This window comes from Micromonospora sp. LOL_025 (assembly GCF_048060285.1).
In the GTDB taxonomy this organism is placed as follows: domain Bacteria; phylum Actinomycetota; class Actinomycetes; order Mycobacteriales; family Micromonosporaceae; genus Micromonospora.
The window spans coordinates 167,377-278,892 of the sequence record NZ_JBHMIR010000007.1; the positions used below are offsets into that span (position 1 = coordinate 167,377).

The 111,516-nt window shown below is 73.6% G+C and carries 91 protein-coding genes and 1 riboswitch (1 of these 92 only partly in view); of the genes, 47 read left to right on the forward strand and 44 right to left on the reverse strand.

The window, feature by feature from the left end:
* Positions 1-1,787: the 3' portion of a polysaccharide biosynthesis protein gene (locus ACFHW0_RS12455; RefSeq protein ID WP_416607438.1), read on the forward strand. 85 nt of this gene lie to the left of the window's left edge; only the last 1,787 of its 1,872 coding nucleotides appear in the window; its start codon lies off the left edge, out of view; it ends in the stop codon at positions 1,785-1,787.
* A gap of 61 nt (positions 1,788-1,848) precedes the next feature.
* Here the strand turns inward: ACFHW0_RS12455 and wecB are convergent, their stop codons facing one another.
* The 5 genes from wecB to ACFHW0_RS12480 all read right to left on the reverse strand — a co-directional run bounded on the left by wecB (position 1,849) and on the right by ACFHW0_RS12480 (position 7,761).
* The gene (gene wecB, locus ACFHW0_RS12460; protein ID WP_416607439.1) at positions 1,849-2,973 is read right to left on the reverse strand and encodes a non-hydrolyzing UDP-N-acetylglucosamine 2-epimerase; all 1,125 of its coding nucleotides are present in this window, start codon (positions 2,971-2,973) and stop codon (positions 1,849-1,851) included.
* Positions 2,970-4,208: a glycosyltransferase family 4 protein gene (locus ACFHW0_RS12465; protein WP_416607440.1), complete on the reverse strand. Its 1,239-nt coding sequence runs from the start codon at positions 4,206-4,208 to the stop codon at positions 2,970-2,972. The genes wecB and ACFHW0_RS12465 overlap by 4 nt, the downstream gene beginning before the upstream one ends.
* On the reverse strand, positions 4,205-5,332 hold the full coding sequence (locus ACFHW0_RS12470; protein WP_416607441.1) for an NAD-dependent epimerase/dehydratase family protein: 1,128 nt from the start codon (positions 5,330-5,332) through the stop codon (positions 4,205-4,207). Before ACFHW0_RS12470 ends, ACFHW0_RS12465 begins: the two co-directional genes overlap by 4 nt.
* Positions 5,326-6,366, reverse strand: coding sequence for an SDR family NAD(P)-dependent oxidoreductase (locus ACFHW0_RS12475; protein ID WP_416607442.1), 1,041 nt, complete (start codon positions 6,364-6,366; stop codon positions 5,326-5,328). The genes ACFHW0_RS12470 and ACFHW0_RS12475 overlap by 7 nt, the downstream gene beginning before the upstream one ends.
* 156 nt (positions 6,367-6,522) lie before the next feature.
* Positions 6,523-7,761 (reverse strand): glycosyltransferase family 4 protein, encoded by a 1,239-nt coding sequence (locus ACFHW0_RS12480; RefSeq protein ID WP_416607443.1) that lies wholly within the window; start codon positions 7,759-7,761, stop codon positions 6,523-6,525.
* Between the two features lie 176 nt (positions 7,762-7,937).
* Between ACFHW0_RS12480 and ACFHW0_RS12485 the strand changes: the two genes are divergently transcribed.
* From ACFHW0_RS12485 to ACFHW0_RS12500, 4 genes are read left to right on the forward strand one after another with little or no spacing between them, the layout of a single operon-like run.
* On the forward strand, positions 7,938-8,630 hold the full coding sequence (locus ACFHW0_RS12485; protein WP_416607444.1) for a NeuD/PglB/VioB family sugar acetyltransferase: 693 nt from the start codon (positions 7,938-7,940) through the stop codon (positions 8,628-8,630).
* Positions 8,631-8,666: 36 nt separating this feature from the next.
* A complete protein-coding gene (gmd, locus tag ACFHW0_RS12490) occupies positions 8,667-9,680 on the forward strand; it encodes a GDP-mannose 4,6-dehydratase (protein ID WP_416607445.1) in 1,014 nt (337 codons plus the stop codon).
* The gene (locus tag ACFHW0_RS12495) at positions 9,677-10,873 is read left to right on the forward strand and encodes a glycosyltransferase (RefSeq protein WP_416607446.1); all 1,197 of its coding nucleotides are present in this window, start codon (positions 9,677-9,679) and stop codon (positions 10,871-10,873) included. The genes gmd and ACFHW0_RS12495 overlap by 4 nt, the downstream gene beginning before the upstream one ends.
* Positions 10,870-12,000 carry a DegT/DnrJ/EryC1/StrS family aminotransferase gene (locus ACFHW0_RS12500; protein ID WP_416607447.1) on the forward strand — a complete coding sequence of 377 codons (1,131 nt, stop codon included), beginning with the start codon at positions 10,870-10,872 and terminating at the stop codon, positions 11,998-12,000. Before ACFHW0_RS12495 ends, ACFHW0_RS12500 begins: the two co-directional genes overlap by 4 nt.
* Here the strand turns inward: ACFHW0_RS12500 and ACFHW0_RS12505 are convergent.
* The 3 genes from ACFHW0_RS12505 to ACFHW0_RS12515 form a co-directional block, all read right to left on the reverse strand.
* Positions 11,984-13,255, reverse strand: a complete 1,272-nt coding sequence (locus ACFHW0_RS12505) for a hypothetical protein (protein WP_416607448.1) — start codon at positions 13,253-13,255, stop codon at positions 11,984-11,986. The two genes, ACFHW0_RS12500 and ACFHW0_RS12505, sit on opposite strands and share 17 nt — an antisense overlap.
* A gap of 50 nt (positions 13,256-13,305) precedes the next feature.
* The gene (locus tag ACFHW0_RS12510; protein WP_416607449.1) at positions 13,306-14,499 is read right to left on the reverse strand and encodes a hypothetical protein; all 1,194 of its coding nucleotides are present in this window, start codon (positions 14,497-14,499) and stop codon (positions 13,306-13,308) included.
* A gap of 181 nt (positions 14,500-14,680) precedes the next feature.
* Entirely contained in the window at positions 14,681-16,009 is a 1,329-nt protein-coding gene (locus ACFHW0_RS12515; protein WP_416607450.1) for a hypothetical protein, read from the reverse strand.
* A 328-nt stretch (positions 16,010-16,337) separates the two neighbouring features.
* Between ACFHW0_RS12515 and ACFHW0_RS12520 the strand changes: the two genes are divergently transcribed.
* Positions 16,338-17,267 carry an NAD(+)/NADH kinase gene (locus tag ACFHW0_RS12520; RefSeq protein WP_416607451.1) on the forward strand — a complete coding sequence of 310 codons (930 nt, stop codon included), beginning with the start codon at positions 16,338-16,340 and terminating at the stop codon, positions 17,265-17,267.
* Positions 17,268-17,317: 50 nt separating this feature from the next.
* Here the strand turns inward: ACFHW0_RS12520 and pgm are convergent, their stop codons facing one another.
* Both pgm and glgC read right to left on the reverse strand, forming a co-directional pair.
* Positions 17,318-18,964 (reverse strand): phosphoglucomutase (alpha-D-glucose-1,6-bisphosphate-dependent), encoded by a 1,647-nt coding sequence (pgm, locus tag ACFHW0_RS12525; protein WP_416607452.1) that lies wholly within the window; start codon positions 18,962-18,964, stop codon positions 17,318-17,320.
* On the reverse strand, positions 18,961-20,193 hold the full coding sequence (gene glgC, locus ACFHW0_RS12530) for a glucose-1-phosphate adenylyltransferase (protein ID WP_101409073.1): 1,233 nt from the start codon (positions 20,191-20,193) through the stop codon (positions 18,961-18,963). The genes pgm and glgC overlap by 4 nt, the downstream gene beginning before the upstream one ends.
* A 95-nt stretch (positions 20,194-20,288) precedes the next feature.
* Here glgC and glgA point away from each other — a divergent pair, with 95 nt between their 5' ends.
* On the forward strand, positions 20,289-21,491 hold the full coding sequence (glgA, locus tag ACFHW0_RS12535) for a glycogen synthase (RefSeq protein WP_416607453.1): 1,203 nt from the start codon (positions 20,289-20,291) through the stop codon (positions 21,489-21,491).
* A 97-nt stretch (positions 21,492-21,588) separates the two neighbouring features.
* Here glgA and ACFHW0_RS12540 read toward each other — a convergent pair whose 3' ends face one another.
* The 3 genes from ACFHW0_RS12540 to ACFHW0_RS12550 all read right to left on the reverse strand — a co-directional run bounded on the left by ACFHW0_RS12540 (position 21,589) and on the right by ACFHW0_RS12550 (position 23,278).
* Entirely contained in the window at positions 21,589-21,828 is a 240-nt protein-coding gene (locus ACFHW0_RS12540; RefSeq protein ID WP_327027552.1) for an AbrB/MazE/SpoVT family DNA-binding domain-containing protein, read from the reverse strand.
* Between the two features lie 68 nt (positions 21,829-21,896).
* Positions 21,897-23,084 carry a helix-turn-helix domain-containing protein gene (locus ACFHW0_RS12545; RefSeq protein ID WP_416607454.1) on the reverse strand — a complete coding sequence of 396 codons (1,188 nt, stop codon included), beginning with the start codon at positions 23,082-23,084 and terminating at the stop codon, positions 21,897-21,899.
* The gene (locus tag ACFHW0_RS12550) at positions 23,081-23,278 is read right to left on the reverse strand and encodes a hypothetical protein (RefSeq protein ID WP_121395623.1); all 198 of its coding nucleotides are present in this window, start codon (positions 23,276-23,278) and stop codon (positions 23,081-23,083) included. The genes ACFHW0_RS12545 and ACFHW0_RS12550 overlap by 4 nt, the downstream gene beginning before the upstream one ends.
* Before the next feature lie 251 nt (positions 23,279-23,529).
* On the opposite strand from ACFHW0_RS12550, the gene ACFHW0_RS12555 reads away from it, so the two are divergent.
* From ACFHW0_RS12555 to glgB, 3 genes are all read left to right on the forward strand, one after another.
* A complete protein-coding gene (locus tag ACFHW0_RS12555) occupies positions 23,530-23,757 on the forward strand; it encodes a winged helix-turn-helix domain-containing protein (RefSeq protein WP_121395625.1) in 228 nt (75 codons plus the stop codon).
* Positions 23,758-24,036: 279 nt separating this feature from the next.
* Positions 24,037-26,136, forward strand: a complete 2,100-nt coding sequence (locus tag ACFHW0_RS12560) for a maltotransferase domain-containing protein (RefSeq protein ID WP_416607455.1) — start codon at positions 24,037-24,039, stop codon at positions 26,134-26,136.
* Positions 26,124-28,226 carry a 1,4-alpha-glucan branching protein GlgB gene (gene glgB / locus ACFHW0_RS12565; RefSeq protein ID WP_416607456.1) on the forward strand — a complete coding sequence of 701 codons (2,103 nt, stop codon included), beginning with the start codon at positions 26,124-26,126 and terminating at the stop codon, positions 28,224-28,226. Before ACFHW0_RS12560 ends, glgB begins: the two co-directional genes overlap by 13 nt.
* A gap of 15 nt (positions 28,227-28,241) precedes the next feature.
* Here the strand turns inward: glgB and ACFHW0_RS12570 are convergent, their stop codons facing one another.
* Together ACFHW0_RS12570 and ACFHW0_RS12575 are read right to left on the reverse strand one after the other, a co-directional pair.
* The gene (locus tag ACFHW0_RS12570) at positions 28,242-30,278 is read right to left on the reverse strand and encodes a family 10 glycosylhydrolase (RefSeq protein WP_416607457.1); all 2,037 of its coding nucleotides are present in this window, start codon (positions 30,276-30,278) and stop codon (positions 28,242-28,244) included.
* A gap of 779 nt (positions 30,279-31,057) precedes the next feature.
* Positions 31,058-32,098, reverse strand: coding sequence for an App1 family protein (locus tag ACFHW0_RS12575; protein WP_416607458.1), 1,041 nt, complete (start codon positions 32,096-32,098; stop codon positions 31,058-31,060).
* A gap of 173 nt (positions 32,099-32,271) precedes the next feature.
* Here ACFHW0_RS12575 and ACFHW0_RS12580 point away from each other — a divergent pair, with 173 nt between their 5' ends.
* The 4 genes from ACFHW0_RS12580 to ACFHW0_RS12595 all read left to right on the forward strand — a co-directional run bounded on the left by ACFHW0_RS12580 (position 32,272) and on the right by ACFHW0_RS12595 (position 36,675).
* Complete coding sequence (locus tag ACFHW0_RS12580; RefSeq protein ID WP_416607459.1) at positions 32,272-33,891, forward strand: hypothetical protein; 1,620 nt, start codon at positions 32,272-32,274, stop codon at positions 33,889-33,891.
* Between the two features lie 61 nt (positions 33,892-33,952).
* Positions 33,953-34,750 (forward strand): peroxide stress protein YaaA, encoded by a 798-nt coding sequence (gene yaaA / locus ACFHW0_RS12585; protein ID WP_416607460.1) that lies wholly within the window; start codon positions 33,953-33,955, stop codon positions 34,748-34,750.
* Between the two features lie 102 nt (positions 34,751-34,852).
* A complete protein-coding gene (locus ACFHW0_RS12590; protein WP_416607461.1) occupies positions 34,853-35,527 on the forward strand; it encodes a hypothetical protein in 675 nt (224 codons plus the stop codon).
* 173 nt (positions 35,528-35,700) lie between these two features.
* The gene (locus ACFHW0_RS12595) at positions 35,701-36,675 is read left to right on the forward strand and encodes a TAXI family TRAP transporter solute-binding subunit (RefSeq protein ID WP_416607462.1); all 975 of its coding nucleotides are present in this window, start codon (positions 35,701-35,703) and stop codon (positions 36,673-36,675) included.
* Positions 36,676-36,940: 265 nt separating this feature from the next.
* Here the strand turns inward: ACFHW0_RS12595 and ACFHW0_RS12600 are convergent, their stop codons facing one another.
* From ACFHW0_RS12600 to ACFHW0_RS12610, 3 genes are all read right to left on the reverse strand, one after another.
* A complete protein-coding gene (locus ACFHW0_RS12600) occupies positions 36,941-38,542 on the reverse strand; it encodes an ATP-binding protein (protein WP_416607463.1) in 1,602 nt (533 codons plus the stop codon).
* 11 nt (positions 38,543-38,553) lie between these two features.
* Positions 38,554-39,210, reverse strand: a complete 657-nt coding sequence (locus ACFHW0_RS12605) for a response regulator transcription factor (RefSeq protein WP_416607464.1) — start codon at positions 39,208-39,210, stop codon at positions 38,554-38,556.
* Between the two features lie 130 nt (positions 39,211-39,340).
* Entirely contained in the window at positions 39,341-39,652 is a 312-nt protein-coding gene (locus ACFHW0_RS12610; RefSeq protein WP_416607465.1) for a hypothetical protein, read from the reverse strand.
* A gap of 114 nt (positions 39,653-39,766) precedes the next feature.
* On the opposite strand from ACFHW0_RS12610, the gene ACFHW0_RS12615 reads away from it, so the two are divergent.
* Together ACFHW0_RS12615 and ACFHW0_RS12620 are read left to right on the forward strand one after the other, a co-directional pair.
* Positions 39,767-40,105: a DUF952 domain-containing protein gene (locus tag ACFHW0_RS12615; RefSeq protein WP_416607466.1), complete on the forward strand. Its 339-nt coding sequence runs from the start codon at positions 39,767-39,769 to the stop codon at positions 40,103-40,105.
* Positions 40,106-40,264: 159 nt separating this feature from the next.
* Positions 40,265-40,807, forward strand: a complete 543-nt coding sequence (locus ACFHW0_RS12620) for an acyltransferase (RefSeq protein ID WP_121395649.1) — start codon at positions 40,265-40,267, stop codon at positions 40,805-40,807.
* A gap of 58 nt (positions 40,808-40,865) precedes the next feature.
* On the opposite strand, the gene ACFHW0_RS12625 is transcribed toward ACFHW0_RS12620, so the two are convergent.
* The 4 genes from ACFHW0_RS12625 to ACFHW0_RS12640 form a co-directional block, all read right to left on the reverse strand.
* Positions 40,866-42,611 carry a CDP-glycerol glycerophosphotransferase family protein gene (locus tag ACFHW0_RS12625; RefSeq protein WP_416607467.1) on the reverse strand — a complete coding sequence of 582 codons (1,746 nt, stop codon included), beginning with the start codon at positions 42,609-42,611 and terminating at the stop codon, positions 40,866-40,868.
* A 175-nt stretch (positions 42,612-42,786) separates the two neighbouring features.
* On the reverse strand, positions 42,787-44,070 hold the full coding sequence (locus tag ACFHW0_RS12630; RefSeq protein WP_416607468.1) for a nucleotide sugar dehydrogenase: 1,284 nt from the start codon (positions 44,068-44,070) through the stop codon (positions 42,787-42,789).
* Positions 44,071-44,074: 4 nt separating this feature from the next.
* Entirely contained in the window at positions 44,075-45,646 is a 1,572-nt protein-coding gene (locus ACFHW0_RS12635) for a glycosyltransferase family 2 protein (RefSeq protein ID WP_416607469.1), read from the reverse strand.
* Complete coding sequence (locus ACFHW0_RS12640) at positions 45,643-47,214, reverse strand: glycosyltransferase family 4 protein (RefSeq protein WP_416607525.1); 1,572 nt, start codon at positions 47,212-47,214, stop codon at positions 45,643-45,645. The genes ACFHW0_RS12635 and ACFHW0_RS12640 overlap by 4 nt, the downstream gene beginning before the upstream one ends.
* A gap of 287 nt (positions 47,215-47,501) precedes the next feature.
* On the opposite strand from ACFHW0_RS12640, the gene ACFHW0_RS12645 reads away from it, so the two are divergent.
* Entirely contained in the window at positions 47,502-48,767 is a 1,266-nt protein-coding gene (locus ACFHW0_RS12645) for a hypothetical protein (protein ID WP_416607470.1), read from the forward strand.
* 15 nt (positions 48,768-48,782) lie between these two features.
* On the opposite strand, the gene ACFHW0_RS12650 is transcribed toward ACFHW0_RS12645, so the two are convergent.
* Together ACFHW0_RS12650 and ACFHW0_RS12655 are read right to left on the reverse strand one after the other, a co-directional pair.
* Positions 48,783-50,594: a hypothetical protein gene (locus ACFHW0_RS12650; protein WP_416607471.1), complete on the reverse strand. Its 1,812-nt coding sequence runs from the start codon at positions 50,592-50,594 to the stop codon at positions 48,783-48,785.
* A gap of 103 nt (positions 50,595-50,697) precedes the next feature.
* Positions 50,698-52,257: a glycosyltransferase family 4 protein gene (locus ACFHW0_RS12655; RefSeq protein WP_416607526.1), complete on the reverse strand. Its 1,560-nt coding sequence runs from the start codon at positions 52,255-52,257 to the stop codon at positions 50,698-50,700.
* Positions 52,258-52,601: 344 nt separating this feature from the next.
* Between ACFHW0_RS12655 and ACFHW0_RS12660 the strand changes: the two genes are divergently transcribed.
* Positions 52,602-53,615, forward strand: coding sequence for an acyltransferase (locus ACFHW0_RS12660; protein ID WP_416607472.1), 1,014 nt, complete (start codon positions 52,602-52,604; stop codon positions 53,613-53,615).
* Between the two features lie 146 nt (positions 53,616-53,761).
* On the opposite strand, the gene ACFHW0_RS12665 is transcribed toward ACFHW0_RS12660, so the two are convergent.
* The 4 genes from ACFHW0_RS12665 to ACFHW0_RS12680 all read right to left on the reverse strand — a co-directional run bounded on the left by ACFHW0_RS12665 (position 53,762) and on the right by ACFHW0_RS12680 (position 59,327).
* Positions 53,762-56,326, reverse strand: coding sequence for a glycosyltransferase (locus ACFHW0_RS12665; RefSeq protein ID WP_416607473.1), 2,565 nt, complete (start codon positions 56,324-56,326; stop codon positions 53,762-53,764).
* 82 nt (positions 56,327-56,408) lie between these two features.
* Complete coding sequence (locus ACFHW0_RS12670) at positions 56,409-57,446, reverse strand: Gfo/Idh/MocA family protein (protein WP_366638948.1); 1,038 nt, start codon at positions 57,444-57,446, stop codon at positions 56,409-56,411.
* The gene (locus ACFHW0_RS12675) at positions 57,443-58,552 is read right to left on the reverse strand and encodes a DegT/DnrJ/EryC1/StrS family aminotransferase (protein ID WP_121395667.1); all 1,110 of its coding nucleotides are present in this window, start codon (positions 58,550-58,552) and stop codon (positions 57,443-57,445) included. Before ACFHW0_RS12675 ends, ACFHW0_RS12670 begins: the two co-directional genes overlap by 4 nt.
* 94 nt (positions 58,553-58,646) lie before the next feature.
* Positions 58,647-59,327 (reverse strand): TetR/AcrR family transcriptional regulator, encoded by a 681-nt coding sequence (locus tag ACFHW0_RS12680; RefSeq protein WP_416607474.1) that lies wholly within the window; start codon positions 59,325-59,327, stop codon positions 58,647-58,649.
* Between the two features lie 151 nt (positions 59,328-59,478).
* Here ACFHW0_RS12680 and ACFHW0_RS12685 point away from each other — a divergent pair, with 151 nt between their 5' ends.
* The 4 genes from ACFHW0_RS12685 (at position 59,479) to ACFHW0_RS12700 (ending at position 64,591) form a co-directional block, all read left to right on the forward strand.
* Positions 59,479-60,375: an ABC transporter permease gene (locus ACFHW0_RS12685; RefSeq protein WP_416607475.1), complete on the forward strand. Its 897-nt coding sequence runs from the start codon at positions 59,479-59,481 to the stop codon at positions 60,373-60,375.
* Complete coding sequence (locus ACFHW0_RS12690) at positions 60,368-61,183, forward strand: ABC transporter ATP-binding protein (RefSeq protein WP_416607476.1); 816 nt, start codon at positions 60,368-60,370, stop codon at positions 61,181-61,183. Before ACFHW0_RS12685 ends, ACFHW0_RS12690 begins: the two co-directional genes overlap by 8 nt.
* Before the next feature lie 144 nt (positions 61,184-61,327).
* Positions 61,328-62,830 carry a D-ribitol-5-phosphate cytidylyltransferase gene (locus ACFHW0_RS12695; protein ID WP_416607477.1) on the forward strand — a complete coding sequence of 501 codons (1,503 nt, stop codon included), beginning with the start codon at positions 61,328-61,330 and terminating at the stop codon, positions 62,828-62,830.
* Between the two features lie 36 nt (positions 62,831-62,866).
* A complete protein-coding gene (locus ACFHW0_RS12700; protein ID WP_416607478.1) occupies positions 62,867-64,591 on the forward strand; it encodes a CDP-glycerol glycerophosphotransferase family protein in 1,725 nt (574 codons plus the stop codon).
* 22 nt (positions 64,592-64,613) lie between these two features.
* On the opposite strand, the gene ACFHW0_RS12705 is transcribed toward ACFHW0_RS12700, so the two are convergent.
* The 3 genes from ACFHW0_RS12705 to ACFHW0_RS12715 form a co-directional block, all read right to left on the reverse strand.
* Entirely contained in the window at positions 64,614-65,357 is a 744-nt protein-coding gene (locus ACFHW0_RS12705; RefSeq protein WP_416607479.1) for an alpha/beta fold hydrolase, read from the reverse strand.
* Between the two features lie 105 nt (positions 65,358-65,462).
* On the reverse strand, positions 65,463-66,308 hold the full coding sequence (locus ACFHW0_RS12710) for a C39 family peptidase (protein WP_416607480.1): 846 nt from the start codon (positions 66,306-66,308) through the stop codon (positions 65,463-65,465).
* A 228-nt stretch (positions 66,309-66,536) separates the two neighbouring features.
* Positions 66,537-66,677, reverse strand: a riboswitch (cyclic di-AMP (ydaO/yuaA leader).
* A 268-nt stretch (positions 66,678-66,945) separates the two neighbouring features.
* Complete coding sequence (locus tag ACFHW0_RS12715) at positions 66,946-68,280, reverse strand: acyltransferase family protein (protein ID WP_416607481.1); 1,335 nt, start codon at positions 68,278-68,280, stop codon at positions 66,946-66,948.
* A gap of 311 nt (positions 68,281-68,591) precedes the next feature.
* On the opposite strand from ACFHW0_RS12715, the gene ACFHW0_RS12720 reads away from it, so the two are divergent.
* The 3 genes from ACFHW0_RS12720 (at position 68,592) to ACFHW0_RS12730 (ending at position 72,266) form a co-directional block, all read left to right on the forward strand.
* Entirely contained in the window at positions 68,592-69,917 is a 1,326-nt protein-coding gene (locus tag ACFHW0_RS12720; RefSeq protein WP_416607482.1) for a polysaccharide pyruvyl transferase family protein, read from the forward strand.
* Between the two features lie 52 nt (positions 69,918-69,969).
* Positions 69,970-70,605 carry an alpha-ketoglutarate-dependent dioxygenase AlkB gene (locus ACFHW0_RS12725; RefSeq protein WP_416607483.1) on the forward strand — a complete coding sequence of 212 codons (636 nt, stop codon included), beginning with the start codon at positions 69,970-69,972 and terminating at the stop codon, positions 70,603-70,605.
* A 290-nt stretch (positions 70,606-70,895) separates the two neighbouring features.
* Positions 70,896-72,266: a uracil-xanthine permease family protein gene (locus ACFHW0_RS12730; protein ID WP_416607484.1), complete on the forward strand. Its 1,371-nt coding sequence runs from the start codon at positions 70,896-70,898 to the stop codon at positions 72,264-72,266.
* A 303-nt stretch (positions 72,267-72,569) separates the two neighbouring features.
* On the opposite strand, the gene ACFHW0_RS12735 is transcribed toward ACFHW0_RS12730, so the two are convergent.
* Together ACFHW0_RS12735 and ACFHW0_RS12740 are read right to left on the reverse strand one after the other, a co-directional pair.
* A complete protein-coding gene (locus ACFHW0_RS12735; RefSeq protein WP_416607485.1) occupies positions 72,570-75,059 on the reverse strand; it encodes a DNA gyrase/topoisomerase IV subunit A in 2,490 nt (829 codons plus the stop codon).
* A 29-nt stretch (positions 75,060-75,088) separates the two neighbouring features.
* Positions 75,089-77,173 (reverse strand): DNA gyrase/topoisomerase IV subunit B, encoded by a 2,085-nt coding sequence (locus ACFHW0_RS12740; protein ID WP_416607527.1) that lies wholly within the window; start codon positions 77,171-77,173, stop codon positions 75,089-75,091.
* Positions 77,174-77,664: 491 nt separating this feature from the next.
* Between ACFHW0_RS12740 and ACFHW0_RS12745 the strand changes: the two genes are divergently transcribed.
* Positions 77,665-78,924: a hypothetical protein gene (locus ACFHW0_RS12745; protein WP_416607486.1), complete on the forward strand. Its 1,260-nt coding sequence runs from the start codon at positions 77,665-77,667 to the stop codon at positions 78,922-78,924.
* A gap of 187 nt (positions 78,925-79,111) precedes the next feature.
* Here the strand turns inward: ACFHW0_RS12745 and ACFHW0_RS12750 are convergent, their stop codons facing one another.
* Together ACFHW0_RS12750 and ACFHW0_RS12755 are read right to left on the reverse strand one after the other, a co-directional pair.
* A complete protein-coding gene (locus ACFHW0_RS12750) occupies positions 79,112-79,753 on the reverse strand; it encodes a class I SAM-dependent methyltransferase (protein WP_416607487.1) in 642 nt (213 codons plus the stop codon).
* A 9-nt stretch (positions 79,754-79,762) separates the two neighbouring features.
* The gene (locus tag ACFHW0_RS12755) at positions 79,763-80,353 is read right to left on the reverse strand and encodes an Rrf2 family transcriptional regulator (RefSeq protein ID WP_416607488.1); all 591 of its coding nucleotides are present in this window, start codon (positions 80,351-80,353) and stop codon (positions 79,763-79,765) included.
* A gap of 113 nt (positions 80,354-80,466) precedes the next feature.
* Between ACFHW0_RS12755 and ACFHW0_RS12760 the strand changes: the two genes are divergently transcribed.
* The 3 genes from ACFHW0_RS12760 (at position 80,467) to ACFHW0_RS12770 (ending at position 84,134) form a co-directional block, all read left to right on the forward strand.
* A complete protein-coding gene (locus ACFHW0_RS12760; protein WP_416607528.1) occupies positions 80,467-81,735 on the forward strand; it encodes a globin domain-containing protein in 1,269 nt (422 codons plus the stop codon).
* A gap of 221 nt (positions 81,736-81,956) precedes the next feature.
* Positions 81,957-83,174 (forward strand): glycosyltransferase, encoded by a 1,218-nt coding sequence (locus ACFHW0_RS12765; RefSeq protein WP_416607489.1) that lies wholly within the window; start codon positions 81,957-81,959, stop codon positions 83,172-83,174.
* A 96-nt stretch (positions 83,175-83,270) separates the two neighbouring features.
* Positions 83,271-84,134, forward strand: coding sequence for an alpha/beta fold hydrolase (locus tag ACFHW0_RS12770; protein ID WP_416607490.1), 864 nt, complete (start codon positions 83,271-83,273; stop codon positions 84,132-84,134).
* Positions 84,135-84,263: 129 nt separating this feature from the next.
* Here ACFHW0_RS12770 and ACFHW0_RS12775 read toward each other — a convergent pair whose 3' ends face one another.
* On the reverse strand, positions 84,264-84,434 hold the full coding sequence (locus ACFHW0_RS12775) for a hypothetical protein (RefSeq protein WP_172896549.1): 171 nt from the start codon (positions 84,432-84,434) through the stop codon (positions 84,264-84,266).
* A gap of 202 nt (positions 84,435-84,636) precedes the next feature.
* On the opposite strand from ACFHW0_RS12775, the gene ACFHW0_RS12780 reads away from it, so the two are divergent.
* Complete coding sequence (locus ACFHW0_RS12780) at positions 84,637-85,272, forward strand: hypothetical protein (protein ID WP_311411379.1); 636 nt, start codon at positions 84,637-84,639, stop codon at positions 85,270-85,272.
* Positions 85,273-85,434: 162 nt separating this feature from the next.
* The gene (locus ACFHW0_RS12785; protein WP_416607491.1) at positions 85,435-85,800 is read left to right on the forward strand and encodes a hypothetical protein; all 366 of its coding nucleotides are present in this window, start codon (positions 85,435-85,437) and stop codon (positions 85,798-85,800) included.
* A gap of 60 nt (positions 85,801-85,860) precedes the next feature.
* On the opposite strand, the gene ACFHW0_RS12790 is transcribed toward ACFHW0_RS12785, so the two are convergent.
* The 3 genes from ACFHW0_RS12790 to ACFHW0_RS12800 form a co-directional block, all read right to left on the reverse strand.
* Entirely contained in the window at positions 85,861-86,388 is a 528-nt protein-coding gene (locus tag ACFHW0_RS12790; protein WP_416607492.1) for a DinB family protein, read from the reverse strand.
* Positions 86,389-86,448: 60 nt separating this feature from the next.
* Positions 86,449-86,640, reverse strand: a complete 192-nt coding sequence (locus tag ACFHW0_RS12795; RefSeq protein WP_416607493.1) for a hypothetical protein — start codon at positions 86,638-86,640, stop codon at positions 86,449-86,451.
* A 92-nt stretch (positions 86,641-86,732) separates the two neighbouring features.
* Positions 86,733-87,644 (reverse strand): DUF72 domain-containing protein, encoded by a 912-nt coding sequence (locus tag ACFHW0_RS12800; RefSeq protein WP_416607494.1) that lies wholly within the window; start codon positions 87,642-87,644, stop codon positions 86,733-86,735.
* Between the two features lie 259 nt (positions 87,645-87,903).
* Between ACFHW0_RS12800 and ACFHW0_RS12805 the strand changes: the two genes are divergently transcribed.
* The 5 genes from ACFHW0_RS12805 (at position 87,904) to ACFHW0_RS12825 (ending at position 92,275) form a co-directional block, all read left to right on the forward strand.
* Positions 87,904-88,800: a hypothetical protein gene (locus ACFHW0_RS12805; protein WP_416607495.1), complete on the forward strand. Its 897-nt coding sequence runs from the start codon at positions 87,904-87,906 to the stop codon at positions 88,798-88,800.
* Between the two features lie 76 nt (positions 88,801-88,876).
* Positions 88,877-89,626, forward strand: a complete 750-nt coding sequence (locus ACFHW0_RS12810) for a Pr6Pr family membrane protein (RefSeq protein ID WP_416607496.1) — start codon at positions 88,877-88,879, stop codon at positions 89,624-89,626.
* Positions 89,627-89,708: 82 nt separating this feature from the next.
* Positions 89,709-90,755: an NAD(P)-dependent alcohol dehydrogenase gene (locus ACFHW0_RS12815; RefSeq protein ID WP_416607497.1), complete on the forward strand. Its 1,047-nt coding sequence runs from the start codon at positions 89,709-89,711 to the stop codon at positions 90,753-90,755.
* Positions 90,756-90,779: 24 nt separating this feature from the next.
* Positions 90,780-91,295, forward strand: coding sequence for a 2'-5' RNA ligase family protein (locus tag ACFHW0_RS12820; RefSeq protein ID WP_416607498.1), 516 nt, complete (start codon positions 90,780-90,782; stop codon positions 91,293-91,295).
* 110 nt (positions 91,296-91,405) lie between these two features.
* Positions 91,406-92,275, forward strand: coding sequence for a S1 family peptidase (locus ACFHW0_RS12825; protein WP_416607499.1), 870 nt, complete (start codon positions 91,406-91,408; stop codon positions 92,273-92,275).
* Between the two features lie 146 nt (positions 92,276-92,421).
* On the opposite strand, the gene ACFHW0_RS12830 is transcribed toward ACFHW0_RS12825, so the two are convergent.
* Positions 92,422-93,498 carry an NYN domain-containing protein gene (locus ACFHW0_RS12830; protein WP_416607500.1) on the reverse strand — a complete coding sequence of 359 codons (1,077 nt, stop codon included), beginning with the start codon at positions 93,496-93,498 and terminating at the stop codon, positions 92,422-92,424.
* Positions 93,499-93,643: 145 nt separating this feature from the next.
* Between ACFHW0_RS12830 and ACFHW0_RS12835 the strand changes: the two genes are divergently transcribed.
* Complete coding sequence (locus ACFHW0_RS12835) at positions 93,644-94,837, forward strand: endonuclease (RefSeq protein ID WP_416607501.1); 1,194 nt, start codon at positions 93,644-93,646, stop codon at positions 94,835-94,837.
* Between the two features lie 152 nt (positions 94,838-94,989).
* On the opposite strand, the gene ACFHW0_RS12840 is transcribed toward ACFHW0_RS12835, so the two are convergent.
* On the reverse strand, positions 94,990-95,625 hold the full coding sequence (locus ACFHW0_RS12840) for a CG0192-related protein (protein WP_416607502.1): 636 nt from the start codon (positions 95,623-95,625) through the stop codon (positions 94,990-94,992).
* Positions 95,626-95,707: 82 nt separating this feature from the next.
* Positions 95,708-96,739 carry an MBL fold metallo-hydrolase gene (locus ACFHW0_RS12845; protein ID WP_416607503.1) on the reverse strand — a complete coding sequence of 344 codons (1,032 nt, stop codon included), beginning with the start codon at positions 96,737-96,739 and terminating at the stop codon, positions 95,708-95,710.
* Positions 96,740-96,949: 210 nt separating this feature from the next.
* Between ACFHW0_RS12845 and ACFHW0_RS12850 the strand changes: the two genes are divergently transcribed.
* Positions 96,950-97,750: a crotonase/enoyl-CoA hydratase family protein gene (locus ACFHW0_RS12850; protein ID WP_416607504.1), complete on the forward strand. Its 801-nt coding sequence runs from the start codon at positions 96,950-96,952 to the stop codon at positions 97,748-97,750.
* Between the two features lie 141 nt (positions 97,751-97,891).
* Here the strand turns inward: ACFHW0_RS12850 and ACFHW0_RS12855 are convergent, their stop codons facing one another.
* Positions 97,892-98,986: a sugar kinase gene (locus tag ACFHW0_RS12855; protein ID WP_416607505.1), complete on the reverse strand. Its 1,095-nt coding sequence runs from the start codon at positions 98,984-98,986 to the stop codon at positions 97,892-97,894.
* 3 nt (positions 98,987-98,989) lie between these two features.
* Entirely contained in the window at positions 98,990-99,655 is a 666-nt protein-coding gene (gene eda, locus ACFHW0_RS12860; protein WP_416607506.1) for a bifunctional 4-hydroxy-2-oxoglutarate aldolase/2-dehydro-3-deoxy-phosphogluconate aldolase, read from the reverse strand.
* A gap of 54 nt (positions 99,656-99,709) precedes the next feature.
* Here eda and ACFHW0_RS12865 point away from each other — a divergent pair, with 54 nt between their 5' ends.
* The 9 genes from ACFHW0_RS12865 (at position 99,710) to ACFHW0_RS12905 (ending at position 111,381) form a co-directional block, all read left to right on the forward strand.
* The gene (locus tag ACFHW0_RS12865; protein ID WP_416607507.1) at positions 99,710-100,486 is read left to right on the forward strand and encodes an IclR family transcriptional regulator; all 777 of its coding nucleotides are present in this window, start codon (positions 99,710-99,712) and stop codon (positions 100,484-100,486) included.
* Positions 100,487-100,726: 240 nt separating this feature from the next.
* On the forward strand, positions 100,727-102,280 hold the full coding sequence (locus ACFHW0_RS12870) for a ricin-type beta-trefoil lectin domain protein (RefSeq protein WP_416607508.1): 1,554 nt from the start codon (positions 100,727-100,729) through the stop codon (positions 102,278-102,280).
* Positions 102,281-102,367: 87 nt separating this feature from the next.
* Positions 102,368-103,630 carry a ricin-type beta-trefoil lectin domain protein gene (locus ACFHW0_RS12875; RefSeq protein WP_416607509.1) on the forward strand — a complete coding sequence of 421 codons (1,263 nt, stop codon included), beginning with the start codon at positions 102,368-102,370 and terminating at the stop codon, positions 103,628-103,630.
* 146 nt (positions 103,631-103,776) lie between these two features.
* Positions 103,777-104,679: a TROVE domain-containing protein gene (locus tag ACFHW0_RS12880; RefSeq protein WP_416607510.1), complete on the forward strand. Its 903-nt coding sequence runs from the start codon at positions 103,777-103,779 to the stop codon at positions 104,677-104,679.
* Between the two features lie 165 nt (positions 104,680-104,844).
* Positions 104,845-105,744, forward strand: coding sequence for a bile acid:sodium symporter family protein (locus ACFHW0_RS12885; RefSeq protein ID WP_416607511.1), 900 nt, complete (start codon positions 104,845-104,847; stop codon positions 105,742-105,744).
* Between the two features lie 84 nt (positions 105,745-105,828).
* Positions 105,829-106,311 (forward strand): NUDIX domain-containing protein, encoded by a 483-nt coding sequence (locus tag ACFHW0_RS12890; RefSeq protein ID WP_416607512.1) that lies wholly within the window; start codon positions 105,829-105,831, stop codon positions 106,309-106,311.
* A 255-nt stretch (positions 106,312-106,566) separates the two neighbouring features.
* The gene (locus ACFHW0_RS12895) at positions 106,567-108,429 is read left to right on the forward strand and encodes an ATP-binding cassette domain-containing protein (RefSeq protein WP_416607529.1); all 1,863 of its coding nucleotides are present in this window, start codon (positions 106,567-106,569) and stop codon (positions 108,427-108,429) included.
* Positions 108,430-108,599: 170 nt separating this feature from the next.
* Positions 108,600-109,658 (forward strand): hypothetical protein, encoded by a 1,059-nt coding sequence (locus ACFHW0_RS12900; protein ID WP_416607513.1) that lies wholly within the window; start codon positions 108,600-108,602, stop codon positions 109,656-109,658.
* A 118-nt stretch (positions 109,659-109,776) separates the two neighbouring features.
* Positions 109,777-111,381 (forward strand): helix-turn-helix domain-containing protein, encoded by a 1,605-nt coding sequence (locus ACFHW0_RS12905; RefSeq protein WP_416607514.1) that lies wholly within the window; start codon positions 109,777-109,779, stop codon positions 111,379-111,381.
* Positions 111,382-111,516: the final 135 nt, after the last annotated feature.

The following is a 111,516-nucleotide window of genomic DNA, read 5'->3' on the forward strand; positions in this document are numbered from 1 at the left end:
CCACCGACAGCACCGCCTGGGTCGGCGGGTTCGTCGCGGCGGTCTGGTTCCGCTACGAACTCGACCTGGCGTCCGGCCAGCTCGCGCGCGCCGCCACCTGCGGCGTTCTCGCCGCCGTCGTGCACGTGGCCGTCGCGGCGGTCCGCCGGATCTACTCCGGACGCCACCCGCTGGGCAGCCTCCAGGAGGTGCAGGGCGTCGCGGGCACGGCGGCCACCACCGCCGCGATCATGCTGATCGGGCTGCTGCCGGCCGGCGTACGGCCGGTGCCGGCGAGCACGCCGCTGGTGGGTGGCGCCCTGGCGCTGCTGTTCATGCTGACCGCCCGGTTCACCTACCGGCACCGCCGTGACCTCGCCATGCGCCCCGACGCCCGGTCCTCCAACCCGGTGCTGCTGTTCGGGCTCGGCGACGCCGGACAGGGGCTGCTCCGGGCCATGCTCGGCGACCCGCGCGGACGCTACCGGCCCGTGGGCGCCCTCGACGACGACCCCGACAAGCGGGACCTGCGCATCGGCGGCGTACGCGTGCTCGGCGGGCGTCAGGACGTGGCGGCGGCCGTACGGCGTACCGGCGCGACGACCGTCATCTTCTCCGTCGCCAACGCCGACGCCGCGCTGATCCGGCAGATCCGCGAGGCCACCCTCCAGACCGGGGCGGCGTTCAAGGTGCTGCCGCCGGTACGGGACCTCGTCGACCACCGGATCACCGTCACCGACGTACGCGACGTGCAGATCGACGACCTGCTCGGGCGCCGGCAGGTGGTCGCCGACATGGCGCTGAGCGGTGACGGGCTCAGCGGCCGGCGGATCCTGGTGACCGGCGCCGGCGGCTCCATCGGCTCGGAGCTGTGCCGGCAGCTGATGAAGACGGACCCGGGCGAGCTGATGATGCTCGACCGCGACGAGTCGGCCCTGCACGGCCTCCAGATGTCGTTGACCGGCCGGGCCATGCTGGACGGTCCCGAGCTGATCCTCGCCGACCTGCGCGACGACGAGGGCATCCGGCGGATCCTGCGGGAGCGCCGGCCGGACGTCATCTTCCACGCCGCCGCCCTCAAGCACCTCACGCTGCTGGAGCGGCACCCCGGCGAGGCGGTGAAGACGAACGTCTGGGGCACCCTCTCCGTGCTCGACGCGTGCCGCGACGTGGCCCGCTTCGTCAACATCTCCACCGACAAGGCGGCCGACCCGATCAGCGTCCTCGGCTACTCGAAGCGGATCACCGAGCGGCTGACGGCGCACGCCTCCTCCCGCTTCCCCGGCACCTTCCTCAGCGTCCGTTTCGGCAACGTGCTGAGCAGCCGCGGGTCGGTCGTGACCGCGTTCCAGCGGCAGATCGAGCTGGGCCACCCGCTCACCGTCACCCACCCGGAGGTGACCCGCTACCTGATGACGGTGCAGGAGGCGGTGCACCTGGTGTTGCAGGCCGCCGAGATCGGCCGCGACGGGGAGGCGCTGGTGCTGGACATGGGTGAGCCGGTGCGTATCGCCGACCTGGCCCGGCAGCTGGCCGAGCAGGCGGACAGCAGCGTGCCGATCGTCTACACCGGGCTGCGCCCGGGCGAGAAGCTGCACGAGGACCTGTTCGGCACCGGCGAGACCGACGCCCGCCCGCTGCACCCGCTGGTGTCGCACGTGGCGGTGCCCGCCCTGGATCCGATGGAGGTCAGCGGCCTCGACCCGTACGACGATCCGGAGAAGGTGGTCGCGCAGCTCGCCCTGCTCTGCGACCACCCGGTCGGGCCGGTCCCCCGCGCCTCCGTGCAGGTGCCGTTGTCCCGCTGACCCGCCACACGGTGAGGGCCGGCGACCGGAAGCTCCGGTCGCCGGCCCTCGTGGTTGCGGGTCAGTGGCGGATACCCGCCCAGTCGTGGTGCCGGCGGACGGTGGAGAGGATGAAGTCGACCACGCGGCGGGAGGTGTCCGGGACCCGGTAGTCGACGGGGCAGGGCACCCCCTGGGCGGCGACCTGGGCCACGGTGACCTCGACCGCCTCCACGACGCCCTGCGGGTCGAGCCCGGTCATGATGATCCCGCCGGCGTCCAGCGCCTCGGGGCGCTCGATCGACTCGCGCAACGTCACGGCGGGGAAGCCGAGGATCGCGGCCTCCTCGCTGATCGTGCCGCTGTCGGAGAGCGTGCAGAAGGCCCTGGTCTGCAGGTGCACGTAGTCGAAGAGGCCGAACGGCTCGTGGAACGCGATGCCGTCGAGGGCGGTCGCGTCCGGCGCCAACGCCTCCAGCCGCTTGCGGGTACGCGGGTGCGTGGAGACCAGCACCGGGTGCCCCCACCGGTCGCGGACGGCCCCGAGGCAGTCGAGCAGGCGCTGGAGGCGGTCCGGCCGGTCCACGTTCTCCTCGCGGTGCGCGCTGACCACGAAGTACCGGCCGGGTGCGAGGTCGAGCTGGTGCAGGACGCCCGAGGCGGCGACGTCGGCCCGGTAGTGCTCCAGCACCTCCCGCATGGGCGAGCCGGTGTGCAGGATCCGGCGCGGATGCAGCCCTTCGGCCAGCAGGTTGCGCCGGGCGTGCTCGGTGTAGACCAGGTTGAAGTCGGCGACGTGGTCGACCAGCCGCCGGTTGGTCTCCTCGGGGACGTTGAGGTCGAAGCAGCGGTTGCCGGCCTCCATGTGGTAGACCGGCACCTGCATCCGTCGGGCCATCAGTGCGGCGATGCAGCTGTTGGTGTCGCCGAGCACGAGCAGCGCGTCGGGCCGGGTCTCGGCGATCGCCGCCTCCATGCCGACCAGCACGCCGCCCAGCACCCGGCCGAGCGACGAGGTGTCCACCCGCAGGAAGCGGTCCGGTTCGCGCAGCCGCAACTCCTTGAAGAAGACGTCGGAGAGCGTGCTGTCCCAGTTCTGTCCGGTGTGCACCAGCAGGTGGTCCACCGTGTCGTCGAGCCGGGCGATCACCCGGGACAGTCGGATGATCTCGGGTCGGGTGCCGACCACCGTCATGATCCGGGTCATGCCCGTCCTCTCTCTGCTGCCAGCTTGGTCATGATGTCCTCGAACTGGTCCACGCCCACCCGTAGCGACATGCGCTCCTGGTAGACCCGCCGGGCCCGCCGGCCCAGTTCCGCCCGGACCGCCGCGGACTCGGCCGCCGCGACGGAGAAGCGCGCGGCGAGCGCACGCCAGTCCCCCGGCGGGGAGACCAGACCGACCCCGGCCGAACGGACCAGGGCCGCGGCGTCACCGCCCACGGCCGCGATCACCGGCGTGCCGCAGGCCAGCGCGGCCTGCAGCTTCGACGGGATGCTGCCGCGCAGCGCGGGCAGGTCGCGCAGGCAGACCAGCTGCCAGTCGGCGGCGGCGTACAGCGCGGCCATCCGTTCGGCGGGCCGCCGGCCGACGAACCGCACGTTGTCGGCGCCGAGCTCGGCGGCGAGCCGGCGCGCGGCCTCCTCGCCGGCACCGGAGCCCACCAGCACCAGGTCGATCCGGTCGCGCACGGCGGCCGCCGCCCGGATCGCGGTCTCGATCCCCTGCAACAGGCCGATGTTGCCGGCGAACATCACCGTGCAGCGCCCGCGGTGGCCGAGCACCGCGCGGGCCTCGTCGGTGGCCGGCACCGGCCGGAACAGCGCGTCGTCGGTCCAGTTCCACACCACCCGGACCCGGTCGGGGTCCGCGCCCCGGGCCACGACCAGGTCGGCCATCGCCGGCGAGATCACCACGACGGCGCCGGCCAGGCGGTACGTCGTACGCATCAGCGCGGCGACGCCGCGCTCCAGGGCCCGGCCCGCCCGGCCGGCGGGGGCCATGCCCGAGCCGAGCACCGACTCCGGCCACAGGTCCTGGACGTGCAGCACGATCGGCGTACGCCGGGCCAGGCGGGCCAGCGCCGCCGCGGCGGCGGAGGTGGGTGGCGGGTGGTAGACGTAGGTGACGTCGACGCCCGCGAACCAGCGGACGCCGCCCAGCGCGCTGCTGGCCCCGAAGGACAGGTGGCTCAGCGCGCGCCGGGCGGCGGACGTGTCGTGGCTGGGATAGGCGGGCACGCGTCGGACGGCGACCGGCCCGTCGGTCTCGGTGTGCCTCCAGCGCTGCCGCCAGCCCGGGAAGGTCCGGCCGTGCGGATAGCTCGGGAAGGTGGTCAGCACCCGCACGTCGTGGCCGCGCTCGGCCAGCTGCCGCGCCAGGTTGCCCGGGATGAACACCCCTTCGGGCGGGTACCACTGGCTGACCAGGCCGATCCTCACGCGACGGCCACGGCGTGCTCCGGCCGGCCCGTCTCCACCGGCTCGGGCCAGGTGTCCGGCCGTCCCGGGTCGAACAGCTCGTTCGTCCAGAACATGGTCACCAGGTCGTCGCCGCCGGTGTTGACCAGCTTGTGCGCCCACATGGTGGGCATGTCCACCAGCACCGGATCGTCGCCGGAGACCGGGAACCGCACCACCGCGTCGTGGCCGACCCGGCGCAGGCTGATCTCCGCCGAGCCCCGCAGCACGACGAAGCGTTCCACCTTGGCCAGGTGGAAGTGCTCGCCCCGGATGATGCCGGGCCGGGTGGTGGAGCAGAAGGTCTGGCCGCCTCCCCCGTGCGCCTTGACCGTCTCGACCAGCTCGCCCCGGGCGTCCGCCCGGCGGGGCAGCGCCAGCGGGTAGTGCGCCGGGAAGCAGTGCGAGCGGTAGGTGTTGAACAGCCGCACGTCGTGCCGGTCCACGAGGGCCGGCAGCTCGCCCGTCCGATAGGTGGCGGCGACGTCGGCGAGCCGGTCGGCGAGGGCCCGTACGCCGGTCCGCAGCGCCGGCATGGCCGGGTCCCACGAGCCACCGGCCGGTACGCCGACGAGCCGGGCCGCCGCGTCGGTGACGTGCACCAGGCTCAGCTCACGGTCGCCGTGCACCTCCGGCTGCCCGCCCTCGGCGAGCAGCCGGCAGAACGTCGCGACCGCGGAGTTGTAGTACGGCCGGCCGTGCTCGCCGTACAGGTTGGGCAGCAGGACGTCGTTGACGGGCAGGCCCGTGTCGGCCAGGATGCCGGCGGCGGCGGCCTTGGCGTCGCCGTAGGGCGTGCCGTTGCCGGCCTGCACCGAGTTGGCGAAGACCACCGCGGCGGGCGGGGCCGGGCAGTGCTTGAGGCCCTGCGCGAGCTGGGCGGCGAGCTGCACGTTGCCGGCGGCGACGTCGGCCGGCTCGCCCCGGTTGACCCCGGCCAGGTGCAGCACCCGGTCGACGCCGTCGACCTTCGCCGCGACCCGCTCCGGGTCGGTCAGGTCGGCCCGGGTGACGACGACGGGCTCCGGCCAGCCGAGGACGCGCAGCAGCACCCGCACGTGCCAGCCGAGGAAGCCGCCGGCGCCGGTGACCGCCAGCCTCAGCACGCCAGCACCGGGTCCCGCAGGGCCAGCTCCGCGCGGACCTCCGGCAGCGTCTTCAGCAGCTCGACGATCTCCGGTACGCCGAGCCGCGGCGCGTTGGCGGAGTTGAAGTCCTCCCGCGGCCCCTGGCCCAGCTCGCCCTCGGAGACGTAGAGCGCGTAGTTGAGGTCGCGGGCGTCCAGCGGCACCCGAAGGAAGTCGCCGAAGTCGTCCGCCTGGGCGAGTTCCTCCCGGCTGGCCAGCGTCTCGTCCTGCTTCTCACCGTGCCGTACGCCGATCACGTCGAGCTTCGCGGGCACGTCGAAGAGCTCGCAGACCGCCTCGGCCAGGTCGCCCACGGTGCAGGCGACCGCCTTGCGGATGAAGATGTCGCCCGGCCGGGCGTGCTGGAAGGCGTGCTCGACAAGCTCCACCGAGTCGGCCAGCGACATCAGGAAGCGCGTCATTCCCGGGTCCGTCACCGTGGGCGCCCGGCCGGCCTTGATCTGCTCGATGAACAGCGGGATCACCGAGCCGCGGGAGTACATGACGTTGCCGTACCGGACGCAGGAGACCGTGGTCGCGCTGTTCGGGTTGTTCCGGGCGTGTGCCTGGGCGACCTTCTCCATCATGGCCTTGCTCATCCCCATCGCGTTGACGGGATAGACGGCCTTGTCGGTGCTCAACACGACCACGGAGCCGACGCCGTTGCGCTCCGCCGCCTCGACGACGTTGGCGCTGCCCAGGACGTTGGTCCGCACCGCCTCCAGCGGGAAGAACTCGCACGAGGGCACCTGCTTGAGCGCCGCCGCGTGGAAGATGTGGTCGATCCCCCGGCTGGCCCGCAGCACCGAGTCGTAGTCGCGCACGTCCCCGACGTGGTAGCGCACCCGGTCGTCGCCGAGCTGCCGGCGCATGTCGTCCTGCTTGGCCTCGTCACGGCTGAGCACCCGGACCTCGCCGACGCCGCGGTCGAGGAGGCGGCGCACCATCGTCCTGCCGAAGGAACCCGTGCCGCCGGTGATGAGGACCCGGCGGCCGGTGGTCATGAAGGTCATGGAATCTCCTGTGTCATCGCTCGCCGGCCGCCACCCCCGCCCTCGCGCGTGTGTTACCGGCAAGGCCCGCGCGTCCGTACGGCGGCAGGGCGCGTCCCCCGGGTGCGGCACCCGGGACAACGAGACGCCCGGGTAGAGAGATACGCATTGGGTGATTTACTCGACAAAAGGGGCGGATTCCGCACCGCTGACGTGTGACCGTAGGCGCATCACGTCCAAGATGCTTTCCCGGGCCACAGTCGATCGCCACCGACGGTAGGCGTCCGCGGCGGCCAGGCGCGCGTCGTGGCGCTGCTCAGGCGTCCGGGCGGCCCACCGGTCGATCTCCGCGGCCCAGGCGGCGGCCGTGAGGTCCGACACCACCGACCCGCCCCCGCCGGTCAGTACGGACGTCCACGGTGTGCGGTCGGAGCAGAGGACCGGGCAGGCGGCGGCAAGGCTCTCGGCGATGACGTGACCGAAGTTCTCCCCGAGAGTCGGCATGACCAGTGCGTCGTGGTCGGCGAGCGCCTCCACCACCTCGGACGGCGCCAGCACGCCCTCGTACCGGACCCGCGCCGTCGGTGGCAGCACGGCGATCAGCGCCTTGCAGCGCCGCCAGTAGGCCGCGTCCTCGATCGGGCCGTACACGACCAGCGTCACGGGCAGCCGCACGGCCGACAGCGCCTCCAACGCCAGAGCAAGGTTCTTCATCGCGGCGACACGCCCGACGAACACCAGCCTCAGCGGCCCTGGCGCGGGCGACGGAACCGACGCAGGTTCCGGCGGCAGCGGGCTCTGGTTGGCGTTGATCTGGACGGCCGCCCAAGGGAACAGCCGCCGGATGTCGGCGGCCTCCCGCTCGGTGGAGGCGTGGAACGACGCGTCCAGCCGGCGCAGGACGCGCCGCCAGCCGGCGACGAACAGCTGTTTGCGCGCCGAACGCAGCGACAGAGCCCCGGACGAACACTCGCCCCGCGGCGCCACCAGCACCCGGTCGGCCCGCAACAGGCCGCAACTGACGGCGACGATCGGGAACACCGACATCGGCGCCCACAGGCTGTTGACGTAGAGCAGGTCAAAATGCGTCCGCCGCAGCTCGCGCCAGAGCGCGAGCCACTGTCTCGGACTGCGCAGCGACAGGTAGAAGACCGGAACTCGGCCGCGGGCGTGCCAGCGACCGGACAGTCCCGGGTAGGACCGCACGTCGCCGAGGTCGCGGTCGCGGGTAACCAGCGTCGGCGCTGTCGCGGGCGAGGCCGCGTCCAGAATGTGCGCGACCGACCGGCCGGGGCCGCCGCCGCGAAAGCCCGGCTCGAAGTACGTGCAGGTGACCAGCACACGGAACGGCGCCGGCATCGGGCGGGTGTCCGGCCCGGAGAAACCGCTACGGTCGTCCAGGCGGCTCTGCTGCACAAGACCTCCCGGACCAGGGAACTGCACGCCGGATTCGAAGGGACAAACGAGCGCCGCGCCCGCCGGTTACCCCTCGTGGCGGATGCGTCAGGTCTGGCAAAGGCATTCGTCGACGATCGCGGCCGCGAATGTGAAAGCCGCCTGCACAACCCGCCCGCGCCGGTATAACCGGTGCCATGCCCAGCGTCCAGACCGCCCACCCGCCCAGCCGGCGGGCCCTCCTCCACCAGGGACGCCCCCTCGTCGTCCTCGGCACCTCCGGGCACGCCCGGGAGATCGCTTGGATTGCGGAGCAGGCCGACCAGCCGGTGCTGGGATGCGTCGGCCCCTATCGAGCGGCCGAACACGACCGGCTTTCAGTGCCGTGGCTGGGCGACGACGACTGGCTCGACACCGCCGACCCGACCGTGCGCTACGTCGTGGGCGTCGGCGACGGGGCCCTACGGGCCCGGATCGACCAAGCCGCCGGCCGCAACGGACGTCGCTGCGGCTCGTTGGTCTCCCCGACGGCGGTGATCGGCGCCCGATGCACGGTGGGCGAGGGCAGCGTCTTCTGGCCCGGCGCGGTGCTCACCACCGACGTCCGGCTCGGCCGGCATGTCCACATCGGCACCCGGGCGACCGTGGGCCACGACACCGTCATAGGCGACTACGCCACGTTGCTGCCCGGCTGCACGGTGGCCGGCAGCAGCCGGATCGGCGACGGCACCACCGTCGCCGCAGGGGCCACGGTCGTCGACAACATCTCGATCGGGCGCGACGCGGTGGTGGGCGCCGGGGCGGTGGTTGTCCGGGACGTCCCGGACAACGTCGTCGTGGTGGGCGTTCCGGCCCGGATACTTCGCCCCACCCGTCCGTCGGCGCACTGAACAGCAGCTTCACCTCACTTCTGCGAAAGGCGCGGCATGAGTCGAGTCGCACTCATCACCGGCATCACCGGGCAGGACGGCAGCTACTTGTCGGAACTCCTGCTCGACAAGGGCTACACGGTGCACGGCCTCAAGCGCCGGTCGTCCAGCTTCAACACGGAGCGGATCGACCGGCTCGACGTCCACCCGCGGCACCCGGACGCGCGCCTGTTCCTGCACTACAGCGACCTCTCCGACGCCGGCTCGCTGGTGGGACTGCTCCGCGACATCCAGCCACACGAGATCTACAACCTGGGGGCGCAGAGCCATGTCCGGGTGTCCTTCGACATCCCGGGCTACACCGCGGACGTCACCGGGATGGGTGCGCTGCGACTGCTGGAGGCCGCCCGCCTCGCCGGTGTCGACAGCCGCTTCTATCAGGCGTCCTCGTCGGAAATGTTCGGCTCGACCCCGCCCCCGCAGCGCGAGGAGACCCCGTTCCACCCGCGCAGCCCGTACGCCTGCGCCAAGGTGTTCGCCTACTGGGTGGCGATCAACTATCGTGAGTCCTACGGCATGTACTGCGCCAACGGGATTCTGTTCAACCACGAGAGCCCTCGTCGGGGCGAGAACTTCGTGACCCGGAAGATCAGCCGGGCCGTTGCGCGCATCGAGGCGGGCATCCAGGACCGGCTCTACCTCGGCAACCTCGACGCGGTGCGGGACTGGGGGTACGCCCCGGAGTACATGGAGGCGGTCTGGCTGAGCCTCCAGCAGGACCGGCCGGACGACTTCGTGGTGGCCACAGGCGAGGGCCACACCGTGCGGCAGTTCGTGGAGGCCGCATTCGCCCACGTCGGTCTGGACTGGGAGAGATACGTTATGACCGACCCGGCGTATCTCCGGCCGGCCGAGGTGGACGCCCTCATCGGCGACTACGGCAAGGCTCGCCGGCAACTCGGTTGGGCCCCCAAGACCCTCTTCGGCGACCTGGTCCGGGTGATGGTGGACGCCGACCGCCAACTACTCGAGGACGAGCGGATGGGCCGGCTGGTGCGGGTGGACCGGTGAGGGTAGGCATCGACGCCACCACGGTGCGACCTGGGCACTCCGCCGGGATCGAGGCGTTCTGCTACGGCCTGCTCGACGGCCTAGCCGCCACCGAACACGAACTGACCGTGCATGTGCTCAGCGGCACCGGGGACGATTGGCGCCGGCGGGTGGCCTCGAACCGGGTCGCCTGGTCCGAGGTTCGAACGACGTTGCGCACGGACAACACGGTTGGCCGTCTGCTGCGCCGGCACACTCCCGGGGCCGTCGCATCCTCGCTGGTGCTGCGCCGCACCGTGAACCTGGTGCGTCAGTGGAGCCGGCCCCGGACGTCCGACGCAGACGTGATGCTGCACCCGTTCGCCGCGGCACCTGCCCATGGCGACCCGGCGGTCATCGTGCTGCACGACCTGCGTCACCTCCACCCCGAGCACGGCTCGGCGGGCTACGCGGAGGTCATCCGCCGAAACGTGGCCCGCGCCGCCGCCGTGGTGGTCTCCTGGCCGCACCCGTACGCCCAGGCGGTGCGGGCGTTCCCCGAGGCGCGGGAGCGGATCGCGCTGATCCCGCTGCCGGCCTTCCACTCGTCGGCGGGGTCGTCCGCCGAGCCCGAGCCGGGACTGCTGCTGTACCCGTCGTCCACCGCCCGGCTGAAGAACCACGCCACGCTGCTGGAGGCCATGGCGCTGCTGCCCGAATGCCGCCTCGTCTGCCCCGGGCCGCTGGTGGAGCCCGAGGCAAGCCGCTTGCTCGCCCGCGCCGACCAGCCCGACCTGCGGGGCCGGGTTTCGTTTCCCGGCTTCGTGAGCACCACCGAACTGGCGTCGCTGTATGCCCGCGCCAGCGCCGTGGTGGTGCCGTCCCTGTGGGAGGCGGCAAGCGGGGCGATGCTGGAGGCGTTCAGCTGGGGGCTGCCCGTCGCTTGCGCCGACTCCGAGCCACTGCTCGCCCAGCTCGACTTCACCGGAGCGGACGCGGCAGTCTTCGCCGCCCGCGACCCTGCCGCCCTCGCGCATGCGGTGCGGCGGGTCCTCTCCGACCCCGGGCACTACGCGCGCTCGTCCCAGGCGGCAGGGACACTCCTCAGCGGACGGACCTGGGCCGACACGGCAGCCGACTACACGGCCGTACTGGAGTGGGTGGTTGCCGGCCGGCCCGGCCCGATGCCCCGGTCGGCGTTCGCCGGCGCCCTGACTCGTGAAGGAACTCGATGACCACGCCGGAACGCTACCCGGTCGCCCGACCATCGCTGTCAGAGTTGGAGGAGCGGTACCTGCTCGACGCTTACCGCAGCGGCTGGATCTCCTCGCAGGGCCCCTACCTCAGCCGCTTCGAGGAACTCTTCGCCGCCCGCTGCGCGGCGGGAACGGCCGTCGCCACCGGCAACGGCACGGTGGCCCTGCACCTGGTGCTGGCAGCGGCGGGTATCGGCCCTGGAGACGAGGTTATCGTCCCCGCGCTGACCTACGTGGCCACCGCCAACGCGGTGACCTACTGCGGCGCTCAACCGGTGTTCGCCGACGTGGCACCCCAGAGCTGGTGCATCGACCCGGAGCAGGTCTCGGCCCTCGTAGGGCCACGAACCAGGGCGGTGGTGGCCGTGGACCTGTACGGTCATCCGGCCGACTACGCCGCGCTGCGAGGACTCTGCCAGCGGCACGGGCTGCTCCTCGTCGCCGACGCGGCGGAGTCCTTCGGCGCCCAGCTACACGGCCGCCCGACGGGCGACTTGGCCGACGCCACCACCTTCTCCTTCTTCGGCAACAAGGTCGTCACCTCCGGCGAGGGCGGCTGCGTCACCACCTCCGACCCGGCCCTGGCCGACCGGATGCGGCTGCTCCGCAACCAGGGGATGGACCCGGACCGCCGCTACTACTTCCCCGTCGTGGGATACAACTACCGCCTGACCAACCTGGCCGCCGCCCTGCTCTGCGCACAGCTCGAACGCGCCGACGAGATCATCGCCCGGCGGGACGCGGTCATCAACGCCTACGAGCGGGAGCTGGCCGAGCACCCCCTGCTCACCGCGCAACCCGTCCTAACCGGGGTGCGACGAGCTCCGTGGATGGCCGCGTTCCTCGTCGGGCCGCCCGGGGTGGAGGGCCCGCGCGACCATTTGGCCCGCGCACTGGACCTGCGCGGCGTGGACACCCGCCCGTTCTTCGTGCCCCTGCCGCACCTGCCCCCATACTCGGGGTCCCGCGGCGACCACCCGGTCACGCTCGACCTGGCCCGGCGCGGGATCAACCTGCCCACGTACGCGGACCTCACCGACGTGGACGTGAAGACGATCGTCGATCGGGTCCGCGCCGCACTGTCAGGTCTCACGAGTCGCCAGTGACCCTTGCCGCCGACATCGCCGGCGCGCCGCCGACCCCCGCACGGATGCCCGACCGGTCGGCCTGGCGTCCGTCCACGCGCAGCAGGTCCAGGTAGCTGACCCACCAGGTGACCATGCTCAGCAATCCCATCAGAGCCAGGGCAACCGCCGCCCCGGTCGCGCCGCGCAGCATGGCTCCCACCGTCACGGCCGGAATCCGTACGGCCCCCAGGGCCGCCCCGATCAGCAGCGTCCGCCGAGCCGCGCCCTCCACCCGGTGCCCCGCGAAAGCCACCATCGCCGCCCCGGCCGCGATCACCTCCACCGCGAGCAGCGCCAGCAGTTCCTCCGCGTGCCGCCAGTTGTCGCCGAGCACCGTCCGGCCGACGTCGTCGGGCAGCAGCAGTGCCACCAGGCCGGCCGGGGCGGTCACGGCCAGCAATGCGACGGCGGCCCGTACAGCACTCCATCGCCGGATCGACGCGCTGGTAGCCCGCGCGGCGGCCAGCCGGGGAAGGACCAGTGCGGTGGCGCTTCCCACCAGGAGGGCGGCCGGGCCGAGAAGCGTCCGTCCGGCGCCGAGCGCGCCGACCACCGCCACGCCCACCACAACGGCCACGGCGGTCAGCGCAAGTTGCGCCGATCCCGCGGTGACCAGGAACTGCAGCCCGTAGCTGACCGACGCACGGGTGCCGGGGCGGTCGAGTCGCCACGCCGGGCGGACGGTGTCTCCGACGAGTAGCGCCGTGACGTAGCCCGACAGCGCTCCCGCGCCCGCCCACACCGCGTACACGGTGACCGGGTCGAGCACACCGACCAGACCCAGCACCGCGGCCAGGGCGGTCACCCCGGTCCACGCGGCCTCACGCTGGCAGGGCGGGCGCGGGTGGCCGAGCCCCACCCCGACGACGCGACAGTGCTCGTGCAGCAACAGGCCCGGCAATGCCACGGCGGTGAGGACCAGGTACCCGGACCCGTCGAGGAGCCCTCCGATGAGCACCGGCACGGCGCAGCCGACGCCCACGAGGACCACCCGCGATGAAGCGTCGGCCGCGCCGACGGATGCGGCCAGCACCGCGTCCGTCACCATGGCCCGACACAGGCCGGTGGCCAGCACGTAGAGCGAGAAGGCCAGGGCGAACCGACCGAGGTCGTCGATCGGCGCCAGTCGGGCGGTGGTGAGGGACAGCAGCAGGTTGCCGACGCTGGACAGGGCTGCCGCCAGGACCGCCCACGGGGCCCGGCCGAGGGACGGCGCACGGACGGCGATCCGCACCCGCCGCGCCAGCCTGCGGCATCGGGACGCCGTCTCGGGAGGAGAGACGCTCATCTCCCGTTGAAGCACGGCTCCGCGGGCTTCAACAAGCCGAGCGAGCGCCGGGGGCCGGCCTCCGCGGCGTGCCGGCCTCGTGCGCGACCGCGGGTGTATCGCAGCAGCAGAAGGACCGGCAGCGCGGCGACGGTGTGCTGGAGGAAGCCGATCATCGAATCGGGATGGCTGCTCGACCAGAGCAACGGACCCGCCAGCACGAAGCAGAACAGGCTCAACCGCGCCGGGCCAGGCGACCCCTTTGCCCGCAGCAGCAGGATCGCCACCAGTGTCCAGCCGGCGTAGTAGAGCGGTACGCCGAGCCAGCCGTCGAGGAAGTAGACGTTGCCCAGGGCGAGGAAGCTGTACGCCGACGTGGCCGAGCCGCCCAGGTACAGGTTGATCTGCGTCCCGGTGGAGAGGGGCGGCCGGTCGGGGTCCAGCAACCGCGGCACCAGGCCATACCGGGCGTACTCGGTGATTCCCGGCTGTCCGACGTCGACGGGCACGTCGTGTCGGGCGGCCTCGGCGAGCTGGAGGTCGAGCCGGAGCCGGTCAACGGCGCTGATGTCGGCGGCCACGCTCACGCCGCCCTCCATCCGCATCTCGTTGCGGAGGGCGAACAAGGTGGGCCAGGCGACGAGGAGCACGACGCCGACGACGATCACCTCCCGCGCCCGGAGCAGCCCGCACACCGCTCCGGCACCCGCCACAAAGGACAGGTAGCCGAAGGCGGGGGAGGTGATGCCCGTGAGGCCAACGGTCACGACCTGCCCGGCGACGAGGAAGCCGACCCAGCAGAGCGCCCGCCACCGGGTCGCGTGACCGCCGAGGAAGCTCGCGATCAGCAGGGCGAGAGCCAGATACGACCAGCCCGCCGCGAGCGACGTGAACCGGGCGATCGGTGACGACGCCTCGGCGGTCACCTGGGCGAAGATCGTGCCATGGCCGGCTTGGGCCCCGGCGACCGCGGCGACGACACTGACGACCGCGACCACCCGGGCGGCCAGGTAGACGTGACGGTAGGACGCGTTGACGGCACCGATGCCGGGTCGCCATCTCGGGCGCCCACGAACCAGGTGGGCCGCCGTTTCGACGACCAGAGTGCCGATCAGCGCGGTGCCCAACAGGCGCAGCAGGAATGCGGTGTCGGGATTGGCGTACAGCACCGACAGCGGGACGATGAGCAGGGCGTAGGGCGCCAGCACCACCACAGTTACGGGATAGCGTCGTACGATCCACAGCGTCCTTCGGCCCTGGTCGGCTGAGGCGGCCGTCCTGCCGGCGGCCGGACGGCCGGACCGCCCTGCGAGGGCGCGGACTGGGTCGGCTGGGGCTGTCGGCACCATGGTCACACGAGCCTCCTGGCCTCGGGATGCGTGCTTGACCGGCTCACGCAACGAAGAGGGCGTGCTTGCCCGCGGTCGTCCGCGCCGGTGCGCTGATCTGGGTGAAGTTGACGGAACTCGGCACGAACGCCGGGTGGTCCCGACTCAGTTCGCGAGCGAAGTACCTGGCGACGTCCGTCAGGTCGAGTTGCCGGGTGGCCTCCACGTAGATCCGCAGGTCCTCCGGGCTCACCTGTCGGAACTGAACGCCGACGATGTCTGGGTACGACTTGAGGATGTGCACGGGGAGGATCGCGGAGAGGTCGAGGACCCCCCCGGCGGCGGCGACCTGGACCACGTCCTGCCGCCGGCCGAGCACTGCGTGGAACGCCAAGACATTGCCGTCGATCATGTCGCTGGGCACGACACGGTCGCCGACGGCGTAGTGCACCAGCGGAAACAGGCGCGGGTTCAGGGTCGTGACCTGCAGTTCGCCGTCGTCGTCCACCAGACAGGTAAAGCTGTCCCAGAACACCCTGATATCTCTCGTGTACCGGCGCGACATCGCCAGAACGCCGGTCTCGGCCGAGCCGTACTCGATCACGGCGGGCGCCCGGAACACCCGCTCCACGAGGGCGATGTCGGCGTCGCTCGCAGTTTCGGCGCACAGCACGACGGCCCGCAGCCGGCGCGGCCGCCGCCCCAGGTCCAACCGGTTGCTCTCGATGTACCGCGCCAGCTTGAACACGGCGGAGGTGTAGCCCTCCAGGGAGATCGGATCGTGGCTGCGCAACGTTGTGTAGTGCGCAAGCAGGGACGGCTCGCTGAGGTCGTACGCGTTGAGCCGGGTGATGTTCATGACCGCGTCGGCAACTCGCCGACGCGCCTGGGCGACCCGGCCGCGCGGCCCGCTGCCGAACAGGTGGGCGTGGCCCCAGAGCAGAAGGCTCGGGTCGGTGGGCCGAATGCCCGCCCAGTGGCGGCCAAGGTATGCGTCGACCCACCTGTGGCCCGCCTCGTCGGCGCCGCGCGGGTATCGGGTGGGCTGGCCGGTGCTGCCGCCGGTGGTGTATGCGTCGACGATCCTTCCGCCCTGGAAGATCTCGTCCTGCCGAGCGATGAGGATCTCCTTGGTCAGCGGCGGGAACGATCGCAGCGCGGACGGCCGGTCGATCCGTTCCGGCAGACCGTGCTCCCGACGCCAGGCCCGATAGAAGGGCACCTCGGCGAGGCAGTATGCCCACGTCTGGTTGAACCGGCGCACCTGCTGCCGCTCGATCCAGGCCCGGTCAGGGCGCTGCGAGTAGCGGGTGATGGCGCGCTTCAGCCGCCGGTGTCGCGTGCGCAGCAGGACGCGGCCCGGCTGTGACCGACCCACCGGTGGCGCCGCCACCCGCCAGTTCCCCCGCGACCCACTAGCCAGGTCTTCCAGTTCGGGTCGGACCCCGCCCTCCCGCACCGCCGCACCTTCCCTCACCGCTTGCACGTTCACCTGCTGTCGAACGAGCCCTGAGAAGGGAGGAAACGCCTCTCCTCGAAATTTGCCTGATCGAGTGCAGGATCAGACAAACAACACAAAGGGTATCGGCGGGCCTTTGAAAGTGGTCGGTTGTGAACCGGCCGCGCCAGCAGCCGACGCACGGCGTGCTGCCGGTTCCCGACCGCCGCTCCACCTTCCGGTACGCCCGTCCGGACACGCCCGGATGTGATGAGCTGTAGGCATGGACCGGAGCCGGCTCGGGCTGGTGCTGCATCCCACCCGGGACGTCTCCGCGGTGGTCGACACCATCGTGACCTGGGCCGCGCGGCACCACATCTCCGTGGCCGTACGCGCCGAGGACCGGCACCGCGTGCCGGCCACGGTCGAGCCGCTGCCGGTGGGCGAGGTGGCCGTCCGGTCGGACGCGCTGATCGCCATCGGCGGCGACGGGACGATGCTCGGTGCGTTGCGGTCGGCCGTGCACGATCCGAAGCCGGTGCTCGGCGTGCACGTCGGCAAGCTCGGCTTCCTCGTCGAGGTGGAGCCGCCGGAGCTGCCGAGGGCCCTGGACCGGCTGCTGGCGCACGACTTCACGGTGGAGAGCCACAGTTGCCTCGCCTGTGACGTCTGCGGCGACGACCTCGTCGCGTTCAACGACATCGCGCTGATCCGCCAGCCCGGTTCCGGCTTCGTCAGCGCCTCCCTCGCCGTCGACGGGCAGCAGTACGGGTACTACCGCTGCGACGCCCTGGTGGTCAGCACCCCGACCGGCTCGACCGCGTACAGCTACGCCGCCGGTGGCCCGCTCGTCTCGCCGGCCACCGAGGCGGTGGTGGTGACCCCGTCCGCCCCGATGGCCGGCATCTCGCGGGCGCTGGTGCTCTCCCCCCACGAGACGGTCCGCCTGGAACTGCGGGAGGGCTCCGGTCCGGTCGCCGTGGAGGTGGACGGCCTGGTCATCCGGGACGCCGCGACGGAGGGCGTCGTGCAGATCCGCTACCGGCACGACGCCGGCCTGGTGGTCCGCCTGGACCCGCGCCGCTACCAGGAACGCAACCAGCTGAAGCTGAGCCTGCTGGATCTGCCGCTGCTGCCCGAACAGCTCCGCGAGCTGCTCCCGGAGGGCGTGCGGGAGAGGTTCAACCGTCGCGAGCTACCCCCACCCCGCTGACCCGCCCGCCCTGCACCGGTGTCGGCTCCGGTGGGAGGCGAGCCGGGCGCTCAGGCCCGCTCGAGGACCTCCGAGACCAGGTCCTTCGCCTCCTGCTGGATCCGGGCCAGGTGCTCCGGGCCCTGGAAGGACTCGGCGTAAATCTTGTAAACGTCCTCGGTGCCCGACGGCCGGGCGGCGAACCAGCCGGACTCCGTGGTCACCTTGAGCCCGCCGATCGGCGCGTCGTTGCCCGGAGCGGTGGTGAGGGTCGCGGTGATCGGCTCGCCGGCCAACTCGGTGGCGGTCACCTGCTCCGGTGAGAGCTTGCCGAGCACGGCCTTCTGCTCCCGGGTCGCCGGCGCGTCGATCCGGGCGTACGCGGGCGCGCCGAAGCGTTCGGCCAGTTCCGCCCAGTGCTGGCTGGGGGTGCGGCCGGTCGTCGCGATGATCTCGGCGGCGAGCAGGCAGAGCAGGATGCCGTCCTTGTCGGTGGTCCAGGTGCCCCCGTCGCGGCGCAGGAAGGACGCGCCGGCGCTCTCCTCGCCGCCGAAGCCCACCGCGCCGTCGAGCAGACCCGGAACGAACCACTTGAAGCCGACCGGCACCTCCAGCAGCGGGCGACCCAGGTCGGCGGCGACCCGGTCGATCATCGAGGAGGAGACCAGGGTCTTGCCGACCGCGGCGGCCGGCCCCCACTTCGTCCGGGTGCGGAACAGGTGGCCGATCGCCACCGCGAGGTAGTGGTTGGGGTTCATCAGGCCGCCGTCGGGGGTGACGATGCCGTGCCGGTCGGCGTCGGCGTCGTTGCCGGTGGAGACCTGGTAGTCGGCGCGGGCGGCGATCAGGGAGGCCATCGCGTTCGGCGAGGAGCAGTCCATCCGGATCTTGCCGTCGCCGTCCAGGGTCATGAACCGCCAGGTCGGGTCGACCGTCGGGTTGACCACGGTCAGGTCCAGGCGGTGCCGCTCGGCGATCTCGCCCCAGTAGGCCACGCTCGCGCCGCCGAGCGGGTCGGCGCCGATGCGCACCCCGGCGTCGCGGATCGCGTCGATGTCGATCGCCGCCGGCAGGTCGTCGACGTAGCGGGCGAGGAAGTCGTACGACCCGGTGGTGTCGGCGGCGCGGGCCCGGGCGTACGGGATCCGCCGGACCTCCTTCAGGCCGTCGGCGAGGATCGCGTTGGCGCGGTCCTGGATCCACCTCGTGACGTCGGTGTCGGCGGGGCCGCCGTGGGTGGGGTTGTACTTGAAGCCGCCGTCGTCGGGCGGGTTGTGCGACGGGGTGATGACGATGCCGTCGGCGAGCCCGCTGGTGCGCCCCCGGTTGTGGGCGAGGATGGCGTGCGACACCGCCGGGGTCGGCGTGTAGCCGTCGCGGCCGTCCAGCAGCACGGTGACCTCGTTGGCGGCGAGCACCTCGAGCGCGTCCACGGCGGCCGGTGCGGAGAGCGCGTGGGTGTCCCGGCCCAGGAACAGCGGGCCGTCCAGGCCCTGCTCCCGGCGATAGTCGCAGAGCGCCTGGGTGACCGCGAGGATGTGGTCGGAGTTGAACGCCTGGCGCAGGCTCGACCCGCGGTGCCCGGACGTGCCGAAGGAGACCTGCTGCGCCGGGTCCTGCGGATCGGGGTGCTCGGCGTAGTAGGCGGTCACCAGCCGCGGCACGTCGACCAGGTCGGCGGGCTGGGCGGGCTGGCCGGCCCGGGGATGACTGCTCACGGTTCCACCTTCTGTCCCTTGCCGATCACCACGATGCCGTTGTCGGAGACGGTGTAGCGCTGCCGGTCCTTCTCCAGGTCGACGCCGATCTCGGCCCCCTCGGGCACGATCACGTTCTTGTCGAGGATGGCCCGGCGCACGACCGCGTGCCGGCCGATGTCGACCCCCTCCATCAGCACCGCGCCGTCCACGTGCGCCCAGGAGTGCACCTTCACCTTGGGCGAGACGACCGAGTTCTCCACCAGCGAGCCGGAGATCACCGCGCCGGGCGAGACCATCGAGGCGACCGCCCGACCGACCCGCTCACCCCACTGGTGCACGAACTTGGCGGGCGGGTAGGTCAGCTGCCCGGTGTAGATGGGCCACTCGAAGTTGTAGAGGTTGAACACCGGATGCACGTTGATCAGGTCCATGTGGGCGTCGTAGAAGGAGTCGAGCGTCCCCACGTCGCGCCAGTAGCCGCGGTCCCGGTCGGTGCTGCCGGGGACCTCGTTGTCGCGAAAGTCGTAGACGTTGGCCTCGCCGCGCTCGACGAGCATCGGGATGATGCTGCCGCCCATGTCGTGCTTGCTGGTCTTGTCCTCCGCGTCGCGCTCGACCGCCTCGCAGAGCGCCTTGGTGCTGAACACGTAGTTGCCCATCGAGGCGTAGATCTGGTCGGGCGCGTCGGGCAGGCCGACCGCGTCGGTGGGCTTCTCGCGGAACGCCCGGATCCGCCGGCCGTCCTCGCCGACCTCGATGACGCCGAACTGGTCGGCCATCGACAGCGGCTGCCGGATGCCGGCCACGGTGACGCCGGCGCCGGAGGCGATGTGGTCCTCCACCATCTGCCGGGGGTCCATCCGGTAGATGTGGTCGGCGCCGAAGACGATCACGTGGTCGGGCTGCTCGTCGTGGATGAGGTTGAAGCTCTGGTAGATCGCGTCGGCGGAGCCGGCGAACCACCACGGGCCGCGGCGCTGCTGGGCCGGCACCGGCGTGACGTAGTTGCCGAGCAGGGTCGACATCCGCCACGTCTTGGTGATGTGCCGGTCCAGCGAGTGGGACTTGTACTGGGTCAGCACGACGATCTTGAGATAGCCGGCGTTCGCCAGGTTGGACAGGACGAAGTCGACCATGCGGTACATCCCGCCGAACGGGACGGCCGGCTTGGCCCGGTCCGTGGTGAGCGGCATGAGGCGCTTGCCTTCTCCGCCGGCCAGGACGATCGCGAGCACCTTGGCAGCCATGTCCAGACGCTATCTACCCCGCCGTCACTTCACCACTCGTACGGGCACAGTTCCACAGCCGGTGCGGCGGCGCGTTCTGCACTAGGGTGCCGTTCATGAACGACTCCGCCGGGCTGCGCGTCGACCTGCTGACCCGCGAGTACCCGCCCGAGGTGTACGGCGGCGCCGGCGTGCACGTCGAGTACCTGGCCCGGGAGCTGCGCCGGCTCGCCGACGTGCGGGTGCACTGCTTCGGCGCGCCGCGCACCGAGGCGGGTGTCACCGCGTACGCCGAACCGGCTGGTCTGACCGGCGCGAACGCCGCGTTGCGGACGATGGGCGTGGACCTGGAGATGGCGGCGGCGTGCGCCGGCACCGACGTGGTGCACAGCCACACCTGGTACGCCAACCTGGCGGGGCACGCCGCGAAGCTGCTGCACGGCGTGCCGCACGTGGTGACCGCGCACAGCCTGGAGCCGCTGCGGCCGTGGAAGGCCGAGCAGCTCGGCGGCGGCTACGCGCTCTCCTCCTGGTGCGAGCGCACGGCGTTCGAGGCCGCCGACGCGGTCATCGCGGTCAGCGAGGGGATGCGGCGCGACGTGCTGGCGGCCTACCCGGCGGTCGACCCCGACCGGGTGCGGGTGGTGTACAACGGCATCGACACGGCGCAGTACGCCCCGGACCACGGCACGGACGTGGTGGACCGGCTCGGCATCGACCCGGCCCGGCCGAGTGTGGTGTACGTGGGGCGGATCACCCGGCAGAAGGGGCTGCCCTACCTGCTGCGCGCGGCGCGCGACCTGCCGGCGGACACCCAGCTGGTGCTGCTCGCCGGCGCGCCGGACACCCCGGAGATCGCCGCCGAGGTGGAGAGCCTGGTGGGCGAGCTGCGGGCCAACCGGTCGGGCGTGGTGTGGGTGGCCGAGATGCTGCCGAAGCACGAGGTGATCCAGGTGCTGACCCACGCCACGGTCTTCGTCTGCCCCTCGGTCTACGAGCCGATGGGCATCGTGAACCTGGAGGCGATGGCCTGCGAGACGGCGGTGGTGGCCACCGCCACCGGCGGCATCCCCGAGGTGGTCGCCGACGGGGAGACCGGGCTGCTGGTCCCCATCGAGCAGGCCACCGACGGCTCCGGCAGGCCGCTGGACCCGGACCGCTTCGTGGCCAACCTGGCGGCGGCGATGAACGAGATGCTCGCCGACCCGGTGAAGACCGCCGACTTCGGCCGGGCCGGGCGGCGGCGCGCCGTCGAACACTTCTCCTGGGACGCCATCGCCGCCCGCACTCTCGAGCTCTACCGCTCGCTGCTGGTGTAGGGAAGGGCGCACCGGTGCGTGCCCAGGTCAGGTGACGTGGAAGGTGGTTCGTGCAAGGCGTCGGCCGGCGGACCGCGGTGCCAGCGCGCGGAGACGCTCACTCCCCACGTAGCAGCTCCATCAGCTCGTCGGTGGACATACCGCTGGTCTGCTTCGCACCGCCGCGACCGCGCATGTGCCGGACCAGGCGCTGACCCCTGGTCTCCGCGCCACTCACCCGGACGATCCGCAGCGCACCGCCCTCCTCCACGACGTCGACCTCGTCGCCCTCGTGCAGCCCGTGTCGGGCCCGCAACGCGGCCGGGATCGTGACCTGGCCCTTGCTGTTGAGCTTCATGACGCCCCCCTCTACCAGGTAATACAACCGATACGTGTCGGGGGTTTCGGGCAGGCCACGAGGCAGCCTCAGGTGACGTGCAGGGCGGCAGCGAGGCGGGCCAGGCCGGTGGGAGCGGCGGCGTACCGGGCCACGGTGGCGACCAGGTCGCGCACCGCCGGCCGGTCGTGCACCTCGCTGCGCGCGGTGCGTTCGGCGTCCAGCAGCGCCCGCCCCGCCCGGACCATGTCGCCGGCGAGAGCATGTACGCGGGCCACGTCGAGCAGGTACGCCGCCCGGTGCTCGGGCTGCAGCCACCGCCACTGCTCACCGCAGACCAGCCGCTCGTGCCGTACCGTCGCCGCCTGCACGTCTCCGACGGCGGCCTCGGCCACCACCCGCGCCGCCTCGACCGACGCCCGGCCGAAGCCGCCGCCGACCGCTACCGCGGCCTGGTCGAGCAGGCTGGCCACCCGGCGCTCGTCTCCCCGGCTGGCAGCGGCGAGCGCCGCCTGGAGCAGCAACGTCACGCGCAGCGACGGGGCACCGTCACCGCCCGGCGACAGGGCACCCTCGGCCGACTCGCGCGGCGGGAGACGGCGGGCGGCCACGAGCGCCGTCTCCATCGCGGAGCGCCGCCGACCGACGGCCCGCAACGCCTGACTCAGCGGTACGGTGGCGACGGCGGCCAGCCGCGCGTCGTCCGTGGTCAGCGCCACGGCCATCCCCCGGTCGGCGGCCAGCCACGCCAACTCTCCCTGACCGACCTTGACCAGCACCAGGGCGACGAGCCCGTACGCGGACACCAGCAGCTCGTCGGCAGCCCGGCCGGGGCGGGCAACCCGCGCCTCGCGGGCGGCGTCGGGCAACCCGGGCAGCAGGCCGAGCAGGATCGGATACCGGGCGTGCCGGTAGCTCTGCTCGGCATGATCGAGGCGGGCCCGCACCTTCGCGACGTCGGGCGGCCGGGACGACGCCTCGACGTGGTAGCGGGCCAGGGCGGCCCGGATCCGCGCCACACCGGCAACGGCGACGTCCGGTTGCCCGATCCGCTCCGCGAGCAGAACCTCCATGTCGATCCGCAGCACCTCGGCGACCTCCCGCAGGTTGGACATCCGTTCCAGTGGGCGCACTCCGCGCTCGACCTTGTCCACCCAGCTCTTCGACTTGCCGAGACGGTCGGCGAACTGCTGCTGGGTCATGTTGCGCCGTACCCGCCACTGGGCGACCCGCCGGCCCACCGGCAGGCCGGTCACCCGCCGGCCCGTCCCGCTCACCGCAGGATCCCGGCCGCGACGAGCACGAGTACGAGCAGCGTCACCGTGATGCCGTAGGCGTACTGGCGACGGGTGAGCGGCGCGCGCTGCGGGCGGGGCGGACAGGGCACCTGATCCCCGTCGGGGTGCCGAGCGCGGGCACCCGGGACCTGGTGTGCCGCCGGCAGCGGCCCGTCATGCGGACGCTCCTGCATGGTGAGCCTCCTTGCGGGTGAGTACGAAACGTGCGGTCAGAACGAGGTGCGCGAAGCGTGCCGTGTGGATCAGGGCGGGTCGGGCGGCGAGGACGCTCCGCGTTCCCTCGCCTGGCCTGGGGGCCTCCGCTGCTGACGAGAGAACCCCTGTCATCTCAACTTAGAAGGCACTGCCTTCACAGCCAACAGAGCATGCACGGCGCGTCACTCCGGGTGCGAAGATCGGTTCGCTGACGAGAGGTGGCGCCACCATGCCGCAAGCACCGCTGTATGAGCAGATAATCGCCGACGTCACGGCCTCGATCCGCGCGGGCACCCTTCAGCCCGGCGACAAGCTGCCGTCTATCGCCGAGATGCGCGAGCAGTACCAATCGAGCGCCTGGCCCGTGCGATACGCGCTGCGGATCCTGGAGGAGAGAGGCTGGATCGTGACCAGGCAGGGCAAGGGCTCGTTCGTGGCGCCCGAACCGCCCGCCTGAACCCCGATCTTCCACCGGCTGGGCATAGCGTTCCGAAGCTCGGGACAGCAGTAGATCTTGGCAGGAAACGGCCCCGCACGGGGCCATTTCGTACCAAGATCTACGCCGCCACTACCCACGGCCGCCACTACCCACGCCCGCCAGCCGCCGCGCCCCTGAGCGGCTGCGGGCACCAGGTGTCCGCCAAGCCCCTGACCGGACCTCTCCGAACAAGTGAGGAGGGAGGGCGATGGGGTGCTTGGCCGCGCGCGAAAGGATCTCGCGCAGTAGGTTGAACCGGTGACTGGACGGTTCCCGATCGAAGACGTCTCCCCCGTCGTCTCCTGCGGTCGCTACCCGGCCAAGGCGGTGGTCGACGAGCCGGTGCCGGTGTCGGCCCGCGCCTACCGCGAGGGGCACGACGCGCTCGGCTGCAACGTGGTCTGGCGCGGCCCCGACGGGCGGGCGCGGCCGTTCACCCGGATGCGCCCCGGCGAGCCGGGGCAGGACCGCTGGCACGCCGTGATCCGCCCCGACGCGGTCGGCGAGTGGACTTTCACGGTGGAGGCGTTCCAGGACCCGTACCTGACCTGGCAGAACGCGGTCACCAAGAAGATCGCCGCCGGGCAGGGACCGGAGGACCTGGCCAACGACCTCGCCGAGGGCGCCCGGGTGCTGACCGCCGCCGTCGAGCTGGTGCCGGCCGGCGACGCGGGGCGGGTCCGCGCGGCGGTGGCGGCGCTGGGCGACGCCGAAAGGGAGCTGCCCCGGCGGGTCGCACCGGCGCTGGAGCTGGCCGCCCTGCTCTGGGAGCACCCGGTCCGGGAGCTGGTCACCGTCGGCGACGAGCACCGCCTCTGGGTGGACCGCCGGCGGGCGCTCTTCTCCGCCTGGTACGAGTTCTTCCCCCGCTCGGAGGGGGCGATCCCGGCCACCGTCGACGCGCCGGCGCGCTCCGGCACGTTCGCCACCGCCGTCGAGCGCCTGCCGGGCGTCGCGGCGATGGGCTTCGACGTGCTCTACCTGCCGCCCATCCACCCGATCGGCCGGGTCAACCGCAAGGGCCGCAACAACGCGCTCACCGCCGGGCCCGACGACGTCGGCTCGCCGTGGGCCATCGGCGCCGCCGAGGGCGGCCACGACGCGATCCACCCCGACCTGGGTACGCCGGAGGACTTCCGCGACTTCGTCGCCGCCGCCGCCGAGCAGGGCCTCGAGGTGGCGATGGACCTGGCGTTGCAGTGCGCGCCGGACCACCCGTGGGTGACCGAGCATCCGGAGTGGTTCACCACCCGGGCCGACGGCAGCATCGCGTACGCGGAGAACCCGCCGAAGAAGTACCAGGACATCTACCCCGTCAACTTCGACAACGACCCGGAGGGCATCCGGGCCGAGGTCCTGCGGGTGGTGCTGCACTGGGTCGGCGAGGGCATCCGGATCTTCCGGGTGGACAACCCGCACACCAAGCCGTTCGACTTCTGGCACTGGCTGATCGCCGAGGTGAAGAAGGTCGACCCGGACGTGCTCTTCCTCGCCGAGGCGTTCACCCGCCCGGCGATCATGCACGGGCTGGGCAAGATCGGCTTCACCCAGTCGTACACGTACTTCACCTGGCGCACGTCGGCGGCCGAGATGCGGGCGTACTGCGAGGAACTGGTCGAGGCGGCCGACTACATGCGGCCCAACTTCTGGCCGAACACGCCGGACATCCTGCACGAGTCGTTGCAGCACGGCGGCCCGCCGATGTTCAAGATCCGGGCGGTGCTGGCCGCGCTGCTCTCCCCCTCCTGGGGCATGTACGCCGGCTACGAGCTGTTCGAGCACACCGCCCGCCCCGGTGCCGAGGAGTACCTCGACAACGAGAAGTACGAGCTGCGCCCCCGGGACTGGGCCGGCGCGCAGGCGCAGGGCCGCTCCCTCGCGCCGTTCATCGCGGTGCTCAACCGGGTACGCCGGGAGAACCCGGCCCTGCACCAGCTGCGCAACCTGGTCTTCCACGAGATCGACAACCCGGCGCTGCTCTGCTGGTCCAAACACGACCCGGACACGGGCAACACGGTCCTCGTGGTCTGCTCGTTCGACCCGCAGGGCGTGCAGTGGGGCAACACCACGCTGGACATGCCCGCGCTCGGGCTGGACTGGCACGACCGGTTCACGGTGCGCGACGAGCTGACCGGCACCAGCTACGACTGGGGGCAGCGCAACGCCGTGCGCCTCGACCCGTACCTGCAACCGGCGCACGTGCTGACCGCGCGCCGGCCGACCCCCGATCCCACCGCCGGCCCGACGTCGGCCACCGGCGCGCCGGACCTGACCGTCGCCGACGTTCCCGACGACCTCTCGGGCGGCACCGCCCCCACCGCTCCCGCCCAGAAGGACGACGACCGATGGACCAGCTGATCGCCGGCGCCACGCACGACCCGCACGCCGTTCTCGGCGCACACCCGGCCGACGGGCGGACGGTCGTCCGGACGCTGCGTCGGGGCGCCGCCGACGTCGCCCTCGTCGTCGACGGCGAGCGGCACCGGATGCGGCGGGTGCACGACGTCGGCGTGTTCGAGGCGGAGGTCGAGGGCGAGGTGCTCGACTACCGCGTCGAGGTCGACGGCCGCAGCCACGACGACCCGTACCGCTACCCGCCCACGCTGGGCGAGCTGGACCTGCACCTGATCGGCGAAGGCCGGCACGAGCGGCTCTGGGAGGCGCTCGGCGCCCGGGTCTTCGACGAGGGCGTGGCGTTCACCGTCTGGGCGCCGAACGCACGCGGGGTCCGGGTGGTCGGGGACTTCGCGGGCTGGGCGCCGGACGACGGCTGGCCGATGCGCTCGCTGGGCGGCAGCGGGGTGTGGGAGCTGTTCGTCCCGGGCGTCGGGGCGGGTGCCCGCTACAAGTACCGGATCCTGGGCGCCGACGGGCAGTGGCGGGACAAGGCCGACCCCCTTGCGGCGTACGCCGAGGTGCCGCCGGCCACCGCCTCGGTGGTGCACCACTCGACGTACGAGTGGGGCGACGCCGACTGGCTGTCGCGACGGGCCCGGCGGCAGCCGCATCAGGAGCCGATGAGCGTCTACGAGGTGCACCTCGGCTCGTGGCGTCCGGGGCTGGGCTACCGGGAGCTGGCCGAGCAGCTGACCGCGTACGTCACGGAGCTGGGCTTCACCCACGTGGAGTTCCTGCCCGTGATGGAGCACCCGTTCGGCGGTTCCTGGGGCTACCAGGTCACCGGCTACTACGCGCCGACGTCCCGGTTCGGCGACCCCGACGAGTTCCGGCACCTCGTGGACGCCCTGCACGCCGCCGGGATCGGCGTGATCCTCGACTGGGTGCCGGCGCACTTCCCGAAGGACGAGTGGGCCCTCGCGCGCTTCGACGGCACCGCCCTCTACGAGCACCCCGACCCGCGCCGGGGCGAACACCCCGACTGGGGCACGTACGTCTTCGACTTCGGCCGCCCGGAGGTGCGCAACTTCCTGGTCGCCAACGCGCTCTACTGGTGCGAGCAGTTCCACGTCGACGGGCTGCGGGTCGACGCGGTGGCCTCGATGCTCTACCTGGACTACTCCCGGCAGGAGGGGCAGTGGCTGCCCAACCGCTACGGCGGCCGGGAGAACCTGGAGGCCATCGCGTTCATGCAGGAGGTGAACGCGACCGTCTACAAGCACCACGCCGGGGTGGTGCTGATCGCCGAGGAGTCCACCGCCTGGCCGGGGGTCACCCGGTCGACCGACGCCGGCGGGCTCGGGTACGGGTTCAAGTGGAACATGGGCTGGATGCACGACACCCTGCTCTACACCTCGAAGGACCCGGTCCACCGGCAGCACCACCACCACCAGCTCACGTTCTCCCTGGCGTACGCCTGGAGCGAGAACTACGTGCTGCCGATCAGCCACGACGAGGTGGTGCACGGCAAGGGCTCCCTCGCCGGCAAGATGCCCGGCGACACCTGGCAGCGGCTGGCCAACGTGCGCGCCCTGCTGGCGTACATGTGGGCGCACCCGGGCAAGCAGCTGCTCTTCATGGGCTGCGAGCTGGCCGACGACCGGGAGTGGAGCGAGGAGCGGGGCCTCGACTGGTACCTGCTGCACGACCCGGCCCGCGCCGGCGTGCAGCGGCTCGTCGGCGACCTGAACCGCGTCTACCGGGACACCCCGGCGCTGTGGGCGCAGGACACCGAGCCGGCCGGCTTCCGCTGGATCGCCGGGGACGACGTCGCCAACAACACCGTCTCGTTCGTCCGCATCGCCCCCGACGGCGCGACCCTGGTCTGCGTGGCGAACTTCTCCGCCCGGCCGCTCGAGGACTACCGGGTGGGCCTGCCCGCCGGCGGCACGTGGGCGGAGGTGCTCAACACCGACGCCCACCACTACGGCGGCTCGGGCGTGGGCAACCTCGGCGCCGTGCACGCCGAGGACGTGCCGTGGCACGGGCTGCCCGCCTCGGCGGCGCTGCGGGTGCCCCCGCTCGGCGTGCTCTGGCTGCGCCGCGACTGACCAGCCACCACCGGCTCAGAGGCGGGTGATCCGGACGGCGTCGGCGACGACGTACCCCTGGGTGCTGGTCCAGCGGCTGACTCCGACGACCTGGCGCGTCCCGGCGGCGAGGTCGTAGGTGCCCAGCACCCGCCACTGCCCGCCGCCGGTGCGCTGGTCGACCCTGGTCGTGACGGTCCCGTTCGCCGTCGCCACCAGGTACGGCGTGGCGCTGTTGTAGCCGGGGTCGGCCGGGTACCAGACCTCGACGCGGTACGAGCCGGCGGCGGACAGCGTCGCGCTGAACCAGGCCGGGTCGCTGACCGCCTCCGGGCTGGCGAACCGGTAGTTGGCGCCGTAGCGCGTCGCGAGGAACGACGACGTGCCCCAGGTGGTGGCGGCCGTGAAGCCGCCGGCCGTGGCGTTGTCCACGATCACGCTGAACGTACCGCCGGAGCCGGTGACCACCCGCGCGTTGCTGGCGGCGCTCTCGTGGTGCAGCCGGTCGAGCGCCGTCACCAGGTAGCGGTACGTCGAGCCGGCCGCGGCGGTCGCGTCGGTGAACGTCCCGGTCGTGCCCGAGGCGCGGACCGTGCCGAGCAGGTGCCGGGCGTCGGCCAGGTCGCAGGCGTCGACCGCGCCGTCGCCGGGCAGCCGGTACACCGCGTACGCGGCGGTGCTGCCGGTGGCGCCGCGCTGCCAGGTGAGGGTCACGCCGCCGGTGCCGCGTACCGCCGAGGTGAGGTTGGGTGCGGCGGGCGCGGCGCCGCCCATCCCGGCGGGTGCCAGCGCCGGGCGGCGGTAGTGGTCGGTCGCCACCCGGGAGACGGCGCCGATGCGGTCGGCGCGGACGTCCTTGGCGCTGAAGTGGATGTCGCCGACGATCCTCGGGTGGCTGCGGTTCAGCGTCAGGTGATCGGTCAGCTCGGCCGGATCCTGCCAGGCGGCGTCCTGCCCGGACGCCCCGGCACGGTAGGTGGCCTGCCCGACGAGCAGCTGCACGTCGGTGCCGGTCACCGTCTCGGACCACCAGCGGACCAGCTCGGCGTAGTCGGCCGCCGGGTGGCCGATGTGCCAGTAGACCTGCGGGGCGATGTAGTCGACCCAGCCCTGCCGCACCCAGCGGCGGGTGTCGGCGTAGATCGCGTCGTACGACTGGAGGCCCGTGGTGCGCGAGCCGAGCGGGTCGGTGCCGGCGTTGCGCCAGATGCCGAACGGGCTGACGCCGAGCTTGACCCACGGCTTGGCCGCCCGGATCTTGTCGCGCATCTCCCGGACCAGCAGGTTGACGTTGTTGCGCCGCCAGTCGCCGATGTTGCTGAAGCCGGCGCCGTACTGGGCGTAGGTGGCCTGGTCGGGGAAGGCCACCCCGCTGACCGGGTACGGGTAGAAGTAGTCGTCCCAGTGCACCGCGTCGATGTCGTAGCGGCGTACGGCGTCCATCATCGCGTCCTGCACGAAGGCGCGGACGGCGGGGATGCCGGGGTTGTAGTAGATGTGCCCGCCGTAGGTGACGGTCCAGCCCGGGTTCTTGCGGGCCGGGTGGCCGGCCGCCAGCTTGCTGAGGTCGGTGTGGTTCGCCACCCGGTACGGGTTGAACCAGGCGTGAAACTCCAGGTTGCGGGCGTGCGCCTCGGCCACCATGAAGGCCAGCGGGTCGTAGCCGGGGTTGCCGCCCTGGGTGCCGGTGAGCCACTGCGACCAGGGCTCGTACGTCGACGGCCAGAACGCGTCGGCGGCGGGGCGGATCTGCACGACGACGGCGTTCATCCGCCGCTGCTGGGCCAGGTCGAGCCAGCCCCGGTACTCCGCCTGCTGGGCGGCCGGGGTGAGCCCGGTGCGGCTGGGCCAGTCGATGTTGGCCACGCTGGCGATCCACATGCCGCGCAGCTGCCGCTTCGGGGTGGCCGGGTCGGTCGCGCAGGCCGCCTGGGCGGCCACGGGCACGGTGTCCGGCGCGGTCTCCGGCCCAACGGGCCGGGAGGCGGGGGCGGCCGTGGGGAGGGCCGCGCCGAGCGCCAGCGCCGCCGCCAACGCCAGCCCGGACAGGTATCGACCATAATCTCTGCGCACGAAAAGATGTTCAATGCTGTCAGCCTGTTGCGCAAGTATCCTTCACCCCCTTTCACCCTGCGGAGTCGCACCGGCAGCCCATGGTGAGCGCCGGGGCCACCACCCGCCCGACAACTCCCCAGCCCGCGCATGACTACGTTGCGTCACTTCGCACCGAAGCAGCCCTTTCTCGCCCTGCGTAGCCACGGCTTCTCTTCCGTGAGTCTCCGGTCTCGGCCCTCTCCGCCACGGATCGCACTGACCAGGCATTGGTCGCTAACCGCTGGGTCGGCCCCCTGACGCCCTCCGCCCCCTTTGCTCTGCAGCCACATACGCACCGCTGACGCAGCGTGTCCGGTGTCGATATGGCTGCAGAGCAAAGGGGGTGGCGGAGGTGAGCCGCGGCGGTCGAGAACGACCACACTGTGTGACCGCATGACGTCAGGATCGTCGATCGCCGACCACCACCAGCGCCCCCGCACACGGACCGGGGTTGAGCTCAAGCCTGCTTCAAGTGGCGTCCTGCCCTCCGGGCGGCGACGCCGAGCTCCGCCTGGTCGCGCTGTCGTCGCCCTCATCATCGGCGGGAGGACACCGGATGGCAGCGGATCCGGACCTACTACCGGGTGACCCCCCGGCGGATCCTGGCCTGGCGGGAGGAGAACGAACTGCCGGGTCGCGCGCTCATGCGCGACGGCCACTGGCTCGGCTGACCGCAACCGTCCCACCGCCGCACCGGTCCGGCCGACGACCGGCGGGTGGCGGCGACGGACGGGCGGCGGGACGGACGGGTGGCGGTGTCAGACCAGGCCGGCGTCGCGCAGCAGCTTCCACAGCCCTGCGCCGTCGGGCGCGGAGAGCCACTTCTGCCCCACCGGCCCCGCGGACGACTCACCGCCCGGGGTGGGCAGGCTACCGGCCAGCACCGCCTGCGTGGGCGACAGCCGGCGGATCGCCACCCCGGCCACGTTCTCCGGGTGGGCGGCGGCGAACTCGCGGTAGATCTCCGGGTCGTGCTGCCCGTCGTCGCCGACCAGCAGCCACTTCACCTCGGGGAACTCCTTGGCCAGCCGGGCCAGGGTGACCCGCTTGTGCTCCCGCCCGCTGCGGAACCAGCGGTCGGCGGTCGGCCCCCAGTCGGTCAGCAGCAGCGGTCCGGCCGGGTAGAGGTGCCGGGACAGGAACCGGGTCAGCGTCGGCGCCACGTTCCAGGCGCCCGTGGAGAGGTAGAAGACCGGCGCGCCCGGGTGGGCGGTGACGAGCCGCTCGTAGAGCACCGCCATGCCGGGAACGGCGTTGCGGGCGTGCTCGTCGAGGACGAACGTGTTCCAGGCGGCGAGCAGCGGCCGGGGCAGTGCGGTGACCATGACCGTGTCGTCGATGTCGGAGAGGATGCCGAAGCGCACCTCCGGGTCGAGGATGCGTACCGGCGCCTCGACCGGCTCGGCGTCCGGCAGGCTGATCCGCACCGAGCCCCAGCCCGGCGGCAGGTCCGCCTTGACCACGGCGTCGACGAACCCGCTGCGGTCGGCCCGCGCCTCGTGCCGTTCCCCGCCGGCCTCGATGCTCACCGTGACGTGCTTGGCCGGCAGCGTGGTGAAGCTGCGCCACCCGCGCACCTTCTCCAGCCGGCCGCGCTGGCGGATGTCCGGCCGGCCCAGCAGCACCCGGCACATCACCCGCACCCAGCCGGGCGCGCCGTAGCCGGTGTACGCGATGACGTTCGTCCGCCAGCCGGTGCGCCGCAGCCGGCGCTCGACCAGCGAGTGCACGGCGTCCTCGATCCGCGCGGCCCGGTGCAGGGTAGGTACGGCCAACTGGCCGGCGGGAGTGGGTGGCACGTCAGCAACCCTGCCACAACCCGGCCACCTCGGCCACGCGAGGCGATCTTCCCCGCCACCGGTCGCGGGGTCGATGAGCCGGCGGGCACCGACCGGCCGGCTGCGCCGATCCGCCCCGGCCGGCCCCGACGGCGTGAAACACTCCGGTCGGGACGACGACGGGGGCGTTGGTCGTGTCGCAACCAGTGCGCAAGCGTGGGCGGTGGCGCCCGCAGCTCGACCGGCCGGCGCTCGTCGCGCTGCTGCTCGGGCTCGCCGGGATCGGCTACCGGCTGGTCCTGACCCTGCACACCGTGCCCGTCTCCAACAGCGACGAGGCGACGTTCGGGCTGGCCGCGCTGCACATCGCGCAGGGCCGCGAGCTGCCCGTCTTCCTCTACGGGCAGCGCTACATGGGGATGCTGGAGTCGTACCTGGCCGCGCCGCTGATCGCGGTGGCCGGGCCGGGCTGGCCGCTGCTGCGTCTGCCGCTGTTGCTGCTCTACGCCCTCTTCCTCTGGCTGATCCACCGGCTGACCCGGCGGATCTGCTCGCCCTGGTTCGCCACGGGGGTCGTCGGCCTGCTGGCGCTCGGCGGGGAACGGGTCGTCCGGGACCAGCTGACCGTCGTCGGCGGCCGCCCGGAGGTCAAGGTCGCGGTGCTGCTGATGCTGCTGATCGCGGTGGGACTCGCGCGGGGAACGGTGCGGCACCGCCGGTCGGCGGTGGGACTCTTCGGCCTGCTCGCCGGGGTGGCCGCCTGGTCGGACTGGCTGATCCTGCCCTACCTGGCGGTGGCCGCGCTGGCACTGCTCTGGGTGGCCCGCCGGGAGCTGCTCGGCGCGGCCGGCGTGCTGCTGCTGGCCGGCTTCGCCGTCGGGATCGCGCCGATGATCCGGGACAACCTGGCCGCTCCGCCCGGCGAGGACTCGCTGTCGGTGTTCCGCGAGATCAGCACCAAGGCCGGACCGTCGCCGCCATGGTCGCGGCGGCTGGACGGCGGGCTGCTGGAGGGGGTGCCGCTCGCCGCCGGCCTCTGCCCGGTGGACGGCTGCGCCCGCTGGCAGGGCTGGTTCGGGCTGCTCTACCCCGTGCTGCTGGCGGTCGCCGCCGCGCTCGCCGTCCTCGCGTACCGCCGAGCCGCGGGCGCCCCCCGCGGCGAGCGGGTCGGCCCGGTGGTGCACCTCGCGCTGGTCGTCGGCGCGGCGCTGACCCTGCTGTCGTACGTGCGCAGCCCGCTCGCCGCCACCAGTCCGCTGGACAACGCCCGCTACCTGTCGGTGCTCCAACTCTCCCTGCCGGCGGTGCTCTGGCCGCTCTGGGTGGTGGCGGTCGCCTGCTGGCGGGGCACGGTCGGCGCGCTCGGCCGGCTGGCCGGCGCGCTGGCCACCGTCGTGCTCGCCGCGCTGGCCGCGACCACGCTGGTGGTCACCGTGCTGTTCGTGGCCACCGGCACCGGGGCGTCCCGGACCGAGGAGCGGCAGGCCCGCGAGCTGGCCGACACGCTCCGCGCGGGCGGCCCCCGCGAGGTGTACGGGGACTACTGGACCTGCAACCGGCTGATCTTCAACACGGCCGAGGCGGTGGTGTGCGCGGTGCTCGACGGCGACCTCGCCCCCGGGCAGAACCGCTACCCCGCGTACTGGCGGCAGGTGGGGCGGGCCGACCGGCCCGGGTACGTGCTCGAGGCGGGCTCGGCGGCGGAGCGGCGGCTGCGTGCGCTGCTGGGCGACCGGGCCGACGCCGCGCTGGTCGCCGAGGTGGGCGGGTATCGCGTGTACCACCCGGAGACGCCGGTGCGGCCGTGGCGGTAGGACCGGCCCGTACGCTGGCCGGACCGGCGCGCGGACGCCGCGCCGAGCCGAGGAGTCACCGATGCTCATCCTGCTGCCGCCCTCCGAGGGGAAGGCCGACGCCGGCACCGGCCGACGGCTGGACCTCGCCCGGCTCTCCCTGCCGGAGCTGACCGACGCCCGGGAGGAGGTGCTGACGGCGCTGGTCGCGCTCAGCGCCGACGGCGACGAGGAGGCGGCCCTGGCGGCGCTGGGGATCAGCGGGGGCCAGCGCGGCGAGCTGCGCCGCAACGCCCGGCTGCGGGTGGCCGCCACCGCGCCCGCCGGCCGCGTATACACCGGGGTGCTCTACGAGGCGCTCGACCTCGCCTCGTTGCCGGCGACCGCGCAGCGGGCGGCCCGCCGGTCGGTGCTGGTCAGCTCGGGGCTCTGGGGCGCGGTACGCCTCACCGACCGGATCCCGCCCTACCGGTGCCCGATCGGGGCGAGGCTGCCGGGGCTCGGCGCGCTGTCGGCGTACTGGCGGCGGGCGCTCGCGCCGGCGATGGCCGCGGCGGCCGGCGACGGGCCGGTGCTCGACCTGCGCTCCGGCGCGTACGCGGCTACCTGGGCGCCCCGGGGCGAGGTGGCCGACCGCACGGTGACCGTCCGGGTGCTGCACGAGCGGGACGTCGACGGCGTGCCCGTCCGGTCGGTGGTGAGCCACTTCAACAAGGCGACCAAGGGCCGGCTGGTCCGCGACCTGCTGACCGCGGGCGCCCGGCCGCGCACGGTCGACGGGCTGCTGACCGCGCTGCGCGACCTCAAATATCCGGTGCTGGAGCAGCCCGCCCCGCCCGGCCGGCCACGCCAGGTCGACGTGGTCGTCACGGAGCTGTAGGACAGCCGCAAGATTTCCTCAAGGCTGGGGCCGACCGGTTTCCCCGGCGGCGTCGACGGGCCACGGTAGAGGGACCCCCGACGCCGACAAGGAGTGCCTGAGTTGGCTCCCGAACAGATCCTGCTCGACCGGCCGCGCCTGCCCTCGACCACGCCGCCGTTGGACTGGTCCACCCTGGCCGACGCGTTCGAGGCCGCCTGCCTGCTGCGCTGCACGCCCCCGCCGGCCGTCGCCGGCACCCGCCGGCAGGCGCCCGAGCACCGCCCCCCGTCGGTGGAGTTCAACCGGGAGGAGGCGGCGCACCGCATGCGTCAGCTCCTGCACCGGCTGGACGTCCCCATCGAGCACGAGGTGACCGTCGGCGGGCTGCGCCGCCGATACCAGCTGCACCGGCTCTCCGTGCCGCACCAGCACCGGCCGGCGTACGCGAGGACGCTGGAGGCCGGCTGGCGGCAGGGCCGGCGCGAGCTGCTGGGCGGGCCGGTCCCGGGCGCGTCGACCGTACGGCGGGCCTGGCGGCCCCGGCTGGCCGCGGCCGCCTGGCGGGCCGCCCTGCTCGCCGGTGGGCGGCACGTCCGCCGGCACATCCTCGGCGTCCGGATCACCGACCGGGAACTGGCCGCCATCCTGGTGCGCGGGGCCGCCCTGCTGGACGTTCCGGCGCTGCTGCGCCCCGGCACCGGCTGCTACCTCGTCTGCGTCGCCGACGGCCCGGACCGCCAGCGGATCCTGCACAGCACCGCGCTGGGTCCCGCCCACGTGCCCGACCGGCCGTGACGGCCGGATGAACGCGATCGGCGTCGTGCGCGGGGCGGCGGCGAGCCGACCGGCGGCGGCGCTGCGGCCTCGATCGCGTACCGCAGCGAACTGACCATCGTCGTCGACCCGCCCCCGGGCTCCTAGCCCGGCCGGTGGGCGGCGGGTTGCGGCGACGGCCCGCACGGCGCAGAGTGCAGCGCGTGAGTCGCACCCGGTTCCGCCGTGTCCGCCCGCGCCCCGTCCGCCCACCGGCGCTGCTGGCGCTGCTGCTGGTGGTGACGTTGCCCGGCGTGGCCGGTTGCCAGGACGCTCCCGAGCCACCGGTACGGATCCGGATCGCGACCGGCAGCCCGACGGCCGTCTACCACGCCTTCGGGCAGTCCCTGGCCGCCGTGCTCAACCGGGAACTGCCGGACGTCCGGGCCAGCGTGGTGGTGACCGCCGCCTCGGCGGAGAACGTCCGGCTGGTCGGCGCCGGCGAGGCCGAGCTGGGTTTCACCCAGGCCGACGTGCTGCCGGCGGCGCCGGCGGCGCACCCGTCCGTGGTCGCGGTCGCCCGGGTCTACGACGACCTGTTGCACCTGGTCACCACCGCCGGCGGTCCCGTCCGCACGCTCGCCGACCTGCGCGGGCGGCGGGTGTCCGTGGGCGCGCCCGGGTCGGGCACCGAGATCACCGCCGTCCGGCTGCTCGAGGTGGCGCGCCTGGGCGGCGACCGGGTACGCCAGGAGCGGCTCGGCCTCGACGATTCGGTCGCGGCGCTGCGGGCCGGCACGATCGACGCGTTCTTCTTCTCGGGCGGACTGCCGGTCCGGGCGCTGGAGCAGCTCACGGACGACAGCGCGACGCGGATCGTCGACCTCGGCGAGTGGACCGGGCCGCTGCGCGAGAGCAACCCGGAGGTCTACGTCTCCCGGGACATCCCCCGCTCGGTGTACGGCACGGACCCGGTGACCACGGTGGCCAACCCGAACTTCCTCATCGTCCGGGCCGACCTGCCCACGCCGCTGATCCGGGAGGTGACCCGGCTGCTGATGGAACGCCGCCAGGAGCTGGCCGCCGCGCACCCGGCCGCCGGCCGGATGAGCCCCCGCTCGGCCATCGCCACCGCCCCGCTGCCGCTGCACCCCGGCGCCGCCGACTGGTACCGCGCCGCCAAACCCTGAGCCGTTGCGCATCCTGGCACGGCCGACCGGCACGGCCCGCCACACCCTGACCGCCGCACCCCGACGCCGCTGACCGGCACCGCCTCACCACACCCTGGCCCCTGCGCACCCCGGCACCGTAGGCCGGCCCCGCCCGCCAAATCCTGGCCCCCACCTCGGCGTCCCTGTCGAGCTGCCCCGTGGGGCGGGGCGGGTTCATGGATGGGGCAGCTCGACAGGGGCCGACCGCACCGCGCCACCGAGCGCGGTCCGCACCGGCCCGGCCTCAGCGCTCGACTGCTCGCGCCGGCCGCGCCGAGTGCGGTGGCTGCGGTGGCTGCGGTGGCTGCGGCGGCCGACGGGCCGACGGGATTCCGGCGACGGTCGGTGCGTCGGCCTCCGCCCCACGCGCCGTGGAAACGTCGGCGCGGGCCGGTGGGCCGGGGTCGCCGCGATCGGGGGCACCGGAAGCCGGGGCGCCGGAAGCGGGATCGCCGGGAGCAGCGGCGGCGGCGGGATCGTCCGGAGCGGGGAACCAGAGGCCCGCGACCAGGCCGCGCGGCTCGCCCCCGCGCATGGTGAGCCGCCCGTCCGAGGCGTCGACCAGCACGGCGACGATGGTGAGGCCCAGCCCGGCCCCGTCGATGTTCTGCACCTCCGGGGCCCGCCAGAACCGCTCGGTCGCCTGCCCGAGCTGGCTCGCCGTCATGCCCGGGCCGGTGTCCCGGACCTCCAGCGCGGTGCCGTCGTCGTGGTGCCGGACGGTCACCGTCACCTCCCCGCCGGCGTCGCTGAACTTGACCGCGTTGTCGATCAGCGCGTCCAGGGCCTGGTCGATCGCGGTCGGCACGGTCCGCGCGTACGCCGGGGCGTCCTCGGCCACCAGCCGGAGGGTGATGCGGCGGTGCCGGGCGAGCGGCTCCCAGGCGGCCACCCGGGACGCGGCGACGGCCGCCGCGTCGACGGTGACCCGCTGGTTCTCCCGCCGCTCGGCGCGGGCCAGGGTCAACAGCGCGTCCAGCACGAGGGCCAGCCGGTCGGTCTCCTCCAGGGCCAGCTGGTGCTCGGCGCGCCCGTCCGCGTCGGTCAGGCTCGGGCCCAGCTCCTCCACCCGCAGCCGCAGCGCGGTGAGCGGGTTGCGCAGCTGGTGGCTGGCGTGCGCGACGAACGCCCGCTGCCGGTCCATCACGTCGGAGACGACGTCGGCCATGTGGTTGAAGCTGGTCGCCAGGCGACGCAGCTCCGGCGGGCCGAGCCGGTGCTGCACCCGTGCGCCGCGGTCCCCCTCGGCGATCTCGTGGGTGACCGCGTCCAGCTCGGTGACCGGGCGCAACACCCAGCCGGCCAGCCCGAACGCGGTCAGCACGCAGGCCAGCACCGCGAGCAGGCCGGTTCCGGCCAGCGCCAGCCACCAGACGGTGACGGCCCGCCGGACCGGGTCGGCCGGGGTGGTGATGACCACCGCCCCGAGCACCTCACCGCCGTCGTTGATCGGCACCGCCACCACGATCGGTCCGTCGATCCAGGGCCAGACCGACTCCGGCCCGCTGGCCTGCTGCCCGGAGAGCGCGGTGTCCAGCGCCTCGTGGGAGCCGGGGACCGACCGCCAGCTCTCCGAGGCGGCCACCGTCCGGCGGTCCCGGTCGACCACCGCCGCGCCGATGCCGTAGAGGTCGTCGTAGCTGCGCAGCTCGTTGTCGAGCGGGCCCGGGGTCCCGCCCCGCAGCGCCGGGCCGGCCAACGAGGCGAACCGGGTGGCGTCGGCGAGCCGGTCGGCGCGTACCCGGTCGGTCTCCCGGGTCGCCAGGGTGACCGCCAGCGGGGTCTCCAGCGCGATCAGCACCAGCACCATCAACAGCAGATAGCTGATCACCAGTCGACGTCGCACGGCGCGTCACCTCACTCGACGCGCAGCCGGTAGCCGACCCCGCGTACGGTCTCCACCAGGCCGGGATCGCCCAGCTTGCCGCGCAGGGACCCGACGTGCACCTCGACCGTGTGCCCGTCGCCCCAGGTGGTGCCCCAGGCGTCGAGCAGGATCCGCTCCCGGGCCACCGCCACGCCGGGCTGGCGGGCCAGGGAGAGCAGGACGTCGAACTCCTTGCGGGTCAGCGCCACCGGCCGGCCCTCGACGGTTACCGTCCGGGCGGCCACGTCGACGCGTACGGGCCCCACCTCGATCAGGTTGCGCTCCGGCACGGCGTGCGCCGCGCGGCGCAGCACCGCCTCGATGCGCGCCTGGAGTTCGGTCATGGAGAAGGGCTTGACCACGTAGTCGTCCGCGCCGAGCCGCAGGCCGAGCACCCGGTCCCGTTCCTCGCCCCGGGCGGTCACGGCGATGATGCCGAGTTGGCTGCTGCGCCGCCGCAGCTCCCGGCACAGGTCGGTGCCGTCGCCGTCGGGCAGGGTCAGATCCAGCAGCACCAGGTCGCAGGGGGCGGCGCAGAGGGCCGCCGCGACGGTCGCGGCGTGCTCTACCTCGTACCCCCGGCGGGTGAGGGCGGAGGAGAGCGCGGCGGCCACCCGGCGGTCGTCCTCGACCAGCAGGATGCGCACCCGGGGCCCCCATTCGTCGGTCCGTCGACCCCGAATGGTGGCAGAAGTACGCCCGCGGCGGGAGGGCCGGTCCCGCGCCGGCCCTCCCGGCAGCCGGCGCCGGAGCGCCCACGGCGGGCCGGTCGGCAGGTCAGAGGCCGAAGACCTCGTCGGCCGTGGCGTCGCGGACCCCGTCGACGAAGCCCCGGAAGCCGGGGTCGTCGTGGCTGGCGGGCACGCTGGTGACGATCTCGCCGGTGGCCTGGGTGACCGCGTCGACCAGGGGCGGATAGTCGATCTCGGCGTCCTGGAGGGTGTCGTCGTCCGCCTGGCCGAGGTTGATCACGTGCTGCACGTCCTCGGTGGGGGTGTCCGGGTCGCCGGCCCACTCGCCGCCCGCCCGGTGGCACTCGTCGTAGAGCGCGCGCTGGCTGTCGGTCCAGTCCTCGTCGTAGCTCTCCATCGCCATCCCTCCGCGACCCGCTGCCCCGAGCATGCCGGGCGGTGGCGGGCGCCGGGGCGGTACCGGGAAACCGGGACGGCCGCCGGCGTGACCGGCCGCGCGTAGGCTGCCGGGGTGATCTACAAGCTGCTCCCCACCACCGAGTGGGACGACGCGCTGGCCGCCGGCCACCTCGACGGTACGGCGCTGGACCGGCAGTCCGGGTTCATCCACCTCTCCGGCGCCGACCAGGTGGTCGGCACGGCCCGGCGGTACTTCGCCGGCGCCACCGGGCTGACCCTGCTGACGGTGAACCCGGACCGGCTGGGCGACGCGCTGCGCTGGGAGCCGTCGCGCGACGGCGCGCTCTTCCCGCACCTGTACGGCCCGCTGCCGGTGCCCGCCGTGGTGACCGCCGACGCGCTGCCGGCGGACCTGCCGGCCGCCGACGCGGTGGCGGCGCTGCTCGCCTGACGGGTCGCTATGCTACGCCGAGTCCGCTCCCCCGGCCTCGCCTGCGCGCCCCGGGGCGGGTGTGGCAGAACCGATCCGCGCGATCGACGCCCGCCCGGCGTACGCCGACGCGGATCACCGACGGCGCGACGCCGCGCCCCGAGCCATGCGAGTTGAAGGATGACTGACAGCAGTTCCCCGTCCCCCTCCGTCTTCGTCCACCCGACGGCCGACGTCGAGGAGGGTGCCCGCGTCGGCGACGGCACGAAGGTCTGGCACCTGGCCCACATCCGCTCCTCGGCACAGGTCGGCGCCGGCTGCGTCATCGGCCGCAACGTGTACGTCGACGCCGGCGTGACGGTCGGCGACCTGGTCAAGATCCAGAACAACGTCTCGGTCTACCAGGGCGTCACCATCGAGGACGAGGTCTTCGTCGGTCCGTGCGCGGTCTTCACCAACGACTTCCGGCCCCGGGCGCAGAATCCGGACTGGACGATCACGCCGACCCTGGTCCGCCGGGGCGCCTCGATCGGCGCCAACGCCACCCTCGTCTGCGGCATCGAGGTCGGCGAGTACGCCATGATCGCGGCCGGGTCCGTGGTGACCCGGGACGTGGCGCCGTACCAGCTCGTCGCCGGCAACCCGGCGCGCCCCAAGGGCTGGGTCGACGAGCGCGGCGAGGTGGTCTCGCGGGACGTGGACAACCCGCCGCAGCGGGGCTGAACGGACGACGCGGGGGCGGCGACCGGCACCGCCCGGTCACCGCCCCCGCGTCGACGCGTCAGCCGCAGAGCCGGTCGACCTCCGCCCGGAACCGGTCCATCGCGTTCGGCTCGTCCGGGCCCAGCAGGTACGTCTTCAGCTCCCGGCGCGCCTCGGTCATCGGGTCGTCACCGGCCCGGGTCACCGCGACGATCTTCGGCAGCTCGCCGCAGTCCGCGCCGAGCAGGTACGCGGCCCGCGCGGTGGGGTACCGGCGGCGGAACTCGTCCTCGGGCAGCCCGGCCGGGTTCGCCACGACGTACGGCCGCTGGCTCTGCATGAAGTCCGAGACCACGCTGGAGATGTCGCTGACCAGCAGATCGGTCTGGTTGAAGCAGTCGAACAGCCCCGGCGCCCGGCCGGTGACCACGAGGTGCGCGTCGCCGGCCAGCGAGGTCGCGTCGCCCTGCCCGCCGGCGGCCCGGATCCGACGGACGATCCGGTCGTTGGCCGACCGCGCCTTGGCCGACCGGCTGCCGGTGAGCGGGTGCGGCTTGTAGATCACCCGCACGCCGGGGGTGGCCAGCAGGCCGGCGACGATCCGCTCGCCCATCAGCACCACGGAGGTGTGGTAGACCTCCTCCTCCAGCCAGCCCTCCCAGGTCGGGGCGTACAGCACGGTGAACGGCCGGCCCGTGGCCGCCGAGCCGAAGGTGTGCACGCCGGCCAGCTGCGGCCGGCCGATCTCGACGATGTCGCGGTCCAGCACGCCGACGCCGCTGAGGGCGTAGCGCTCCCGCCCCGCCGGACCGGCCACCCAGACCTCGTCGTACACCTTGCTGTAGGGGTTGACGCTGGCCTGCTTGTCGCTGTCGCCGTGGCCGACGAAGACGTGCTTCACGCCCGGCTCGCGCAGCAGGTGGATGTTGGCGCCCACGTTCGCCACGTAGAGGGCGGCCCGGAGGCTGCCCAGTTCGAGGTTCATGAAGTCGGTGCCGGCCGGTACGCAGATCACCGGCAGGCGGGTGTCGGCGAGCGCCCGGAACGCCTCCTCCTGGCGCATCAGCACCACCGCCCGCCGGCCCGTCGCCTCGACCGGGGCGAGCCACATGTTGGCCTGGTAGACGTCCTTGACCGGGCCGGCGAAGTAGAGGGCCAGATCCGGCTGCTCGCGGGCGAGCCAGCTCTGCACCGTCGGCAGCGCCGAGGTGGCCCGGCCGCGTCCGCGCAGCCAGGACAGCGCGAGCACGGCGGCGACCAGCGCCCCCGCCACCAGGGCGACCGCCGCGGTGAGCAGCACCGGCGCCACGTCGTCGGCCAGCGCCGCGACCACGGCCGCCGGCACCAGCAGCAGGTTGAGCAGGGGCAGCCGGTCGCCCTCGACGGCGACGGCCCAGGCCGGCGGCCGGGGTGCCCCGGAGGACCGCCCGACGTCGATGTTGCGGACGAAGGCGACGGCGGCGGCGCCACGCTCGCCGAGGCGCGCCAGCACCCCCGTGCCGAGGGCGAACGCCAGCAGCGCCGCGGGCAGCAGCAGCACCAGGACCAGCGCCGTCGGGCCGGGGCGGACCGTCGTCACGACCAGCAGGACGACCGCCAGGTCCCGGGCCAGGTGCCGGTGGAGCTGCCCGATGCCGGCCTTCTCCAGCAGTTCCCCGCCGGTCGGCCGGCGCAGCAGGGTGAGTTCACCGGCAGCCACGGCCAGGCCGCCGACCGCGAAGGGGATGATCCAGCCGAGGGCCCCGGCCAGCACCATGACGGCGTACGACAGCAGCAGCGCGCCGATGAGGCCGGCGTCCGGCTGCCTGCGCAGTTTGCTGAACAAAGACACACTCCCCTATTGATCACCGGCGAATCCGGGCAGGTGCGACCTTAACGTGGCATGTCCTTCGAGTATTGCCGGGGTGTCGCGTGGCCCACCGGCGGGCCACGGCGGCACCCCTCTCGACGCGACGGGGCCCCGGCCGTTGTCGACCGGGGCCCCGTGACGCGACGGCGGATCAGCCGCCGATGACCACCCGCCGCACGCCGGCCCAGCGGGCCGGGTCGGTGACCCGGCGGCCGTCCACCAGGACGGTCACGCCGGGCAGGTCGGACGGGCTGAGGGTGCGGTACTCCGCGTGGTCCGCCTGCACCACGGCCGCGCCGAGCGGCTCACCGTCGTACGGCGGCAGGCCGTGCGCGGTGAGTTCCTCGGCGGTGTACATCGGGTCCGAGACGTACGGCCGGGCACCGCGCCGCCGCAGCGCGTCCACGGTCGGGAAGACACCGGAGAAGGCGGTCTCCTTGACCCCACCCCGGTAGGCGGCGCCCAGCACCAGCACCCCGACGTCGGTCAGGTCGCCGTAGGCGGCGGCGAGCAGGTCCACCGCGTACTCCGGCATGGCCGCGTTGGCCTCGCGGGCCGAGCGGACGACGGTGGCCGCCGGGTCGTTCCACAGGTACATCCGGGGGTAGATCGGGATGCAGTGCCCGCCGACCGCGATGCCCGGCTGGTGGATGTGGCTGTACGGCTGGGTGTTGCACGCCGCGATGACCTTGGTGACGTCCACGCCGACGGTGTCGGCGAACCGGGCGAACTGGTTGGCCAGGCCGATGTTGACGTCCCGGTAGGTGGTCTCGGCCAGCTTCGCCAGCTCGGACGCCTCGGCGGAGCCGAGGTCCCAGACGCCGTTGGGCTTCTCCAGGTCGGGCCGCTCGTCGAAGTCCAGCACCGCCTCGTAGAAGCGGACACCGTGCTCCGCCGACGCCTCGTCGATGCCGCCGACCAGCTTCGGGTAGCGGCGCAGGTCGGCGAAGACCCGACCGGTGAGCACCCGCTCGGGGCTGAAGACCAGGTGGAAGTCCTTGCCCGCGGTCAGCCCCGAGCCCTCCTCGAGCATCGGCGCCCAGCGGTTGCGGGTGGTGCCGACCGGCAGGGTGGTCTCGTAGCTGACCAGCGTGCCCGGCTTCAGGCCGGCGGCGATGGCGCGGGTCGCGTCGTCCATCCAGCCGAAGTCCGGCACGCCCTCGGCGTCCACGAAGAGCGGCACGACCACCACGACCGCCTCGGACTCGGCGACGGCGGCGGCGGTGTCGGTGGTGGCGGTCAGCAGGCCGGCGGCCACCGTCTCCTTGAGCTTGACGTCCAGGTCGGTCTCACCCGGGAAGGGCACCGCCCCGTCGTTGACCAGCCCGACGACCCGCACGGAGACGTCGGCACCGATCACCCGGTGGCCCTTCGTGGCGAACTGCACGGCGAGCGGCAGGCCGATCTTCCCCAGCGCGACGACGCAGATGTTCATGGAACTACTTTCCTCCTAGTGGAAGCCTGCGCCGCAGGCGGGCCACCACCCGGCGCAGCGTCACCGGCGAGACGGCGATCACCAGGTGGCCCTTGTGGTTCGTGGTCGTGGTGAACACGTACAGCTGTCCGCCGTGCCGGTGGAGCACCCGCTGCCGGACCGGCGGACGTGGCCCGCGCAGCGGGGTGGAACCGCTCTCCCCGGCCGCCACGGCGGTGACCCGGACGGTGCGGGTCCGCCCACCCGGCGGCAGCCCGGCGAGCAGGTCCGCGGTCCGGAACGTGACCCGGACGGTCGTCCCCAGCGGGTCCTCCGTCAGGCCGGTGATGCTACCGGTGGCCGAGCCCACCTTGAAGGTGAGCCCGCCGTCGGCGAGCTCGGCGAGCTCCGGCCAGGGGCTGCGCGCGGCGACCGTCAACGTCCTCTCCCCGCCCCGGTCGGGGGACCAGGTCGCGGAGACCGTCTCCAGCCGGGCGAGCCACTTGGCGTCGGACCGGCTGACCTCGAACCACTCCTCGGACAGGGCGGAACGGGGGTCGCCGAAGCCAGGGTACAGGGCGTACCAGCGGTCGTCCTGCACCACCGTGGGCGGCAGACCCTCCTCGACGTCCTGCCTGATCACCGCCCGCACGTCGGCGAGGGACCCGAGCCAGGCGGCGCCGATCCGCACCCGGGCGGTAACGCCCAGCCGGTCGCGGATGGAGTCCGTGAGGTGCTTGCGGGCCAGGTTCGCCACGCCCGCGCGGACCTGCTCCTGGACGTCGGGCTCCAGCGTGAGGAAGTCGTCCTGGAGCAGCTTGGCGATCTCCCAGGTGAAGTGCCGGTACAGCACCGCGTCGCGCCGCTCGCCGGGCTCGATCAGCTCCGCCACCACCTCGACGACGCGCTCGACGCCGCGCAGCCGGGCGAGGTGGTTGCTGCGGTAGGTGATGTTGCCGGCGTTGAGCCGCTTGACCGCGTAGTAGTAGTCGTAGTCGGCCAGCACCGAGATGCGCCCGGCCCGCAGGCACGCCTCCAGGGTGAACGGCTGGTCGCTGCCGACCGGCATGTCCTCCGGGAAGCGCAGCGCGTACTTCTCGATCAGGTCGCGCCGGAACAGCTTGGTGTTCGACAGGGCGAACGGCAGCGCGGAGGCGAAGAGGTCCACCTCGGCCCGGGTGCTCTCGAAGATCGCCTGGTGGACGTAGCGGTCGTTGACCCCGACCATCCGGCCGAGCAGCACGTCGGAGCCCCACTCGTCGGCCGCGGCCACCATCCGGGCCAGCGCCTCCGGTCCGAGGTGGTCGTCGGCGCCGATGAACAGGACGTAGCGGCCGGTGGCCTGGTCGAGCGCGTGGTTGCTGGGGGCCGCCGGGCCGCCCGAGTTCGCCTGGTGCAGCACCTTCACGGTGCCGGGGTACGCCGCCGCGAAGCGGTCGAGCTCGGCGCCGCTGCCGTCGGTGGAGCCGTCGTCGACCGCGACGACCTCCAGCCGGTCCAGCCCGATGGTCTGCTCCACCAGGGAGGTCAGGCACCGGGTCAGGTCCGGCATCGTGTTGTAGACGGCCGTCACCACCGTCACGTCGGGCGTGGTCACGCGCCGACCCGCAGGGCTGGCGGCTCGGCGCCCGGGGTGGTGTCGTCACCGCCGGCACCGCGACCGGCGGGCAGCAGCCGGGAGTAGACGCCGTCGAGCACCTGCGCCTGCGCCTCCCACGTCCACGACTCCAACAACCCCGGACGCTCGTACGCCTCCCGATAACGCCCCGGATCCGCCAACACACCCCGCACCACCCGCACGAAGTCCCCCACATCCTCCGCCCGGAACACCTCACCCTGCCCCGTCGACCGCACCGTCTCCGCCATCGTCCGCACATCACTGACCACCAACGGCAACCGCGCATGCGAATACTCGAAGAACTTCGTGATCAACGCGATCTCATGATTCGGCCAATGATGAATCGGAATGACCCCCACCGAAGCCCCCGACAAGAACGGCACCACCTGATGATGCGGCACGTACGACAACACGTGCACCCGCTCGGCCACCCCCAACTCACCCGCCCGCACCACCAACCCCTTCACGTACGCCGCGTCGGGCTTGTTGACCACGAAGGCGGCGTGCGCCCCGGGCAGTTGCGGCAGCGCCTCGACCATGACGTCGAGGCCCCGCCGCGCGGCGGCCACACCGCTGTAGACCAGCAGCGGCACGTCGGGCCCGATCCCGCAGAGCTGGCGGATGTCCGGCGCGGGCTCGTCGCCGGGGCCGGGCAGCTCGGCCAGCGAGGGGGCGTTGAGCACGACCTCCGGCCGGTCGGCCAGGCCGTGCTCCTGCTGCAACAGGTCGGCCAGCCCGCCGGAGACGGTCATCGCCGCGTCGGCGTACGGCACGAACTCCCGCTCGTGCGCCATGTTGCCCGGCAGCCAGCGGACGTTGTCGCGCCACGCCTGCACGCCGGGGAGGTACTCGTGGGCGTCCCAGACGACCGCGATCCGGCGGCCCTTGGCGGCGGCGCGCAGCTTGGCCCGGGCGGCCACGCCGAGCATCCGGAAGTCGTTGGCGTGGATCAGGTCCGGCCGCAGTTCGTCGATCGTCGGGCCGTAGGCCAGCTCGTAGTCCCACAGCCCCGGCTCCAGCCGCCGCCAGGCGCCGTCGCCCTGCACGGTCTGCCAGAACTTCGTGTACGCCCGGTCCAGCGGGCCGTCGAGCTTCTTGCGGCCCTGCCGGGACCGGGTGAGCTGCCAGTGGCGCAACGAGACCCAGCGGCGGGCCACCCCGGCGGCCAACTCCTCGGCGCGCAGCGCGTGCCACCGCAGCGGCGACGGGCGGCGGGCGCCACCGTCGCGCGCGGCCACCGTCAGCGCCGCCCGCCGGAAGGTCAGGTCCGCCCGCCATGCCTTCATCGCCTGGCTGCGGTGCGCGGCGATCCCGGTGGGCGGGTACGCCAGCGGCCAGCGCAGCCAGCCGCGGCGGAACTCGTGCCGGCGCTTGGCCAGCGGCTCGGGCATCGGCAGCAGGCGCACCTCGGCGTCGCCGAGTCGCCAGCTCTGCGAGCGCCCGGCGGCTGTGCGACCGAGCAGGACGACCTCCCAGCCGGCGTCGGCGGCCGAGCGGGCGGCCTTCTGTACCCGGGAGTCACCGTTGACCCCGTTGTCGACCAGCATGACAACACGCCCCCGGGCGCCGGCGCCGCCGTTCAGCCCCATCGTCTGCTTCTCCGCCTCTGCCCGGTGCCGTCCGGCCGGGTCACCCGGCCCGGATCCCGAGCGATTGTACGAGACCGCCGGCCGGCGCCCCCGCACCATGGATTGTGGGAAAGCGCGGGTCGGCATCGCCTCCGCGCGCCCCGGAGCGTACCCTCCCCGCTGTCCGTCCCGGCGCCGACCGCGTCGTTGCGCGCCCCGCGCGAGGAAACTGTCAGCCGGATACCTTCCGCCAGAAGTAGGGCGAGATGTCGAGTAACCAAACCCTCGGTGGCGCACCGGTGGACGCGCCGGACGCCCGCCGGGCCCGCGTCCGGTTGGTGCTCGGCCTGCTCGCCGCCGCCGCCCTCGGCAGCCTGCTGTGGTGGGGCCGCTGGGAGACCGCGCCGCAGCACGCCTACCCGGACACCTACTGGTACGCCCGGCAGGCGGTCACGATGACCGGCACGCCCTCCGCCGAGGCGGACCGGTTCGCCGCCCGGCTGGTCTGCCGCCAGGGCATGCCGAGTCCGCGCCCGGGCGTCTCCTGCGTCACCGCCACCCGGCAGTGGGCCGCCAACATGCCCCCGCGCTACCAGCGGATCTTCACCACCCGACCCGGCTACTCGCTGACCACGGCACCGTTCGTACTGGTCTTCGGGGAGCGGGGGATGGTGCTGGCCACCGCCGCGCTCGCCGTACTGGCCGGCGTGCTGGCGGCCCTGGCGGTGCGGCTGCTCGGCGGCGGCCTGGTCGGCTCGCTCGCGGCCACCGCGCTGCTCTTCCTGCTGCCCACCGGCTTCTGGCTGAGCCGGTTGCTGGCCGAGGCCGGCGCGACGGCGTTCGCGCTGGCCGCGCTCTGCGCCGCCGTGCCCCTGCTGCGGCCGGGCGGCTCGACCCGCGGCCGGCTGCTGCTCGGCGGCGCGGTGCTGGCCGGGCTGCTCGCCTCGACCGTCACCCGGCCGGCCACCGGCCTGCTGCTGTCGGGCGCGCTGACGGCGGTGCTCGGCGCGCTGACCGTGGCCCGCCGCCGCCGGGCCGGCTGGGAGCCGGGGCTGGTCGTGCTCACCGCCGCCTGCGGCGTGGCCACGGCGGTCTGGCTCGGCCTCAGCGCCGCGCTGGACATCCCCGGCGCGGCAGAGACACTTCAGGACAAGTTCACCGTGCACTTCACCCGGCCGGACGTGCCCGACCCATGGCCCCGCCTGGTGGAGCTGAACCGGGACTTCTGGCCCGCCCAGCTCAACGCCTGGTGGAACGGGGGCGCGCCGCTGGCCGCCTCGCCGTTCCTGGCCCTGCTGCTGATCGGCTTCGCCGCCCTGTTCCGGGCGCTGCCCGGCCGGGCCGCGCTGCTCTTCGCCACGGCCGGAGCGACCGGGCTGCTCACGCTGGTGGCCCACCCGAAGGAGTCCGAGGCGGACCGGCTGGTCCTGGTCATCTGGCTGCCGGTGGTGGTCGGCCTCGCCATGCTGCTGGACAGACCCGCCCGGCCCGCCCCGGACACCGCCGGCGAAGCGGGTCAGCCCCCGGCGTAGGAACCGCCCGGACGGTCAGCGGGTCAGCGGGCGGACGTCCCAGAGCCAGACGTCGTCGACGCGGCGGCCCGGGCCGAAGCAGGCGTCCAGCGCCGAACGGAGCGCCTCGGCGCGGGGATGCCGCGGCAGCGCCACGGCGTCCGCCCGCCAGTGCCGGACGTCCCGCTCCGCCTGCGCGCGTTCCTCGGGGGTGATGGCGACCGGTGCCGGGCGTTCCCCGTTGGCCACCTCGGTCAGCAGGACCGCGGTGGGCCGGGGGTCCACCCCCCACCGGCCGGTGTCGTCGGTGGGCGAGGTCGGTCCGAGGAAGTAGCCCTGCGGCACGGCGAAACCGACGCCCGCGGCGGCGCCCCAACGCACCGAGGTCATGTTCTCCACCGGCACCGGCACGAGCGTCCGCCCGGGCGCCACGTGGTCCCGCCACCCGCCGGCGGTGACGAAGTCGGGCACCTCCGGGCGCCCCACGGCCGGCAGCGGGGTCGGCAGCAGCGGCACCAGGGCGACAGCCAGCGCCACCGCGACCACCGGCCGGACCGGCACGACGCCCAGCCGGGCCGGGACCCGGCCGGAGAGCAACCGGTCCACCACCACCGCGACGAGCACCCCGAGGGCGGCCGTGGTGATCAGCGCGAACCGGGCCACCACCATCGCGTCGACCACCGGCAGGCCGTTCAACAGGCGGAACGGGCCGGGGACCCCGGACCCGCGAACCGCCCAGTTGATCGTGTTGCCCAGCGAGAAGAGCGCGGCCAGCAGCGCCGTGAACCCCAGCACCCGGACCAGGTGCTCCCGCCGCAGCCAGGCCACCGCGGCGACGGCCCCCAGCACCAGCGGCCAGCCGTAGAAGCTGGCCTCCTCGGTCACGTTGGCGGCCAGCCGGCGGTCGCCCTGCGGGCCGCCGCCGAGGGACTCGGTCGCGTAGCTGAAGTAGGAGGCGAGCCGCAGGGCGTACTTGTCGGGGTCGGTGGGGTGCCCGCTGCGGTGCTGCGGGCCCAGGAACTGCATCCAGAGCGGGTAGGCGGTCACCAGCAGGGTCAGCGCGCCGGCGACAGCCAGCACGGCCAGCGCCCGGGGAGCCGCGGCCAGCGCCGCCCGGGGCCGGAACAGCACGTGCCCCAGCAGCGCCATCACGCAGGCCAGGGCGAGGATGAAGAGGATCTCGACGCTGACGAAGAACTGCGCGGAGACCAGCCCGCCGAGGATGAGCCCGTCGCGCAGCGGGCGCCCGCCACGGGTCAGCCGGGCCACCCGCCACACGATGAGCGGGATCAGCCACTGCGCGGTGATGTGCGGGTGACCGTTGCTGTGCGAGACCAGGGCCGGCGCGAAGGCGCAGCAGGCGGCGCCGACCAGCGCCGCCGCGCGGTTGCCGACCACGTGCCGGGAGAGCACCCAGTACCAGGCGAACCCGGTGCCGGCGAGGTTGAGGGTCATCAGCACCAGGTAGGACAGCGAGGCGCCGCCGAGGAGGGTGACCGGCGCGAGCAGGACGCCGGGCAGCTGGATGCCCACGTTGGTCATCAGGTTCACGCCGTCCGGCGCGTTCTGCAACCTCGTGAAGAACGGGTTCTCCAGGTTGGCCACCGCGTGCGCCGCGTGGGCCAGCATCCACTCGTTGAAGTCCTGGTCCGCCGGCTGCGCGCCGAGCACCCGGCCGCGCACGTCGCGCCAGCCCCGGGCGGTCACCCAGAGCGCGCCGGCGAGGAGGACGAGCACGGCGACGAGGTCCGGCCGGCGCCGGCGGGGCTCCCGGGGCGGATCAGCCGGCGCGCGCTCCTCGGCGGCGTGGGTGGACAGGTCGGTCGCCGGGGGTTGCGCTGCGGTCACGGTGCCCGATCCTACTCATGGCGACATGCTCCACAGTGCCCCCGCTCCGGCCACGTCGCCGCGCGCCCCGCGCACCGTCGCCGCCGGCGGCCAAGCCGTGCGGTCAGACCCCCACCTGCCGGGACGGTTCAGGAGCGCCGCCGTGTGTCGGGGCGGGCGGGTGGTCGGGCAGCAGCCGGGAGTAGACGCCGTCGAGCACCTGCGCCTGCGCCTCCCACGTCCACGACTCCAACAACCCCGGACGCTCGTACGCCTCCCGATAACGCCCCGGATCCGCCAACACACCCCGCACCACCCGCACGAAGTCCCCCACATCCTCCGCCCGGAACACCTCACCCTGCCCCGTCGACCGCACCGTCTCCGCCATCGTCCGCACATCACTGACCACCAACGGCAACCGCGCATGCGAATACTCGAAGAACTTCGTGATCAACGCGATCTCATGATTCGGCCAATGATGAATCGGAATGACCCCCACCGAAGCCCCCGACAAGAACGGCACCACCTGATGATGCGGCACGTACGACAACACGTGCACCCGCTCGGCCACCCCCAACTCACCCGCCCGCACCACCAACCCCTTCACGTACGGGGCGGCTGGGCGGGGCACCACCAGCGCCACGTGCGCGCCGGGCAGTTCGGTGAGCGCCTCGACCATGATGCCGAGGCCCCGCTGTTCCGCGGCGGCACCGCTGTAGACCAGCAGCGGCACGTCCGGCCCGATCCCGCAGAGCTGGCGGATGTCGGGCACCCCGTCGCCGCCGCCCGCCGCGTCCGCGCTGCTCGGGGTGTTCAGCACGACGGTGGGCTGCTCGGGCAGGTGGTGCCGCTCGCGCAGCAGGTCGGCCAGCCCGTCGGAGACGGTGAGCACCGCGTCGGCGTACGGGGCGTACTCCCGCTCGTGCGCCGTGTTGGCCGGCAGCCACCGGGGGCTGTCGTTCCAGCGCCGGATGCCGGGCAGGAACTCGTGGGCGTCCCAGACCAGCGCGACGCGCCGGCCCTTGGCGGCGGCCCGCAGCTTGGCCCGCGCGCCGACGCCGAGCATCCGGAAGTCGTTGGCGTGGATCAGGTCCGGCCGCAGCTTGTCGACCACCGGCCCGTAGGCCAGCTCGAAGTCCCACAGCGCCGGGTCGAGCCGGCGCCAGGCGCGGTCGCCGGCCACCGTCTGCCAGAACCGGGTGTAGAGCTTGTCCACGGGGGTGGCCAGGTCCTTGCGTACCTCCTGGGCCCGGCTGAGCTGGCGTCGACGCAGCGACACCCAGCGGCGCGACACCTTCGTCGCCAGCAGCTCGCCCCGCAGCAGCTGCCGGCTCAGCGTCAGCCCGGCGGAGGAACGCCCCTCCCCCCGGGCCTGGCTCAGCGCGCCGAGCCGCGCCTCCAGATCGGCGCGGCGGGCGCGCACCTCCTGCTCGCGCCGGGCGGCGATCCCGGTGGGCGGGTAGGCGAGCGGGCCGCGCACCCAGTGGCGGCGGAACTCGTGCGGCGGCCGGGCGAGCGACGTGGTCATCGGCAGCAGCCGGACCTCGGCCCCGCCGAGCTGCCAGGTCTGCACCTTGCCGGTCGCCGAGCGGCCCAGCAGGACCACGTCCCAGCCGGCCTCGGCCGCCGAGGCGGCGGTCTTCTGCACCCGGGAGTCGCCCTCGACGCCGTTGTCCACGAGCATGACCACCCGGCCCCGGGTGGCGGGGGCGGCCGGTCCGGCGGCGCCGTCGGTCATGGGTGCCTCCTCGGTCTGTGCGGCCCCCTCGGGCCCCGGCGAGTGTACGGCAGCGGCAGCCGCCCGGACGCCACGCGCCCGGTGCGCCGGGGCGGTCGACGGGGCCGCCCGGGGCACTAGCATGGCCCGGTGACCGCCTCCCACCCTGTCAACGTCGCGCCTCCCGTCGGGGCCGGCCCCGCACCGTCGCCGGCCCCGCACCGGTCGGACGGAACCGTCGCCACCGCGGGCCCGGAGGGCCGGACCGGCGGGGCACCACCGCGCGAGTACGGGCTGGACGCGCTGCGGTCGTGGCGATCTGCGGCGTGGTGGCGATCCACGTCTTCGGCGTCATCGTCGGCCAGGACGACCTGCGCGGCAACCTGGGCTGGTGGGTCGCCACCGCGATCGACATCGGGGCGATCTGGACCGTGCCCGCGTTCATCATGATCAGCGGCGCGTTCGTGCTCGACCCGCGGGCGCACCGGGCCGGCCCGGCCGCGTTCTACCGCAAGCGGTTCGCCCGGATCCTCCCCGCCATGATCGTCTGGCACGTGGTGTACGTGGTCGTGGTGCGGATGGCGATGCGGGGCGAGGAGATGAGCCTCACCCTGCTCACCCGGTTGCTGATCGACGGCAAGGTCTTCACCGCGCTGTACTTCCTCTGGCTGATCGCCGGGCTCTACGTGCTCGCGCCGGTCCTCGCGCCGTTCCTGCACGCCGGCGGGCGGCACCGCGCGCTGGTCACCGCCGGGGTGGCGCTGGGCTGGACCATGGTCGCGTACATGATCCCGGGCATCGCCCTGATCCTGGGCGACTCCCGGCCGAACATCCTGACCAGCTGGAACCGGTGGTGGCCGTACGTCGGGTTCTTCATCGCCGGTTGGGCCCTGCGCCGGGTGGTGCTCAACCGGCTCTGGACGGCGCTCGCCCTGCTCGGCGCCGGCCTGCTGCTGGCCGAGGCGATCTGGCAGTTCGGGGTGGCGCCCCAGCACCGCCTGCTCCAGGCCACCTTCCCGGTGATGGCGACCGGCACGCTGGTCGCCGCGGCCACCCTGCTGATCTTCATGGCCTCGGTGAGCATCGGGTCCCGGGTCACCTGGCGCCCCGCGGTGGGCCGCCTGGTGACCCGCCTCTCCGACGCCTCGTTCGGGGTGTTCCTGATCCACCTGCTGGTCTTCGAGGTCTTCCGGCAGCTGATCCCCGACGTGGAGGCCGGGCGGTCGCTGGAGGTCATCGGGCTGACCTACCCGGCCGTGCTGGTGATCTCCTTCGCCGTCTCCATGGTGGCGGCCCGGATCCCGTACGTGCGGGCGGTCTTCTGACCGGCACCCGCCGGCACCGACGGCGGCCCGGACGATTCCGATCGTCCGGGCCGCCGTCGTTCGTGGGTCGGGGCCGCTACGCCGACGGCCGCCCGCTCCCCGCGTGGGTGGGGAACGGGCGGCCGTCGCGTCGGAGCGGCGTGGCCTCAGCCGAGGAACGAGGTGAGCTGGCGGGCCGTCCAGGTGCCGTCGTGGTAGGTGCGGGCGTACTCGGCCGAGGCGAGACCGATCTTGGCGGTCGCCTCCCGGTCGTCGAGCAGGGACTCGACGACCGTGGTGAGGTCGGTCGGGGTGGCGTTGACGATCGGCAAGTCGCCGCCGACGGTCTTGGTGACCTGCTCGCTGAGGTAGGCCACCACCGGCTTGCCGGCGGCCATCGCCTCCACGGCGAAGGTGCCGAAGCTGCCGGTGGTGAACTGGTCGAGCACCAGGTCGCAGTCGCGGACCAGCTCGCGCATCTCCGCCCAGGCGACCCCCTCGGCCAGCCGCAGCTCGATGACGCCCCGGTCGTGCAGGGCCTGCATCGCCGGCAGGATCCGGTCGGTGCCCTTGGTCCACCGCTTGGAGGGCGCGTGCAGCACCAGCGGGCGGGCCCGCTGCATCACCGGCCGGTCACACGCCCACGCGTCGACGTCCACCACCAGCGGGGCCCACGTCGCCCACGGCAGGTCCTCGAGCAGGTCCGGCGTGGTCACGAAGGCCGGCAGCCCGGACTCCTCGGCCACCCGGCGGTTGCGCTCGGCCTTCTTGCGCAGCTTCGCCGCGATGCCGTCGGGGGCGTCCCGGAACAGGGAGAACTCGTGCCGCTGCTGGTGCCGGTCCGGGTGCCGGATCTCGCTGCCGTGCGCCAGCAGCGCGACCTTGATCCCGGCCTTACGCAGTGCCGGCAGGTCACCCTCGATGTTGTCGCCGTTGAGCTGGCCGAACAGCGGCATGAACGCGTCCACCAGCACGTGGGTGTACTGGCTGAGCACCCGGTTGAGCTGCTCCAGTTGGAAGTCGAGCTCCGGCTGGCGCAGCGAGTCGAGGTAGACGTCCGCCGGGTAGTCGAACGAGCCGGGCAGCTTGTTCATCACCACCTGCACCGACACGTCGGCGTTGTCCCGGCAGATGGCCCGGGCGAAGGCGGCGGCCTGACCGGCGTAGTTGGCCGGGCCGAGGCCGAGGCGGATCGACGTCTCACCGAGTTCGCGCCAGCCGCCCAGGGGCCGCGGCTCGGCGGTGCCCGCCGACGGCGCGGTGACCGGGCGCTCCTGCACCGTCCAGGGCACCTCGCGCGGGCCGGCCGGCGCGACGCCGGAGAGGTCCCGGTAGAGCTGGAGCAGCTTGCCGCTCTGCCGCTCCCAGGACAGCTCGTCGAGGATCGGCTCGGTGATGTGCGCGGCCAACTCGGCCCGGCGGGCGGTGGCCCGCTGCGTCGCCGCCACGAAGCCCGCCACGTCGCCGGAGGTGAAGGTCTCCCCGATGTCGTGCCCCTCCACGAACGCCCGGACCACCTGCACGTCGCTCGTGACCAGGGGAAGGCCGGCGTGCAGGTACTCGGAGACCTTCGTCGGCAGGGACAGCTCGCAGTTCGGGGTCCGCTGGAACGGGATCAGGCCGAGGTCGGCGGAGCTGAGGTAGTCGGCGACCTCGTACGGCGCGACGTAGGGGACCACGTGCACCCGGTCGCGCGTGCCGGCCGCCTCGGCGCGGGCGAGCAGGTCCTCCAGCAGCGGGGTCATCCGGCCGCTGACCAGGGCCAGGTGGTGCTCCGGCAGCTGCGGCAGCGCCGCGATGACGGTGTCCAGCCCGCGTTCCTTGCCGATCCAGCCCGCGTACACCATCAGGGGCACGCCCTCGGCGACGCCGGCGCGCTCCCGTACGGAGGCGGTCACGCTGCCGCTGCGGATGCCCTCGCGCACCGGCGAGTTCCCCACCACCATCGGGGTCTTCGGCAGCCCGTACTCGGTCTGCAGCTTCTCCGCGATCTGCTCGGAGACGGTGACCACCGCGTCGGCCCGGCCGATGAACTCCCGCTCGGCGGCCCGCACGCCACTGGCCTGCTGCGGCTTGGGCCAGGCGACGCCCTGCACGTACTCGTGGGCGTCGTAGAGCCAGACGCAGCCGCGCCCGCGCGCCCGCAACCGCGCGGCGCTCATCGCCGCCGTCGGGATGGTGTTGATGTCGTTGGCGTGGATGACGTCCGGTTCCAGCTCCTCGAGCACCGGCCCGAACGCCAGGTCGATGTCGACAAGCGTCGGCCAGTCGGTCCGCCAGTCGCCGGTCGGCGGCAGCGGCTGGGTGCTGTGGAACTGTTCCCAGCCCCACGCCCGCAGCCGGAACTGGTGGACCGCCTCGTGCGCGCGCAGCCAGGCGCGCGGCGGAGGGTTGCGCTTCGCCGTCTGCGACCGGAGCCAGGCCTGGTGCGAGGCGCGGTAGCGGGCCAGGGCGGACTTGTCCGGGATGCCGAACTGCGTCAGGGTGCGGCGGATCCGGTGCTCGCGGGCGGGCCGACGGGACAGGGTCTGCGGCACCGGAACCCGGATGACCTGGATCGGTCCCATGGCGGACCGCTCCGGCTCGCCCTTCTTGCGGCTGCTCCGGCCCACCAGGACCACGTCCCAGCCGTCCCGGGCGGCGGCGATGGCGGTCTTCTGTACGCGGGAGTCGCCGGTGATGCCGTTGGCGACCAGTACGACGAGCCGCGGCGCTCGGCGGGGCGTTGACATGCGCTGTCCTTAGGTGGGAGGAGGGCTGGCGGTGCGGGGTGCCGGACCGCGGCCCGCCGGACGCGGACCGCGGTCGCCCACGTCAGCGGGTGGGAACGGTGTCCCCCGCCGGGGACGCGGTGCCCGTACCCACGGTGATCGTGCTGCCGTCGGTCGCGGAGCGCAGGACGGCGCCGGCCACCTCGACCGTACGCAGGCCCTGGCGCAGGGTCACGATGTCGCTCTCCTTGCCCTCGACCGCGTCCCGGAAGCGCTCGTGCTCGACCAGCAGCGGCTCCCGCTTCGGGATCGCGTAGCGCACCATGTCGCCCTCGGCGACGCCCCGGAACGCGCGCAGCGCCTCCCACTCGGTGTCGATGGCGCCGTTGGCGTAGAAGGTGAGGTCGGCGGTGAGGGTGTCGGCGACGAAGCAGCCCCGGTCACCGGTGATCACCGTGGACCGCTCCTTGAGCGGGCTGAGCCAGTTGACGAGGTGGTTGACCATGGTGCCGTCGGCGAGCTGCCCCACCACGGCGACCATGTCCTCGTGCAGCCGGCCGCTGCGGGAGACCGTCCGCGCCGACACCGAGGTGTATTCCTGGCCGGTCACCCAGCTGGTCAGGTCGATGTCGTGGGTGGCCAGGTCCATCACCACGCCGACGTCGGCGATGCGGTGCGGGAAGGGGCCCTGCCGGCGGGTGACGACCTGGTAGACCTCGCCCAGCTCGCCCGCCTCCAGCCGCGTGCGCAGGTTCTGCAGGGCCGGGTTGTAGCGCTCGATGTGCCCCACCCCGGCCACCAGGCCGGCGGCCTCGAAGGCCTCCACGAGCCGTACCGCCGCGTCCACGCTCTGCGCGAGGGGCTTCTCGATCAGGGCGCTGACGCCGTTGGCGGCCAGCTCCAGGCCGACCTGCTCGTGCAGCGCCGTCGGGCAGGCCACCACCGCGTAGTCGACGCCGAGGGCGAGCAGGTCGCCGAGCTCGGGCACGACCGGCGCGCGCAGCGTGCCGGTCGTGTCGCCGGCCGGGTCGACGATGCCGACCAGCTCGACGCCGTCCAGGCCGGCGAGGACGCGGGCGTGGTTGCGGCCCATCGCGCCGAGGCCGATCAGGCCGGCGCGCAGCTTGCGGCCGGCGCTCACCGGGCACCCCCGGCCAGGTTCGCGCCCTCGGCGATGCGCTCCAGCTCGGCCTCGGTCAGCGAGGGGTGCACCGGCAGGGAGACGACCTCGGCGGCGGCGCGCTCGGTCTCCGGCAGGTCCCAGGGACCGGGCTTGCCGTCCTCGGTCAGGTAGGGCTTGAGCCGGTGGATCGGGGTCGGGTAGTAGACGGCGTTGCCGATGCCCAGCTCGGTCAGGCGCTGCTGGGCGGCGTCCCGGTCGCCCTGCACCCGCACCGTGTACTGGTGGTAGACGTGCCTGGCGGCGTCGGCGACCGGCGGGGTGACCATGCCGGTGATCTTCGAGTCGAGGAACTTGGCGTTGGCCCGGCGCTGCTCGGTCCACTCGCCGAGCTGGCCCAGCTGGACCCGGCCGATGGCCGCGGCGACGTCGGTCATCCGCATGTTCGCGCCGACGATCTCGTTGGCGTACCGCTGCTCCATGCCCTGGTTGCGCAGCAGCCGCAGGGTGCGGGCCAGCTCGGCGTCGCCGGTGCTGACCATGCCGCCCTCCAGGGCGTGCATGTTCTTCGTGGGGTAGAAGCTGAAGCAGCCGGCGGTGCCGAAGGCGCCCACCGGGGTGCCGTGCAGCGCGGCGCCGTGCGCCTGGGCGGCGTCCTCGACGACGGCCAGGCCGTGCCGCTCGGCGATCGCCATGATCCGGTCCATCGCGGCGGGGTGGCCGTAGAGGTGGACCGGCATGATCGCCACGGTGCGCGGGGTGACCGCGGCGGCGACCGCCTCCGGGTCGAGGCAGAAGCTGCCCGGCTCGATGTCCACGAAGACCGGCTCGGCGCCGACCAGCCGGACGGCGTTCGCGCTGGCCGCGAAGGAGAACGACGGCACGATGACCTCGTCACCCGGGCCGAAGCCGAGGGCCATGAGGGTGAGCTGCAGGGCGGAGGTGCCCGAGTTCACCGCGACACAGTGCCGCCCGGCGACCAGCTCGCCGAACTCCTCCTCGAAGGCCGCGACCTCGGGACCCTGCACCACCCGGCCGCTGCGGAGCACCCGGACAGCCGCTTCGATCTCGGCGTCGCCGATGATCGGCCGCGCTGGGGGAATGAACTCTGGGTGCGGCCCAGCCATGGGGCATCCTCCTGTGTCAGATGGTGCTCGGGTGGGGGTTCGGGGTGCGATACTAGCCCGTTGCGAATCAGGCCGAGACCGACGAGGTCAACGTTCACGCACCGGCCCGGTGGGGTTCAGAAGCGGTCAGGGACCGGGTGTCCCACACCGCTGGCTCGTCGAGGGACGGACCGGTACATGCTACCCGCAGGGCCGCGACGATCGCCGCGGCCATGCGCGTGATCTCCGGCGTGTCAAGAGGTGTCCGGGAAATGGCCAGCCGCCAGTAGACCGGCCCGACGATCAGATCCGCCGCGCCGCGCCGGTCGGCTCCCGCCGGCAGCTCGCCCCGCTCGACCGCCCGGCCGATCACGAGCTCGCCGACCCGGTCCTGGTAGCCGGTCAGCGCCCGCTGGAGGGTCTCGGCGATCTGCGGGTTGCGCGCCGCCTCGGCGAGCAGGTCCGGGATGATCTGCGAGGCGAGCGGGTGGCGTAGCGCACCGGCGGCCACGAGCAGCAGCAGCTCCACGTCCCCGTGCAGGCTCCCGGCGTCCACCATCGGCAGCTTGCGCCCGGCGACCGCGGAGACCATGTCCAGCACCAGCTCGAGCTTGGAGCGCCACCGGCGGTAGATCGCCGTCTTGCTGACCCCGGCCCGCCGGGCCACCGCCTCAATCGACAACCGTCCGTAGCCGACCTCCGCCAGCTCCTGCGTGACCGCGCGGCGGATGGCCGTGGTGATGTCGTCACGGAGCACCGCCGCACCGGCCGGCACCCGCCTCTTATCGGTCTTCACGTGCAACAATGTAGCGCAGCGACGGTACGGTTGCGTCCCGACGTGTTTTCCACTACGGTTCGCCCGGCGACGAGGCGGCGCTCCGCACTGGCCACGCTCTCCCGTCGTCGCGCGCAACCCGTTGGCACGAAAGAGATCGGAGCGCCTAACCATGGCCAACACCACGGTGGCGGACCCGGATGCCGGGCTCACCGGGGCCCAGCTCGCCCAGCGCTACGGTCTCCGGTTCGCCGGCGAACGGCCGTCCCTGGGCGAATACGCGGGGCAGCTCTGGCACTACCGGCACTTCATCGCCGCGTACGCCAACGCCAAGCTGGTGGCGTCGTTCAGCAACGCCCGGCTGGGACAGCTGTGGCAGGTGCTCACCCCGCTGACCAACGCGGCGGTCTACTACCTGATCTTCGGCGTGGTGCTGGAGCAGGACAGGACCCCGAACTTCATCGCCTACCTCTGCACCGGTCTGTTCATCTTCAACTTCACCCAGACCGCGGTGCAGAACGGCACGCAGTCGATCACCAGCAACCTGGGCCTGATCCGGGCCCTGCACTTCCCCCGGGCCTGCCTGCCGCTGGCCGTGACGATCACCCAGTTCCAGCAGCTGCTCGGCTCGATGGTGGTGCTCCTCCTCATCGTGCTGGTGACCGGCGAACCGATCACCCTGGCCTGGCTGATGCTGCCGCCGGCGATCCTGCTCCAGACGGTCTTCAACGCCGGGCTCACCATGGCGATGGCCCGGATGGGCTCGAAGCTGGCGGACCTCAAGCAGGTCATGCCCTTCGTCATGCGCGCCTGGATGTACGGCTCGGGGGTGCTCTACAGCGTGGATCTCTTCAGCGAGCAGCTGCCCTCCTGGGCCTCCCGGCTGGTCGAGCTCAACCCGGCGCTGGTCTACATCGAGCTGGCCCGGGTCTCGCTGCTGGAGAACACCCCGACGCTCAGCTCCTCCCTGCTCCAGCTCTGGGTGACGGCGCTGGGCTGGGCGATCGTGATGGGCGTCGGAGGTTTCATCTACTTCTGGCGAGGCGAACAGGAGTACGGCCGTGGTTGAGCACTTCGAGTCCTCCAACGACGTGACGGTGACGCTGCCCAAGGTGCAGGAGCGCATCCCCACCGTGGTGGTGGACGACGCACACGTCATCTACCGGATCCACAAGGGCGCCGGCGGGGGCGGTGGCCCGGTCGGCGCGCTCAAGCGGATCATGAGCCGCACCTCGGCGCCGAACGTCCGGGAGGTGCACGCGGTCAAGGGGGTCAGCTTCACCGCGTACCGGGGCGAGGCGATCGGTCTGATCGGCAGCAACGGCTCCGGCAAGTCGACCATGCTGCGCGCCATCGCCGGCCTGCTGCCGGTCAACCGCGGCGCGGTCTACACGCAGGGGCAGCCGTCGCTGCTCGGCGTCAACGCGGCCCTGCTCAACGACCTCTCCGGCGAGCGCAACGTCGTGCTGGGCTGCCTGGCCATGGGCATGTCACCCGAGGAGGTGCAGCGGCGGACCCCGGAGATCATCGACTTCTCCGGCATCAACCAGCGGGGCGACTTCGCCTCGCTGCCGATGCGCACCTACTCCTCCGGCATGGGGGCCCGGCTGCGCTTCTCCATCGCCGCGGCCAAGAAGCACGACGTGCTGCTCATCGACGAGGCCCTCGCCACCGGCGACAAGATCTTCCGCAAGCGCAGCGAGCGGCGGGTGCGGGAGCTGCGGGAGGGCGCCGGCACGGTGTTCCTCGTCAGCCACCAGCTCTCGTCGATCCGGGACACCTGCGAGCGGACGATCTGGCTGGAATCGGGCGTCCTGCGCATGGATGGCCCGACCGACGAGGTCGTCCGCGAGTACGAGGCGTTCAGCGGCAAGTAGCGCCCCGGCGCACGTACGGCACCCGCCCGGTGCCGGCCGACCGCGTCGCCCCGTGGGGGCGGCGCGGTCCCCGCGTTAAGGTTCATCCGGTCGCCGCGCGGGCGGAACCCTCTGTCCACGCACCCTGAGAGTGAGGCTTCGGCAATGACGCAGGACCACACCGCTGGCCCGGACGCCGCACCGGAAGATCCGGCGCCGTGGCGGCCCTCGCGGACGGTGGCGGTGGTGCTGGCCGGCGGCACCGGGACCCGGCTGGGCCTCGGCATCCCGAAGCAGTTACTGAAGATCGCCGGTAAGCCGATCATCGAGCACACCCTGGCGGTCTTCGAGGCGGCGCCCGAGATCGACGAGATCGTCGTGCTGATGGCCACCGGCCACGTCGCCGACGCCCAGCAGATCGTCGACAAGGCCGGCTTCCGCAAGGTCACCAAGGTGATCGAGGGCGGCGACACCCGCAACGCCACCACCCGGATCGCGCTCGACGCCGTCGGCGAGGGCGACTGCAACATCCTCTTCCACGACGCGGTGCGGCCCCTGGTGAGCGGCCGGATCGTCCGGGAGTGCGTGAACGCGCTCTGGACGTACTCGGCGGTCGACGTGGCCATCCCGTCGGCCGACACGATCGTCCAGGTCGACGAGGACGACTGCATCACCGACATCCCGGTGCGCTCCTCGCTGCGCCGGGGCCAGACGCCGCAGGCGTTCCGCTCGGGCACCATCCGCGAGGCCTACCGGCTCGCCGAGGGCGACCCGCACTTCGCCGCCACCGACGACTGCGGCGTGGTGCTGCGCTACCTGCCCGGCACGCCGATCAAGGTCATCGACGGCTCCGACGAGAACATCAAGGTCACCCACCCGGTCGACGTGCACCTGGCGGACAAGCTGTTCCAGCTCGCCGCCGCGCAGGCGCCCCGGGTGACCGACGAGCGCAGCTACACCGAGGAGCTGACCGGCCGGACCATCGTGATCTTCGGCGGCAGCTACGGCATCGGCCACGACCTCGCCGAGCTGGCCCGCCGCTACGGCGCGCAGGTCTTCCCGTTCAGCCGCTCCAGCACCGGCACCCACGTCGAGCGCGCCGAGGACGTCGAGGCGGCGCTGAAGACCGCCTTCGAGGCCACCGGTCGGATCGACCACGTGGTGGTCACCGCCGGCATCCTGGAGAAGGGCGCCCTCGCCGAGATGGACCAGGAGACCATGGACCGGGTGCTCCAGGTCAACTTCGTGGGGCCGGTCATCGTGGCCCGCCAGTCGCTGCCCTACCTCCAGCAGACCAAGGGTCAGCTGCTGCTCTACACCTCCAGCTCCTACACCCGGGGCCGGGCCCGCTACGCGCTCTACTCCTCCACGAAGGCGGCCCTGGTCAACCTCACCCAGGCGCTCTCCGACGAGTGGGCGGAGTTCGGCGTACGGGTCAACTGCGTCAACCCCGAGCGGACCGCGACCCCGATGCGCACCAAGGCGTTCGGCGAGGAGCCGGAGCACACCCTGCTCGCCGCCGAGACCGTCGCCCGGTCGTCGCTGGACGTGCTGATCTCGGACCTGACCGGTCAGGTCATCGACGTGCGCCGCGCGCCGGGCGAGGTGCCGGCCCAGCCGGGGCCGGCGCGGGTGGAGCGGGACGCCAGCCCGGTCGACGCCGGCTGACGCGGATTTCGGGCCACGGCGGGAAACGGAGCCGACATGCGTGGTGACCTGGTTCGGAAGCTGCTCGCCCGCGCGCTGGCCACCGGCCTGGCGGTGCTGGCGTTCCTCGTCGTCGCGCTGACCGGCGCGACCGGCTGGGGGCTGGGGCTGGCCGTGGCCGCCCTCGCGGCGGCCACCTGGGAGCGGCGGGTGCGGCCGGGCGCCGACAACGCCGCCGAGACCGCGCTGGTCGCGGCGGCGATCCTGGTCGGGTACGCCCGCCGCCTCGACGCCGGCTTCGATCCCGCGCTGGCCGTCATCGCCCTGGTCCTGCTGGGGCTGGTGCTGCTGGTCAACCCGCTGCGGGACGCCGGCGGCCTGGAGGTGCGCGCCGCGAACCTGCCGGTGCGCTCCTGGACGCCGCTGGTCGCCGCCCGCCTCGGCGACGCCCTGGCGGGGCTGCTCGCCCTGCTGGCGCTGGCGGCCGTCGCGGGCCTGCCGGCCGGTGGCGCGCTGGCGGCGGTCGCCCTGGTCGCCGCCGGTGCCGCGGCGGTCGGGCTGGACCTGGTCCGGCGCCGCTTCCGGCCGGGCGCCGGCGGCTCGGCGGTGTCCCGCGCGCTGCGCCGGCACCGGCCCGAGTTCCTGCTCCACTTCTCCGCGCCGCCCGGCTCGGAGTACCAGGTCACCATGTGGCTGCCGTACCTGGAGCGGATCGGCCGGCCGTTCCTGGTGATGGTGCGCGAGCCGGAGTTCCTGCCGTTGATCGCGGCCGCCACCAGCGCGCCCGTGGTCTACTGCCCCACCACCAGGGCGATGGACGAGGCGCTGGTGCCGAGCCTGCGGGTGGCGTTCTACGTCAACCACGGCGCGAAGAACAGCCACTGCATCCGCTTCACCCAGCTGACCCACGTCCAGCTGCACCACGGCGACAGCGACAAGGCCCCCAGCGCCAACCCCGTCTCGGCGATCTTCGACCGGATCTTCGTCGCCGGCCAGGCCGCCATCGACCGGTACGCCCGCGCCGGGGTGGACATCCCGGCGGAGAAGTTCGTCGTCGTCGGCCGCCCGCAGGTCGAGTCGATCGAGGTACGCCCCGAGCCGGCGCACGGCCGGACCAACCCGACCGTGCTCTACACGCCGACCTGGACCGGGCACAACGCGGACGCGAACTACTGCTCCCTGCCGGTGGCCGAGACGCTGCTGCGCCGGCTGCTCGACCGGGGCGCGACGGTGATCCTGCGCGCCCACCCGTACACCTCCCAGAACCCGGCCTCCGCCCGGCAGTTGGGCCGGCTCACCGAGCTGCTGGCCGCGGACCGGGCCCGCAGCGGCCGGCAGCACGTCTTCGGCGCCGCCGCCAGCCGCGAGCTGACCCTCACCGAGTGCGTGAACCGCTCGGACGCGCTGATCTCCGACGTGTCCGGAGTGATCTCCGACTACCTCTACTCCGGCAAGCCGTACGCGGTCACCGACATGGTGGACTCCGGCGACCGGTTCTGTGAGCAGTTCCCGCTCGCCGGGTCGGGCTACGTGCTGCGGCGCGACATGTCCAACGCGGACGAGGTGCTGACCGCGCTGCTGGACACCGATCCGCTGGCCCCGGCGCGGTGGGCCACCCGGAGCCGCTACCTGGGCGACTTCCCCGCCGAGTCGTACGCCGAGGCGTTCCTGGAGGCCGCGCGGCGCCAGCTCGACGGGGAGTGGAACGCACCTGCCCCGCGCGCCGGCGGGGCCGGCCTGCCGCTCGACCCGGACGAGGCGACGCTCTCCCCCGCCACCTGACGCCGCCCAGGGTGGGGAACGGTCAGCGGTAGGGGTCGACGAGGTCCAGGACCGCCTCGGGGGCCTCGACGTGGGCGTTGTGCCCGAGGCCGGGCAGGGTGGCGACCGGCACGCCCAGCTCCTTGAGCTGGGCGTCGGTGACCATGGGGTCGTGCTCGCCGCGGGCCAGCAGCACGGGCACGTCGGTCGCGGCCAGCAGGGCGGGCAGGTCCGGCGCGCCCACGCCGAACGCGGCCGGGTCCATCGCCAGCCGCCAGCGGCCGTCGACCTGCCGCAGCCCGGCCTCCACGACGGGATGGTCCGGGGCGAAGAGCCCGGTCAGGCCGGCCACCCGCAGGTAGCGGCGGGCGGCCTCGTCCCGGCTGGCGAACCAGGTCACCGGCCGGGCCGCCAACTCACCCGCCTTCGCCAGCTCCGCCGGCGACCAGACGGCCTTGATGCCGAGCCCGACCACGGCGTCGACGGGCAGCCCGGCGCTGCGGGCGGCCAGTGCCAGAGCGACCACCCCGCCGAGGGAGTGCCCCAGCACGACGAGCCGGTCCCCCGCCGCGAGCCCCGCGGCGATCCGCGCGGCCAGCCCCGGGAACGAGTACTCCGGCAGCGGCGGCGACCAGCCGTGGCCGGCGAGGTCCGGCGCCAGCCACCGTCCCGCCCACCGACGCTCGAGCAGCGGCGCCCAGGGCAGCCACACGTCGCCGGTCGCACCCATGCCGTGCAGCAGCAGGAGCACCCGCCGGCCGTCCCGGTCACCCGATTCATCGATCATGGGCGCAGTGTGCCACCCACCGGACGCCGTGGGCGAGGGCCGTGACCCGGACACGACATCGGGCGTCGGCCCCGGAATCCGGGGGCCGACGCCCGACGGTGTCGCTCAGGCGGAGTAGCCGCGGGTGGCCGCCCAGTTCGCCAGGGCGATGGTGCTGATCCAGTACGAGGCGGTCGCCGGGTTCGCCGAGTCGGCGATCTTCACCAGCCGCCCCTCGTCCTGGTAGCCGACCACGGCGATGTAGTGGCCGCCGGGGAAGGAGTGCCAGCCGCCGTCGGTGTCCGTGGCGCTGCCGGCGACGTTGACCACGACGCCCCGCCCGTCGGCGATGGCCGCGACGACGTCAGCCTGGAGCCGGTCCATCTGGGCCGGGGTGGCCGCGCCACCAGGGATCATCCGAGTCCGGTACGGGTCGCCCTTCACCACCGCGTTCAGCACGCGGGTGGTGTCCTGGGCCGAGTCGGTGCCCATCTGGTCGGTACCCAACTGGGCACCGAGGGCGTCCTGGCTGCGCGCGATGCCGGCGGCGCTGAGGGCGTGCCGGACGGCCGCCGGACCACAGTTGTAGAAGGTGGTCTGGGCCTGGTAGTCGTAGTCCAGGGTCTTGGCGGCCGGGGGCTTCGGCGGCTCCGGCTTGCGGGTCAGGTCCGGGTCCGGGGCGGCGCTGGAGGCGCGGGCCGACGGGGCCGCGCTGGACGCGGCCGGGGCGGCGCTGGACGGGGCGGTCGCGGCCCTGGCCTGGCTGCGCGAGGCCGCGGTGTCGTCCCGCAGTTCGGTCGCGGCCACCGGGGCCTGCGCGGCGGCGGGGGCCTCGTCGGCTCCGGCCAACAGCGCGCCCGTGCCCGACGCCAGCACGAGCGCCGCGGCGGACGCGGCGGCCAGCTGGTACGGGCGCTCGGACGTGAGGCGACGCAGCTGTCGCTTGAGGTGGTGCTTCACGGTTTCCTCCACGGGCTGGGGGCGAGCGGCCGTCGGTCCGCGCCGAGGGCAGGGCGGACCGACCGCGCGGACGGGCGTCCGGGCGGGTGGTGGACCACTCAGGGGATGCGCCCGGGATGCCGGGCGACGGACGGTGACCGGTGGGTCAGCTCGTGACCTGCGGGCGGACGAGCGCGGGCACCGCGGCGCCGTGGAGACGGCGGAACAACCGAGGGGTGGACGGGTGTGGCATGGGGATGGAACTCCTTCCGACACCGCCGACCGGGTTAGCTGACGGATTCGGGCGGGAAGAACGCCCTACCACGGGCCCACGGCCCACGGATTCACCCCAACAAGCACTGGGTCCCCGGTTCGTCGTTCACGATTAGGCGGGTCGGCGCGGCGTCGCCTCTGGGCGATCGGGTACCGCACCGGACGCGCCGACATTACTGGCCGGTCCGCGCCCTGCCAACCCCGTCCCACCTGCCTAAACCTTGATCGGGAGACGGTTTTTGCGGGCACTTCGCCACTGACACGACTCAATGGGACGACCGTTTATGCGGGCGCCTCCGGGTGACAACGGGACGAGTGGCGGACATCGGCGCCGAAACCCCGGCGGGAATCAGCCGGGCCGCGCCGGATGACCGATTCGCCGACGTGGTGACCGGCGTCACGGAAACGGTCGGGATTTCGTCGGCGGACACTCCGGCCGCCGGGCCGAGCAGGCTGACGCTCGCAGATGTCGAGCACCCGCTCCCGGTCGGCGCGAGTCGACGTACGCCGGTCGGTGGTCGTCGTGCGGGTCGGCGGCCCGGGGGCGCGGCACGGCGTTGCCCCGCTCCCCCGGCGGCGTCGCCCCGGGGCCGCCGGGGTGCGTCCCGGCGTCGCCCCCGTCACGGGGCGTCGCCCGGGCCGGCCTGCGCGGGGTGAGCAACCGCATCATCGGCGTCTCGACGACGCGGTGCAACAGACCGGCCAGGGCCAGGTTGACCAGCAGGAAGCCGAGCACCACCACCGGCCCCCACCAGCCGGTGAAGCCGACGCCCCAGTCGCCGGTGAGCCGCAGGACGGTGATCATCACCAGGACGTGCACCAGGTAGAAGGCGAAGGAGACCTCGCCCAGCCAGACCATCGGACGGGACCGCCACGGCGAGCGCCGCCCGCGCACGTCCGCGTCCGCCGCCGCGGCGATGACCAGGACGTACGCCACCGAGAGCAGCGCCGCCCACAGTTCGGCGCGGACCCACTGCGCGGCGACCACCCACGTCGCTACGAAGACCAGGCTGGCCAGCGGCAGGCCCGGCCCACGCCACCGGCCGCGCCGCATCAGCTCGGCGGCGGCCACGCCCATCCAGAACTCCAGCGACCGCACCGGCGGGAAGACCTGGGTGAACCACCAGCGGCTCTCCTCCGGCACCAGCGCCTGGGCCGGCCAGAGCGCCAGGATGAGCAGCGGCACCGCGACCACGACGGCCCACAGCGCCCACGGTCGGGCCCGGCGGATCAGCGGCAGCGCCAACGGCAGGCAGAGGTAGAAGAAGAACTCGCAGGACAGCGACCAGCTGACGGTGTTGATGCTGTAGAAGTGGCCCGGCCGGGGGTCCCACGCCTGGAGGAGGAACAGGTTCTCCACCGCGACGAACCGGTCCACCGGGTCGGCGAACCAGGCCGCGACCGCCAGGGCTGCCACCCACAGCACCACGTGGCTCGGCCAGATCTTGGCCACCCGGCGCCGCCAGAACGCCCGACGGGTGTCGGTGGGTCGGGCCGACCAGACCAGCACGAAGCCGCTGAGGATGAAGAAGAACTGCACGCCCGACAGGCCGAGGGCGAAGGCCCAGTCCACGACGGCCTTCTGGCCGGGCTCGGCGATGATGCCCATCGTCGCGACGTGGAACCCGAAGACGAGCAGGGCGGCGACCCAGCGCAGCCCGGTCAGCGACGGCAGGCGGCTGGCCGGGGACGCGGGCCGGACGGCCGGCGCGGCGGTCGCGGCGTCGTTCATGCCGGCATCCCGACGATCCGCAGGGTCACCAGCACGTACGTCTCCTCCTCGACCCCGTCCTCAGGCGCCCCGAGGGGCCCCGTGGCGGCCCACCGGTCGGCGCCGCCCCGCCGGGCACCCTACCCGCCGGACCTGAGGCTCTGTTCCGTCCCGTCCGCGAGTGCCCGTTCTGTCCGGTGCCGAAATCCCCGCTCCTCCCATCCCTCGGTGACCGTTCCGTCCCCGCCCGTGACGACAGCGGCGGCCATCCGGGTTCCGGTCGATCGGTGGCTAGTATTCCCAGACCCGAAGGTGACGAGAGGCGGGGACGAATGCACCAGCGGATCCTGATGCGGGCGAAGAAGGGCCCGTTCGACGTCTACTCGCCGGAGGAGACGCACGAACGGAACTGGATCGGCGAGAACAACGGCAACCTCGTCTTCAGCCACGCCGCCCACAAGCTCCTGCGCACCGCCACCGCCGAGATCACCTCGACCGAGTTCAGGATCAACCCACGCGACGCCGACATGATCAACGAACGCTACGACGTCTACGTCGTACCGCTCGCCAACGCCTTCCGCCGCAGCTACGCCCACCGCGTCGAGACCATGGCGAAGCTCATCGAGCAGCTGAAGATCCCGGTGGTGGTGCTCGGGGTGGGCGTACAGACCGACGTCAACGGTGACCGGGAGTACCTCCGTCCGATCGACGACGTCGTGACCCGGTTCGTACGGGCGGTCCTCGACCGCTCGCACAGCATCGGCGTCCGGGGCGAGATCACCCGGGACTACCTGCGCACCCTGGGCTTCTCGGCTGTCGACGTGATCGGCTGCCCGTCGATGTTCCTGCACGGCGACAGCCTGCGGGTGGAGAAGAGGAAGGCGTCGCTGTCGCCCGACGACCGGCTCGCGCTCACCGTCTCGCCGTACGTGAAGTCGATGGCGGAGATCATCGCCCGGCACCACGCCCGGTACCCGAACCTGCGCTACCTGCCGCAGGACCTCAAGACGCTCGGCACGCTGCTCTACGGCGACGCCCCCGGGGACCGGGGCAGGACCAGCCAGATCCCGATCCACACCTCGCACCCGCTGTTCACCGAGGACAAGGTGCGGATGTTCGTCGACCCCTGGACCTGGATGGACTACCTCTCCGGGTTCGAGTTCGCCTTCGGCACCCGCATCCACGGCACCATCACCGCGCTGGTCTCCGGCACGCCCGGCTACCTCTTCGCGCACGACTCGCGCACCCTGGAACTCGCCCGGTACTTCGACATCCCGCACCGGGTGATGAAGGAGGTGCCGGTCGACGTCGACGCCGCCCAGCTCTACGAGGAGGCGGACTACACGGCGCTCAACGCCGGCCACAGGTCGCGCTACGAGACGATGCTGGCCTTCCTCGCCAAGCACGACCTGGGCAACGCCTTCGCCGACGGCGACAGCGCGGCCCGGTTCGACGCGCAGGTGCGGTCCACCACCTTCCCGCCCGCCGTACGCCCGGCCGCCGCCACCGCCCCCGACGCGCTGCTGGAGCGGATCCAGTGGTTGCGCGACCGCAACGTCGAGCTGCGCAAGGAGACGGAGACGCTGCGCGGGCAGCGCCTGCAGACCCGGGTCAAGCAGGTGATCGGTGGCCGGGTGCGCCGGATGCTGAACCGCTGAGGCGCCGCCTCCTTCCGTACACCTGTACCAACATGGCGGGTACGCTGGGCGGATGACCGGGGCCACCTACCAGCCGTCGATGTTCGACCTCACCGCCGCCGGACCGTCGCTGAGCCCGCTGGCCGACCGGCTGCGCCGGCACCCGCTCACCCGCGGCGCGTGGGTCGACCACCTGCCCGGCTGGGTCACCGGCTCCGACCAGGTCTTCGACGTCCTGCTGCGCGACGTCCCCTGGCGGGCCGAGCGCCGCACGATGTACGACGCCGAGGTCGACGTCCCCCGGCTGCTCTGCTGGTACGCCGGGCACCGCCCGCTGCCCCACCCGCTGCTCACCGAGGCGCGCGCCGCCCTCACCCGGCACTACGCCCCCGAGCTCGGCGAGCCCTTCGTCACCGCCGGCATGTGCCTCTACCGCTCCGGCCGGGACAGCGTCGCCTGGCACGGCGACACCCAGGGCCGCTCCGCGCACACCGACACCATGGTCGCCATCGTCTCGTTCGGCTCGCCGCGCTCCCTGCTGTTGCGGCCCCGTGGTGGCGGCGACAGCCTGCGCTTCCCACTCGGCCACGGCGACCTCGTGGTGATGGGCGGCTCCTGCCAGCGCACCTGGGAGCACGCCGTACCCAAGACCACCCGCCCCGTCGGCCCCCGGGTCAGCGTGCAGTTCCGCCCCGCAGGCGTCGCCTGACCCGCCCGACGGGCGGCAACCGGCCGTGGGCCGAAACGGCTCCGCCCAGGCCGCCGGCCGTGCCCCCGCCAGCCCACCGGCCCGGCCAGGCCACTGGACGGCCAGGCCACCGGACGGGCCCCCGCCGGTCCAGGGGCCGGGCCCCCGCCGGTCCAGGGGCCGGGCCCCCGCCGGTCCAGGGGCCGGGCCGCCGCCGGGCCACCGGCCGGGCCGGGCCGGGCCTCTGCTAGAAACGACTCCTGGGTTTCACCTGCGCCCCCGTCACCTCTTCACGACGCGAAGGGCGTTCCATGACCCAGTCCTCCACCGAGCCGCGCTCCCGTTGGTCCGCGTGGGCGGTCCACGGCGACGGCCGGTCCATCCGCCCCGGCGACGTGGTCCACCCCGGCGAACGCCTCTCCTGGCCGCGCACCCTCGGCGTCGGCGTGCAGCACGTCGTCGCGATGTTCGGCGCCACCTTCACGGTGCCGCTCATCACCGGCTTCCCGCCGGCCACCACGCTCTTCTTCTCCGGGCTCGGCACGCTGCTGTTCCTGCTGATCACCGGCAACCGGCTGCCCTCGTACCTCGGCTCGTCCTTCGCCTTCATCGCGCCCGTGCTGGCGGCCAAGGCCGGCGGCGACATCGGCCCGGCGCTCGGCGGCATCGTCGTCGCCGGCGTGGCGCTGGCCGCCGTCGGGCTGGTCGTCCAGCTCGCCGGTTCGCGCTGGATCGACGCGCTGATGCCGCCCGTGGTCACCGGGGCGATCGTCGCGCTGATCGGCCTGAACCTCGCCCCCGTCGCCTGGGACGGCGACGGGAGCGGCACCGGCGTGAAGGCCCAGCCGCTGATCGCGGTGGTGACCCTGGCCGCCATCCTGCTCGCCACGGTGGCCTTCCGGGGCTTCCTGGCCCGGCTGTCCATCCTGCTGGGGGTGGTGGTCGGCTGGGTGCTCGCCGCCGTGCTCGGCGACCTGGATCCGAAGGCGGTCGACGGCCTGCGGGACGCCGCGTGGGTCGGTCTGCCCGAGTTCCACGCGCCGAGCTTCAGCCTGCGCGCGGTCGTGCTGGTGATCCCGGTGATCCTGGTGCTGATCGCCGAGAACGCCGGGCACGTCAAGGCGGTAGCCGCGATGACCGGCCGCAACCTGGACCGGGACATGGGCCGGGCGTTCATGGGCGATGGACTGGCCACGGTGCTCGCCGGTTCCGGCGGCGGCTCCGGCACCACCACCTACGCGGAGAACATCGGCGTGATGGCGGCGACCCGGGTCTACTCCACCGCCGCGTACTGGGTGGCCGGCCTGACGGCGGTGCTGCTCGGGCTCAGCCCGAAGTTCGGCGCGCTGATCCTCACCGTGCCGGCCGGCGTGCTCGGCGGCGCCACCACCGCCCTGTACGGCCTGATCGCCATCCTCGGCGCACGGATCTGGATCGAGAACCGGGTGGACTTCCACGATCCGGTGAACCTGCTGACCGCCGCCGTCGCGGTGATCGTCGGCGCGGCCAACTACACCCTCACCGCCGGCGACCTCTCGTTCAACGGCATCGCCCTGGGCACCGCCGCCGCCCTCGCCGTCTACCACGGCATGCGCCTGGTGGCCCACCTGCGCGGCACCACCCCCACCCCCCACCACACCCCCGACCCCACCCCGACCCCCGACCCCACCCCGACCCGCTGACCCCACCCCGACCCCGACCCCGCCCCCCGCCTTGGCGGGGTGATCATGGAGTTAGCGGGGCAATATGCCCGATCTCGACCAGCCAACCTCATGATCGACGGCGGCAGGTGAACCGGCGGGCGGAGCGGCCGGAGCCAGGTCGGGCAAGGGCCCGGTGGGGCCAGGCCGGGCAAGGGCCGGTGGGGCCAGGTCGGGCGTGGCCGGGTCGGACGGGGCGGGAGTGTCAGCGTCCCGTCGAGCGGGGCTGGACGCGGGCAGCAGGAAGGGCCGGCTGCGATGCAGCCGGCCCTTCCTGCGGGCGGGTCAGTCGCGTTCGATCTGGTGGCCGACGACGGTGGGGCCCAGCATCACGGCGAAGCCGGAGCCGTCGCGGCGCGGGTCCGCCGCCGGCAGCTCCACCGGCTCACCCGTGGCGGTGGCGGCCACCGGACGCGGCCCGACCCAGGCGACGGCCACGTCGGTCTCACCCTTGAGGAAGCGGTGGGCGCGCACCCCGCCGGTCGCCCGCCCCTTCGCCGGGTACGCCTGGAACGGCGTGACCTTCACCGTGGCGCCCGTGGAGGTGACCACCATCGGCTCGCCGTGGCCCGGGTCGTCGGTGCGGACCGCACCGAAGAACACCACCCGGGCGCCGGCGGGCAGGTTGATGCCCGACATGCCGCCGCCCTTGGTCCCCTGCGGCCGGACCAGTCCGGCGGCGAACCGCAGCAGCGACGCCTCCGAGGTGACGAAGGTGAGCGTCTCCGCGCCGTCGGTGAGCCAGGTCGCCCCGACCACCTCGTCGCCCTCCCGCAGGCCGATCACCTCGAACTCGTCCGAGCGGACGGGCCACTCCGGCGCGCAGACCTTGACCACGCCCTGCCGGGTGCCCAGGGCGAGGCCCGGGGAGCCCTCGGCCGTCGGCCCGAGCGGTGCCAGCCCGACCACGGTCTCCCCCGACTCCAGCGGCACCAGCTCGGCGGCGGCCATTCCGCCGCGCAGTGACACCGTCCCCGCCTGCTCGGGCAGGACCGGCAGCGGCAGCACGTCGACCTTGAACGCGCGCCCGGCGCTGGTCACCAGCAGCACCCGCCCCCGGGCGGTGGAGTGCACGACGGCGCGTACGGCATCGTGCTTGACCCGGCCGTGCCGCCGGCGTCCCTCGGACGCCTCCTCCGACTCGGCCGCCGTCCGGGCGACCAGCCCGGTCGCGGAGAGGATCACCTGGCAGGGGTCGTCGGCGACCTCCAGCGGGCCGGCCGGCGCGGACGCGGCCAGCACCTCCTTGAGGTCCCCGTCGACGAGCGTGGTGCGGCGCGGCGCGCCGAACTGCTTCACCACCGCCGCCAGCTCGTCGGAGACGACCTTCTTCAGCACCTTCGGGTCGTCGAGGATGGTGGAGAGCTCGGCGATCTCCTTGCGGAGCTTCTCCTGCTCGGCCTCCAGCTCGATCCGGTCGTACTTGGTCAACCGGCGCAGCGGAGTGTCCAGGATGTAGGTGGCCTGGATATCCGAGAGGCCGAACTGGCGCATCAGGCCGTCCTTGGCGGCCTGCGCGTCGTCGCTGCCCCGGATCAGCTTGACCACCTTGTCGATGTCGAGCAGGGCGACCAGCAGGCCGTCGACCAGGTGCAGCCGCTCCTGGCGCTTGCGTCGGCGGTACGAGCTGCGCCGGGTCACGACCTCGTAGCGGTGGGCCAGGAAGACCTCCAGCAGCGCCTTCAGCCCGAGGGTCTGCGGTTGCCCGTCGACCAGCACCAGGCTGTTGACGCCGAACGACTGCTCCAGCGGGGTGAGCCGGTAGAGGTCGGCGAGCAACGCCTGCGGGTTGACCCCCACCTTGCACTCGATCACCAGGCGGGTGCCGCTCTCCCGGTCGGTGAGGTCCTTGACGTCGGCGATGCCGGTGAGCCGCTTGGTCTTGTTGACCTCGTTGGTGATGGCCGCGATGACCTTCTCCGCACCGATGCCGTACGGCAGCTCCACGACGGTGATCGCCTGCCGGCCCCGGCTGCCCTCCAGCGGGCCGATCTCGACCTTGCCCCGCATCCGGACGACGCCGCGCCCGGTCTCGTAGGCCCGCCGCACCTCGTCGAGCCCGAGCAGCACGCCACCGGTGGGCAGGTCCGGACCGGGGACGAACTCCATGATCTTGTCGAGCGTGGCGTCCGGATGGTTGATCAGCCAGCGGGCGGCGGAGACGACCTCGCCGAGGTTGTGCGGGATCATGTTGGTCGCCATGCCGACCGCGATCCCCGACGCGCCGTTGACCAGCAGGTTGGGGAACGCGGCGGGCAGCACGGTGGGCTGGGTCAGCGAGCCGTCGTAGTTGGGCTCGACGTCGACCGTGTCCTCGCCCAACTCGCCGACGAGCAGCATCGCCTCGCGCGACATGCGCGCCTCGGTGTAGCGCGACGCCGCCGGCCCGTCGTCCGGGCTGCCGAAGTTGCCGTGCCCGTCGATGAGGGGCGCGTTCAGCGAGAAGTCCTGCGCCAGGCGCACCATCGCGTCGTAGATCGCGGTGTCGCCGTGCGGATGGTACTTGCCCATCACGTCGCCGACGATGCGCGCGGACTTCACGTGCCCCCGGTCGGGGCGGTGGCCCTGCTCGTACATGGACCAGAGAATGCGCCGGTGCACCGGCTTGAGGCCGTCGCGGGCGTCGGGCAGGGCCCGGGAGTGGATCACCGAGAAGGCGTACTCCAGGTAGGAGTCGGAGACCTCGGTGACCAGCGGGTTGTCGAAGACCCGCGCGCCGGCCTGGTCGAAGGCGGACAGGTCCACCTTGGCGCGGTCGTCCTTGCGGCGTGCCATCGTTCAGCTTCCCTCTCGGCGGGCGGTGCTCATGCGTCGATCGCCTCGCGGTCGACCCGGTCGGCGGAGTCGATCAGCCAGTTGCGGCGCGGCTCGACCTTCTCCCCCATCAGCAGTTCGAGGATCCGCTCGGCGGCGTCGACGTCGTCGAGGGTGATCCGGCGGACGGCCCGGGTGGCCGGGTTCATCGTCGTCTCCCACAGCTCGTCAGCGTCCATCTCGCCGAGACCCTTGAATCGCGGGATCGGGGTGACGATCTGCTTGCCGGCCTTCTCCAGCTTGCGGACCGTCGCCTCCATCTCCGCCTGGGTGTAGGTGTAGATCGTCTGCGGGTTGCGCCCCCTGGTGGTGATCTTGTGCAGGGGCGGCATCGCCGCGTAGAGGCGGCCGGCCTCGATCAGCGGTCGCATGTAGCGGGCGAAGAGCGTGATCAGCAGGGTGCGGATGTGCGCGCCGTCCACGTCGGCGTCCGCCATGATCAGCACTCGGCCGTAGCGCATCGCGGACAGGTCGAACGTGCGGCCGGAGCCGGCGCCGAGCACCTGCACGATGGCCGCGCACTCGGCGTTGTCCAGCACCTGCTGGAGGTTGGCCTTCTGCACGTTGAGGATCTTGCCCCGGATCGGAAGAAGCGCCTGATATTCGGCAGATCGGGCAAGTCGACCCGTTCCGAGGGCGCTGTCCCCCTCCACGATGAACAGCTCGCTGCGCTCGATGCCGGCGGCCCGGCAGTCGACCAGCTTGGGCGGCATCGACGCGCCCTCCAGGGCGGTCTTGCGGCGGGCGGCGTCCTTCTGCTGCTTCTGGGTCAGCCGTACGCGCGCCGCGTCGACGATCTTCTGGAGGACCGTACGCGCCTCGGCCTTGGTCCGGCGGTCCTCCAGCCACGCCTTCAGGTGCTGCTCGACCAGCGCCTGGGTCACCTTGGTGATGCCGGCGGTGGAGAGCTCGTCCTTCGTCTGCGAGGTGAACTGCGGCTCCGGGATCCGGACGTGCACGACCGCGGTCATGCCCTCCAGGACGTCGTCCAGGGTGGGCGGGTCCTCCTTGGCCTTGAGCAGGCCACGGGTGTTGCGGACGGCGTCGGCGAGGGTACGCGCCAGGCCCCGCTCGAAGCCCTTGCGGTGGGTGCCGCCGTGCGCGTTGCGGATGGTGTTGGTGAAGCACTCGACGGTGCGCTCGTAACCGGTGCCCCAGCGGAAGGCCACCTCGACCTCGGCCCGACGCTGCACGTTGGACTGCATGACCCCGTTGGCGTCGGCGGCGTTCTCCCGGTAGGTGCCCTCGCCGGTGACCATCAGCATGCCGGAGACGGGCCGGTCGCCGGCCGGGGCGAGGAACTCCACCATGTCGGTCAGCCCGTTGGGGTAGTGGAAGCTCTCCTCGGTCGGCTCCTCGCCGGTGTGGTCACGCAGCGTGTAGTTCACGCCTGGCACCAGGAACGCCGTGTTGCGCAGCTTCGTCCGCACGGCGTCGGCGTCCAGGGAGGCGCCGGTCTCGAAGTAGCGCGCGTCGTGCCACCAGCGGATCGAGGTGCCGGTGCGCTGGCCGCGCTTCATCGCACCGACGATCTGGAGCCCGGGGCCCGGGGTGAACGCGGCGTCGGGGCCGTCGCCGTCGAAGACTCCCGGCACGCCGTGCCGGAACGACATCGCGTGGACCTTGCCGCCCCGGCGGACGGTGACGTCGAACCGACGGGACAGCGCGTTGACCGCCGAGGCGCCCACGCCGTGCAGACCGCCGGAGGTCTTGTAGCCGGAGCCGCCGAACTTGCCGCCCGCGTGCAGCCGGGTGAGCACCAGCTCGACGCCGGAGATGCCGGACTTGGCGTGCACGTCGGTGGGGATGCCCCGACCGTCGTCGTCGACCTGGACCGAGCCGTCGGCGTGCAGCGTCACCTCCACCTTCGTGGCGTGGCCGGCGACGCCCTCGTCCGTGGAGTTGTCGAGGATCTCGTTGACGAGGTGACCCACGCCACGGCTGTCGGTGGAGCCGATGTACATGCCGGGCCGCTTGCGGACGGCGTCCAGCCCCTCGAGGTGCGTGAGGTCGTCGGCCCCGTACAGGGTCTCAGGCTCTGCGGTCAACTGGTCGTACTCCCAGGTCTCGGCGATGTGGTGCCGCGTCCGACGTCGTCGGTCGGCCGGCGCGCCGCAGCGAGCCTAACCGGGAGATGCGACAGGACGACGGCGCCCCGCAGCGAGGCACGCGCCTCGTCGTGGGGCGGGCCCCGGGCGGGAGGGTAACGCGTTCCGTCCGGTTCCGGCATGTCGGCGCCACCCTGACCGGTTTGCGAACGAGCCGGCCGCGGGCGGTTCCATCCGGACAACAACGAGGCCGTGGCCGGCCTTCCCCATCGGCGGACGGCGCCCCGGACGCCGGGCTCCCCGGGCGCCGGGTGGCCGCCGGCACCGGCCGTGGACACCGTGCCGCCGACGCCCCGGGCCGGGCGCTCCGACCGCCGACGGCGGCGGGGGCGCGGCCGGGGCGGGTGTGTCCCGCCGAGAAAGATTTTGTTACGGGCCATTGACGCCCGTCGTGCCGGGGTGATCTGATCGCGCCCTCGGAGGATCTTTCACGTTTCGATGGACAGATGGGGGACGTCATGTCCAGGTTCCGTCGTACCGCACTCGCGGCGGCGCTCGCCGTCGCCACCGCCACCCTGTCGACCGCCGTCGGGTTGAGCGCCCCGGCCTCGGCAGCCCCGCCCACCGCCGCCGTGGCGCTCGGCGACAGCTTCATCAGCGGCGAGGGCGCCGGGGCGTACACCCCGGTGGCCGACGTCAACGGGGTCGCCCAGGGCTTCCCGGGCTGGACCGCCGCGAACAACAACGCGTTCTTCTGCCACCGCTCGGCCAACGCCTCGCTGCACCGGGCCAACCTGCCGGGCATCCAGGACCGGTTCAACCTCGCCTGCTCCGGCGGGCAGCCGCACGACATCGCCGCCGCCTCCTCGGCCCGGACCAACGGCCGACAGGTGGCCGCCCAGCTCGACCAGCTGCGCGCGGTCAGCCGGACCCACGACATCGACCTGGTGCTGCTCGGGCTCGGCTCGAACAACAGCTCGTTCACCTTCGGCAACGTCGCGGAGAAGTGCGCCAACCGGTTCATCGCCGACGCCTGGACCGGCTGGTGGGAGTTCTGGGCCTACCTGGGCGGGCCGGTGGAGCAGAAGCCCTGCACCGACGCCGACCTGGCCACCGCCGCCCAGTGGAGCGCCGCGACCGCGGAGACCACCTCGGCCGTACGCCAGCTCCTCACCACGCTGCGCGAGATCGACGCCGACGGTCAGCACCGGATCGTCCTGCAGGACTACACCAACCCGCTGCCGCTCGACCTCGAGGCGCGCTTCCACGAGGAGGACAGCCGGGATGACACCCGGGACAAGTTCCGCGCGCTGGGCGCCGAGCGGTACGCGGCCGGCTGCCCGATCCACCGGGCCAGCCTGCTGCCGGGGCACCGCTTCTCGCAGGGGCTGGGCACCCTCGTGAAGTCCACCCGGGACACCCTGGCCGCCGAGTTCCCCGGCGCGGACCTGGTCTACCTCAACGTGCAGCGGGCCTTCGACGGCGCCCGGCTCTGCGAGTCGGGGACCAGCCCGGCCGGCGCCCTGGCCACCCCGATCCGCCTGCAGGACAGCCCGCCGAACGGCGTCTTCGTCACCAGCCTCTCCGGCAAGGACAAGATCGCCATCCAGCGGATCGCGAACACCTGCGTGAGCTACTTCCAGACCTGCCAGGAGTCGTGGCACCCGAACGCCGCCGGCCACCAGGTGCTCGGGCAGTGCCTGACGGGCGCGGCCACCACCGGTGCGCGTTCCGTGGCCTGCGTCCGCGCCGGGGACGGCTCGATCACGGTCTCCTGACCGCGACCGCGTCCCGGAACCCCGCGCCGCTCGGCGCGGGGTTCCGCCGCGTCCGGGGCCGGGCGGGCCGACGCGGCCACGGACAGCCGAGGCGGTCACGAACGGCCGACGCCGTCGCGAACAGCCGACGCCGTCAAGGACGCCGGCGGGGTCGCGGGCGGGCGTCGGAGGCCGCCGACGGGGTGGATCAGTCGCGGGTGGCCACGCCGAGCACGTGCGGGGCGGCGGGGGCCGGGAGCCGGCTGTCGGGGAAGCGGAACGCGTCCAGCTCGGTGACGGTGAAGCCCGCGGCCCGGATCGCGCCCACCGTGTCGCGGCCCGTGTGGCAGCCGCCGCAGAGCAACGGCCAGACGGTCGCGTCGACCAGTCGCTGCGCGCGGCGCAGGCCCGGTGTCTGCGCGCGTACGTGCTCGAAGAAGCGCACCTGCCCACCGGGCCGCAGCACCCGACGGGCCTCGCGCAGCGCGGCGGCCTGGTCGGCCACCGAGCAGAGGACCAGGGACAGCACCACCGCGTCGGCGTCGGCGTCGGGCGCCGGCAGCGCCTCGGCGAGGCCGTCGACCACCTCCACGGGTACGGGCGCCCCGGCCGCCGCCTCCCGGGCCGCCGCCCGGAGCCGGGGCTCCGGCTCGACCGCCAGCACCCGCTCGACGGTGCCCGGGTAGTGGGCGAAGGTGCGGCCGTTGCCGGCGCCGACCTCGACCACCCGGCCCGCCAGGCCGGCGACGAGCCGACGGCGGTGGGCGGCCGCGCCGGCGGCGTCCATCGCCGCGCTCGCCCGCGCGAACACCCGGGCGAACACCGGATGGGAGACCGCACCACGGGACATCGTCGCTCCTCAGACCGGATCGGGTACGGCCCGCCGGCCGACCGGGGACGCCGTCGCGGCCGACCGCGACGGGCCGGGCACGGCCGCAGGGGGCAGCGGGCCCGGCGCCGACGGCTCCCCGGACGACGGCGCTACCGGCAAGGGTGGCTCCCCCGACGACGGCGCCGGTCGGGGGCGGGGCAGGCCGAGGGCGAGCAACGCCGGGCCGGTCGGCCCGGCGACCAGCTCGCCGAGCGTCACGTCGTCCAGCACGGCGAGGAAGGCGTCCCGGGCGCGGCGGAGTTCGCCCCGCAGCCGGCAGGCCGCGCGCAGCGAGCAGGCCGGCTCGTCGCAGGACACCACCTCGTCGTCGCCCTCGAAGGCCCGCACCACGTGCCCGACCGTGGCGTTCCCGCCGTCCTCGGCGAAGGCCACCCCGCCGGAGCGGCCCCGGATGGTGACCAGCACCCCGAGCCGCTGCAACCGCTGCACCACCTTGGCGACGTGGTTGCGGGGCAGGTCGAGCTGGTCGGACAGCTCGTCCACGGTCATCCGTCGCGGGTTCGCGGCGGCGAGCATGGCGATGCGCAGCGCCATGTCGGTGGACCGGTTGAGCTTCACATCCCGACCCTAGCCACCGCGGTCGAGCCCTCACCACGGTCGACCGGACCCGGGATGTGATCCGGACGACCCCCGACCCGGGACCTTCGACCCTGAAGAGGTATATCGAATACCTGTTTTGCTGTCGTCGTTCGAGCGATCCACCTCAGAAGGAGACAGTCGTGCTCTCGGAGTCCTCAGCAGCAGTGGTGACGGCGACCCTGCCCGCCGTGCAGGCGCACGGCGAGGCGATCACCGGCCGGTTCTACCAGCGGATGTTCGACGCGCACCCCGAACTGCTCGACATCTTCAACCGCAGCAACCAGGCCACCGGCACGCAGAAGGCCGCCCTCGCGGCCGCCGTGGTCGCGTACGCGGAGCACCTGACCGGCGGCAGCCGCGCGCCGTGGGGGCCGATCCTGGACCGCATCGCGCACAAGCACGCCTCGCTCGGCATCACCGCCACCCAGTACACGATCGTCGGCCGGCACCTGCTCGCCGCCGTCGGCGAGGTGCTGGGCGACGCCGTCACCGCCGAGGTGGCGGCGGCCTGGGACGAGGTCTACTGGCTGCTCGCCTGCGAGCTGATCGCCCGGGAGGCCCGCCTCTACACCGTCGCCGGTCTGGCCGAGGGCGAGTCGGTCTGGCGGGAGTGGCGGGTCGTCGCCCGGGCCACCGAGGCGCTGGACGTCGTGTCGTTCACCCTGGTCCCGGCCGACGGCGGCCCGGTGCCCACCTTCGTCCCGGGCCAGTACACCTCGGTCGCCGTCGACCTGGACGGCGGGCGCGGTCAGCAGATCCGCCAGTACAGCCTCTCCGGCCGTCCCGGCGCCGACCACTGGCGGATCACCGTCAAGCGCGTACGCGGCACCGGCGACGCCCCCGACGGCATGGTCTCCACCTTCCTGCACGAGCGCGTGGGGGTCGACGACACGCTCCGGCTCAGCCCGGCGTTCGGCGAGGTCAGCGCGGTGGCCGGGGAGGGCCCGCTGCTGCTGGTCAGCGCGGGCATCGGCCTGACCCCGGCGATGGCCGCACTGGAGCACCTGGCCGCCACCGAGCCGCAGCGTCCGGTGGTGCTGGTGCACGCCGACCGGGCCGGCGCCGCGCACGCGTTCCGCGGTGAACTGCCGCGCCTGCACGCCGCGCTGCCCAACCTGCGCACCGCCCTCTGGTACGAGGACCTCACCGACGGCGAACTGGCCGGGGTGACCGCCGAGGTCATCGCCGGCCGGGTCGATCCGGCGCTGATCCCGCTCTCCCCCGGCGCCCACGTGCACCTCTGCGGGCCGCTGCCGTTCATGAACACCGTCCGGGGCGGCCTGTTGCGCCGCGGGGTGCCGGTGGAGCGGATCGCCTACGAGGTCTTCGGGCCGGGCATGCTCCACGACGACCGGTCCTGACCCGCTGTCGTCGGCCGGTCACGGCCGGTGGGGCGGTTCGCCCCGCCGCCCGCCGACTCCTCCACACCCGACGGACATCTCCTCAGGACGAGCCGGGCGGGCGGCGGTTAGGAGGTGAGGTCGGGGGTAGGGACTTTTGCGGCGGGGTCCGCCAGGCGGCGAGGAGACGCCCCGGGGCTCGACCGGGTCCCCGCCGACGGGCCGGCCGATGGAGGAAGCACATGCGTATCGCCATGATCTCGGAGCACGCCAGTCCGCTCGCCGTCGGAGGGGTGGAGGAGTCCGGCGGTCAGCACACGCACGTGGCGGAGCTCGCCGCCGCCCTGGTCGGCGAGGGGCACGACGTCCGCGTCTACACCCGCCGCGACTCCACCGTCCCGCCCGACTCCGTGGTCACCCCCGACGGCTACCAGGTGTGCCACGTGCCGGCCGGTCCGGCGCTGCGGGTGCCGAGGGACGAGCTGCTGCCGCACATGGGCGAGTTCGGACGCTGGCTGGCCGGTCAGTGGCGCGACGGCGGCTGGGCGCCGGACGTGGCGCACGCCCACTTCTGGACGAGCGGGCTGGCCACCCTGCACGCCGGCCGGCGCACGGGGGTGCCGGTGGTGCTGACGTACCACAGCCTCGGCTCGGTGAAGCGGCGCCTACAGGGCGCCCGGGACACCAGCCCACCGGGCCGGGTGGGCTACGAGCGGGCCCTGGGCCGGGCCGCCGACCGGGTCATCGTGCAGTGCCAGGACGAGGTCGGCGAGCTGGTCCGGCTCGGCGTGCCCCGGTCCCGGATGACGCTGGTCCCCGCCGGGGTCGACCAGGAGCTGTTCCGCCCGGACGGGCCCGTCGCCCCGCGCGACCCGGCCCGCCCCCGGATCATCACCGTCGGCCGGATGGTGGAGCGCAAGGGCATCCAGGACGTCATCCGGGCGCTGCCGGCCGTGCCGGACGCCGAGTGCGTCGTGGTCGGCGGCCCGCCTGCGGAGTTGCTCCCCGCCGACGGCTTCGCCCGCCGGCTCCGCGCGCTCGCCGAGTCCTGCGGGGTCGCCGACCGGGTGAAGCTCCTGGGCGGGCTGCCCCGCGAGGAGCTGGCCCCGTGGTACCGCTCGGCGGACCTGCTGGTGGCCGCCCCCTGGTACGAGCCGTTCGGGTTCGCCCCGCTGGAGGGCATGGCGTGCGGGGTGCCGGTCGTCGGCACGAACGTCGGCGGGATCGCCGACACCGTGGTCGACGGCCTGACCGGCGACCTCGTGCCGCCCCGGGACCCCCGGGCCCTCGGCACCGCGGTCCGCCGGCTGCTCGCCGACAAGGTCCGTCGCTTCGCGTACGCGACGGCGGCGCTGGACCGGATCCGCAACCGGTACTCGTGGAAGCGGTGCGCCGAGCAGCTGAGCACGGTCTATGCCACGGTCAGCACGGTCGCCCGGCACGCTCCGGCGGTGGCGTAGCGCGGGTGGTGGTCGGCGGCCCCGGTCGACGCCGGGGACGTGACACCCACCACCCCACGGTTACCCGTCGGTAGCCTCGGGTCGTAGCCTGGGGCGGTGAACGCGACGGGGGAATACCGGCAGGAGTTCGTCGAGGTCGACGGGGCCCGTCTCGGGCTACAGGTGTATCCCGATCCGGACGGCGTCGCCGACGCCCCGCTGGTGCTGATCACGCCCGCGATGGGCGTCCGGGCGCGCTACTACCGGCCGTTCGCCGCCGCGCTGCGCGCCGCCGGCCTGGCCGTGGCGGTGGCCGACCTGCGCGGCACCGGGGAGAGCACCCCGAGGCCGAGCCGCGCCTGCCGGTACGGCTACCCGGAACTGGCCGCCGACGTGGGCGCCGCGCTGGCGGCGCTCAAGACCCGGCGGGACGGGCGCACGACGCTGCTGCTCGGGCACTCCCTCGGCGGGCAGGCGGCGCTGCTGCACCTCGCCGTGCACGGCGACCACGACGTGGACGGGCTGGCGCTGGTCGCCGTCGGCGTGCCGTGGTGGCGCAGCTACCCGGGCCTGCGCGGGTACGGCGTCCTGCCGTACACCCAGGGGATCACGGCGACCGCCCGGCTGCTCGGCGTCTGGCCGGGCTGGGGCTTCGGCGGCCGGCAGGCGCGCGGGGTCATCCGCGACTGGGCGCACACCGCGCGGACCGGGCGCTTCCCGCAGCTGGACGGGGTGGACGCCGAGGCGGCCGTGCGGGCGCTGCGGACCCCCGTCCTCGCGGTCAGCGTCGACGACGACCAGTACACCCCGCACGAGACCGTCGACCACCTCTGCGCGAAGCTCGCCTCGGCGCCCGTCGTCCGCGAGCGCTACACCCCGGCGCAGGCCGGCGCCCGGATGGACCACTTCACCTGGGTACGCGCGAGCGCCCCGCTGGCGGCCCGGGTGGCCCGCTTCGCCGCCGACCTGCCGGCTCGCTGACCTCGGCGGGGCCACAGCGCGAGCGGGGCGACTCGTCGGGCCGCGCCGCCCGCCCTGACGTTGGCGGCGGCCGGCACGGTCGGCCGCGGCGGCGCGTCCCGGGCGGCGCCCCGCCCGGGACGGAAACGCTCACTCGTCGGTGTCGACGGGCACCATCTCGCCGTCCCGCTCCACGCGGGTCTCGCCGCGCTCGGCGGGCGGCGGCACCTGGGCCGTGGTCTTGCGCGGATCGTTGTCCGGGTGCATCAGCACCGCGTCGGTCGACGCGGTCTTCTCCCGGCTCTCCTCGGGCTGCGACATCCGCTTCCCCTCTCGCTCGGCTCGTCCGACCAACTACCCGCACCGGCCCCGCCGACTCCTCCCGGCCCGTCCCCGTCCTCTCCCCGCGACGACGCCCTGGCCCGGTATCTGCGCCGTCGCGGCGTATCAGCAGGTGACGGGCGGGATTAGCCGGCCGGGCGGCGGGTATGCCGCACCGCCCGACACGGTGGAAGGGGATCAGATGTCCGAACGGCACACCGCACTGCGTTCGATGCACGACCTGGGCCTGGCGGCCTGGTTCGGAGGCTCCCTGATGGGAGCGTTCGGCGTCAACGGCGCGGCGGCACAGATGAACGACTCGACCCAGCGGTTGCCGATGGCCTCGGCCGGCTGGGCCCGATGGACCCCGGTGAACGCCGCGGCGATCGGCGCCCACCTGGCGGGGGCCGTCGGGGAACTGGTGACCGAGAGCCCCCGGGTGGCCGCCCAGTCGGGGGTGGCCCGGGCCAGCACGCTGAAGACGGCGTTGACGGTCGGCGCGCTGGCGGTCACCGGCTACAGCCGGCTGCTCGGCATGAAGCTGGAGAAGGCCGGTGGCCCGGCGGTCGAGGGGGTCACCGAGCCGAACTCGCACACGCCGTCGAACGTGGCGTCGTGCCAGCGGCAGATGCGGATGCTCCAGTGGGCGATCCCGGCGATGACCGGGGCGCTCATCGTGATGACCGCCTACATGGGCGAGCAGCAGAAGCCCGGCGAGGTGTTCCGGGGCATGCTCGGGCGCGTCGGCGGCATGCGGAACGCCCCGAAGGGGATGGGCGCGCTCATGGCGATGGGCGGGGCCAGGCAGAAGCGGATGGCGAAGTCCGGCCGCTGCTGACCGACGTGCCGCCGGACGGCGTCCCGCCGACTCCTCGGCGGCGGGGCGCCGCTGCGCGCGTCCGCACCCGCCGGGACCCCGCCCGGGGCGCCGGTGAGGCATGACCGCCCCGTTGGCGGGCATTCGGGGCCGGTACCGGCGGACCGAGCAGCGAGGTGGCCCATGACGGCAGGAGAGGGACGCGGCGGGGACCGACGCGCACCGGAGGCGACCACGCCCTGGGTGACCAGGGACGGCATGGACGCGGAGCCGCCGTGGGGCGTCGGTGCGCACGACCCCATGGACGAGGGCAGCGAGGAGACCGCCGTACCGGAGGGGCGGCGCGGGGAGCGGCGGGCCGACGAGCCGGCGGGACCGTCCGGCCCCGCCGGGCGGCACGGCTTCGGCCCGGTCGAACCGACACCCACGCGGCCGGCGGGCCCCGGCGCGCCGCCCGACCCGGCACCGGCCCGACGGTCCTTTCCCGACGCCGCCGACGTCGAGGAGCGGACGGAGGACGCCCTGCGGACCAGGGGCCGACGCTCCTGACCGGTACGCCCCGGCGTGGGGGTACGCGGACGGGACGGCCCCGCGCCGAACGCCCGACGGTCAGGCGCGCCCGGCCGCCCGCAGCAGCCGGAGCTGACCGATCTCGGCCACGTTCTTCATCAACTCGGCGTTGACCCAGCCGAGCGTGTGCGCCACCGTGTGCCCCGCGTCGTCCTGCCACGGGAACGACGCGGTGGCGTCGAGGTCCGCGTCGGTGAGCCGGTCGAGGTGCCCGAGCCACTCGGCGCGCAGGCCCCGCAGCCAGGCGATGGTCGGCTCGCCCGCGCCCGGCCATCCGACGTCGGTACGCTGCCGTGGTGGCCGTCCGCCGAGATGGTCCATGGCCACCGTCCACCACCAGCCGATGTGCCAGGACAGCCAGGCGACCGTCGGGACCGGCACGGGGTCGGGTTCGGTGTCGGCCCAGTCGGGTGTCCACCCGCCGGTGGGGTCACGACGCACCGTCCAGCAGATCGCGGCCGGCTCCCAGAGGAAGTCCGCCGCGTCGAGGCGCTCGAGGTGGTACTCGAACAGCGACCATGTCAGGTCGAACTGCCAGCGCAGGAGCGCACGGGAGGTTGCCGCCATCCGGCGATCATGCCCGAGGGCGCCGACCCGGTCCACGGAATTGGGCCGCCCGCCACGAGGTCAGCCGCCGGCGGTGTCCTCTCCGGCGACCTCGGCGGGGTCCGCCGCCACCGGGTGACCGGTGTCGTCCACCAGACCGGGCGCCATGCTGCCGCCGTGTGCCTCCTGCGCCTCCCGGGTCTCGCGCGCCGCCGCGTCCTCCGGTACGCCCGGCGTCGCCTCCCCGGAATGTTCCTGCCGCTGCTCACCCATCACCGCGTCCCCTTCCGTCGCTCACGCCCCCGCCGGTACCCGGGCGGCCGACGGGAAAACCTCGTCGCCGCGCCGACGGTGCCGGCGCGTGCTCAGGACGGCGAACCGGCTCCCGCCCGGTCGCGTCCCGCCGGCCGGACCCCGAGCAGCTCCGCGAGTCGGGCGGCGTCACGCTGGGCCCGGTCGCCGCAGCAGTTGTTGAACAGCGCGTGCAGCTCCCCCGCCTGCCCGGCCAGCTCGGCCAGGAGTTCCGACCAGCGGCGGAGTTCCTCGTCGCCGTACGCGTAGCGGAACTTCTCCTGCTTGTCGCCGGTCTCCCAGGCGGTGCTGTGCCCGTGGAACCGGACGACCGCCAGCTCCGCCGTGGCGAACAGGATGGGCGGCACCGACGAGGGATGCCCCTGCGGCATGTCGACGCAGACGAACGACAGCCCGCGCTCCCGCAGGAACGCGAGCGTGTCCAGCGCCGCCGTGCCGTCGAACCAGGACCCGTGGCGCAGCTCGACGGCGACCCGCCACGGCTGGCACCGCTCCGCCAGCTCGGCGATGCGCCGCTCGGCGGCGGCGCCACGGGCCAGCCACGGCGGGAACTGGAGCAGGACCGCGCCGAGCCGGTCGGCCGCCGCGATCGGGTCCAGCGCCGCCCGGAACCGGTCCCACAGCTCGTCGTACGCGGCCGCGGGGAGATCCCGGCGGCGGATCCGGCTCGGGCCGCCGGCCGGGCGCAGGTCGCGGGGCAGCGCCGCCACCGGTGTCGGGTGACCGGTGAAGAGGCTGAACGCCTTGACGTCGAAGGTGAAGCCCTCGGGCGTGGCGTCGACCCAGCCCCGCGTCGTCTCGGGCACGGGCACCGCGTAGTAGGAGGTGTCCACCTCGACCAGCGGGAAGCGCCCGGCGTAGAAGTCGAGCCGGCCGGCCGGGGTGTTGGCCGCGCGGGGATACCAGCCCGAGCGCAGCAGCATCTGGTCCGCCCAGGACGACGTGCCCACCTTGATCACACCCATGTGATTCAGTGCACCGCGGACCGGACGAATCGGCAACCGCTGGCGGAAACCCGGCAGCCGGGCCGGCCGCCGACATCCGGCTCGGCGACGAACCGGAGCGGCAGCCGCGAGGCGGTCGACGGCGCCACGAACCGTGGGCCGCCCCGGAAACCCGGTCCCGTCCCCTCCCCGACCGGGCGTTTGTCGGACGTCACACCCCGACCCGTGTGACGACCCGGGGGCCCGTGGCGCTGAGGGACACGAGATGAAAGCACATCGGATGGACCAGGAGACCGTCGAGCGGCTGCTCGACGGTCCTGTCCTCGACCCGCAGGACGGCCCGCAGCCCGTCACGTCGCTGTTGACGGCGGTCCGCGCCCCGGGCCGGGCCGGCGAACTGGCCGGCGAGGAGACGGCCGTACGGGCCTACCGGCTGGCCCGGGCCGGCAGCAGCCCGCTCGGTCCGCCGGAGCCGCGCCGTCCCGCCCTCGCGGGGTTCGGCGTCCGCGCCGCGCTGGCCGGAGCCGCCCTCGCCCTCACGGGCGGGGTGGCCGTCGCCGCCACCGGGGGCGCGCTGCCCCTCCCGCTGCGGGGCCCGGCGCCCACCACCGCCGCTCCCGTGCCCGCCCCCACCACGGACGCCTCCCTGACGAGAACCCACCGTCCGCCGTCCGCACCGGCGGGCGGGGTGGACGGCCGGCCGGAGCCGGACGCGAGGGTGCGGGAGCTGTGCCGGGCGTACCGGGGGGACGCCGGCGACCGACCGGGCGGTTCCCCGGACGGCGCCGCCTTCGGTGACCTCGTCGACGCCGCCGGTGGCCCCGGGGAGGTGGCCGGCTACTGCGAGCGGGTGCTGGCCGACGAGCCGAAGAGTCCCGGCCCGCAGGGCAGCCGGTCCGGCGGGCCGGCGGTCACGCCGACCGGCCGCCCCGGAGCGGACCCGACGGGCCGTCCCGGGGTCGATCCGTCCGGCCGCCCGGCGGTCACGCCGACCGGCCGCCCCGGGGTCGACCCGACCGGCCGCCCCGGGGCGGAGCCGACCGCCCGGCGGACCGGGCCGCCCACGGCGTCGCCGTCGGCCGCCGCACGATCGGCCCGGCCCACCCCCGCCCCCGCCCACGTCTCGCCGGCGCAGGGGCCCCACACCGCCGCGCCGAGCGGCGGCGACGCGGGCTGACGGGCGGCCGCGTCCCTGCCGGCACGCCCTGCCGTCGGCCGGTGACCTCGGCGGAGGTGGCTGGTAGCTTGCCCCGATGAGTCTGCGGCGTCGACGCGTGGCGGTGGCCTTCCGCCTGGCGATCGTGATCAGCGTGCTGGCCGGGATCGTGCTCACCGCGCTCGGTTCCGCCACGGTCACCGGCCTGCTGCCGTACTTCACGATCCAGAGCAACCTCGCCGTCGGGCTCTTCGCCGGATACGCCGCCTGGCTGGCCCGGCAGGACCGGCCCGAGCCGCCCTCCGCGCTCAAGGGCGCGGTCACGCTCTACATCACCATCACCGGCGTGGTCTACCACCTGGTGCTGGCCAACCCGGCCAGCCCGTTCGCGATGCCGCCGGCCGACCGCACACTCGGCGAGGCGCTGGGCAACCAGTTCCTGCACACCGTCGTGCCCCTGCTGGCCGTGGCGGACTGGGCGCTGTTCGACCGCCGGGGCCGGCTGCGCCCGCGCTACGCGGCCTGGTGGCTGGCGTTCCCCCTCGGCTACCTCGGCTTCGCGCTGCTCCGCGGGCTGGTGGTGGACCGGTATCCGTACCCGTTCATCGACGCGGGCGAGTTGGGCTACGCCGGGGTGGCCGTCAGCGCGGTCTTCTTCGCCGCCGCGTTCTGGCTGCTGGGCCTGCTCTTCGTCGCCGTCGACCGGGGCCTGGGCCGCCGTGCCGCGGCGCCGGCCGCCCCCTCGACCAGCCCGGACGCCCCCTCGACCAGCCCGGGGGTCGCCCGGCCCGACGCGCCGGCCCTGCCCCGACGGCCACGCTCCCGGCGGTTCACCCGGACGGGGTGACCGGGCGCCGCGGCAAGCCGTTTGGGCTGCCGCTGAACGGGCAGCCGGCAGGCGGACCGGAAGCGGGAGAACGGGAGGCGTCATGCGCGCGCTGCGATTGCCCAACTGGAAGTCGGAACCCGAACTGGTCGAGGTCGACGAGCCGACCCCGGGCCCGGGTCAGGTGGTCGTGAAGATCGGTGGCGCCGGCGCCTGCCACTCCGACCTGCACCTGATGCACGACTTCGAGGCCGGCGCGGTGCCCTGGAACCCGCCGTTCACCCTCGGCCACGAGAACGCCGGCTGGGTGCACGCGCTCGGCGACGGGGTGAGCGGCCTGACGGTGGGCCAGCCGGTGGCCGTGTACGGGCCGTGGGGCTGCGGCACCTGCGCCCGCTGCCGGGTGGGTGTCGACCCGTACTGCGAGAACACCGCCGAGGCGCCGGTGCCCGGCGGGGGCGGCGGCCTCGGCCTGGACGGCGGCATGGCCGAGTACATGCTGGTGCCGCAGGCCCGGCAGGTCCTACCGCTGCCCGACGGGCTCGACCCGGTGCTGGCGGCGCCGCTGACCGACGCGGGGCTCACCCCCTATCACGCGATCCGCCGTTCCTGGGCGAAACTCGGCCCGACCAGCACCGCCGTGGTGATCGGCGTGGGCGGGCTCGGGCACGTCGGCGTGCAGATCCTCAAGGCGACCACCGCGGCCCGGGTGATCGCGGTGGACACCCGCGAGGAGGCGCTGAAGCTCGGCGCGGAGTGCGGCGCCGACCTCACCGTGCTCTCGGGCGAGGACACCGCCCAGGAGATCCGCGGGGCCACCGGCGGCCGGGGCGCCGACGTGGTCCTGGACTTCGTCGGCGCCGATCCGACCCTCGCGCTCGGCGCCGCCGCCGCCCGCACCGTCGGCGACCTCACCATCGTCGGCATCGGCGGCGGCACGCTGCCGGTGGGCTTCTTCTCCGTGCCGTACGAGGTGAGCATCCAGACCACGTACTGGGGCAGCCGGCCGGAACTCGTCGAGGTGCTCGAACTGGGTGCCCGGGGCCTGGTGAAGCCGAAGGCCAGCACCTTCTCGCTGGACGAGGCGGTCGTCGCGTACCGGAAGATGCGCGACGGGACGCTGGAGGGCCGGGCCGTCGTCGTGCCGTGACCACCGCGACCCTAGAATGATCATGTGGTCGCGGCGCTGGAACTCTACCTGGACACCGTCGCCACCCGACGGATCCGGGTGCTCTGGGACGCGCTGGAGTCCGAGGGCGTGCAGAGCATGCGGTCGCTGCTGGAGCAGCGCCACCGGCCGCACGTCTCGCTCGCCGTCGCGCCCCGCTTCGATCCGGAGCGGGTCGCGGCGGCGCTGCGCGGGACGGTGGTGGCCGCGCCGCTGCGGCTGAGCTTCGCACACGCCGGGCAGTTCGTCGGCCGGGTGCTGTGGCTGGGCCCGACCCCCACCGCCGAGTTGCTCGCGCACCACGCCGGGGTGCACGGCCGGCTGGCCGAGGCGGGGATCGAGCTCGTCGAGCACTACCAGCCGGGACGTTGGGTGCCGCACTGCACGCTGTCCATGCGGGTGCCGAACGCCCTGATGGCCGCCGCCGTACGCCGCTGCCTGGAGGTGCTGCCGCTGGAGGCGACCGTGGTCGGCGCGGCCCTCACCGACCACGCCCGGGGCATCTCCCACCCATTGCCGTAGCCGGACCGCACCGCCGTCGTGACTGAGGCGGTGCGGTCCGGCGCTTGTCCGCGTCGCATCCGGGGGTGGATCCTGTAGGGAATCGACAGAAACGAATCTATGGAGGTTCGATGCGTCGTCTCCCGCCCGCCCTGCTCCTGCTCCTGCTCGCCGCGCTGCTGCTCGGCCTGCCGGCGCCCGCCCACGCCGCCCCCGACCACGGCGCCGCCGACCACGACACCGGCCGCGCCGCGGCCGCGCTCGCGCAGGTCCGCACCGCCGGCACCGCCTGGGGGCTCGACCCCACCACCGGCCGGATGACCCTGACCGTCGACGACACCGTCTCCGCCCGGGACGTGGCCGCGCTGCGGGCGACCGCCACCCGGGCCGGGGCGGTGCTCCGCCGCGAGCCGGGTCAGCTGCGCACCCTCATCGCCGGCGGGCAGGCGATCTACGGCGGCGGCGGGCGGTGCTCCCTCGGCGCCAACGTCCGCAGCGGCAGCACCTACTACTTCGTCACCGCCGGCCACTGCACCAACGCCGGCGCGACCTGGTACGCCAACAGCGCGCAGACCACCGTCCTCGGCAGCCGGACGGGCAGCAGCTTCCCCGGCAACGACTACGGGCTGGTCCGCTACACGAGCCTGGTCGCCCACCCCAGCGCCGTCTACACCTACCCCGGCCTGCTCACCATCAACGGCGCCGGCAACGCCTACGTCGGCCAGGCGGTCTGTCGCAGCGGCTCCACGACCGGGGTGCGCTGCGGCACGGTCACCGGGCTCAACGCGACAGTCAACTACGCCCAGGGCAGCGTCACCGGCCTGATCCGGACCAACATCTGCGCCGAGCCGGGTGACAGCGGCGGGCCGCTCTACGCCGCCGGCACCGGCACCATCCTCGGCATCCTCTCCGGTGGCAGCGGAAACTGCACCAGCGGTGGCACCACCTACTACCAACCGATCATGGAGATCCTGGCCGCGTACGGCGTGACCATCCCCTGACCGACCACCCGCGTGCCCGGCCCGACCCCCCACGCGACGGGCCGGGCCGGGCCGGGCACGGCGGGGTCAGCCCTCGCGGTCGGTGGTCGCGATGCCCTCGACGAAGTGACGCGACTGCCGCGCTGATCCGCCGTCGCGCGGACGGGTCAGGCGGCCCCGGGGGTGAGGAGGTAGTCGTCCGCCTCGGGGCTCCACCGCAGGTCGACCACGCCGCTGGTGGCGGCCGCCTTGCAGAACTGGAGGAAGCTGCGGTAGCCCAGCTTCTTCTCGCTGAAGTCGGGCCGCGCCCGGCGCAGCTGGTTCTTCAGGCCGGAGAGGGCCACCGCGCCCTCGTCGCCGGCGAGATCCGCCACCACCGAGCCGAGCAGCCCGAACGCCACCTCCCGGTCGCCGTGCTCGGGCAGGGATACCTCGGGGTCGCCCTTGGCGGGCCCCTCCGCCAGCTCGACCACGTTGTGCTGGGCGAGGTGCCGCATGAGCTCCCCGAAGGTGCGGAACCCGTAGTCGGACTCGCTGAACGTCGGGTCCTTGCGCAGCAGGGTGCGCTTCAACGTCGAGGCCGTCACCTCGCCGCTCGAACTGCCCTGGAGGCCGGCGACGGTCTGGGCCACGAACACGGCGAGCGTGTCCACGTCGCGGGCGGTCTCCTCGACCGTCGGCTGCGGCTCGGGCTCCTGCTCCACCCGCGGCACGTCGGGGCTGGGCAGCCGGGCCGGGCGGCCCCGCCGGACCCGGGCGGGAGGGATGTCGACGCCCTCCAGCCGGTCGTAGTAGAGGAACTCGTCGCACGCCGGCGGCAGCAGCGCCGAGGTCGAGTTCTCCACGCCCACGCCGATGACGCGCTTGTTCAGCTCGCGCAGCTTGTGCACCAGCGGGGTGAAGTCACTGTCGCCGGTGCAGATCACGAAGGTAGAGATGTAACCGCGCTCGAAGGCCAGCTCCACCGCGTCCACGGCCATCTTGATGTCGGCGGCGTTCTTGCGCGAGGCCCCCATCCGCTGGGGAATCTCGATGAGCTCGACGTGCGACCGGGTGAGCATCCGCCGGTCCTCGTCGAAGTACGACCAGTCCGCGTACGCCCGCCGCACCACCACCCGGCCGCGTTCGGCGAGGGCGTCGGCGATGGGCCGGAAGTCGAAGGCCACGCCGCCGAGGTGGTCGCGGGCCCCCAGGGCGAGGTTCTCGTAGTCGAGGAAGAGGGCTATGCGGTCTTCGTGATCCACGCAGGTCAGCCTACCCCCGGCGAGGCGCCGCACCGTTCGGGTCCGCCGCCGCCCGGCGCCGTGTCCACCGTGGTGGGCCGCCCCGCCGAAAAGTTGCGCTGCCGATCTCCCGACGTTCACCCGCGCACCGCTAGCATCGCTGCTCATGAATACGAGGAGCAGTACCCGCTCGGGGCCCAGAAGGCTGGCGACGGCGTTCGTGCTGGCCGTCGTCCTGGTGGCGCCCGTGGCGGTGACGGCCGCGGCGTCGGCCGCCGCCACCCTGACCGTGGCCCAGGCGCTCGCCGCGCAGGACGGCCGGGCGGCCGCCGTGACCGGCTACGTCGTCGGCCAGCCGACCAGCAGCACGACGGTGCTCAGGTCCGGCTTCACCTCGGACACCGCGATCGCGATCGCCGACACGGCGGCCGAGACCGGCGCGAGCAGGATGCTCTACGTCCAGGTCACCGCCGCCTACCGGAGCACGTTCGGGCTGCTCACCAACCCGGGCCTGCGGGGCCAGCGGATCACCGCCACGGGTGCGCTCACCGCCTACTTCAGCCACGGCGGCCTGAAGAACCCGACGGCGATGACCCTCGGCGGCACCATGCCCTCGCCGAGCCAGTCGCCGACTCCGGTCCCGACGACCAGCCCGGTACCCGGCGGCGACCACGACTCCACCTACTACGCCGATGCGATCGGCAAGTCCGGCACGGCGCTGCGCGGTTCGCTGCACTCGATCATCAAGGTGCAGACGAAGCTCTCCTACGACCAGGTGTGGGAGGCGCTGAAGGACACCGACCAGGACCCGGCCAACGCCAACAACGTCATCCTGCTCAACACCGGGCGGTCCCAGAGCAAGACCAGCAACGGCGGCGGCGTGAACGACTGGAACCGCGAGCACGTCTGGGCCAAGTCGCACGGCGACTTCGGCACCGCGACCGGCCCGGGCACCGACGTCCACCACCTGAGGCCGGAAGACGTCTCGGTCAACTCGACGCGCGGCAACAAGGACTTCGACAACGGCGGCAGCCCCGTCGCCGAGGCGCCGGGCTGCTACACCGACGCCGACTCGTGGGAGCCGCGCAACGCGGTCAAGGGCGACGTGGCACGCATGATCATGTACATGGCGATCCGGTACGAGGGCACCGACGGCTGGCCCAACCTGGAGCTGAACCAGTCGGTCAACAACGGCACCGCGCCGTACCACGGCAAGATGTCGGTGCTGCTCCAGTGGAACCAGGCCGATCCGCCGGACGCGTTCGAGAAGCGCCGCAACCAGCGGATCTACGAGCGCTGGCAGGGCAACCGGAACCCGTTCGTCGACCACCCGGAGTGGGCGACCGCCATCTGGGGCTGACCCGCCGCACCGACGCCGCGGCCGGTCCCTCGCCCGGGGCCGGCCGCGCGTCGCGACGGATCGCGCCGGGGTGGATCAGCCGACCGATCCCGGCGACCGTCAGGGGTCGGCGCGCTGCCCGACGCCGGCGCTGACCGGCGTGGTGCGCCCGATCAGCGCCGGCGGGCGTACGCCAACGGCAGCGGGCTCGGCTGGCCGCTCCACGTGCCGGCCAGGACGGCGCCGTCCGACGCGGTGCCGCCGTCGAGGCGGCGGACGACGGCCAGCTCCACGGAATCGGTGACGACGAGGGTGAGGTCGTCCTCCTCCACCACGCGGTGCACGGCGCCGACGGGCGGGACCTCGGCGCCCCGGGTGCCGCTGCCCGCGATGGCCATCGACAGCTCGCGGTACTCCCGCCGGCCGTCGACCTCGAAGAACTCCTGCGACTGCCCGGCGTCGGCGAGCACGGCCGCGGCGAGCGTCGCCGCGTAGACGGGGTCGGCACACGCGTCGTAGACCCAGCGGCGGCCCAGCACGGAGTGCTCGGTGGTGCCGACGAGCCAGTCGTCGCCGCCGTCGACGGGTGCGCCGCGGTAGGTCAGCGGGACCTGGTGGATCGGCCCGTCGCCGGCCCTGAGGAGCAGCGTCTCGACGCCGACGGCGCCGGCCGGATCGTCGAACCGGTAGGCCGCCACGCGCGCGACGTCGGCGTCGCCCGGCCCCTGGTACCACGGTCGGCCGGGCAGCCACGCCGCCAGGAGTGCGAACTTCGTGGGGTGCATTTCCGCCCGGTGCAGCAGCGCCATACGCCGCATCGTAGGGGCACGGCCGTGCCCCGCGCTGACCCGACCGCCACGCGACGCGCCCGGCGCAAGCGGGGGCGGCGGGTCACGCGGTGGCGTAGCGGCGCAGCCCGTCGACGTCGGACCGGGTCAGCCGGCCCTGCGCGAACAGGAGTTCCAGGTGCGCCGCGGTCTCGGTGACGGCGAGCATCGCGTTGAACACGTCGAGGTCACCCAGTCGGCGCTCCCGCCGGGTCCAGCGCAGCTGCGCGGCGACCTCGTACGCCGAGATCGCGCCCCGGACGACGGCGGTCTCCGTCTCGTCGAGCCGCGCGCCGTGGTGCGCGACGAGTTCGTCGACCCGCGCGTGCACGCTGGGGGTCACCGGCCCGTGCGCCGGGAGCAGCCGCGCGTCCGGTCGCCGTCGGACCAGCGCGAGCGATGCCAGGAAATCGCCGAGCGGATTCGCCGACAGCGCGGCCTCGAAGCCGATCGAGGGCGTGATGGTGGGCAGCACGTGGTCGCCGGCGAACAGCAGGTGCCCGCCGGTGTCGTGGAAGACGACGTGCCCGCGCGTGTGGCCCGGCGTCTCGACGACGTGCAGGGTGCGCTCGCCGTGCCTGATCTGCTCACCGTCGTGGAACCAGTCGTCCGGCAGCTCCCAGTCCTCGGTGCTCAGCCGCGTCCCGGTCAGCCCCGCCAGGGTGTCGGCCAGCTCACCGGCGCCCAGCAGCCGCAGGTGGCCGAGCTGCTCGGCCAGCGGATTCCGGTGCGGCGTCATGGACACCGCCAGGCTCTCGCGTTCACCGGCGCCGAGACTCACCCGCATGCCGTACTCGCGGCGCAGGTGCACGGCCTGGGTGTAGTGGTCCCGGTGGACGTGCGTCACGAGGAACCGGCGCACGTCCCCCAGCGAGCAGTCCAGCTCCTTGAGCGCCGCGTCAAGCGCGGAGCGCGCCTCGGCGACCGCCCACCCGGAGTCGACGAGCACGAGGCCGTCGTCGTCGCGCAGGACGTACACGTTCACGGCGCGCAGGCCGTCGTTCGGCAGCGGCAGCGGCACGCGGTGGACGCCGGGGGCGACCTCGAACGTTCCGGGCGTGGTCCAGTCGTCGTGGTTGCCGGTGTCCGGGGTCATGGCCCGACCATAGTTCCGGCGCGGGCCCGCTCCCCCGGCGGCCCGCCTCGTCCTGGACGCGATCATCGCCGCGACCAGGGACGCGCCGCAGCCCGACGGGGTGGCCGGGTCGGGCCACGGCCAGCCGTCGCGTACCCCGCCTTGCCGGCCGGACGGGCGTGTGGTTGGTTTCGGGGCAGGCCAGATCAGCGACACACCGAGGAGACGCGCGTGGACGACCCGGTTCTCGTCGAGCGGGACGGTCCCGTGGAAACGTGGACGATCAACCTGCCGGAGGCCCGCAACCCCATCTCCGGCGACGACGTGATCGACGCGTTGGTCGCCCGGGTCGACGCGGTCAACGCCGACCGGGCGGTGCGGGCGGTCATCCTCACCGGTGCCGGCAGCGCCTTCTCCGCCGGCGGCAACGTCAAGGACATGGCGGACCGGGTCGGCCTCTTCGGCGGCGCCCCGCACGAGCTGCGCGACGGCTACCGCCGCGGCATCCAGCGGATCCCCCGGGCGATGTACGCGTGCGACGTGCCGCTGATCGCGGCGGTGAACGGAGCGGCGGTCGGCGCCGGCTGCGACCTGGCGCTCATGTGCGACCTGCGGATCGCCTCGGAGCGGGCGTTCTTCGCGGAGAGTTTCGTCAAGCTCGGCATCATCCCCGGCGACGGCGGCGCCTGGCTGCTGCCGCGTGCCGTCGGCGCCGCCCGGGCCGCCGAGATGACGCTGACCGGGGACCGGGTCGACGCCGCGACCGCCCTGGAGTGGGGGCTGGTCTCCCGGGTCGTGCGGCACGAGGAGCTGCTCACCGAGGCGCGCCGGCTGGCCGACCGGGTGGCGGCGAACCCTCCGCACGCCGTACGGATGGCCAAGAAGCTGCTGCGCGAGGCCCAGCACCAGAGCCTCGACAGCGTCCTGGAGCTCTCCGCCGCGATGCAGGCGCTGGCGCACCAGACCCGCGACCACGACGAGGCGGTCCGGGCCTTCCTCGACCGGCGGGAACCGCACTTCACCGGGGAGTGAGCGGATCGACGGCCGGCGGGTGACGACCTCGTCGCCGGGGCCGGCCGCCCTCCGGACGCCGGCCGCGTCGCGTCGGGCGGCCCGCCGCCGGGGCCCGGGAGGCGCATCGCTCCCGGGCCGGTCGGTGGGCCCCGCCGTCGGTCAGCGCTGCACGCGCGCGCCGGCGCCCCGCACGAGCGCCTCGACCTCCCGCAGGCTGGCCATCGAGGTGTCGCCGGGCGTGGTCATCGCCAGCGCGCCGTGCGCCGCGCCGTACTCGACGGCCGTGGCCAGGTCGCCCTTCTCCAGCAGCCCGTAGATCAGGCCGGAGGCGAAGCTGTCGCCGCCGCCGACCCGGTCCATGATCTCCAGGCCGGGCCGGTGGGTCGCCTCGACGAACTTCCCGTCGGCCCAGGCGATCGCGCCCCAGTCGTTGACGGTCGCGGTTCGCACGGTACGCAGGGTGGTGGCGACGACCTTGAAGTTGTCGTACTCCCGGGTGGCCGCCTCGATCATCCGCTGGAAGTTGGCCACCTCCAGCTCGGACAGGGAGGCGTCGGTGTCGGGCACCTCGAAGCCCAGCGAGGCGGTGAAGTCCTCCTCGTTGCCGATCATCACGTCGACGTAGCGAGCCAACCGGCGGTTCACCTCCCGGGCGCGGGCCTGCCCGCCGACCGCCTTCCACAGGCTGGGCCGGTAGTTGAGGTCGTACGACACGACGGTGCCGTGCCGGGCGGCGGCGGCCATCGCCGCCTCCATCGTCTCCGGGGTGGTCTCCGACAGGGCGGCGTAGATGCCGCCGGTGTGCAGCCACCGCACCCCCAGGGTGCCGAACAGGTGGTCCCAGTCCACCTGGTCGGGCCGGAGCTGGCTGGCGGCGCTGTGGCCGCGGTCGGAGGTGCCGACGGCGCCCCGGACGCCGAAGCCGCGCTCGGTGAAGTTGAGCCCGTTGCGCACGGCGCGGCCGACCCCGTCGTAGGGCAGCCAGGTCACCAGCGACGTGTCCACCCCGCCCTGGAGCACGAGGTCCTCCAGCAGCCGGCCCACCTCGTTGTCGGCGAACGCGGTGACCACGGCTGTCCGCAGGCCGAAGCAGCGGCGCAGGCCACGCGCCACGTTGTACTCGCCGCCGCCCTCCCAGGCCCGGAAGGTGCGGGCGGTGCGGACCCGGCCTTCGCCCGGGTCGAGCCGCAGCATGATCTCGCCGAGGGAGACCAGGTCGTACCGGCACTCGCCGGCCGGTCGGATGGACAGCACGGCTCAGCCCTCCACGGCGGGTCGGGCGGCCTCGACGGCCGCGGCGGTGCGGGCGGTGACCTCGTCCCAACGCCCGGCGGCGATCAGGTCGGGGGCGACCATCCAGGTGCCGCCGACCGCCAGCACGGCCGGCAGGGCGAGATAGTCCGCGAGGTTGGCGGTGTTGACCCCGCCGGTCGGGATGAACCGCACCGAGCGGTACGGCGCGGCGAGCGCCTTGATCATCCCGACGCCGCCGAGCTGCTCTGCGGGGAAGAACTTGACCGTGTCGAGCCCGGCGTCGAGGGCCATCTGGATCTCGGTGCCGGTGGCGACGCCGGGGAAGACGGGCACGCCCAGCTCCTGGCAGCGTCGGACGACCGCCGGGGAGAAGCCGGGGGTGACGACGAACCGGGCGCCCGCCTCGACGGCCCGGTCGACCTGGGCCGGGGTCAGCACGGTGCCGGCGCCGACGAGCAGGTCGGGTCGCTCGGACATGACGCGGATCGCCTCGGCCGCGGCGTCGGTGCGGAAGGTCACCTCGGCGCAGCGCAGGCCGCCCCGCACCAGCGCGTCGGCCAACGGGGCGCCGTCGCGGGCGTCGTCGAGCACGACCACCGGCAGGATCCGGGCCGCGCCGACAGCCGCGACGACGGCAGGTCTCTGTTCATCATTCTGTACGCCAGTCACATATGTGACCCTAGCCGTGCCGCCCGGCCTGTCAACCCCGCTAGAGTGGCGCCCATGACGCTGCCCGGCGGGTTCCAGCCCGTGAAGTCGTCCACCCGGACGCTCGAGGTGCTCGAGGCGCTCGCCGCCTCGCCGCAGCGGCGCTCGCTGGTCGACCTGGCCCGCGCGCTGGACATCCCGAAGAGCAGCCTGCACGGCATCCTGCGCACCATGGCCCAGCGCGGCTGGGTCGAGAGCGACCCGACCGGCACCCGGTTCGGGCTCGGGGTGCGCGCGCTCCAGGTCGGCGCCGCGTACCTCACCAGCGACGACACCGTGGGCCTGCTCGGCGGGGTGCTCGACGACCTGTCCCGGCAGTTCGGCGAGACCGTCCACCTGGGACGCCTGGACGGCGCGCACATCGTCTACCTCGCCAAGCGCGAGTCGGTGCACCCGCTGCGGCTCTACAGCGCGATCGGCCGGCAACTGCCGGCCCACGCCACCGCCCTGGGCAAGGCGCTGCTCGCCGAGCGTCCGCACGACGCGCTCGACGGACTGCTGACCTGGCCGCTGCCCGCGCTCACCCCGCACACCGTCACCGACCCCGACGCGCTGCGCGCCGAGCTCGCCGCCGTCCGGGAGCGCGGCTACGCGGTGGACCGCGAGGAGAACACCGAGGGCATCGTCTGCTTCGCGACAGCCGTCCCCCTGGCTGCGCCGGCCACCGACGCGATCAGCCTGTCGGTGCCGGTGGCCCGGCTGGACGCCGCCGGCGAGGACCGGATCGTGGCCGCCCTCCGCCGGGCCGTCGACCAGGTCCGGGCGGCGCGCGGCCTGCTCTCCACCGCCTGACCGACGCCGCCCCGGCGCTCCCGCGCCCGCCGACGGGGCCCGGGCGCGCACCGCAGGCGCGGCCGGGCCCACAGACCCACCGGCGACGCGGGTGGCCCCGGCGCACCGGTCGTCGCCGAGGGCGACGCGCGGGCCACAACTGGCAACCTTCTTGACAGATGTGTCGAGATATCGACAGACTTCTTTAAGAGAGCGCTCTCTTGTTCCGTCTGCCACCCTCGCCGCACCGGGAGAATCCTCTTGTCTCGAAGACTGCGCATGCTCGTCCCCGCCGCCGCCGGCCTCCTGCTCCTCGGCCTGACCCCGGCGGCCGGCCACGCGAGCGACACTCCCCCCGCCGCCCCGGCCCCCGCTGCGGCGGCCACGGCCGACCTCAGCCCCGCCCTGGTCGACGCGATGCGCCGCGACCTCGGCCTCACCCCCGCCCAGGTCGACGAACGCCTACGCACCGAGGCGGCGGCGCCGGTGGTCGAGCGGCGCCTGCGGGCGAAGCTCGGCCCCGCGTTCGCCGGCGCGTGGATCCCGCCCGGCGGGCAGCGCCTCACCGTCGCCGTCACGGATGCGGCGCTCGCCACGGCCGTCCGCGCCGAGGGCGCCGACGTCACGGTCGTCGCCCGCAGTGAGCGCACCCTCGACGCGGTCAAGCGCGCCCTCGACCGGCGCACCGCCGCCGCCGACCCCCGCGACGTCCACGGCTGGCACGTCGACGTCGCCCGCAACAGCGTGGTCGTGACGGTCCGGCCGGGTGCCGCCGACGAGGCGATCGCGTACGCCAAGGCCAGCGGCGTGCCCACGGACGCGATCCGGGTGGTCACGGCCACCGACGCGCCCCGGCCGCTCTACGACATCCGCGGCGGCGACCAGTACGTGATCAACGGCAACACCCTCTGCTCGGTCGGCTTCGCCGTCGTCGGCGGCTTCGTCACCGCGGGCCACTGCGGCGGCGTCGGCAGCCCGACTCTCGGCTTCAACAACGTCTCCCAGGGCACCTTCGCGGGGTCGTCGTTCCCCGGCAACGACTACGGATGGGTACGCACCAACGGCTCCTGGACGCCGCAGCCCTGGGTGAACAACTACTCCGGGGGCAACGTGACGGTCGCCGGCTCGCAGGACGCGGCGATCGGCAGTTCGGTCTGCCGCTCCGGGCGTACGACCGGCTGGCGCTGCGGGACCATCCTGGGCCGCAACGAGACCGTCAACTACCCGCAGGGTGCGGTGTCGGGCCTGACCCGCAGCAACGCCTGCGCCGAGGGCGGCGACTCCGGCGGGGCCTGGATCTCCGGCAACCAGGCCCAGGGCGTCACGTCCGGCGGTTCCGGCAACTGCTCCACGGGCGGCACGACCTGGTTCCAGCCGGTCAACGAGATCCTCGGCGTCTACGGGCTGTCCCTGGTGACCACCGGTGGCGGCGACGGGAGCCGGCTGATCAGCAACTGGAACAACCGCTGCATCGACGTGCCGAACTCCAACTTCTCCGACGGCGTCCCCCTGCAGACCTGGACCTGCAACGGCACCGCCGCGCAGTCGTGGACCTTCACCGGCGGCACGCTGCGTACCCAGAACAACAAGTGCATGGACGTGGCCTGGGGGTCCACCGCCAACGGCGCGACCATCCAGATCGCCAACTGCAGCGGCAACCCGGCCCAGCAGTTCGTCCTCTCGGCGGCCGGCGACCTGGTCAACCCGCAGGCGAACAAGTGCGTCGACATCAAGGAGTGGATCAACTCGGACGGCGCCCGCCTGCACCTGTGGGACTGCGTCGGCGGCGCCAACCAGAAGTGGCGTCGCGGCTGAGCCCATCCGTCCGCCGTCGCCCGCACCGAACGGCCGATCGACGCCGCGAGACACGCCGCGGCGGCGCAGATGCCAAGGAGGTCCTACATGTTCAGATTCCGTACCCGTCGCCGGCCGTGGGCGCTCACCCTCGCCGCGACCGCGATCATCGGCGCCACCACGGCCCTCGCGGTGCCGGTCCACCCCGAACCGGCGCAGGCCGGCATCGGGGGGATCACCTGGCAGGACGAGTTCAACGCGGCCGCCGGCACCCCCGTCGACCAGAGCAAGTGGCGCTTCGACATCGGCGGCGGCGGCTGGGGCAACAACGAGCGGCAGTACTACACCAACAGCACGAGCAACGCCGCGCACGACGGCCAGGGCAACCTGGTGATCACCGCCCGCCGGGAGAACCCCGCCAACTACCAGTGCCACTACGGCCGGTGCGAGTACACCTCGGCCCGGCTGCTCACGGCGGCGACGTTCACCCAGGCGTACGGCCGCTTCGAGGCCCGCATCAAGATCCCGCGCGGTCAGGGCATCTGGCCGGCGTTCTGGATGCTCGGCAACGACATGGGCAGCGTGGGCTGGCCCAACGCGGGCGAGATCGACATCATGGAGAACATCGGCCGGGAGCCGAACACCGTCTACGGCACCATCCACGGCCCGGGCTACTCGGGTGGCGGCGGCATCACCGGCAGCCGCACCATCGGCCAGCCGCTCGCCGACGGCTTCCACACCTACCGGGTGGACTGGGAACCGAACTCCATCATCTGGTACCTGGACGGCGTCGAGTTCCACCGGGTCGACCCGGGTCGGCTGGGCGGCAACCGCTGGGTGTTCGACCACCCCTTCTTCATGATCCTCAACGTGGCGGTCGGCGGGAACTGGCCGGGCTATCCCGACGGCTCCACGCAGTTCCCGCAGCAGATGCTCGTGGACTACGTGCGGGTCTCGGGCTACACCTCGGGCGGCAACCCGCCGCCGGGCACCACCGCGATCCGGGGCGCGCTCAGCGGACGCTGCATCGACATTCCCAGCGCCAACCCGGTCGACGGGGCCAAGCTGCAGATCTGGGACTGCAACGGCACCGCCGCGCAGGCCTGGACGTTCGCCTCCGACGGCACCGTCCGGGCGATGGGCAAGTGCATGGACCCGGCCTGGGCCGGCACGGCGAACGGCACCGAGGTCAACCTCGTCACCTGCAACGGCAACCCGGCGCAACGCTTCACGCTCAACGCCGCCGGTGACCTGGTCAACCTCAGCGCGAACCGCTGCGTCGACGTACGGGACCGCAACACCAGCAACGGGGGCAAGCTCCAGTTGTGGGACTGCACGGGCGACGCCAACCAGAAGTGGTCCCGCGTCTGATCCCTCGGGCAGCACGCGGATGCCGGCAGGGTCGGCCGGGGCACACCGCCTCGACCGGCCCTGCCGGCTCGCGCCCCTTCAGCGTTCGTCCTGCCGGTCCCGACCGCCGGCACGAGCGTGACAACCCGCTGCCCGGGTGCCTCACGGTGCTGGCGGCGCGGGCCGAGCTCATGGCGTTGCCGGTCGAGCGGCGCGTGGAGATCACCGACCCGGCGGTGCTGGGCGCGGCCGGCATGACCTGGGAGGCCCTCGCGGGCTGGCGGCAGACCGCGATGGACGCCGCGGCCTGGGAGGCGATCATCCCGACCATGGGCTACCTGGCCCTGCTGCGCAACCTGCGCAACTTCGACCGGGCCGAGGTCAGTGACGCCGTCGCCGAGGCGGTGGCGGCCAGGCTGGCCGATCCGGGCGAGGTCGCGCGGTTGCGGGTGCTGCCGATGCGGTACCTGTCGGCGTACAACGCGGCACCGAGCCTGCGGTGGGCGTACCCCTTGGAGCGGGCGTTGCAGCAGGCGCTGGCGCACGTGCCCGCCCTGGACGGGCAGACCCTGATCCTGGTCGACACGTCGGGGTCGATGAACAGCGCGTTCAGCAGGGACGGCACGCTGCGCTGCTGGGACGCGGCCACGGTGTTCGGCCTCGCGCTGGCGTCCCGCGCGCGGGACGCCACCGTGGTGTCGTTCTCCAACGCCAGCACGGTGTTCCCGGCCGTCGCCGGCGGGTCGGTGCTGGCGGCGGTGCGCCGGTTCAAGGAGGGCGGCTACTTCCACGGCGCCGGGACCCAGACCGAGAAGGCGGTGCGCGACCGATACGACCGGCACGACCGGGTGGTCATCCTCACCGACGAGCAGGCGCACTGGCACGGCGCGGTGGACGTCACGGCTGCCGTGCCCGCGCGGGTACCGGTATACACCTGGAACCTCGCCGGGTACCGGGTCGGGCACGCGCCGGCGGCCGGCAACCGGCACACGTTCGGCGGCCTCTCTGACGCCGCGTTCGCGATGATTCCGCTCATCGAGGCGGGGTCACGCGACCAGTGGCCCTTCTGACCCGCGTCGCGGCGTCGGCCCCGTCGCCCGGGGCCGGCGCCGGGGCACGGCCGGTGGACGACGCCCATTGACGGTCGTCTGCGCACGTTGCAAGATGCGGGCGCACCCGTCGTGGTGTGAAGCTCCGGTGATCCCTGGCGTACCGCGATCAGGAGGCCCAGCACTGTGAATACCGGTCTGTCGCTCGTGCTCTTCCCCATCGCGCTGGGCATCGTCATGCTCGGCCTCGGCCTCACCCTGACCACGGCCGACTTCCGCCGCGTCGTCGCCTATCCCCGGGCCGTGATCATCTCCCTGGTCTGCCAGATGCTGGTCCTGCCGGCCGTCTGCCTGGGCCTGGTGCTCGCCGCCGACCTGCGCCCGGAGTTGGCCGTCGGAATGATGTTGCTCGCCGCCTCCCCCGGCGGCAGCACCGCCAGCCTCTTCAGCCACCTGTTCCAGGGCAACGTCGCGCTGAACGTCACCCTGACCGCCATCAACTCGGTGCTCGCCCTGTTCACTCTGCCGGTGATCGTCAACCTCTCCGTCGCCGCGTTCATGGGCGCGGACAGCTCGCTCGGCCTCCAGTTCGACAAGGTGCTCCAGGTGTTCGCCCTGGTGCTCATCCCGATCGCGATCGGCATGGTCGTCCGGCAGCGGCGTCCCGCGTTCGCCGCGCGCATGCAGCGACCGGTGAAGATCCTCTCCATCGTGGTCCTCATGGTCGTGATCGTCGGCGCGGTGCTCGGCGTCAAGGACGAACTCGCCGCCACTATCGGCGCGGTCGGCCTCATCGCCCTGCTGTTCAACCTGCTCAGCCTGGCCATCGGGTACGCGGCGCCGCGCCTGCTGCGCGTCGGGCACCGGGATTCCGTCGCGTCGTCGTTCGAGATCGGCGTCCACAACGCCACCCTGGCCATCACGATCGCGCTCAGCCCGGCCCTGCTCAACAACACCGACATCGGTATGCCACCGGCGATCTACGGCATCCTGATGTTCTTCACCGCCACCGCCTTCGGCTTCGTCGCCGCCCGCCGATCCCGGGCCGCGGACGATCCGAACCGCCTGCCCGCCCCGACGGCGTGAGCGGGCATTGAGGCACACCGCGCGAGCGGCGGCGCGTCGTACCGCCGCTCGCGCGCGGCACCGAGTTTCCCCTGGTGTCCGGTCATGACGCCTGAGGGTCCCGACTTCACGGCCGGGCTGCCCCGCAAGCGCATGGGCGCCGGTCTGCTCATGACCGACTCCGCCGGCCGGGTCCTTCTCGTCGAGCCGGCGTACAAGACGTCGTGGGAGATTCCCGGCGGGTGCGTCGAGGCGGACGAGTCTCCACACCGGACGGCGGCACGCGAGTGCCGTGAGGAGCTCGGGCTCACCATCGAGCCGGGGCGGCTGCTCGTCGTGGACTGGGTCTCCCCGCGGCACCCCAGGACCGAGGGGGTCATGTTCGTCTACGACGGCGGCCGGCTGACCCCGTCGCAGGCCGCCCGGATCGTGTTGCCGCCCGCCGAACTGCGGAGTTGGTCGTGGTGTGACCGGCGGGAGGCCGACGGGCGGCTGGTTCCGGTGCTGGCCCGACGGGTCGCGGAGGCACTCGCGGCGCACGACGACGGCGTCACCCGCTACCTGGAGGACGGCTTCCGGGTGAGCTGACCCGTCCCGGATCCGCGCCATCCTCCCTGCCGTGGGGTCTGGACCCGCGCGTCGCCGACAGTGACCAGTGGTGGCTGTGCAAATACTGTGGGTTGGATAACTCGCTCCCCCCACCTCCACCCGACCGACGACCACGTCACCGCGCAGCGAGGAGACACGCCCGTGACCGGAGCCGCCACCCGCACCGAACGGGACACCACGTCGGAAGAGTCGGCTCCGGCAGGGGCGCAGTCGGTCCTGCCGGAGCTGCGGACGATGTGGTGGGAGACCGGGATGCAGGCGCGGGCGGAAGCCGGCCTGTTCACCGTGTTCGCCGAGCTGCCCCGGCTGGTCTGGACGGCGGTCCGGATCAGCTGGCGGGCCGACCGGCTCCGGACCTCGGTGGTGGCCGCCACGACGCTCGGCGGCGGGGTGATGGCCGCCTTCGGGCTGCTGGCCACCCAGCGGGTCCTCGTCGAGCTGTTCGCCGGGGGCCCGACCGCGGACAAGGTGATCGCCGCGCTGCCCGCGCTCGCCGTGCTGGCGGGGGCTACCGCGTTGCGCGCCGGCATGGGGATCGCCACCGGGTACGCGCAGAACGGGCTCACCCCGCGGGTGAGCCGGGAGGTGGAACGCGGCCTGTTCGAGATGACCACGGCGGTACGGCTGGAGGCGTTCGACGCCGACGCGTTCGCCGACGACATGGAGCGGGCCTCCCGGGGCACCGAGTCGACGGTCGCGCTGGTGGAGTCGTCGATGAACCTGCTCGCCGGGCTGGCCGGCCTGCTCGCCGTGGCGGTCGCCGTCGTCGTCATCCACCCGCTGCTGCTGCTGGCGCTGCTGGTCGCGACGCTGCCCAAGGCCTGGGCGTCGCTGCGGGCGGGGCACCTGCGGTACCGGACCTACACGGCCGGCTCGGTGCGGCGACGGCGGCTGTGGCTGCTGCACCGGCTGATGGCCGAGCGGGACTCGGCACCGGAGCTGCGCTCCTACGGGCTGCGTCGCTTCCTGCTGGACCAGTACGACCGGGTGATGGAGGTCGAGACCGACATCGAGCTGGCCCTCGCCCGCCGGGTCACCACGACCACCACGGTCGGGGCGGTGATCGGCGGAATCGCCACCGGCGCGGTCTACCTCCTGCTCGGGCTGCTGCTCGTCGACGGCCAGATCCCGCTCGCGGCGGCGGCGACCTGCGTGGTCGCGGTGCAGGCCGCGCAACGCTCGCTGGCCGTCGCCACCTTCCAGGTCGACCGCGTCTACACCGAGGGTCAGCACTTCAGCGACTACACCGGGTTCATGACCCGCGCCGCCGCCTACCTGCCCGACCCGGCCGTGGGCGGCGCGGCCCCCGGCCCGCTGCGCGAGCTGACCGTGCGGGAGGCCAGCCTGCGCTACCCCGACCGGGACACGCCCGCCGTCGACGGCGTGACGCTGACGATCACGGCGGGGCAGACGGTGGCGTTCGTGGGCGAGAACGGCTCGGGCAAGACCACCCTCGCCGCGATGATCGCCACCCTGCGCGCTCCCACCGACGGCGTCATCTGCTGGAACGGGCGGCCCCTGCCCGACTGGGACCTCGACGGGCTGCGGGCCCGCATCGCCGTGGTCACGCAGGAGTACCACAAGTGGCCCTTCACGGCCGCGACGAACATCGCCGTCGGCGACGTCGAGAGCGAGGCCCGGCAGGACCGGATCGAGGCCGCCGCCGCCCGTGCCGTCGCGCACGACATGATCCAGGATCTCCCCCACGGGTACGAGACGCTGCTCGACCGGACGTTCGCCAAGGGCCAGGACCTCTCCGGCGGCCAGTGGCAGCGCATCACCGCCGCCCGCGGCTTCCTCCGCGACGCCGAACTGCTGATCATGGACGAACCGTCCTCCGCCCTCGACCCGCGCGCCGAGGACGCCCTGTTCCAGGCCATCCGGGACCGGCAGGGTCGGGCGACCACCATCCTCATCACCCACCGGCTGGCCAACGTCCGGCACGCCGACCGGATCTTCGTCCTGCACGACGGCGCGCTGGTCGAGGCCGGCGGTCACGCCGAACTCGTCGCCACCGGCGGCCGGTACGCCGAACTGTTCGCCCTCCAGGCCGCCGGATACCACGACGACCACGCCCCCGCGCCACGGCAGCGCTGACCCGCCGTGGCCGCGGGACGGCACGCCGCACCGGCAGCCCCTGCTCGACGGTGCCGCCGTTCGGAGGCCAACCCGTTGCAGCCCGACGACCCGTGTGCAATCGATCACCCTGCGCGGTCGGCGCCTTCCTACGCTCCTGACACGGTCGTCCCGACGGAAGAGGAGACTCCATGAAGCGATGGCTCGCGGGGGCGTTGAGCGTCCTGGTGGCCACGGCCGGCGCCGTCACCGGGGTGGGCGCCACCGCCGCCTCGGCCGGCACCGGCTTGTTCTACCAGGTGGTCGACGCCGACAACGACCCGTACGCCGGCCTCTACCTGCGCAACTCGACGTCGATGGGCGACGTCGACCGGGTGTTGAGCCGGTACGTGCCGTACGGCGCGACGATCGAGCTGGTCTGCGGCACGTGGGGCGAGTCGGTGGGCCCGTACGCCAACCGGCGCTGGCACCGGGTCCACGTGCCGGACGGGTACGCCGGGGGTCAGACCGGCTGGGTGGCGGACCGCTACCTGAACACCCCCAACCGGGCCAACGAGCCGACACCCCACGAACCCGAGTGCGGGGCGCCGCCACCGCCGCCGCCCGCCCCGGTGGGCCTGTACGCCCATCCCAGGAACGATCCGGGCAACGCCACCTACCACTTCCGGTACACCTCGGCCGCGACCCGGTACGCCTACCTCGGCGACTGGTCGACCGGGAGCTGCGACTCGGCCGGCGCCTACAGCCGGATCAGGTCGCTCACCGGGAACAAGCCGATCGGCTGGATGGCCTCGTGGAGCGCGGCCCGGTACGCGCCGCTGTACTACCTGCACAAGGCCACGCTGGAGGAGAGGCGGCAGCTGGACTACGTTCTCCTGATCGACCCGGGTAACTACGGCGACATGGCCACCTGCGGCAACGGCTCCGGCGACGGCACCGCGGGCACCCCGTTCGACGCGGGCCGGGTGCTGGCGAGGTGGCTGAACGACAACCCCGACGCGCGGCTCGTGGTGGTCGACGGTGACTACACGCGCGCCGACGGCAGCGGCGGCATCCAGAACGTGCTGTTCAACGACGTCCGCAACCACGCCGGATCGGCGCGCGGACGGGTTGGCGTGTGCGAGTACGGCCTCGCCCACGATCCCGACTCGTTCCGCTCCGCGGAGTGGTACATCGAGCGGCCGATCACGAACACCTGCCCGCGCCTGGAGAACGACAACCATCCGCTCTACGGCATGTGGCACCCGTAGGCCGGACGCGACGACGCGGAGCCGGCGGACGTCCCCCCTTCGGGTCTCTCGCCGGCTCCCTCCCCGCTCATACAATCGAGTCGGCCCGGACAGGGCCACGGATGCGATCGGCGTTCACATGTCGCTGACAGCTCGACGTACGGACCGCGCCCCCTTCGACGAACGCGTGGCGTGGGTGCTGCGGGTCAACCGCACCCTCGGCGCCGACGGCCGATGGACCAGGGCCAAACGCTTCGCGGCGGCCTTTCACGGCGGCTCGTGGGGAAGGCTGCTGAGCGAGAGCAGCGTGTCGAGGTGGGAGACCGGCGGCAGCCGCCCGAGCCGGGCCGCGATCAGCCGGTACGAGGAGATCCTCGAACTCGACCCGGGCGAGATCACCGCGACGGTCGACACGATCCGGCGGTACGTCGGCACCCCCGGCGCCCCGGCCGGGGCGGGCACCACCAGCGATCAGGACGCCGCCGCCACGGCCGAACTCGACACGCTGCTCGACCGCGTCCTGTCCGGAGGGATCATGACGGGCGCCCGGTGGGACCGGCTCTCCACGCTGGTCACCGCCGCCCCGCACCTCGTCATCGCCCCGAGGTCGGCCCGGCAGGGCATCACGGAGCGCCTCGTCAGCGAGATGATCATCGCGCACGGTCGGCCGTGGCGGCAGCGCTTCGAGGCCCTCAACCGGCTGTTCGGCCACGAGACGCTGGGACGGGAGGCGGTCGCCGCCTGTGCGGCGTTGGCCGCCGACCGGGAGAACCAGATCTTCATCGAGACCGTCGGCGCCCTCGACGGCAGTCGTCACCCGGACGCCAGCGCTCACGTGATCGCGCAGCTGCACGACCCGACGAACGACCGTGCCCTGCGGGGCGCGCTCCTCGCCTGCCTACGCAAGGTGCGTTTCGGGCACTTCACTCCCGGTCAGCGCCGGGTGCTCGTGCCACGGATCGGGGACCTGATGCGGGATCCGCTCTTCCACGCCGACGCCGTTCCGGTCGCGGCCGTGCTGAATCCCCGCGCGGGTGTTCCATTCGCCGGCCTCGACGGCGTGGCCGCGCTCGATCCGACCGTCGGTCCGGAGACCGCCCCGGCACTGGCCCACCCGGTCCCGCACGGGGCGGCCGCCGTCATCCGCCGGGTCTTCGACGCCACGGTCGCGGGACTGCCGCGCGAGGCGCAGTCAGACGCCCGCGACGCGACGCTGCTCACGCTGATCGGTGAGATCCTGCTCCATCCCGCCAGCGACCGGCGCCTCTACGCGGCGATGCTCGTCGCCTCCACCCCGTACGGCACACCGCTGGCCGCCGCCCTCGCGGCCGAGCTCAGGCCCACCGCCGCCGACCGTGTGGAACTCAACGTCCGGCTGCTCGCGGGTCTGCGGGTGCTCGGCGGCCAGGCCGAACGGCCGACGGTCGAGCGTCTCGTCACCGCCGCCCGGTTGCCCCGCAGCGTCGTCGACGCCGCCGCGTTCGCGATCGGACACCTCCGGGGGACCAGCGACCGGGGGTTCTGGGAGGCCGCGCTGAGGCACCACGCGCACCGGTGGCGGGCCCGGCGCGACCCGCCATCGGCCGCCGCGCTCACCGGCATCGTCTACAGCCTCGGCATCGCCGGCCAACGGCGGATCCTGGCGGACGTACGCGACGACCCCGAGTCGCCCGCCCCGAGCCGGACCGCGGCACGCTGGTGGCTCAACCTGCCCGGCCACGTCTACGACAGTTCACGCCTCTGAGGGCGCGGGGCGGCACCCGCGCCACGAGGACGCCCGCCCCCGACGGGGGCCCGGCCCGTTACCTTTTTGATCGTCCCCAGCCGGGGACCCTCGGTCGCCCGGCCCGGTATGACTGCCTGCCCCTGTCGTTTGGAT

Bases quoted from the DNA above. Each gene is read 5' to 3' on its own strand.
- ACFHW0_RS12800 (WP_416607494.1), bottom strand. From the start codon at position 87,644: ATGGGTGTGATCAAGGTGGGCACGTCGTCCTGGGCGGACCAGATGCTG.
- ACFHW0_RS12550 (WP_121395623.1), bottom strand. From the start codon at position 23,278: ATGCAGGAGCGTCCGCATGACGGGCCGCTGCCGGCGGCACACCAGGTC.
- ACFHW0_RS12735 (WP_416607485.1), bottom strand. From the start codon at position 75,059: ATGGCACGCCGCAAGGACGACCGCGCCAAGGTGGACCTGTCCGCCTTC.
- ACFHW0_RS12695 (WP_416607477.1), top strand. From the start codon at position 61,328: ATGACGCAGGACCACACCGCTGGCCCGGACGCCGCACCGGAAGATCCG.
- ACFHW0_RS12630 (WP_416607468.1), bottom strand. From the start codon at position 44,070: ATGAACATCTGCGTCGTCGCGCTGGGGAAGATCGGCCTGCCGCTCGCC.
- ACFHW0_RS12610 (WP_416607465.1), bottom strand. From the start codon at position 39,652: ATGGAGAGCTACGACGAGGACTGGACCGACAGCCAGCGCGCGCTCTAC.
- ACFHW0_RS12790 (WP_416607492.1), bottom strand. From the start codon at position 86,388: ATGGCGGCAACCTCCCGTGCGCTCCTGCGCTGGCAGTTCGACCTGACA.
- ACFHW0_RS12475 (WP_416607442.1), bottom strand. From the start codon at position 6,366: ATGACCTTCATGACCACCGGCCGCCGGGTCCTCATCACCGGCGGCACG.
- ACFHW0_RS12845 (WP_416607503.1), bottom strand. From the start codon at position 96,739: ATGACCCCGGACACCGGCAACCACGACGACTGGACCACGCCCGGAACG.
- ACFHW0_RS12840 (WP_416607502.1), bottom strand. From the start codon at position 95,625: ATGGCGCTGCTGCACCGGGCGGAAATGCACCCCACGAAGTTCGCACTC.
- wecB (WP_416607439.1), bottom strand. From the start codon at position 2,973: ATGACCCGGATCATGACGGTGGTCGGCACCCGACCCGAGATCATCCGA.
- ACFHW0_RS12485 (WP_416607444.1), top strand. From the start codon at position 7,938: ATGCCCAGCGTCCAGACCGCCCACCCGCCCAGCCGGCGGGCCCTCCTC.
- ACFHW0_RS12500 (WP_416607447.1), top strand. From the start codon at position 10,870: ATGACCACGCCGGAACGCTACCCGGTCGCCCGACCATCGCTGTCAGAG.
- ACFHW0_RS12730 (WP_416607484.1), top strand. From the start codon at position 70,896: ATGACCCAGTCCTCCACCGAGCCGCGCTCCCGTTGGTCCGCGTGGGCG.
- ACFHW0_RS12805 (WP_416607495.1), top strand. From the start codon at position 87,904: ATGGACCAGGAGACCGTCGAGCGGCTGCTCGACGGTCCTGTCCTCGAC.
- glgA (WP_416607453.1), top strand. From the start codon at position 20,289: ATGAACGACTCCGCCGGGCTGCGCGTCGACCTGCTGACCCGCGAGTAC.
- ACFHW0_RS12540 (WP_327027552.1), bottom strand. From the start codon at position 21,828: ATGAAGCTCAACAGCAAGGGCCAGGTCACGATCCCGGCCGCGTTGCGG.
- ACFHW0_RS12765 (WP_416607489.1), top strand. From the start codon at position 81,957: ATGCGTATCGCCATGATCTCGGAGCACGCCAGTCCGCTCGCCGTCGGA.
- ACFHW0_RS12645 (WP_416607470.1), top strand. From the start codon at position 47,502: ATGTCGAGTAACCAAACCCTCGGTGGCGCACCGGTGGACGCGCCGGAC.
- ACFHW0_RS12555 (WP_121395625.1), top strand. From the start codon at position 23,530: ATGCCGCAAGCACCGCTGTATGAGCAGATAATCGCCGACGTCACGGCC.
- ACFHW0_RS12640 (WP_416607525.1), bottom strand. From the start codon at position 47,214: ATGCTGGTCGACAACGGGGTCAACGGTGACTCCCGGGTACAGAAGGCC.
- ACFHW0_RS12520 (WP_416607451.1), top strand. From the start codon at position 16,338: ATGGACCGGAGCCGGCTCGGGCTGGTGCTGCATCCCACCCGGGACGTC.
- ACFHW0_RS12785 (WP_416607491.1), top strand. From the start codon at position 85,435: ATGACGGCAGGAGAGGGACGCGGCGGGGACCGACGCGCACCGGAGGCG.
- ACFHW0_RS12655 (WP_416607526.1), bottom strand. From the start codon at position 52,257: ATGCTCGTGGACAACGGCGTCGAGGGCGACTCCCGGGTGCAGAAGACC.
- ACFHW0_RS12780 (WP_311411379.1), top strand. From the start codon at position 84,637: ATGTCCGAACGGCACACCGCACTGCGTTCGATGCACGACCTGGGCCTG.
- ACFHW0_RS12900 (WP_416607513.1), top strand. From the start codon at position 108,600: ATGAAGCGATGGCTCGCGGGGGCGTTGAGCGTCCTGGTGGCCACGGCC.
- ACFHW0_RS12895 (WP_416607529.1), top strand. From the start codon at position 106,567: ATGTGGTGGGAGACCGGGATGCAGGCGCGGGCGGAAGCCGGCCTGTTC.
- ACFHW0_RS12715 (WP_416607481.1), bottom strand. From the start codon at position 68,280: ATGAACGACGCCGCGACCGCCGCGCCGGCCGTCCGGCCCGCGTCCCCG.
- ACFHW0_RS12700 (WP_416607478.1), top strand. From the start codon at position 62,867: ATGCGTGGTGACCTGGTTCGGAAGCTGCTCGCCCGCGCGCTGGCCACC.
- ACFHW0_RS12705 (WP_416607479.1), bottom strand. From the start codon at position 65,357: ATGATCGATGAATCGGGTGACCGGGACGGCCGGCGGGTGCTCCTGCTG.
- glgB (WP_416607456.1), top strand. From the start codon at position 26,124: ATGGACCAGCTGATCGCCGGCGCCACGCACGACCCGCACGCCGTTCTC.
- ACFHW0_RS12865 (WP_416607507.1), top strand. From the start codon at position 99,710: ATGACGCTGCCCGGCGGGTTCCAGCCCGTGAAGTCGTCCACCCGGACG.
- ACFHW0_RS12725 (WP_416607483.1), top strand. From the start codon at position 69,970: ATGACCGGGGCCACCTACCAGCCGTCGATGTTCGACCTCACCGCCGCC.
- ACFHW0_RS12810 (WP_416607496.1), top strand. From the start codon at position 88,877: ATGAGTCTGCGGCGTCGACGCGTGGCGGTGGCCTTCCGCCTGGCGATC.
- ACFHW0_RS12795 (WP_416607493.1), bottom strand. From the start codon at position 86,640: ATGGGTGAGCAGCGGCAGGAACATTCCGGGGAGGCGACGCCGGGCGTA.
- ACFHW0_RS12720 (WP_416607482.1), top strand. From the start codon at position 68,592: ATGCACCAGCGGATCCTGATGCGGGCGAAGAAGGGCCCGTTCGACGTC.
- ACFHW0_RS12750 (WP_416607487.1), bottom strand. From the start codon at position 79,753: ATGTCCCGTGGTGCGGTCTCCCATCCGGTGTTCGCCCGGGTGTTCGCG.
- ACFHW0_RS12905 (WP_416607514.1), top strand. From the start codon at position 109,777: ATGTCGCTGACAGCTCGACGTACGGACCGCGCCCCCTTCGACGAACGC.
- ACFHW0_RS12815 (WP_416607497.1), top strand. From the start codon at position 89,709: ATGCGCGCGCTGCGATTGCCCAACTGGAAGTCGGAACCCGAACTGGTC.
- ACFHW0_RS12775 (WP_172896549.1), bottom strand. From the start codon at position 84,434: ATGTCGCAGCCCGAGGAGAGCCGGGAGAAGACCGCGTCGACCGACGCG.
- ACFHW0_RS12890 (WP_416607512.1), top strand. From the start codon at position 105,829: ATGACGCCTGAGGGTCCCGACTTCACGGCCGGGCTGCCCCGCAAGCGC.
- ACFHW0_RS12825 (WP_416607499.1), top strand. From the start codon at position 91,406: ATGCGTCGTCTCCCGCCCGCCCTGCTCCTGCTCCTGCTCGCCGCGCTG.
- ACFHW0_RS12675 (WP_121395667.1), bottom strand. From the start codon at position 58,552: ATGGCTGGGCCGCACCCAGAGTTCATTCCCCCAGCGCGGCCGATCATC.
- ACFHW0_RS12685 (WP_416607475.1), top strand. From the start codon at position 59,479: ATGGCCAACACCACGGTGGCGGACCCGGATGCCGGGCTCACCGGGGCC.
- ACFHW0_RS12745 (WP_416607486.1), top strand. From the start codon at position 77,665: ATGTCCAGGTTCCGTCGTACCGCACTCGCGGCGGCGCTCGCCGTCGCC.
- yaaA (WP_416607460.1), top strand. From the start codon at position 33,953: ATGCTCATCCTGCTGCCGCCCTCCGAGGGGAAGGCCGACGCCGGCACC.
- ACFHW0_RS12835 (WP_416607501.1), top strand. From the start codon at position 93,644: ATGAATACGAGGAGCAGTACCCGCTCGGGGCCCAGAAGGCTGGCGACG.
- ACFHW0_RS12620 (WP_121395649.1), top strand. From the start codon at position 40,265: ATGACTGACAGCAGTTCCCCGTCCCCCTCCGTCTTCGTCCACCCGACG.
- ACFHW0_RS12665 (WP_416607473.1), bottom strand. From the start codon at position 56,326: ATGTCAACGCCCCGCCGAGCGCCGCGGCTCGTCGTACTGGTCGCCAAC.
- ACFHW0_RS12875 (WP_416607509.1), top strand. From the start codon at position 102,368: ATGTTCAGATTCCGTACCCGTCGCCGGCCGTGGGCGCTCACCCTCGCC.
- gmd (WP_416607445.1), top strand. From the start codon at position 8,667: ATGAGTCGAGTCGCACTCATCACCGGCATCACCGGGCAGGACGGCAGC.
- glgC (WP_101409073.1), bottom strand. From the start codon at position 20,193: ATGGCTGCCAAGGTGCTCGCGATCGTCCTGGCCGGCGGAGAAGGCAAG.